At 64.8% G+C, this 83,306-nt stretch carries 80 protein-coding genes, 1 tRNA gene and 1 riboswitch; of the genes, 54 read left to right on the forward strand and 27 right to left on the reverse strand.

Annotated elements, in window-relative coordinates:
* Window positions 1-116 precede the first annotated feature (116 nt).
* Entirely contained in the window at window positions 117-926 is an 810-nt protein-coding gene (locus tag AC1VXC_RS06830; RefSeq protein WP_313171244.1) for a DUF2884 family protein, read from the reverse strand.
* Between the two features lie 269 nt (window positions 927-1,195).
* Window positions 1,196-1,412, forward strand: a riboswitch (cobalamin riboswitch).
* Window positions 1,413-1,682: 270 nt separating this feature from the next.
* On the opposite strand from AC1VXC_RS06830, the gene AC1VXC_RS06835 reads away from it, so the two are divergent.
* Entirely contained in the window at window positions 1,683-3,992 is a 2,310-nt protein-coding gene (locus AC1VXC_RS06835; RefSeq protein ID WP_313493779.1) for a ribonucleoside-diphosphate reductase subunit alpha, read from the forward strand.
* A 72-nt stretch (window positions 3,993-4,064) separates the two neighbouring features.
* On the opposite strand, the gene AC1VXC_RS06840 is transcribed toward AC1VXC_RS06835, so the two are convergent.
* The gene (locus tag AC1VXC_RS06840; protein ID WP_312367672.1) at window positions 4,065-4,421 is read right to left on the reverse strand and encodes a four helix bundle protein; all 357 of its coding nucleotides are present in this window, start codon (window positions 4,419-4,421) and stop codon (window positions 4,065-4,067) included.
* Between the two features lie 154 nt (window positions 4,422-4,575).
* On the opposite strand from AC1VXC_RS06840, the gene AC1VXC_RS06845 reads away from it, so the two are divergent.
* The 4 genes from AC1VXC_RS06845 (at window position 4,576) to AC1VXC_RS06860 (ending at window position 8,464) form a co-directional block, all read left to right on the forward strand.
* Window positions 4,576-5,574, forward strand: coding sequence for a ribonucleotide-diphosphate reductase subunit beta (locus AC1VXC_RS06845; RefSeq protein WP_481538180.1), 999 nt, complete (start codon window positions 4,576-4,578; stop codon window positions 5,572-5,574).
* A 429-nt stretch (window positions 5,575-6,003) separates the two neighbouring features.
* Window positions 6,004-6,408, forward strand: a complete 405-nt coding sequence (locus AC1VXC_RS06850) for an acyl-CoA thioesterase (RefSeq protein WP_312367676.1) — start codon at window positions 6,004-6,006, stop codon at window positions 6,406-6,408.
* An 11-nt stretch (window positions 6,409-6,419) separates the two neighbouring features.
* Window positions 6,420-7,280: an NAD-dependent protein deacetylase gene (locus AC1VXC_RS06855; RefSeq protein WP_481538179.1), complete on the forward strand. Its 861-nt coding sequence runs from the start codon at window positions 6,420-6,422 to the stop codon at window positions 7,278-7,280.
* 74 nt (window positions 7,281-7,354) lie between these two features.
* Complete coding sequence (locus AC1VXC_RS06860) at window positions 7,355-8,464, forward strand: NADH:flavin oxidoreductase/NADH oxidase (protein ID WP_313493693.1); 1,110 nt, start codon at window positions 7,355-7,357, stop codon at window positions 8,462-8,464.
* Window positions 8,465-8,501: 37 nt separating this feature from the next.
* On the opposite strand, the gene AC1VXC_RS06865 is transcribed toward AC1VXC_RS06860, so the two are convergent.
* The gene (locus AC1VXC_RS06865) at window positions 8,502-9,440 is read right to left on the reverse strand and encodes a LysR family transcriptional regulator (RefSeq protein ID WP_481538178.1); all 939 of its coding nucleotides are present in this window, start codon (window positions 9,438-9,440) and stop codon (window positions 8,502-8,504) included.
* A 139-nt stretch (window positions 9,441-9,579) separates the two neighbouring features.
* On the opposite strand from AC1VXC_RS06865, the gene AC1VXC_RS06870 reads away from it, so the two are divergent.
* Together AC1VXC_RS06870 and purU are read left to right on the forward strand one after the other, a co-directional pair.
* A complete protein-coding gene (locus AC1VXC_RS06870; RefSeq protein ID WP_313171239.1) occupies window positions 9,580-9,843 on the forward strand; it encodes a DUF2798 domain-containing protein in 264 nt (87 codons plus the stop codon).
* Between the two features lie 98 nt (window positions 9,844-9,941).
* On the forward strand, window positions 9,942-10,793 hold the full coding sequence (purU, locus tag AC1VXC_RS06875) for a formyltetrahydrofolate deformylase (RefSeq protein WP_481538177.1): 852 nt from the start codon (window positions 9,942-9,944) through the stop codon (window positions 10,791-10,793).
* 13 nt (window positions 10,794-10,806) lie between these two features.
* Here the strand turns inward: purU and pncA are convergent, their stop codons facing one another.
* Together pncA and AC1VXC_RS06885 are read right to left on the reverse strand one after the other, a co-directional pair.
* A complete protein-coding gene (gene pncA / locus AC1VXC_RS06880; RefSeq protein ID WP_481527373.1) occupies window positions 10,807-11,427 on the reverse strand; it encodes a bifunctional nicotinamidase/pyrazinamidase in 621 nt (206 codons plus the stop codon).
* A gap of 334 nt (window positions 11,428-11,761) precedes the next feature.
* Entirely contained in the window at window positions 11,762-12,094 is a 333-nt protein-coding gene (locus tag AC1VXC_RS06885) for an SMR family transporter (RefSeq protein ID WP_313171234.1), read from the reverse strand.
* 156 nt (window positions 12,095-12,250) lie between these two features.
* Here AC1VXC_RS06885 and AC1VXC_RS06890 point away from each other — a divergent pair, with 156 nt between their 5' ends.
* From AC1VXC_RS06890 to AC1VXC_RS06905, 4 genes are read left to right on the forward strand one after another with little or no spacing between them, the layout of a single operon-like run.
* The gene (locus AC1VXC_RS06890) at window positions 12,251-13,684 is read left to right on the forward strand and encodes a tetratricopeptide repeat protein (RefSeq protein ID WP_313493698.1); all 1,434 of its coding nucleotides are present in this window, start codon (window positions 12,251-12,253) and stop codon (window positions 13,682-13,684) included.
* An 11-nt stretch (window positions 13,685-13,695) separates the two neighbouring features.
* Window positions 13,696-15,531, forward strand: coding sequence for a FecR family protein (locus tag AC1VXC_RS06895; protein WP_482995022.1), 1,836 nt, complete (start codon window positions 13,696-13,698; stop codon window positions 15,529-15,531).
* On the forward strand, window positions 15,528-17,753 hold the full coding sequence (locus AC1VXC_RS06900) for a CHASE2 domain-containing protein (protein WP_481538174.1): 2,226 nt from the start codon (window positions 15,528-15,530) through the stop codon (window positions 17,751-17,753). The genes AC1VXC_RS06895 and AC1VXC_RS06900 overlap by 4 nt, the downstream gene beginning before the upstream one ends.
* Window positions 17,754-17,790: 37 nt before the next feature.
* Window positions 17,791-18,138: a DUF3307 domain-containing protein gene (locus AC1VXC_RS06905; protein WP_313493702.1), complete on the forward strand. Its 348-nt coding sequence runs from the start codon at window positions 17,791-17,793 to the stop codon at window positions 18,136-18,138.
* Between the two features lie 19 nt (window positions 18,139-18,157).
* Here AC1VXC_RS06905 and AC1VXC_RS06910 read toward each other — a convergent pair whose 3' ends face one another.
* Window positions 18,158-19,984 (reverse strand): cyclic nucleotide-binding and patatin-like phospholipase domain-containing protein, encoded by a 1,827-nt coding sequence (locus AC1VXC_RS06910; RefSeq protein WP_481538173.1) that lies wholly within the window; start codon window positions 19,982-19,984, stop codon window positions 18,158-18,160.
* Window positions 19,985-20,320: 336 nt separating this feature from the next.
* Between AC1VXC_RS06910 and dusA the strand changes: the two genes are divergently transcribed.
* The 4 genes from dusA (at window position 20,321) to AC1VXC_RS06930 (ending at window position 24,131) form a co-directional block, all read left to right on the forward strand.
* Window positions 20,321-21,334, forward strand: a complete 1,014-nt coding sequence (gene dusA / locus AC1VXC_RS06915) for a tRNA dihydrouridine(20/20a) synthase DusA (RefSeq protein ID WP_481538172.1) — start codon at window positions 20,321-20,323, stop codon at window positions 21,332-21,334.
* Window positions 21,335-21,533: 199 nt separating this feature from the next.
* Window positions 21,534-21,923 carry a PepSY domain-containing protein gene (locus AC1VXC_RS06920; RefSeq protein ID WP_313171218.1) on the forward strand — a complete coding sequence of 130 codons (390 nt, stop codon included), beginning with the start codon at window positions 21,534-21,536 and terminating at the stop codon, window positions 21,921-21,923.
* 73 nt (window positions 21,924-21,996) lie between these two features.
* Window positions 21,997-22,680 (forward strand): response regulator transcription factor, encoded by a 684-nt coding sequence (locus tag AC1VXC_RS06925; protein ID WP_057627010.1) that lies wholly within the window; start codon window positions 21,997-21,999, stop codon window positions 22,678-22,680.
* Window positions 22,681-22,703: 23 nt separating this feature from the next.
* Window positions 22,704-24,131: an ATP-binding protein gene (locus AC1VXC_RS06930; RefSeq protein ID WP_481538171.1), complete on the forward strand. Its 1,428-nt coding sequence runs from the start codon at window positions 22,704-22,706 to the stop codon at window positions 24,129-24,131.
* Window positions 24,132-24,337: 206 nt separating this feature from the next.
* Here the strand turns inward: AC1VXC_RS06930 and AC1VXC_RS06935 are convergent, their stop codons facing one another.
* Together AC1VXC_RS06935 and AC1VXC_RS06940 are read right to left on the reverse strand one after the other, a co-directional pair.
* Window positions 24,338-25,126, reverse strand: coding sequence for a M90 family metallopeptidase (locus tag AC1VXC_RS06935; RefSeq protein ID WP_481538182.1), 789 nt, complete (start codon window positions 25,124-25,126; stop codon window positions 24,338-24,340).
* Window positions 25,093-25,383, reverse strand: a complete 291-nt coding sequence (locus tag AC1VXC_RS06940) for a hypothetical protein (RefSeq protein WP_481527431.1) — start codon at window positions 25,381-25,383, stop codon at window positions 25,093-25,095. The genes AC1VXC_RS06935 and AC1VXC_RS06940 overlap by 34 nt, the downstream gene beginning before the upstream one ends.
* 125 nt (window positions 25,384-25,508) lie before the next feature.
* On the opposite strand from AC1VXC_RS06940, the gene birA reads away from it, so the two are divergent.
* The 4 genes from birA to AC1VXC_RS06960 all read left to right on the forward strand — a co-directional run bounded on the left by birA (window position 25,509) and on the right by AC1VXC_RS06960 (window position 28,214).
* The gene (birA, locus tag AC1VXC_RS06945) at window positions 25,509-26,474 is read left to right on the forward strand and encodes a bifunctional biotin--[acetyl-CoA-carboxylase] ligase/biotin operon repressor BirA (protein ID WP_481538170.1); all 966 of its coding nucleotides are present in this window, start codon (window positions 25,509-25,511) and stop codon (window positions 26,472-26,474) included.
* Window positions 26,471-27,208: a type III pantothenate kinase gene (locus tag AC1VXC_RS06950; protein ID WP_481538169.1), complete on the forward strand. Its 738-nt coding sequence runs from the start codon at window positions 26,471-26,473 to the stop codon at window positions 27,206-27,208. The genes birA and AC1VXC_RS06950 overlap by 4 nt, the downstream gene beginning before the upstream one ends.
* 9 nt (window positions 27,209-27,217) lie before the next feature.
* Window positions 27,218-28,033: an SPOR domain-containing protein gene (locus AC1VXC_RS06955; protein WP_481538168.1), complete on the forward strand. Its 816-nt coding sequence runs from the start codon at window positions 27,218-27,220 to the stop codon at window positions 28,031-28,033.
* Between the two features lie 105 nt (window positions 28,034-28,138).
* Window positions 28,139-28,214 (forward strand) — tRNA-Thr (locus AC1VXC_RS06960).
* Window positions 28,215-28,356: 142 nt separating this feature from the next.
* Here AC1VXC_RS06960 and AC1VXC_RS06965 read toward each other — a convergent pair.
* A complete protein-coding gene (locus AC1VXC_RS06965) occupies window positions 28,357-28,938 on the reverse strand; it encodes an N-acetyltransferase family protein (RefSeq protein ID WP_481538167.1) in 582 nt (193 codons plus the stop codon).
* A 99-nt stretch (window positions 28,939-29,037) separates the two neighbouring features.
* Between AC1VXC_RS06965 and AC1VXC_RS06970 the strand changes: the two genes are divergently transcribed.
* Window positions 29,038-29,508: a hypothetical protein gene (locus AC1VXC_RS06970; RefSeq protein ID WP_313494075.1), complete on the forward strand. Its 471-nt coding sequence runs from the start codon at window positions 29,038-29,040 to the stop codon at window positions 29,506-29,508.
* Window positions 29,509-29,612: 104 nt separating this feature from the next.
* Here the strand turns inward: AC1VXC_RS06970 and AC1VXC_RS06975 are convergent, their stop codons facing one another.
* From AC1VXC_RS06975 to AC1VXC_RS07015, 9 genes are all read right to left on the reverse strand, one after another.
* Window positions 29,613-30,122 carry a lipocalin family protein gene (locus tag AC1VXC_RS06975; RefSeq protein WP_481538181.1) on the reverse strand — a complete coding sequence of 170 codons (510 nt, stop codon included), beginning with the start codon at window positions 30,120-30,122 and terminating at the stop codon, window positions 29,613-29,615.
* Window positions 30,123-30,160: 38 nt separating this feature from the next.
* Window positions 30,161-31,237, reverse strand: a complete 1,077-nt coding sequence (locus tag AC1VXC_RS06980) for an SAM-dependent methyltransferase (protein WP_313171200.1) — start codon at window positions 31,235-31,237, stop codon at window positions 30,161-30,163.
* Window positions 31,234-32,019 carry a DUF1295 domain-containing protein gene (locus AC1VXC_RS06985; protein ID WP_313171198.1) on the reverse strand — a complete coding sequence of 262 codons (786 nt, stop codon included), beginning with the start codon at window positions 32,017-32,019 and terminating at the stop codon, window positions 31,234-31,236. Before AC1VXC_RS06985 ends, AC1VXC_RS06980 begins: the two co-directional genes overlap by 4 nt.
* The gene (locus AC1VXC_RS06990; RefSeq protein ID WP_313171196.1) at window positions 32,016-32,564 is read right to left on the reverse strand and encodes a DUF2878 domain-containing protein; all 549 of its coding nucleotides are present in this window, start codon (window positions 32,562-32,564) and stop codon (window positions 32,016-32,018) included. The genes AC1VXC_RS06985 and AC1VXC_RS06990 overlap by 4 nt, the downstream gene beginning before the upstream one ends.
* 1 nt (window position 32,565) lies before the next feature.
* Entirely contained in the window at window positions 32,566-33,825 is a 1,260-nt protein-coding gene (locus AC1VXC_RS06995) for a class I SAM-dependent methyltransferase (RefSeq protein WP_313171194.1), read from the reverse strand.
* A complete protein-coding gene (locus AC1VXC_RS07000) occupies window positions 33,822-34,589 on the reverse strand; it encodes a DUF1365 domain-containing protein (protein ID WP_313171192.1) in 768 nt (255 codons plus the stop codon). The genes AC1VXC_RS06995 and AC1VXC_RS07000 overlap by 4 nt, the downstream gene beginning before the upstream one ends.
* A complete protein-coding gene (locus AC1VXC_RS07005) occupies window positions 34,586-35,863 on the reverse strand; it encodes an NAD(P)/FAD-dependent oxidoreductase (protein WP_481538166.1) in 1,278 nt (425 codons plus the stop codon). The genes AC1VXC_RS07000 and AC1VXC_RS07005 overlap by 4 nt, the downstream gene beginning before the upstream one ends.
* Window position 35,864: 1 nt before the next feature.
* On the reverse strand, window positions 35,865-36,821 hold the full coding sequence (locus AC1VXC_RS07010; protein WP_481538165.1) for an acyl-CoA desaturase: 957 nt from the start codon (window positions 36,819-36,821) through the stop codon (window positions 35,865-35,867).
* 83 nt (window positions 36,822-36,904) lie between these two features.
* On the reverse strand, window positions 36,905-37,672 hold the full coding sequence (locus tag AC1VXC_RS07015; RefSeq protein WP_481538164.1) for a hypothetical protein: 768 nt from the start codon (window positions 37,670-37,672) through the stop codon (window positions 36,905-36,907).
* A gap of 132 nt (window positions 37,673-37,804) precedes the next feature.
* On the opposite strand from AC1VXC_RS07015, the gene AC1VXC_RS07020 reads away from it, so the two are divergent.
* The 3 genes from AC1VXC_RS07020 to AC1VXC_RS07030 are packed head-to-tail and all read left to right on the forward strand — an operon-like array spanning window position 37,805 to window position 39,803.
* On the forward strand, window positions 37,805-38,428 hold the full coding sequence (locus tag AC1VXC_RS07020) for a sigma-70 family RNA polymerase sigma factor (protein WP_313171185.1): 624 nt from the start codon (window positions 37,805-37,807) through the stop codon (window positions 38,426-38,428).
* On the forward strand, window positions 38,425-39,099 hold the full coding sequence (locus AC1VXC_RS07025; RefSeq protein ID WP_481538163.1) for a ChrR family anti-sigma-E factor: 675 nt from the start codon (window positions 38,425-38,427) through the stop codon (window positions 39,097-39,099). The genes AC1VXC_RS07020 and AC1VXC_RS07025 overlap by 4 nt, the downstream gene beginning before the upstream one ends.
* Window positions 39,100-39,116: 17 nt before the next feature.
* Entirely contained in the window at window positions 39,117-39,803 is a 687-nt protein-coding gene (locus AC1VXC_RS07030) for a Rossmann-fold NAD(P)-binding domain-containing protein (RefSeq protein WP_313171181.1), read from the forward strand.
* 41 nt (window positions 39,804-39,844) lie between these two features.
* On the opposite strand, the gene AC1VXC_RS07035 is transcribed toward AC1VXC_RS07030, so the two are convergent.
* Entirely contained in the window at window positions 39,845-40,330 is a 486-nt protein-coding gene (locus AC1VXC_RS07035) for a TspO/MBR family protein (protein ID WP_481538162.1), read from the reverse strand.
* 63 nt (window positions 40,331-40,393) lie between these two features.
* On the opposite strand from AC1VXC_RS07035, the gene AC1VXC_RS07040 reads away from it, so the two are divergent.
* On the forward strand, window positions 40,394-40,774 hold the full coding sequence (locus AC1VXC_RS07040) for a hypothetical protein (protein WP_313494068.1): 381 nt from the start codon (window positions 40,394-40,396) through the stop codon (window positions 40,772-40,774).
* A gap of 308 nt (window positions 40,775-41,082) precedes the next feature.
* Here AC1VXC_RS07040 and AC1VXC_RS07045 read toward each other — a convergent pair whose 3' ends face one another.
* Window positions 41,083-42,102: a response regulator gene (locus AC1VXC_RS07045; protein ID WP_313171175.1), complete on the reverse strand. Its 1,020-nt coding sequence runs from the start codon at window positions 42,100-42,102 to the stop codon at window positions 41,083-41,085.
* A gap of 5 nt (window positions 42,103-42,107) precedes the next feature.
* Window positions 42,108-46,604 (reverse strand): PAS domain S-box protein, encoded by a 4,497-nt coding sequence (locus AC1VXC_RS07050; RefSeq protein WP_481538161.1) that lies wholly within the window; start codon window positions 46,602-46,604, stop codon window positions 42,108-42,110.
* Between the two features lie 615 nt (window positions 46,605-47,219).
* Between AC1VXC_RS07050 and AC1VXC_RS07055 the strand changes: the two genes are divergently transcribed.
* Window positions 47,220-48,494 (forward strand): glutamate carboxypeptidase, encoded by a 1,275-nt coding sequence (locus AC1VXC_RS07055; RefSeq protein WP_481538160.1) that lies wholly within the window; start codon window positions 47,220-47,222, stop codon window positions 48,492-48,494.
* Between the two features lie 278 nt (window positions 48,495-48,772).
* Here AC1VXC_RS07055 and AC1VXC_RS07060 read toward each other — a convergent pair whose 3' ends face one another.
* Both AC1VXC_RS07060 and AC1VXC_RS07065 read right to left on the reverse strand, forming a co-directional pair.
* Window positions 48,773-49,204, reverse strand: a complete 432-nt coding sequence (locus AC1VXC_RS07060) for a CBS domain-containing protein (protein ID WP_313171168.1) — start codon at window positions 49,202-49,204, stop codon at window positions 48,773-48,775.
* Window positions 49,205-49,646: 442 nt separating this feature from the next.
* Window positions 49,647-50,492, reverse strand: a complete 846-nt coding sequence (locus AC1VXC_RS07065) for a universal stress protein (protein WP_313171167.1) — start codon at window positions 50,490-50,492, stop codon at window positions 49,647-49,649.
* Window positions 50,493-50,641: 149 nt separating this feature from the next.
* Between AC1VXC_RS07065 and AC1VXC_RS07070 the strand changes: the two genes are divergently transcribed.
* Window positions 50,642-51,262 (forward strand): TetR/AcrR family transcriptional regulator, encoded by a 621-nt coding sequence (locus AC1VXC_RS07070; RefSeq protein WP_313171165.1) that lies wholly within the window; start codon window positions 50,642-50,644, stop codon window positions 51,260-51,262.
* A 63-nt stretch (window positions 51,263-51,325) separates the two neighbouring features.
* Here the strand turns inward: AC1VXC_RS07070 and AC1VXC_RS07075 are convergent, their stop codons facing one another.
* A complete protein-coding gene (locus AC1VXC_RS07075) occupies window positions 51,326-52,765 on the reverse strand; it encodes an aldehyde dehydrogenase family protein (RefSeq protein ID WP_481538159.1) in 1,440 nt (479 codons plus the stop codon).
* 578 nt (window positions 52,766-53,343) lie between these two features.
* On the opposite strand from AC1VXC_RS07075, the gene AC1VXC_RS07080 reads away from it, so the two are divergent.
* Window positions 53,344-53,670: a hypothetical protein gene (locus AC1VXC_RS07080; RefSeq protein WP_313171161.1), complete on the forward strand. Its 327-nt coding sequence runs from the start codon at window positions 53,344-53,346 to the stop codon at window positions 53,668-53,670.
* On the opposite strand, the gene AC1VXC_RS07085 is transcribed toward AC1VXC_RS07080, so the two are convergent.
* A complete protein-coding gene (locus tag AC1VXC_RS07085; RefSeq protein WP_313171356.1) occupies window positions 53,667-54,071 on the reverse strand; it encodes a ribonucleotide reductase subunit alpha in 405 nt (134 codons plus the stop codon). The genes AC1VXC_RS07080 and AC1VXC_RS07085 overlap by 4 nt on opposite strands.
* Window positions 54,072-54,266: 195 nt before the next feature.
* On the opposite strand from AC1VXC_RS07085, the gene moaA reads away from it, so the two are divergent.
* From moaA to AC1VXC_RS07180, 19 genes are all read left to right on the forward strand, one after another.
* On the forward strand, window positions 54,267-55,247 hold the full coding sequence (gene moaA, locus AC1VXC_RS07090; RefSeq protein WP_313494064.1) for a GTP 3',8-cyclase MoaA: 981 nt from the start codon (window positions 54,267-54,269) through the stop codon (window positions 55,245-55,247).
* 8 nt (window positions 55,248-55,255) lie between these two features.
* Entirely contained in the window at window positions 55,256-56,254 is a 999-nt protein-coding gene (gene moaCB / locus AC1VXC_RS07095; protein ID WP_313494062.1) for a bifunctional molybdenum cofactor biosynthesis protein MoaC/MoaB, read from the forward strand.
* Window positions 56,251-57,513 (forward strand): molybdopterin molybdotransferase MoeA, encoded by a 1,263-nt coding sequence (locus AC1VXC_RS07100; RefSeq protein ID WP_481538158.1) that lies wholly within the window; start codon window positions 56,251-56,253, stop codon window positions 57,511-57,513. Before moaCB ends, AC1VXC_RS07100 begins: the two co-directional genes overlap by 4 nt.
* Window positions 57,510-57,770, forward strand: a complete 261-nt coding sequence (locus AC1VXC_RS07105; protein ID WP_481538157.1) for a MoaD/ThiS family protein — start codon at window positions 57,510-57,512, stop codon at window positions 57,768-57,770. The genes AC1VXC_RS07100 and AC1VXC_RS07105 overlap by 4 nt, the downstream gene beginning before the upstream one ends.
* A 1-nt stretch (window position 57,771) precedes the next feature.
* Window positions 57,772-58,272, forward strand: a complete 501-nt coding sequence (locus tag AC1VXC_RS07110; protein ID WP_313494060.1) for a molybdenum cofactor biosynthesis protein MoaE — start codon at window positions 57,772-57,774, stop codon at window positions 58,270-58,272.
* Window positions 58,244-58,816: a molybdenum cofactor guanylyltransferase gene (mobA, locus tag AC1VXC_RS07115; protein WP_313171150.1), complete on the forward strand. Its 573-nt coding sequence runs from the start codon at window positions 58,244-58,246 to the stop codon at window positions 58,814-58,816. Before AC1VXC_RS07110 ends, mobA begins: the two co-directional genes overlap by 29 nt.
* Entirely contained in the window at window positions 58,813-59,184 is a 372-nt protein-coding gene (locus tag AC1VXC_RS07120; protein ID WP_313171148.1) for a hypothetical protein, read from the forward strand. Before mobA ends, AC1VXC_RS07120 begins: the two co-directional genes overlap by 4 nt.
* Window positions 59,185-59,332: 148 nt before the next feature.
* On the forward strand, window positions 59,333-60,751 hold the full coding sequence (locus tag AC1VXC_RS07125; protein WP_481538156.1) for a NarK family nitrate/nitrite MFS transporter: 1,419 nt from the start codon (window positions 59,333-59,335) through the stop codon (window positions 60,749-60,751).
* Window positions 60,752-60,820: 69 nt separating this feature from the next.
* Window positions 60,821-64,576: a nitrate reductase subunit alpha gene (locus AC1VXC_RS07130; RefSeq protein WP_481538155.1), complete on the forward strand. Its 3,756-nt coding sequence runs from the start codon at window positions 60,821-60,823 to the stop codon at window positions 64,574-64,576.
* Window positions 64,576-66,120 carry a nitrate reductase subunit beta gene (narH, locus tag AC1VXC_RS07135; protein WP_253133744.1) on the forward strand — a complete coding sequence of 515 codons (1,545 nt, stop codon included), beginning with the start codon at window positions 64,576-64,578 and terminating at the stop codon, window positions 66,118-66,120. The genes AC1VXC_RS07130 and narH overlap by 1 nt, the downstream gene beginning before the upstream one ends.
* A complete protein-coding gene (gene narJ / locus AC1VXC_RS07140; RefSeq protein WP_099475674.1) occupies window positions 66,117-66,797 on the forward strand; it encodes a nitrate reductase molybdenum cofactor assembly chaperone in 681 nt (226 codons plus the stop codon). Before narH ends, narJ begins: the two co-directional genes overlap by 4 nt.
* Window positions 66,794-67,498, forward strand: coding sequence for a respiratory nitrate reductase subunit gamma (gene narI / locus AC1VXC_RS07145; RefSeq protein ID WP_004146540.1), 705 nt, complete (start codon window positions 66,794-66,796; stop codon window positions 67,496-67,498). The genes narJ and narI overlap by 4 nt, the downstream gene beginning before the upstream one ends.
* A 3-nt stretch (window positions 67,499-67,501) precedes the next feature.
* The gene (locus AC1VXC_RS07150; protein WP_313171140.1) at window positions 67,502-68,392 is read left to right on the forward strand and encodes a peptidylprolyl isomerase; all 891 of its coding nucleotides are present in this window, start codon (window positions 67,502-67,504) and stop codon (window positions 68,390-68,392) included.
* 22 nt (window positions 68,393-68,414) lie between these two features.
* Window positions 68,415-69,746, forward strand: coding sequence for an MFS transporter (locus AC1VXC_RS07155; RefSeq protein WP_313171138.1), 1,332 nt, complete (start codon window positions 68,415-68,417; stop codon window positions 69,744-69,746).
* A gap of 44 nt (window positions 69,747-69,790) precedes the next feature.
* Window positions 69,791-71,002 (forward strand): coproporphyrinogen III oxidase, encoded by a 1,212-nt coding sequence (locus AC1VXC_RS07160; RefSeq protein WP_481538154.1) that lies wholly within the window; start codon window positions 69,791-69,793, stop codon window positions 71,000-71,002.
* Between the two features lie 7 nt (window positions 71,003-71,009).
* Complete coding sequence (locus AC1VXC_RS07165) at window positions 71,010-71,786, forward strand: helix-turn-helix domain-containing protein (protein WP_197606663.1); 777 nt, start codon at window positions 71,010-71,012, stop codon at window positions 71,784-71,786.
* A 21-nt stretch (window positions 71,787-71,807) separates the two neighbouring features.
* A complete protein-coding gene (gene modA / locus AC1VXC_RS07170; protein ID WP_197606660.1) occupies window positions 71,808-72,548 on the forward strand; it encodes a molybdate ABC transporter substrate-binding protein in 741 nt (246 codons plus the stop codon).
* A 2-nt stretch (window positions 72,549-72,550) separates the two neighbouring features.
* Window positions 72,551-73,234 carry a molybdate ABC transporter permease subunit gene (modB, locus tag AC1VXC_RS07175; protein WP_312915057.1) on the forward strand — a complete coding sequence of 228 codons (684 nt, stop codon included), beginning with the start codon at window positions 72,551-72,553 and terminating at the stop codon, window positions 73,232-73,234.
* A complete protein-coding gene (locus AC1VXC_RS07180; RefSeq protein ID WP_481538153.1) occupies window positions 73,224-73,889 on the forward strand; it encodes a sulfate/molybdate ABC transporter ATP-binding protein in 666 nt (221 codons plus the stop codon). The genes modB and AC1VXC_RS07180 overlap by 11 nt, the downstream gene beginning before the upstream one ends.
* Window positions 73,890-73,932: 43 nt before the next feature.
* On the opposite strand, the gene AC1VXC_RS07185 is transcribed toward AC1VXC_RS07180, so the two are convergent.
* On the reverse strand, window positions 73,933-75,141 hold the full coding sequence (locus tag AC1VXC_RS07185; protein WP_481538152.1) for an NnrS family protein: 1,209 nt from the start codon (window positions 75,139-75,141) through the stop codon (window positions 73,933-73,935).
* A 389-nt stretch (window positions 75,142-75,530) separates the two neighbouring features.
* On the opposite strand from AC1VXC_RS07185, the gene AC1VXC_RS07190 reads away from it, so the two are divergent.
* The 5 genes from AC1VXC_RS07190 (at window position 75,531) to AC1VXC_RS07210 (ending at window position 79,179) form a co-directional block, all read left to right on the forward strand.
* Entirely contained in the window at window positions 75,531-77,174 is a 1,644-nt protein-coding gene (locus tag AC1VXC_RS07190; RefSeq protein WP_481538151.1) for a mechanosensitive ion channel family protein, read from the forward strand.
* Between the two features lie 182 nt (window positions 77,175-77,356).
* Complete coding sequence (rocF, locus tag AC1VXC_RS07195) at window positions 77,357-78,277, forward strand: arginase (RefSeq protein ID WP_313171129.1); 921 nt, start codon at window positions 77,357-77,359, stop codon at window positions 78,275-78,277.
* Window positions 78,278-78,436: 159 nt separating this feature from the next.
* Window positions 78,437-78,574, forward strand: coding sequence for an entericidin A/B family lipoprotein (locus tag AC1VXC_RS07200; protein WP_481528874.1), 138 nt, complete (start codon window positions 78,437-78,439; stop codon window positions 78,572-78,574).
* Window positions 78,575-78,628: 54 nt separating this feature from the next.
* The gene (locus tag AC1VXC_RS07205; protein ID WP_303748520.1) at window positions 78,629-78,766 is read left to right on the forward strand and encodes an entericidin A/B family lipoprotein; all 138 of its coding nucleotides are present in this window, start codon (window positions 78,629-78,631) and stop codon (window positions 78,764-78,766) included.
* A 191-nt stretch (window positions 78,767-78,957) separates the two neighbouring features.
* Complete coding sequence (locus tag AC1VXC_RS07210) at window positions 78,958-79,179, forward strand: CsbD family protein (RefSeq protein WP_313171124.1); 222 nt, start codon at window positions 78,958-78,960, stop codon at window positions 79,177-79,179.
* 199 nt (window positions 79,180-79,378) lie between these two features.
* Here AC1VXC_RS07210 and AC1VXC_RS07215 read toward each other — a convergent pair whose 3' ends face one another.
* On the reverse strand, window positions 79,379-80,206 hold the full coding sequence (locus AC1VXC_RS07215; protein WP_313171122.1) for a hypothetical protein: 828 nt from the start codon (window positions 80,204-80,206) through the stop codon (window positions 79,379-79,381).
* A 121-nt stretch (window positions 80,207-80,327) separates the two neighbouring features.
* Between AC1VXC_RS07215 and AC1VXC_RS07220 the strand changes: the two genes are divergently transcribed.
* The 3 genes from AC1VXC_RS07220 (at window position 80,328) to AC1VXC_RS07230 (ending at window position 82,966) form a co-directional block, all read left to right on the forward strand.
* The gene (locus AC1VXC_RS07220) at window positions 80,328-81,629 is read left to right on the forward strand and encodes a tryptophan--tRNA ligase (RefSeq protein WP_313171120.1); all 1,302 of its coding nucleotides are present in this window, start codon (window positions 80,328-80,330) and stop codon (window positions 81,627-81,629) included.
* A gap of 22 nt (window positions 81,630-81,651) precedes the next feature.
* Window positions 81,652-81,945, forward strand: a complete 294-nt coding sequence (locus AC1VXC_RS07225; protein WP_313171118.1) for a hypothetical protein — start codon at window positions 81,652-81,654, stop codon at window positions 81,943-81,945.
* Window positions 81,946-82,030: 85 nt separating this feature from the next.
* Entirely contained in the window at window positions 82,031-82,966 is a 936-nt protein-coding gene (locus AC1VXC_RS07230; protein ID WP_313171116.1) for an MBL fold metallo-hydrolase, read from the forward strand.
* The last annotated feature ends 340 nt before the right edge of the window (window positions 82,967-83,306 follow it).

Below are 83,306 nucleotides of genomic sequence, written 5' to 3' on the forward strand. Positions count from 1 at the left end.
CGTCTTGCTCCCCGCCTGTGTGTGGGGTCTGCTTGGCGGCGCCCCGTGTTGGGCCGCTGTGGGGGGGGGGGCGCCCGGCCCGCCCTGCCGCGCCCCCCCACTACAGGAGGTGGGCTTTACCGCGCGGGTAACGGAATGCTGTCGTCCTGGCGGTCTTCGCGCACCGCCATCGTCGCGTCATCGCCGCTCACGCGCATCATCTGCAGTGGCTGGCCATCGAGGCGGAACTCCAGTGCAGACTGCAGCCTATCCAGCGCCTGTACCTGCGTGCACAGCGAGCGCACGTGCTGCTCCAGGGCGGCAGCGCGCCCTTCCAGACGCTGCTCCAGTTCGGCGTCGAGTTTGTCTGCGCGCGCATCCAGCTTGTCCCCGCCACCGGTGAATACCGCCCACAGCATGCTGCGGGCGATGGAGCTGCTCAGGCTCTCGGCGGCATCCTGCACCCGTGCTTCGAAACCTTCATTGAACAGGTCCTGGTCCCAGCGGCCGCGGCCGATGGTCTGTTCGACAAAGCGCTCGGCCTCCTTGCGCAACTTGCGCACTTTGCGGGAGTTGGCGTTACCGGTGAGGCCTTCGTAAACCGAGTCCAGCGTATCGAAGCTGATGCCAACGGACTCGGTGGCGATGCCGGTCACCGCCGGCATCAGCCGACGCACGCCATCCTCCAGTGCGCGCAGACGTTGTGCATCGGCGGGCGATACCGTCTGCATGCGGTTGTCGATGCTCAGCTGGCCGTCGTGGAAGACGATCTCGCGCATGGGCAGCGTATTGCGGCGCAGCCAGATGCCGCCGCCGTCGACCAGCACGTTGTAGTCGGTGGATACGCCGCATTGATCGGCGGACAGCTCAGGCGCCTTGACCGTGCCGGCCTGGGCCGCCAGCGGCAGCAGCAGGGTAAGCGAGACCGCGATGGAAGACAGGCGCATGGCATGGATCCCTTGCCGTGAACATGGACGCAGCTTGGCGGCTCCTGTCGCAGCTGGCGCAGGCCGGAAGTCACGTCCGGAATTTCATCAGAAATTTACGCTATCAACTCAGGCGGTTTCCCTACAAAAAAACTCTGTAAAAGGCTTGACTGCGCACTCCGTTCGAGCGGGCTGCAGTGTCCGGCCCGGGCGCCGGACAGTCCAGGCCTTGTGCCGCAAGGCTTGGCAAAGAAATACTAGATTTGGTGTTGACCCTGTCATACACCCCCACTATCTTGTGCCCCGTCGGTTCTGGCGGAATTTTCCGTCGGATTAATAGGGAAGCCGGTGATGCCTTCAAGGCTAGTCCGGCACTGCCCCGCAGCGGTAATTGGGAACGACCCCGCCAACAGCACTGAGGCACAGGCCTTGGGAAGCGGCGGAGTAGGAGAAGGCCCCCGCCTTCCTGCCCATGAGTCCGAAGACCTGCCGACAGCCACGCGATGCACACCGCGTGGTGCCGGCTGCGGTGTCTTCGAGGGGAAGACGGCTGGTGACGTGGTGCCGTACTGCTGCCGACCCTGGGTCGCGGGCAGTCGCGGCTGCTGCGACGCCGTCCTTCCATGCTCGCTGCTCCGTACCGGCTCTGCTTCCTGCGCGGGCAGGAGCTGCGTGCATAACGTTTGCAAGGACACCATCGTCGTGACTGCCACTCATACTGACGTCGCTCCGGCTGAAGCCGGTTTTGAACTGACCCCGCCGCCGACCGCCACCGCCATGAGCGTGACCAAGCGCAATGGCAGCACCGAGCCGGTAGACCTCAACAAGATTGTCCGTGCCATCCAGCGTTGCTGCGAAGGCCTGCACGCGGTGGACCCGATGCGGGTGGCCACGCGCACCATCTCCGGCCTGTACAACGGCGCCAGCACCCAGGAACTGGACGAGCTGTCGATCCGTACCGCCGCCCTGCTGATCGGCGAAGAGCCCGAGTACGGCCGCCTGGCCGCGCGCCTGCTGGCCAACTTCATCGCCAAGGAAGTCTCCGGGCAGGAAATCCATGCGTTCTCGCAGTCGGTGGGCCGTGGCCACGAAGTGGGCCTGATCAACGACCGCCTGCTGAACTTCGTGCAGGTCAATGCACGCAAGCTCAACGATGCGATCGACCCGGGCTACGACCTGAACTTCGATTACTTCGGCCTGCGCACCATGTATGACCGCTACCTGCTGCGGCATCCGCATACGCGCAAGGTCATCGAGACCCCGCAGCAGTTCTTCCTGCGCATCGCCAGCGCGCTGAGCGAGGACGTGCCCGAGGCACTGGCGCTGTACCAGCGCCTGGGCAGCCTGGACTACCTGCCGTCCAGCCCGACCCTGTTCAATGCCGGCACCAGCCACGAGCAGCTGTCCTCGTGCTTCCTGCTGGATTCGCCGCAGGACTCGCTGGAATCCATCTACGACCGCTATGCCGACATCGCCCAGCTGTCCAAGTTCAGCGGCGGCATCGGCGTCAGCTATACCCGCGTGCGTTCGCGTGGCTCGCTGATCAAGTCCACCAACGGCCACTCCAACGGCATCGTGCCGTGGCTGAAGACGCTGGATTCGTCGGTGGCAGCGGTCAACCAGGGCGGCAAGCGCAAGGGCGCGGCCTGCGTCTACCTGGAAACCTGGCACGCCGACATCGAGGACTTCCTCGAGCTGCGCGACAACGCCGGTGACGATTCGCGCCGTACCCACAACCTCAACCTGGCCAACTGGGTGCCGGACCTGTTCATGCAGCGCGTGGAGGCCGACCAGGAATGGTCGCTGTTCGACCCGCGCGTGGTGCCCGAGCTCACCGACCTGTACGGCCCGGCCTTCGAGCAGGCCTATGTACAGGCTGAAATGCAGGGCAAGGCCCGCAAGAGCGTATCCGCCCGCAAGCTGTACTCGCGGATGATGCGCACCCTGGCCGAGACCGGCAATGGATGGATGACGTTCAAGGACAAGTGCAACCTGGCCAGCAACCAGACCCTGCGCGCCGGCAACGTGATCCACCTGTCCAACCTGTGCACCGAGATCCTGGAGATCACCTCCAACGACGAGACCGCGGTCTGCAACCTGGGTTCGATCAACCTGGGCAACCACATCGACGAACACGGCGACTTCGATTTCGAGAAGCTGGCCGAGACCGTGCGCCTGGCCGTGCGCCAGCTCGACCGTGTGATCGACCTGAACTTCTACCCGATTGAAACCGCCCGCCGCGGCAACCTGCGCTGGCGCCCGGTTGGCCTGGGCTGCATGGGCCTGCAGGACGTGTTCTTCCGCAAGCGCCTGGCGTTTGATTCGGAACCGGCCCGCGCGCTGTCGGCCAAGATCGCCGAGACCATCTACTTCCACGCCCTGGAAGTGTCCTGCGAGCTGGCCCAGGAACGTGGCAAACACCCCTCGTTCAACGATACCCGCGCCGCCCACGGCGAGCTGCAGTTCGACGCCTGGAATGTGGTGCCGGAAGACACCGCGCGCTGGGACGCCCTGCGTGAGCGCATCAAGCAGCACGGCCTGCGCAACTCGTTGATCATCGCCATCGCCCCGACTGCCACCATCGCCTCGATTGCCGGCTGCTACGAATGCGTGGAGCCGCAGGTGTCCAACCTGTTCAAGCGCGAGACGCTGTCCGGCGACTTCCTGCAGATCAACCGCCACCTGGTGGCCGAACTGAAGCAGCTGGGCCTGTGGACGGCGGAAATGCGCGATGCGATCAAGCTCGCTGACGGTTCCATCCAGAACCTGCCGCAGATCCCGGAAACCCTGCGGCATATCTACCGCACCGCCTGGGAACTGCCGATGCGCTCGCTGATCGACATGGCCGCCGACCGCGGTGCCTACATCGACCAGTCGGCCTCGCTCAACCTGTTCATGGAAAGCCCGAACATCGGTGCGATGTCGTCCATGTACATGTACGCATGGAAGAAGGGCATCAAGACCACCTACTACCTGCGTTCGCGTCCGGCCACCAAGATCGCCAAGACCACGGTCAGCAGCTACACCCCGGTCGAAGCCGTGGCCTGCTCGCTGGAAAACCCGGAAGCCTGCGAGGCCTGCCAGTAAAGCGGGAGTGAGTTAAGAGGCGCGAGGAGTGAGAGGGAACAAAGCAAGCGCTGCATTCTCTCGTTATTTTCCTCACTTCTCGCTCCTTCTCCTCCTCCGCAGGGTGGTCAGCATGCGGCTGGCTTCGTTGATCAGGCTACGGGGTACCGCAGTCTGGTCAACTGGAAACCAGTCGAGCTGTTCACATAAGGTCAAAAGAGTTTCGAGTTCAGCCAATGATCCGTGTGCGATGGCAAGGAAGTGTGCTTTCTCTGCGCTCGATTCACGGGTCCAACCTTCGGCGATATTGGCCGGTACCGAGGTGGCGGCCCGGGTGAGCTGGCTACGCATGCCGTAGACCTCCTCGCGCGGCAGCAGTGGTGCCAGCCGGTATATCGCCAACGTCAGATGCATCGTTTTTTGCCAGATGATGGTTTGCCGGTAATGCATTTCCCCTCCAGAAGATGAGTGTCTACTCAATTTCTCCTCTGGACAAAGAAAGCCAATAAGGAAAATCCAAATGTCTTCGTCAGCCGATATCGATCAGGCCGCTACTCTCACTTCTCACTCCTCTTCACTCACTCCTGTGCAAGGGCGGCGCCCGATGCTCCTGGACCCTGGTTTCGAGCTGACCCTGCGTCCGATGCGTTACCCGGACTTCTACGAGATGTACCGCAACGCGATCAAGAACACCTGGACGGTGGAAGAGATCAATTTCCAGATCGACATCACCGACCTGCACCAGAAGATGTCGCCGGCCGACCAGCACCTGATCCACCGCCTGGTCGCGTTCTTCGCCACCGGCGACTCGATCGTGTCGAACAACCTGGTGCTGAACCTGTACCAGCATCTCAACGCGCCGGAAGCACGCATGTACCTGTCGCGCCAGCTGTACGAAGAAGCGCTGCACGTGCAGTTCTACCTGACCCTGCTGGACAACTACCTGCCGGATCCGGAAGAACGCTTCAAGGCGTTTGCCGCGGTGGAGAACATCGACTCGATCAAGAAGAAGGCCGATTTCTGCTTCAAGTGGATCGACTCGCTGCAGGAAACCAAGCGCCTGGAAACCCGCGAGGACCGCCGCCAGTTCCTGCTCAACCAGATCTGCTTCGCCGCCTGCATCGAGGGCCTGTTCTTCTTTGCTGCGTTTGCCTATGTGTATTACTTCCGTTCGCGCGGCCTGCTGCCGGGCCTGGCCTCTGGCACCAACTGGGTGTTCCGCGACGAGAGTTGCCACATGGAGTTCGCCTTCGAATGCGTACGCAAGATCCGCGCCGAAGAACCCGACCTGTTCGACGCGAAGATGGAGCAGGAGGTCTACCAGATGCTGGAAGAGGCCATCGACTGCGAAGTGCAGTTTGCCGAGGACGTGCTGTCCGGTGGCGTGGCTGGCATTTCCACCCGCGACATGCGCCAGTACCTGCAGCATTGCGCCGACAACCACTTCCTGAAACTGGGCATGCCCAAGAAGTACAACGTGCGCAACCCGCTGCCGTTCATGGAATTGCAGGACGTGCAGGAACTGACCAACTTCTTCGAGCGCCGCGCCTCTGCCTACCAGGTCGGCGTGCAGGGTGAAGTGGCGTTCGACATGGCGTTCTGAGCGACGCTCTCCCGTGCGCGAAGCGCGCTTGGCTCCCTCCCTTTCACCGCAGGTGAAGGGAGCGCGCTTGTCTCCCTCCCTTGCGCGGAGCGCAGGGGAGGGTTGGGGAGGGGTGCTTTGGGCTCTACACGTAGCGCTCGATTGCCGTTTTTTGGCGGAAGCCACCTTCAACAGCAAAGGCACCCCTCCCCAGCCCTCCCCTCGGCTGCGCCGAAGGGAGGGGGCAGAGCGAAGTGCTGCGGCGTTACTGGTCTCCCTCTCTTTCACCGAAGGTGAAGGGGAGGGTTTGGGAGGGATGCGTTGCAGGCTTCTGAGGCTTTATCGGCTTCGCGGCTCACGCCGCTCCTACAAAAGCTATCTGCAGCTGCGTACACAAGCTGCACAGCTTTGCGGGCGTATCATCTGCGCCAACTTACAGGTGACACCCCCATGACCCCCATTCCCGAAACGAACCCGCCGGTCGAAGTCCGCATGGCGGAAATCGTCTTCCCCAACCACACCAACCATATGGGCACGCTGTTCGGCGGCCAGGCGCTGGCGTGGATGGACAAGGCAGCATTTCTCGCTGCGGCCCGTTATTCCCGTTGCACCGTGGTCACCGCACGCTCGGACCAGGTCGATTTCAAGCTGCCGATCCGCATCGGGCAGATGGTGGAAACCATCGGCCGGGTGGTCAAGGTTGGCCGCAGTTCGATGCATGTGGAAGTCGAACTGATCGCCGAAGACCTGCACAACGGCGAACGTGCGCTCTGCACCAAAGGTACCTTCGTGATGATCGCGCTGGATGGCGAAGGTCATCCGACCACCGTGCCGGCGCTGCCGACGCAGGCCTGAGCTGCGCGGTGATGACCACTTCATCGGTACCGACCGGGCGTCTGTCGCCGGCAGTGATCACCGAATTGCCGGAATTCATCGCCGGCCATCGGCGCCTGTTCGTGGTAACGGGTGCCGGTTGCAGCACCGACTCCGGCATTCCCGACTATCGCGATCGCGATGGCCAATGGAAGCGCACGCCGCCGGTGACCTACCAGGCCTTCATGGGCGAGGAAGCAACACGCAAGCGTTATTGGGCACGCAGCCTGCTGGGCTGGCCGCGCTTCGGCCAGGCCTTGCCCAATGGCACGCACCGTGCGCTGGCGGCGTTGGAAGCCGATGGTCGCATCGAGCTGCTGCTGACCCAGAACGTGGATTGCCTGCACCAGGCGGCGGGCAGCCAGACGGTGATCGATCTGCACGGCCGACTGGACCAGGTACGTTGCATGGGCTGTGAAGCACGCAGCTCGCGTGAGCTGCTGCAACAGCGACTGCTGGATGCCAACCCGGGCTGGGACACCTTGGAGGCCGGCATCGCGCCCGATGGTGATGCCGATCTGGAAGCCGATTTCTCCGCCTTCAGCGTGCCGGCCTGTGATGCATGTGGTGGCGTGCTTAAACCGGACGTGGTGTTCTTCGGCGAGAACGTGCCGCGCGAGCGTGTTGCCGCCGTGCATGAACATCTGCAGCGTTCCGATGCGGTGCTGGTGCTGGGCTCGTCGCTGATGGTGTATTCGGGTTTCCGCTTCGTCGATGCCGCCGCCAAGGCGGGCCTGCCGGTGGCCGCTGTCAATCTGGGCCGTACCCACGCCGATCACCTGCTGTCGTTGAAGGTGGAAATGCCCTGCGCCCAGGCACTTGCCTTCCTGTTGGACGGCACCAAGACGCAGTGATCCATCACGCCGGTTGAATCAACGGCCGGCGCGGCGTGCAATGGGCGCCCCCACCGTTGATGGACGTTCCCCACGTGAGCCAGCTTTTCTCACCGTTGTCGCTAGGCCCGCTTTCCCTTTCCAACCGCATCGTCATCGCGCCGATGTGTCAGTACTCGGCCGAAAACGGGCAGGCCACCGATTGGCACACGATCCATCTGGGCCAGCTGGCGCAGTCCGGCGCCGGCCTGTTGATCATCGAAGCGACCGCGGTCGAGCCGCGTGCGCGCATCAGCTGGGCTGATCTTGGCCTATGGGACGACGCTACCGAGGCGGCGCTGGGCAAGGTGCTGGCATCGACGCGACGCTGGTCGACCATGCCGATCGGCGTGCAGCTGGCCCATGCCGGGCGCAAGGCGTCCACTGCGCGCCCGTGGGACGGTGGTGGCGCGATCGCCCCGGGTCAGGAACACGGCTGGCAGGTGCTGGCGCCGTCGGCGTTGCCGTTCAAAGCAGGAGACCCGATCCCGGAAGCGTTGGATGATGCCGGCATCGAAGCCGTGGTCGAAGACTTTGTCGCTGCCGCCAGGCGCGCGGTGCGGCTGGGTCTGGAGCTGATCGAGCTGCACGCCGCGCATGGCTACCTGCTGCATCAGTTCCTGTCGCCGCTGAGCAACCAGCGCGATGATGCCTACGGCGGCTCGCTGGAAAACCGCATGCGCCTGTTGCTGCGGGTATTCGATGCGGTGCGTGCGGTGGTGCCGAGCAGCGTTGCACTGGGCGTGCGCATCTCTGCTACCGATTGGGTAGAAGGCGGCTGGGATGTCGCCCAGAGCATCGTGCTGGCCAAGGCGCTGGAGGCACGCGGCAACGACTTCCTGCATGTGTCCAGCGGCGGGCTGGATCCGCGCCAGCAGATTCCGGTCGAGCCCGGCTACCAGGTGCCGCAGGCGGCGGCGATCAAGGCCGAAATCGGCACGCCGGTGATCGCGGTGGGCCTGATCACAGAGCCGACGCATGCCGAGGAAATCCTCGTCGATGGCAAGGCCGACGCAATCGGCATCGCCCGCGGCATTCTCTACGACCCGCGCTGGCCGTGGCATGCCGCGGCAGCGCTGGGCGCGCAGGTGACGGTGTCGCCGCAATACATGCGCTGCGAACCCCATGAAGCGCGCGGTCTGTTCAAGCTCGACCAACGAGGCTGACGTCCGGCGAAGGCGCCAGCGGTGCGGCCGCTGGCGCTCAGGCGTGGTCGATGTCGATGCGCCAGGCAGGCGGCAGGGCATCGAGGATGTGCTGCAGCAGCGAGCGCACTTTCGGGGTCAGGTCGCGGCGGTCGCTGACGCACAGGAACAGGCGCATCGGCTCCGGTGAGGCCTGCGCATCGCTGCTGGCCTCATCCTGGAACAGGGCCTGCAGCTCACCGCGTGCCAGATACGGGGCGGCGACGAAGCTCGCCAGCCGGGTGATGCCGCCGCCGCGTGCGGCCATCGCCGCCAGGGCATCGATATCGTCGCTGACCAGCGCTGGTTGTACCTCAGCATCAAAGCGCAGGCCGTCGCGGACGAAACCCCAGCGCAGGTAGCGTCCATCCAGCGGATAGCGGAACAGCAGGCAGCGGTGCTCGTGCAGCTCATCGGGTGTACGCGGTGTGCCGGCGCTGGCCAGATAGGCCGGTGCGGCACAGAACACGAATGGCACCTGCGCGATGGGCCGTGCCACCAGGCCTTCCTCCAGCTGCGGCTCGATGCGGATGCTGACATCCACGTCTTCATGGGCGTGGTCGACGCTGCGGTCGGCCAGCAGCAGCTCCATTTCCAGTCGCGGATAACGTTGCTGCAGGGCCGGCAGCAATGGTGCAAGCACATGCCGGCCGAACGCGGCACTGCTGGCGATGCGCAGCCGACCGGCCGGCATCGCATCGGGGTCGGTCACCGCTGCCTGGGCGCGCTGCAGGTCGCGCTCGATATGCCGCACCTGCGCCAGATACAGCGCGCCACGTTCGGTCAGCGCCAATTGGCGGGTAGTGCGGTTGAACAGGCGCACGCCCAGATAGGCTTCCAGGCGGGCGATGTTCTGGCCCACCGCTGCCGCACTGATGCCCAGGGTACGCGCGGCAGCGGCCAGGCTGCCGGCGTCGGCGGTGCGGATGAAGCTGCGGATGGCGTGGAGGATGTTCATGCCGCTCGGCATTTTCCGGGAGGATTGCAAAGTAAATCTTTATAAAGCGCCAAGCCGACGCGATCTAGCCGTCCCTCGGCTTGCCGACTATCGTGCCCGGCCCGCAGCGCCTGATTGCTGCATGCATGGATCCCGCTGGATGCCAGACCCCCGTTCCGTCGCCGTTGCCCGCTGGAAGTTGCATGCGCGCACCACGCCTGTTGTTTTCGCGTTCTTCATGGCCTCGATCATGGCCATGCTGATGTGCCTGGTGATCACGGCCGCCAATGCCGGCATCGATGGCCAGTTCCCGGCGCGGGTGCTGTCGGCTTACTGCCTGGCGATGCCAACCGCATTCTGCTGCGTGCTAATGGTGCGGCCGGTGGTGATGCGACTGGTGGCGCTGACGGTACATCCGCACTGAGCAGGCCGACGGGCAAACCGTGTCAGCTGCAACTGTCTTTGCCGGGGATCGACTGGAACGGTTACTTTCCACGACCCCACCGATAAATGTTGTTGGCCATGCGTCCCGATTTCATCCTCACTCTTTCCTGCCCGGACCGCACCGGCATTGTCTATCGCGTGTCCGGCCTGCTGTTCGAGGCGGGCTGCAACATCCTCGATGCCCAGCAGTTTGGTGATGATGAAAGCGGCCGCTTCTTCCTGCGCGTGCATTTCGACATGGGCAATGCGGGCGATGAACCGGTGGTGCGCGCCAGGCTGCAGGCCCTGGGCGAAGAGTTCGCGATGCAGTGGGAGCTGCACGACGCGCGCCGCCGTGCGCGCCTGCTGGTGCTGGTCAGCAAGCAGGGCCATTGCCTCAATGACCTGCTGTTCCGCACCCATAGCCGCCAGCTGAAGGTGGATATCACTGCGGTGGCATCCAACCACAACGACTTCGCCGGGCTGGCCGGTTCCTACGATGTGCCGTTCCATCACCTGCCGGTGGATGCCGATAACCGCGAGCAGCAGGAACAGCAGATCATCGACCTGGTCGAGCGCGAGCGCATCGATCTGGTGGTGCTGGCGCGTTACATGCAGATCCTGTCACCGCGCCTGTGCCAGGCGCTGTCCGGACGGGCGATCAATATCCATCACAGCTTCCTGCCCAGCTTCAAGGGCGCGCAGCCCTACCATCAGGCGCATGCGCGCGGGGTCAAGATCATCGGTGCCACCGCGCACTACGTGACCTCGGACCTGGACGAAGGTCCGATCATCGAGCAGGACGTGGCGCGGGTGGATCACGCGATGACGCCGCGTGATCTGGTGCAGTTGGGTAGCGATACCGAATCGCAGGTGCTTGCGCGTGCGGTGCGCCGGCATGTCGAGCATCGCATCCTGCTCAACGGGCACCGCACGGTGGTGTTCCGCTGAATCCGGCCCGGGTTCAGCCGATCTCGATACCTGCTTCCATCAACGCAATACGCGTGGCCTCGTCGCTGGCGGCGGCCACCGGCCGGGTCAGCTCCCACAGGAAGCGCACCCGGAAGCCGCTGATGGCCGCGTCCTGCGCGCTCCACAGCACGCAGTAGTCACGTGCCAGGCCACAGACGTGGACCTCGCGGATGCCGCGTTCATGCAGCCAGCCGGCCAGTCCGGTGGGGGCACGGGTGGCTTGCGGGCCGATGTTCTCGCGGAACGCGCTATAGGAGTCCACGAGCCGTTGTGTGCCTTTGCGCAGTATCAGGTCGGCGTGCTTCCAGTCCACCCGTGCATCCAGACTTGCTCCCTCCGTGCCCTGGACGCAGTGGTCTGGCCATAGGGTTTGTGGTTGGCCGTGCAGTTCGATGGCGTCGAATGGTTTACGCCCGTGGTGCTGGCTGGCGAACGAGGCGTGATCGGCCGGGTGCCAATCCTGGGTGGCAACCACGGTGTGGTAGTGGCGTGCTGACAACAGCGCAGCGATGCCGGGCACGATAGTGTCGCCATGCGGGCAGGGCAGGGCACCGCCGGGCATGAAATCCGGTTGCAGATCGATTACCAGCAGCGCAACGTCGGTTCCGTACATCGACAACTTCCTCACGCGGGGAAGCACAGTTTAAGCCAGCGGCGATGGAAGCAAGGTAGTGCCGAGCCATGCCCGGCAGGGGCGTGGCGAGCAATCTTGTGGGAGCGGCGTCAGCCGCGAAGCAAGCAAAGCCAAAGCACCCCTCCCCTTTGCGACGCAAAAGGGTGGGAGCAACGGCGGTAGTGCCGAGCCATGCTCGGCAGAGGCGTTACCAACAATCTCGTAGGAGCGGCGTAAGCCGCGAAGCAAGCAAAGCCAAAGCACCCCTCCCCGGCCCTCCCCATTGCTACGCAAAAGGGAGGGGGCAACGGCGGACCACGCTCGGCTCTATCGCTCAATGTGCCGTTGAACGTGAGAACAGGTTGATCACCAGCACCCCGGCGCAGATCAGGCCAATGCCGACGATGGCGGCCGCATCAAGCTTCTGCTTGAACACGAACAGCCCGATCAACGAGATCAACACGATGCCGACGCCGGACCAGATCGCGTACGCGATGCCGGTGGGGATGGTCTTCATCACCAATGCCAACAGCCAGAAGCACACGCTGTAACCGAGCAGCGCACCCACGGTGGGCCATAGCCGGCTCATGCCATCGGAGGCCTTGAGCAGCGAGGTGGCGAGCACCTCCAGGGCGATGGCGCAGGCCAACAGGGCGTAAGCGTTCATTGAGCGGACTCGACGGGTGGGGCGTTGATTCTAGCCGGGGCGGTCTTACGCCAAGGTCGCGACCGCGCGGTGTTCTTACGGTGCCTCTATACACTCCGCGCACATTGCGCCTGGGCTATCGAGCCGGTAGCCGGAACCGCGATGCAGGAGGCCATTGTGGAATCACGGAGCATGGGGGGGCAGTACCGTCGCCCGGAGGGACATGTGCTGGACGCGCGGCGGGGACGCGCGCGCCTTGCCGTCCTGGCGGCGGTACTGTGCTTTTTGCCTGGCGGCACGGCGCTGGCGCAGCACCATTTCTACAACGTACCGGCGGCAGTGCCGGTCAGCGAGGTCGCGCAGCTGGAAACGGAGCGGCGGCAACTGTTCCAGAAGATCCTCGACGATCCGGCGGACCTGGATGCCGGTTTCGCCTATGCGGTGGCATCCACCCGCCTCGGTGATTACGAGGCGGCGATCGCCACTTACGAGCGGATGCTGATCGTGCGGCCGGCGACGCCGCGGCTGCAACTGGAGCTTGCGGCGCTGTATTTCCGCCTGGGTGCCTATCCGCGCGCGCGGCAGCTGTTCGACCGGGTGCTGGCATTGCCGGAGACACCGGATCCAGTACGTCGGCGCATCGCGGGCTATATGGCCGTGATTGAAGGTGAGCGCAAACAGCGCGGCGGCTTCAGCGGCATGCTCAGCATCGGCGCACGCGCGGAAAGCAACGCCAACGGTGCGCCGGACCGTGACAGCATCAGCTTGAATGGCCGTGATTTCGAGTTGGCTCCCGATTCGCGCGCAGCCAGTGACAGCAGTCTGCAACTGGGCGCTTTGCTGCGCTATCGGCAGCCGCTGTCCAAACAGGGCGATGTGTTGGATGTGTCGCTGGCCGCAGCCTCCAGTCGCTATCGCGATCTGGGGGAACTGGGCAGCGACGGGCTGGAGCTGCGCCTGGGGCCGGACATTTCACTCAACCGCTGGGGGTGGCGTGACGCCCGTATCGCGGTTGCCGGACTGCTGGGGCAGACCTGGCTGGATGGCACGCGCTACATGCATTCGGGAGGATTGGCGGTCGCCTTCCGCAAGCCGATAGGCCGTGAATCATTGCTGGCGGCGAATGTCGACTGGCGCGATGAGCGCTATACCCCGGCCGCGGACATGGCCAGTGCCAAGGCCTATTCGGGTGACCGCTACCGTGCCAGCGTCAGCTACAGCCGTCAGCTTGCCGATGACTGGCAGTTGCTGCTGAATCCTGGCGTCGAGCGGCGCAAGGCGCAGGTCGCGTTCAACAGTTATTGGGAACCGCGCTTCAACGTCGGCGTGAACTATCGCTACCCCGCCTTGCTCGGCAAACGCAGCCAACCGTGGATGCTGGCGGTGACTGCACAGGCAGCGCGGCGGCGCAATGATGTGCCGATGACGGTGGTCAGCCGCGATACGCGCCAACGCGGCAACGAATTGGTGCTGCAGGCGGTGCAGACCATCCCGCTGCGCAGCGGCACGGATCTGCAGCTGTATGCCGGCTACCGGCGGCTGCATTCCAACTATGCACTGCGCGAGTACAACAACCGGTTTGCCGGCTTTTCAGTGATCCAGGCGTTCTGAGGATTCCAGCGATGCGTATCCATCTACCGGTAGCGGTAATTGCGGGCCTGTTGCTTGCGGTGGCGCCGGCCTCGGCCGAGAAAGTGGGCACTGCGGCGGCGGTCGCGCCGGATGCCCAGAGTTACTTCGGTTCGACGGCACCGCGGGTGGTGCGACTGGGCGACAACGTGTTGCGCAACCAGCGCTTCCAGACCGACGCCAAGGGCGTGGTGCAGGTGCTGCTGGTGGACGGTTCCAGTTTCACCATCGGCCCGCGTTCGTCGTTGGTGATCGATCAATTCGTCTACAACCCCGAGCGGGGAACGGCGCAGCTGGCTGGCAGCATGTCGCGCGGGGTTATGCGTTTCATTGGCGGTGCGGCGTCCAAGAGCGCGGATGGAGTGAAGATCAAGACGCCGGTCGGCGTGGCCGGCATCCGTGGCGGCATTCTGGGTTTGTGCGTGGATGATGCGGCGGCCGGTTGTGCAGGCAGTGCCATCGGGCAGTTCGAGTTTGGCGATGAGGCACGCTTCGAACCGGCGCAGGGACCGGCGGTGGTGCTGCACCAACCGGGTACGGGCTTCAGTTCCAACGGCGATGGTGCCTTGATCAACAATGGCGGCGGTGCGCCGGTTGATCCGGCGGCGGCGCTGCCAGCGGCGCAGGGTGAGGACCAGAATGTCGGTGGGCTGGAGGCACAGCCAAACGCGCGTGCCGGGTTCAGCGGCGCTCCGATGGGGCCGGCGCTGGGTGTGCCCGGTGTTGTGCCGGGGCAGGGGCCTTCGGCATTGCTGCCTGCTGCGCAGGGCGACAGCCCCGGGCAATCGCAGCTCGAGACAGAGCTTGAGAGCCGCGCCACACCGCCGGATCCGGTGACGCCGGTCGACCCTGTAGGTCCGGTAGACCCGGTAGAACCAGTAGAACCAGTAGAACCAGTAGAACCAGTAGAACCGGTAGAACCGGTAGAACCGGTAGAACCGGTAGAACCAGTAGAACCAGTAGAACCAGTAGAACCAGTAGAACCGGTAGAACCGGTAGAACCGGTAGAACCAGTAGAACCGGACTTGCCCAAGACGCTGAACGGCATCATGCAAGGCTTCGCCTCTGCCTATGCCGGCAACACGGCAGTGTCCACAAGCACCGCGAGCTTCCAGTTCGATGCTGCCGCCGGTACCTTCACCGCCAGCATTGCGCCGGAGTCCTGGAACGGTGCCTCCCTGTCAGGTGCGGGTGACTATCTGCATGACCGCAGCTATGAGTTCGAAAGCAACCAAGGCAGCCTGCGCGTGGACGGAAGCCCGGACCTGCTCTGCAGCTGCGATTACCTGAGCTGGGGACATTGGGAGGCGATCAATGTACCGGGAACCCAGCCGGGCATGCCGGGCGAGGATGTGCCGCCGAACGTCGCACAGAACGGTTACTGGATCATCGGCAAGCTGACCCCGCTGGCCGAGCTGCCGACCAACATCGTTGCCTCCTATTCGGGCATGGTGATCGGTGCGGCTTATCGTGATGACCAGGTCGTCGACGGTTTGACCGGGGATTTCACCGCGACAGTGAACTTTGCCGCCGGCACCGGCAGCTTGAACATCGCCAATTTCGATGGGCACAGTTTCGGCAGCAGCTTTGACCTGGGTTCGGCCGCTTCCGGCATGCCGGACAACGCGATCTCGGGAACCATCGAGTCCACCATGGCCGCGCCTTATTTCGGCCGCTACACCGCTGGCTTCGCCTCGGACGGCACGGACAACACCGCGGCGATGCTGGGCACCTTCGATGTGCGTGAGGAAGGCGGAACGAACTGGTCGGCCACCGGCATCTTCGCTGGCAAGAAAACCAGTGAGACGCCTGCTTCCGGCGCCCCGTGAGCGCGCTGTCGTCGAGCCGTCGCAAGGCAACGCCAGCGCGACCGCGCCGCGCCAGGCTGCTGCTCGGTGGGGTGGCGGTGTTGTTGCTGGCATTGCTGATCGACACCGCGTTCCGCGATGGTCTGTCGCGGCAGGCTGATCTGCTGTTCGACAGTTTCCAGCGCGCCGCCCCGCGTGCGGCCACGCCTGATCCGGGCGTGCTGGTGGTGGACATCGATGAGGCATCGCTGGCGCGGGTTGGGCAATGGCCGTGGCCGCGCGATCAGATGGGACAGCTGGTCGATACCGTCGGCAGTCTTGGTGCGGCGGTCATTGCCTTCGACATGGTGTTCACCGAACCGGACCGTACTTCGCTGGGAACACAGCTGCAGCGCCTGCAGGCGCAGGGCATCGGCGTCCAGGTGCCGGATGGCGCGCCGTTGGACAATGATCGCGTGTTCGCCGAGGCCATCGAGCGCAACCCGGTGGTGATGGGGGTTGCGCTGTCGAGCGAAACCGGGCGCGCATTGTCGCCGCCGCTGGCCGGGCTGTCGTTCGCCGGCAGCGACCCGCGCCGCTATCTGCCCGCTTTCGAAGGCGGGTTGTCCAATCTGCCGGCGTTGAGCGCGGCGGCCACCGGCATCGGCAGCTTTTCGTTTCCGCCGGCACACGACAACATCATCCGTGCGATGCCGTTGCTGGCGTCCGCCAATGGTCAGCTCTATCCCGGTCTGGGCGTGGAAGCCCTGCGCGTCGCGCAGGGCGCAACCGGCCTGGTGCTGCGCTCCAGTGATGCCAGCGGTGAAAGCGCCGCTGGCCCGCTTGCGCTGACTGCAGTGAAGGTCGGCATGCTGGAGTTGCCAGCCGCCGCCGATGGCCGCTTTCGCGTCCATTATTCGGGCATGCCGCATATGACGGTGATTCCGGCATGGCAGCTGTTGCAGGGTGATGCGGCGGCATGGTCGGACAAGGTGGAGGGCCGTGTTGTGCTGGTCGGCACCTCGGCCATCGGCCTGCGCGACATCGTTGCCACGCCGCTGGCGGCGGCCGAACCCGGCGTCAATGTGCATGCCGAGCTGATCGACCAGGCCTTGAATCAACAATCCCTGCAGCGCCCGGATTGGGCGCGCGGCGCGGAAGTGCTGGTTGCCATCGTCAGCAGTGTGCTGTTGTTGCTGGTGCTGGCGGGTGCACGGCCGCTGCTTTCTTCGCTGGTCTTTCTGCTGTTGCTGGCCGGTGTGCTCGGCATGGCGTGGTGGGCGTATACCCGGCACGCCTGGTTGCTGGATCCGGTGCCGGCACTGCTATGCCTGCTGGCGGTGTTTGTCAGCATGCTGCCGGCATTGCTGTTTGCCGGTAACCGAGAGAAGCGTTTCGTGCGTTCGGCATTTGCGCGCTACCTGTCACCTGCGCTGGTCGAGCGACTGTCGCACGATGCGCAGGCCCTGCAGCTTGGTGGCCAGACGCGGCGGATCACCGTGCTTTTCTCTGATATCCGCGGATTCACCTCGTTGTCGGAGAATCTCAGCCCGGATGCATTGACCGCGTTGCTCAATGACTTCCTGACGCCGATGACCGATGTGTTGCTGGCGCATGAAGCGACCATCGACAAGTACATCGGCGACGCGATCATGGCGTTCTGGAATGCACCGGTCGACATCGCCGCGCATCCACGCAAGGCCTGCCTGGCGGCGCTGGGCATGGTGGCTGCGGTGGAGGCGCTCAATCGCGAACGCGGCAGCGCATTGCGCATCGGTGTGGGTTTGAACCTGGGCGATGCCTGCGTCGGCAACCTGGGTTCGCAGCAGCGGTTCTCCTATTCGGCCATTGGTGACACCGTCAACCTCGCCTCGCGCGTGGAAGGGCTGACCAAGTACTACGGCGTCACCGTGATGGTGACCGATGCGGTGCGCGTCGAGGCTGCCGATCTGGCCTATCTGGAAGTGGATCGGGTGCGGGTGGTGGGACGCACTGAACCGGTGCAGCTGTTTGCCTTGCTTGGCGATGCGCAGTTTGCGCAGCAGGCGGATTTCCAGGCGCTGGCACAGGCCCACGCACAGGTTCTTGGTCTGTATCGCTGCGGGGATTTCGGTGCTGCGCTGCGTGCGCTCGGCGCACTGCAGGCGCAGTACGAACTGCAGCTGCTTACGCAGTTGCACATGCTTTATCTGCAGCGACTTGAGCAGTTGATCAAACATCCGCCGACGCAATGGGATGGCATCTTCACGGCGACCTCCAAGTAGTGCCAGACTCAACCCCTGACCTGAACCCAATCGGCACATGTCCCTGATTCCGTCGTTGACCACGTTTGTGTTGTTGATCGTCGGCCATGCATTGGCGGATTACCCGTTGCAGGGCGAGTTTCTGTCCAGGGCCAAGAACCGCTTCGCGCCGCTGGCCGGGGTGCCGTGGTACCAGGCATTGGGCGCGCATGCGGTGATCCACGGTGGGGTAGTGGGCTGGGTCACCGGCAGCATGTTGCTGGGCCTGTTCGAGGCGCTGGCACATGCTTTGATCGATGACCTCAAGTGCGGCCATCGCATCAGCTACAACGTCGACCAGCTGCTGCACATCGTCTGCAAATTTGTGTGGGTGGCCTTGCTGCTGGTGTTCGGCCCCTTGCCCTGATCGCGTGCCTTGCGCGGCATCAATCCTCGAAGCCGGGCATCACTTCGCCGCGGCGCCAGGCGTTGATGCCGTCCAGGCCGCCGGCCTTGTCGAGGAAACGCAGCGTGTATTCATAACCGGCCTGTTCCTGCGCACGGCCCAGCTTGAAGGCGAGCAGGCCCATGCCCGGGACGGTGGGTGGTTTCAGCAGCAGGTCGCTGCCAAGACCGGTGCCGCGCAGCATGCGCCCGGAGGTGATCTGCATCGAACGCGCCGCCACCTCACCAATACGCGGGAAGTCATCGCCCCTGCGTCGCCCGCGCAGCAGCTGCCAGGCCAGTGACAGGCGCGATGGTACGTTGCCGTAGGCACTCCGCACCCGCCACTCGTTGCCCGGCGACAGCATCGACACGATGTTGGGCCCGCTCTTGATGGCGCGCATCACCGAGATCGGCACGTTGTTCATCACCCCGCCATCGACCAGCACCTGTCCTTGTTCGTTGATCCACGGCGGCAGCGCCACCGGGATGGCGGTGGAAATGCGCAGTGCCTGCCAGGTCAGGCCGTGGCGCACCACTTCCAACTCGTTGGTGGACAGGTTGGCCCCCACCGCGAAGTAGTTCAGCGGCAGGTCTTCCAGGCGTGCATCGCCGAGCTGTGCCTGCATGCAGGCATCCAGGTGGCGGTGGTCGAGCAGGCTGTACCAGGGCAGGGTGAAGCGCCCCAGCGCCTTGTTGCGCAGGAAGAACTGCTCGTAGTCCTGCATCATCGCCGCGGCGTCCTGGCCGGCGGCGTAAGCGTGGCCGACCACCGAGCCAATCGAAGTGCCGCCGATGATGTCCAGTTCGATGCCGGCCTCGGACAGCGCCCGCAAGGTGCCGATATGGCCGGCACCCAATGCACCGCCGCCGCCCAGTACCGCACCCAGCCCGCGTCCGGTCAGCAGCCGCGCCACCCGTGCGTAGTCGCGTGGTTGCTGCAATGCCAGATGATGGTGCAAGTGCAGTGGCCGATCCTGCAGCCAATGACGGGTGTGGCGGATGGCATCGCCGGCCTGTTCGCGCCATAGCAGCAGGCCGACCTGGCGCGGCCGGAACAGGGGCAGGGCATAGGCTTCCAGCGCACTCAGCGGTACCGGGCCGGCCTCCGCCAGGTCCTGGCGGCCGCATAGCAGCAACTGGTCACAGTGGCGCAGCGCGGCGCGGTCCCAGACGTCATTGCCATCGCCGGCGACCAGCACCAGTTTGTTGCCGGCGTGTTCCTGCAGGCCCAGCCACTGCGAGAGCTGCTGCTCGTTGTCGGCGACGACGTCGGCGGGCAGGTCGCGTGCACGCAGGGCGCTGGCGGCGGTGCCACTGGCCTGCAAGGCCTGCAGCAGTTGTTCGACCAGCTGCGCCGGGATGGGGGCGCTGCCGGCCGGGCACAGTCCGATGGCATCGGCGATGCGGGGGGCCATCGCCGCCGCCGCCGAGGTGGTGGCGGCCAGGCGTCGGCCAAGGATGCGCAGGATCGACTGGGTGAAATCCGGCTGCGCCGCCGATACATGCTCAAAGCTGTCGCGGCTGAGCTCCAATACCTCCGAGTCGCGGCTGGCGACCACATCGGCGGTACGCGGCAGGCCACCAAAGAAGGCGATCTCGCCGACCGGTTCACCCGCACCGATCTCGGCCACCAGGTGACGGCCACCGAGCAGAACCTCAAAGCGCCCGCGCAGCACGTAGTAGACATGATTGGCGGCCTCGCCCTGGCGCACCAGGTGCTCGCCCTTGCGCAGCTGCAGTCGCCGCATCCGGGCAAGCAGGCTGTCGCGTTGGGCGTCGGAAAGCCCGGCCAGCAGGTCGGAACGGGGAGCGGTGGCAGTATCCAAGGGACGGCTCGTGCTGTGATCGGTGACGTTTACCCGCCTGTTATCGCCGCAGACCGTAAGAGTGCGCTGAACCGCTGGGCCATATCCCCTGCAAATGGTGCAGCCGCGCCCCCTGCGGCGGCCCATGGGCGGGGTAAGAGCGCTGGACGACCGGCTGTCAGGCTGCGGCCCTGGCATCCTGCATGAGCTGGCGTGTGGAGGGTCCCCTTGGCTTTCGCCGGCTGGCTGCAGCGATCGTGGACCGGCGGGGTTCAGCCCGGTCGTTTACTCTTTGCAGCCCGAGTTCCCCGCTGGCGCCCGTTGAGGCCGCACAGCCACCTGACTTTCGATCCGATCATGTCCCAGCTTTCCGCCTCGCCTGCCACCCGCTACGCCGACTCCCTGCGCCTGTCCGTTGCCCCGATGATGGACTGGACGGACCGGCATTGCCGGGTGTTCCACCGGCTGTTGGCGCCGGGCGCGCGGCTGTATACCGAGATGGTGCATGCCAATGCGGTGATCCATGGCGACCGCGAGCGGCTTATCGGCTTCAACCCGGTCGAGCAGCCACTGGCCCTGCAGTTGGGTGGCAGTGATCCGGATGCGCTGGCGCAGGCCGCGCGGATCGCCGCTGACTGGGGCTATGACGAGGTCAACCTCAATTGTGGCTGCCCGTCTGACCGGGTCCAGGCCGGGCGCTTCGGTGCCTGCCTGATGCGTGAACCTGAATTGGTTGCTGAATGCGTCGCGGCGATGGTGGCGGCGGTGGATATCCCGATCACGGTCAAATGCCGCCTGGGTGTGGACGAGGACAAGGACTACGACGTGTTTGCCGGTTTTGTGGATCGGCAGGTCCAGGCCGGCGCCGCGATGGTGGTGGTGCATGCCCGCAATGCCTGGCTCAAGGGCTTGTCGCCCAAGGAAAACCGCGAGATCCCGCCGCTCCGCTATGAATGGGCCTACCAGCTCAAGCGTGAGCGTCCGACGCTGCCGTTGGTGATCAACGGTGGCATCGCCACGGTCGAGGCCGCACAGCAGCACATGCAGCACATGGACGGGGTGATGCTCGGCCGCGCGGCCTATCACGACCCCTACGTGCTGCATGCCCTGGACTGCGCGCAGACCGGGCAGCCGCTGCGCGGCCGCGAGGAACTGCTGGTTGCGCTGCGGCCCTATGTCGAGGCACAGCTGGCTGCCGGCCTGGCCTTGAAGCACATCACCCGCCACGTGCTCGGCCTGTTCCATGGCCAGCCGGGTGGACGCGGTTTCCGCCAGGTGCTCAGCGAGGGCGCGCACCGGCCGGGTGCCGATTGGGCACTGGTCGAGCAGGCATTGGAGGTCACCCGCCAGCAGGCCGCACGGGTTGCCTGAGCGGTCGATGGAGGCGGCGCCGCAGGACATGTTCGGTCAGCTTGCTGAACGAGTAGGCAGGGCGAGGGGACGGGTTCAGATCGGATTCACCCCTAAAAATCAAGAATTTGGCTCGATTTCGTAAGGCCTCGGGGAAATTTTCAGGGGTCGTGGTTTACGAATTTTGAACGTTGCCTCGCCGTCCGCTAGGATCTGTCCCATGCATTCGCTTTCCCGTCGTCGTCTGCTGGTCGCCCTGATTGCCACGTTGGTCGTGGCCGGTCCGGGCGTGGTCGTGGCGTCGGCGCAGCAGCCGCAACAATCGCGGGGCGAGCACGCCCGTGGCATGGACGGCGGTGAGCGCGTTGCGCGCGCGGGCCGTCAGGGCGGTGCAGACCGCTCGCTGTCCGATGCCGTGCGGCGCGTGCAACGCGAGACCGGTGGGCGCATTCTTGGCGCCGAGCGCGTGCCGTATGACGGCCGCGACATCAATCGTGTCAAATACATGGATGACCGTGGGCGCGTACGCTACATGGACGACCCTTCGCCTTCACGAGACCACCCGCGCGACCAGCGGGCGGAGCTGCCACCACGCGGCGATAACTCCTGAACAGCGATAGTGGTTGTGGGTTTTGAATACACACGCTGGCCGCTTGGCCGGCCCAAAGTACTAGGGAGAGTTCATGCGTATCCTTCTGGTTGAAGACGAAGCCCCGCTGCGGGAAACCCTTGCGGCCCGCCTCAAGCGCGAAGGTTTTGCCGTGGATGCCGCTCAGGATGGCGAGGAAGGCCTGTATATGGGCCGCGAAGTGCCGTTCGACGTGGGCATCATCGATCTGGGCCTGCCCAAGATGTCGGGCATGGAGCTGATCCGCGCGCTGCGTGACGAGGGCAAGAAATTCCCGGTGCTGATCCTGACCGCACGTTCCAGCTGGCAGGACAAGGTCGAGGGCCTGAAGCAGGGTGCCGATGACTACCTGGTCAAGCCGTTCCATGTGGAAGAGCTGCTGGCCCGCGTCAACGCGCTGCTGCGCCGCGCCGCTGGCTGGTCCAAGCCGACCCTGGAATGTGGCCCGGTGGCGCTGGATCTGGCAGCCCAGACGGTGAGCGTGGCCGGCAGCAATGTCGACCTGACCAGCTACGAGTACAAGGTGCTGGAATACCTGATGATGCATGCCGGTGAGCTGGTCTCCAAGGCCGACCTGACCGAGCACATCTACCAGCAGGATTTCGACCGCGACTCGAACGTGCTGGAAGTGTTCATCGGCCGCCTGCGCAAGAAGCTGGACCCGGACGGCGAGCTCAAGCCGATCGAAACCGTGCGTGGTCGCGGCTACCGCTTCGCGATTCCGCGCAACGAGGGCTGAGCCCCGCCAAGGGGTAGAGCGTGATGACGGGCCGTCAGTGGCTATTGAAGCGTTGGCGGCCCCGCTCCCTGCAGGCCCGCCAGCTGTTGGCGGCGTCGGTAGGCTTGGTGGCCTTCCTGGCCCTGGCCGGTTACGCGCTGGATGCGGCCTTTGGCCAGACCGCGCGTGACAACCTCAGCGAGCGCCTGAAGAACTACGCCACCGCCTATGCCGGTGGCATCGATTTCACCCGTGATGGCTCGCTGTACATCCGCGAACAGCCACCGGATCCCCGTTTTGATGTGCCCGGCAGCGGCCTGTACCTGCAGGTGGTGATGCCCGGCCATGTCGCCAACTCGATGTCGGCCGAAGGCCCGATGCTGCCGGACGTGAGCGAGCGCACGCTCAAGCCGCGTGAGGAAGTGTTCGAAGGCCCCTTGCCCATCACCCAGATCGACGGCGCGCCCGGCGAGGTCTATCGCTACGGCATGGGCCTGGTATGGGGCGGCGATGGCGCGCCCGAATCCGAGTTTCCGTACACCATCTATGTGCTTGAGGATTCGCGCGCGCTGGGCATGCAGCTGCGCAGTTTCCGTGCGGCGGTGTGGTTCTGGCTGGGCGTTACCGGCCTGATCCTGTTGTTGCTGCAGACCCTGGTGCTGCAGTGGAGCCTGCGTCCGCTCAAGCGCGTGATCAACGAACTGACCCGCGTGCAGCGCGGCGAACGCGAACGCATGAGCGAATTGCATCCGCGCGAGCTGGAGCCGCTGACCGAAAGCATCAACGCCTTCATCGAGAGCGAGCGCGAGAACCTGGAGCGCCAGCGCAATACCCTGGCCGATCTGGCGCACAGCCTGAAGACACCGCTGGCGGTGCTGCGCAACGAGTTGGAAAGCGGTACCAGCAATGAGAGCGAGCTGCGCGAGGAAGTGGGCGTACAGTTGCAGCGCATGAACAACCTGGTGTCCTACCAGCTGGCACGCGCAGCATCGTCCGGGCACAAGCTGTTCTCCGCGCCGGTGCCGATCGAAACCACCGCCGAGGAAATCGTGCGCGGGCTGGAGAAGGTCTACGCCGCCAAGGGCGTGTTCTGCGAGTTCGAGGTGGCGCCGGGGGTGAACTTCTACGGCGAGCCGGGCGACCTGCAGGAACTGCTGGGCAACCTGTTGGAGAACGCCTTCAAGTGGGCCAACCGACGCGTGCTGCTGACCGCCAAGCCGATCACCGCTGGCAATGGCAAGCGCGCAGGCCTGGCGTTGGCAGTGGACGATGATGGCCCGGGCATTGCCGAGGACAATATCGCCAAGGTGCTGCAGCGTGGCGTGCGCGGCGATGAGCGCGTGCAGGGCCACGGCATTGGTCTGTCGATCGTGCAGGACCTGATCAAGGCCTATCGCGGTGAACTGCAGGTCAAGCGTTCGGAAGAGCTGGGCGGCGCCCGTTTTGAAGTGACCTTGCCGCCGGGTATCTAGTTCCGGAACAGACCTGGGAATTGCCGGCCGCGTGCGTGTTCTTGGTGCTTCTTGCGCTTGAGCTGAAACCAAAGTCAAAAACCGACCCCTCCCCAACCCTCCCCTTGGCTGCGCCAAAGGGAGGGGGCGAAGCCTGCTCCCTCCCTTGCGCACGCAGTGCGTAGGGGAGGGCCGGGGAGGGGTTCGCTTTTGATCCTGCTCTCGCTCTACCGCAGCGCAGCCTCAACCGGCCCATAAAACCGCCGCAGATGCGCGGCCACCGCCGGCATTGTCTCCGCCAGCAGGTCCGGCGCAGAGAAGTGGTACTCGCTGACTACCGCAAAAAACTCCTCTGGCGCTTCCGCCGCATAGGGGTCAATCACGGTTTCGACCTCCGCATCCACCTGCGCGCAGAACGCGTCATAGGCCTGCTGGAAATCCCGCGCCCATTGCCGCTGCCATTCGCGCGGCAGTGGCGGTGTGCCATCGATGGCGCCATCCAGCGCATCGATCTTGTGCGCCATCTCATGCACGGCCACGCAGAAGCCGGCCTGCGGATCGGCGATGTCAGCCTGCACATCGGCCCACGACAGGATCAGTGGGCCGCTGCCCCAGGCCTCGCCGATCAGCTCGTCGTCCCACTCGTGCAATACCCCGGCCGCATCGGTATGGGTCTGGCGCACGCGGAATGCATCCGGGTAGACCACCAGTTCCGACCAGCCATGCAGGCCTTCGCGACCGAACTCGATCAGCGGCAGGCAGCACAGCGCTGCCAGCAGCATGCGCTGGCCGGCATCCAGCTCCAGCCCGGCAACCGGGGTGATGGTCTTGCGCTGCAGGAACAGCTCCACCAGCGCCCGCAGCTTGCGCTCGCGCTCGGCGGACAACGTGGACAACCACAGGCAGTGCCGGCAGGTCTGCTGCCAGAGTGCGTCATCAAGTGGAGGCGGCGTGCGCTGCCACCAGCGCAGCAACGACTGGATCAGCGGAACATCCCGGGCAACAAGCGGTGCCAGCGCGGTGCGCGCAGGCGCGGCAGCAGATCCTCATCGCTTCCACCACCGGCAGCAGCACGCGGGGTAGCGGTCTTGGCCGGGGCCGGGGTGGCCGGCGGGGCGTTGGCGATGCCAACCGCGGCGGCCGGGGCCGCCACCCGCTCCACTTCGGCCGGCGCGTAGCTGCACGCACTTTGGCCAGCGCCGCCGAGCGCGTCCGAAGCCTGCGCTGCAACCGGCGCCAGCAGCAGGATCAGGCAATGAGCGAGGTGGCGCATCGTCAACATCCAAGGGCGGGCGAATTTCCGATTCTAGCCTGCTTTTTCTCCGGAATTGGGAGCCGACGCTGGGCGCTCCCCGGGCCTTGCCGCATAATTTCCCGGTCTGTTGTGAGGAAGCTGCTGTGGATGACCGCCAATTGCTGGCCAAGCTGGGTGCCGGGGCGTTGTCCGGCGATGCGCTGGCGCGTGAGCTGGGATTGACCCGGGCGGCCGTCTGGAAGCGTATTCAAGGGCTGCGCGCTGCTGGCGTGGTGATCGAAGGGCGCGCTGGCGACGGCTATCGGCTGGCCCAGCCGCTGGAATTGCTGGACCCGCAACAGATCCGCACAGCCCTGCCGGCGGCGGTACTGCCGCTGCTGTCCGGGTTGGAAACAGCGTGGACTTTGAGCTCGACCAACACCGAATTGCTGCAGCGCAGCGCGCCTGAGCGCGGAACCGCGGTGCTGCTGGCCGAACGCCAGACCGGAGGCCGCGGCCGTCGCGGCCGCCATTGGGCCTCGCCGCTGGCCGCACACATCTATCTTTCACTGTCGCGCGGCTTCGGCGGCGGCCTGTCGCGGATGGGCGGGCTGAGCCTGGCGGTCGGCGTGGCGGTGGTGGAGGCGCTGCATGCGCTGGGTTTCAAGCATGCCGGGTTGAAATGGCCCAATGACGTGGTCGTGGACGGCCATAAGCTCGGTGGCCTGCTGGTCGAAGGCGGTGGCGAATTCGCCGGGCCGGCGCGGGCGGTGATCGGACTGGGTTTGAACGTACGCATGCCGCAGGCCAGCGCTGCCGACATCAGCCAGCCCTGGACCGATCTGGATACGCTGGCTGGTGCCCAGGTATCGCGCAACACCGTGGCGGCGGCCTTGCTGGCTTCGCTGCTGCCGGCACTGGAACAGTTCGAGCAGCATGGCCTGGCGCCGTTCCTGCCACGCTACGCGACCATGGATGTACTGCAGGGCCGCGCGGTGCGGGTGGAGGAGGCCGGTGTACTGCACGATGGCGTGGCCTGTGGGCTGGCCGAGGACGGCGCATTGCAGGTGGAGATTGATGGGCGGGAAACCTGTTTCCATGCCGGCGAAGTCAGCGTGAGGGCGGCATGAGCGATTGGTTGTTTGACCTGGGTAATTCGCGTTTCAAATTCGCACCGTTGCACGGTACTCGCGCCGGTAGCGTGCAGGCCTGGGCGCATGGCGCCGAGGCGATGACTGCCAGCGCGTTGGAAGCCCTGCCGCAAGGCGATACCGCCTGGGTAGCCAGCGTTGCTTCGGCGACCTTGACCGAAGAAGTCATGCAGATGCTGCAGGCCCGCTTCGCCAAGGTGCAGGTGGCCAGGACCCTGCCGCAATGTGCGGGCGTGACCGTGGCCTATGCACGCCCCGAGAAATTCGGCGTGGACCGTTTCCTGGGATTGTTGGCGGTCGCACCGGCACAGCAATCGGTGCTGGTGGTCGGTGTCGGCACCGCCCTGACCATCGATCTGATCGACGCGGATGGCCTGCACCGTGGTGGCCGCATTGGTGCGTCGCCAACGGTGATGCGTGAAGCCCTGCACGCGCGCGCCATGCAACTGCCCGCCACGGGCGGTGACTACGCCGAGTTCGCCAACGACACCGCCGATGCGCTTGCCTCCGGCTGCGATGGCGCCGCCGTGGCACTGGTCGAGCGCAGCCTGCGCCAGGCGCAGCTACTGCTGGGCAGTGCGCCGGTATTGGTGGTGCATGGTGGCGGCGCGTTGCCGTTGCTGCCCTTGCTGCCCGACGCCGACTACCGACCCGCATTGGTGCTGGATGGCCTTGCACGCTGGGCTGTTCACCACGGCGCGTGTGACCGGTAGGATCACCGCATGCTGACCCGTCTCCTTATCGTCCTGCTGGCCATCCTCAACGTAGGTGTCGCCCTGTGGTGGCTGGCGCCGCGCGCTGAGCCCGTCGCTGTCGTAGCGCCCACCGAGCCCGGCGTCGCCAGCCTGGAAGTGCTTCCTTCGCCGGCGCCAGGCAAGGTCGGTCCAGCAGCCCCGGTCGCTGCTGGAACCGAGGTTTCCGCGTCTGCAGCGCTGATCGCGACGCCTGCGCCGGCTGCAGCTGCGGAAGCCAAGCCGGCCGCACAGCCGCCAGCAGCCACTGCAGCGGTCGAAGCCAAGCCCGAGCCGGCCAAGCCCGCCGAGAACAAGCCCGCCGAAATCAGGCCGCCAGCCGTCGTGCAATGCGCCAGCCTGGGTCCCTACGCCACGCAGGCGCAGGCGCAGGCGGCGATGAGCGCGCTGGGCGCTGATGCCGCACGCCCGCGCCTGCGCGAAGTGCCCGGCAAGGCAGCCAGCAGCTACCGGGTGCTGATCGCCCCGGCGGCCTCGCGCGAGGAGGCCCAGGCCACGGCCAAGCGCATCGTCGAGGCGGGTTTCAGCGACTACTTCATCGTCTCCCAGGGCGAGGAAGCCAATGCCGTTGCCTTGGGCCAGTACCGCAACCGCGAAGGCGCCGAACGCCGCCTGGCCAGCCTGACCGCCGCCGGCTTCCCGGCCAAACTGGCCGCCAGTGGCACCGAAATCGCCCCCAGCTGGTGGGTGGACACTGCTACCGCCGGTGCCGCCACCCCGGCCAGCCTGAAGCAGCGTGCCGCTGCGGCCCAACAACAGTCGTTGGATTGCGCGCGTCTGCGGTAGAATGGCGCGCCCCGCCACGGCGGGGATCGGGAAGCACCGGTCTCGGCTGGGCTTTCCCCAGGTTGCAGCGCTACCATCGCGCAACCGCAGCACGTAACACGCCTTGCCGCTTTAGCTCAGTTGGTAGAGCAACTGTCTTGTAAACAGTAGGTCATCCGTTCGATTCGGATAAGCGGCACCATCGCCTGATCCCATGGCGTCCAGGCACGTCCGGAATTCATGAAAAAGCCCGCAGAGATGCGGGCTTTTGTGCGTACGGGCCCAGGCATTTCGTCAGCGCCGTTCAGCGCCGAACTGCGGATTTGCAGCGCAGGCGTCCCTGACTACCTCCTGTGCTTTTCAAACCGGACATCACCTTCCGGCAAGTCCGCTACGTGCTGCCAGCCCAGGGCTCTATAGAAACCGCTGGCGCGACTGGCTTCAGCTGTTTCCAGCCAGATCGTCTGGTGGTGCTGGAACAGGAACTCCTCCGCCTTGTTCATCAGGCTACGGCCCAGGCCCAGCCCCTCGAACTCCGGCAGGACGAAGGCGGCAAACACGCAAGCGTCTACGACATCCGCCATCGAGAAGCCAACCGGTACGCCATCTACCTCGGCGACCCAGGCGCATGGAGCCTCCAGAATCGCCTGTTGAATCGCCTGATGGGTAATTCCCACCTCGGCAAGTTGGTCAAGCGACAGATGATTCTTTTGAACGCTGGTACGGATGTGGAAAATGGCGTCGATGTCGGCCGGGGTGGCCAGCCTTATTGCTCTTCCCTTCACGAACTGCTCCTTCAACTTCGGCGGACATGATGCAACGCTTCTTGCATGCCCGGCCAATGATCCGTGTCCCAACCTCCAACGCAGGAACTGATCGATCCAGCGCACGCCGAATTGTGGCTGGTCGGCAGGCGGTCGCGTCATACCTTTGCCTGGCTTGGGGCGGCACGTGGCAAACTTGGCACTGGTGGTCAAGAGCGCACTTGTTGCGCGCCTGCCTCGGGAGGAGTGGCGTTGAGAGACTTGTCCGTCGAGGAACAGATAGCCAGGTTTCGGCGTGGACTGGCGAATGGAATCATTGCTCGTTTCCACTATTGGTTGTTGGCCATCGCCGTGCTGTGTGCGATTGCCGCGCTGCTGCTCTGGCATCCACTGCCACTGCTGTTCACAGTCTTCTTCTGCGTCGTCGCGCTGTCTGATCGCGGCGCGGGTCGTAACATTGCCGCCGCGGTCACTGCCTACGATATGGGCACGCCGACGCCCTGCGAGGTGGTCATTGAGCTGCGGGAATGGAGCGACGTGGTGACCTGCCACGCCAAGATCATGCAGGGCGAAGCGGTTGCCTGGATCTTTAAGTTCGTTCCGCAGGGCTGGCGTCCGCTTGCAGGCCGATATGCCGGTAGGGTTTGGAGCAAGGACAGCAGTGGTGCGCCGCTGCTCGCGACCATTGACGGCGGTGTGCTTATCCCGCGACGCGATCCCGTACGTCCTTGAGTGCTCTCCAACTCACGAGATGACGGCGACGTATTGGAATGTATCCGTCGTCAGCAGGAGATGATTGCTACCAGCCCATCTGCTTCGATGCTTGTCCTTGTGCCTCAACGCGCTGACTGCGGTACCCGCCGCAACTTGCTTACGTCATAACCCATTGCCTTGATGCGCTCCACCGCGCGTTGATAGTCCGCTTCCGAAACCTGCGGGGTGCGCGCCATGTACCAGACGTAGTCGCGCTTGCTGCGGGCGACGATGGTCTGGCTGTAACCTTCGTCCACCCAGGCGATGATGTATTCGGCCTGGATCGGCCAGATGAACTGCATGCCCCAGACTGCGCCATTGCCTTCGGCTTCGACCTTGCCGATGGGGTGCATTGATTTCAGCGGCGCCTGGAAGCTGCCCTTGCGGTAGGTGAAGGTGGTCTGGATACGTCCGTCGGGCCGCGGTGCATAGCTTTCCACCGCATCGAAGGCTTCGCGTTCCGGTCGCGACGGAATATGCGCGATCACATACCAGTCGCCCATGAAGCGCGGAACATCCACCGATGCCGGGCGCGGGATCGGGCGCGTATCCAGATTGCTGCAGCCAGCGCCGAACAAGGCGATGGACAGCATCGACAGCAGTGGCAAGGTTCGCATGCGCGCGTCCTTTTTCAGCGGGGACGGAACAGGTAGTGCGCCACCAGCCATTGCTGGCCGTCGTCGTAACCGAACAGCTCCGCGCAGGCCATCCAGAACATGCGCCAGCGCTGCCACCAGATACGTGCCGCGGCATCACTGCCGTAGGTCTGCACCAGCAGCGGCATGAGCTGTTCGCGGGCGGCATCCTGGCGCTGCAGCCAATGGTTGGCGGTGCGTTGATAGTGGCGGCCATCCAGCAGCCAGCGCTGCAGCAGCTGCATGTCACCCTGGAAATGCAGCAGGGTATCGGCAGCCGGCATCAACCCGCCGGTGAAGAAATGACGCCCCATCCAGTTGTCCTCGCCCATCGTGTCGAACGGATACATATGCGTGCGATGGGCAAAGATATGCACGAACAAGGCGCCGTCCGGCTTCAGCCAGCGCGAGATGCGGCCAAGCAGGCGTTCGTAGTTGCGGATGTGCTCGAACATCTCCACCGATACACAGCGGTCGAACGTGGCGGCAGGCAGCTGCAGTTGGTTGACGTCGATGGTCAGCACCTCGACGTTGTCCAGGCCGCGTGCCTTGCACTGGGCGAGGATGTGCTTGCGCTGGCTGTGTGAGTTGGAGACTGCAGTGATGCGCGCGCCAGGATAGCGCTCGGCCATCCACAAGGTCAGTGAGCCCCAGCCGCAGCCCAGCTCAAGGATGTGCTGGCCATTGGCGAGCCCGGCGCGTTGCCCGTACAGCTCCAGCATGGCGTCCTCGGCCTGATCCAGGGTCTCGGTGCCGGTGTGGTAGTAGCAGCTGCTGTACTTCAAGCGGTGGCCAAGGCAGGCCTGGAAGAACGCCGCAGGTACTTCGTAGTGCTGGCGGTTGGCAGCATCCACATGCAGGGCGAGCGGACTGCTGGACAACTCGGCGATGCGCCGGCTGAACCGCTCCGATTGCGCTTGCAGGCCTTCCTCCGATTCCTCCTCCAGGCGCTGTGCGCACAGGCGGCGGATGCCCCAGCGCAGTGCGGCATCCGGCAGCCAACCGCGCTCGGCCCAGCCGGTCAGGCCGGGCTCGGCATGGATGGCGGAATCCAGTTGCGTGGCTGCATTCATGGCGATTGCTCCTTGGCGGTGCGAGGAAACCAGGGGAAGAACATCGGGGTACTGCGTTGGTAAGCGCGGTAGTCTTCACCGCGGCTGCGTAGCGCCTGCTTCTCGGTGAAGGGCACGCCGCTCAGGTAGCGCAGGAACAGGTACATCAGTACCGGGCCGGTCCATGCCAGCCACCAGAGTGGTGAGCCAACGGCCAGCAGCACGTAGGTGAACCAATGCAGCCATTCGAAGAAATAGTTCGGATGCCGGGAGTAGCGCCAAAGCCCCTGCCGACAGGTGCGGCCTTTGTTGGCTGGCACAGCACGGAAGCGCGCAAGCTGGCGGTCGGCAATAGACTCGCCGAGCACGCTCAGCAGCCAAACCAAACCTGCTGCTATCACCCAGATGTAGCCATCGGTGTGCGGATTGCCGGCCACCGCGACGAACGGCAGCGCGAACAGAACTATCAGCAATGCCTGGGCAATGAAGAAGCCGAAGATCTTGCCCTGATGGCTGTGCCAATGTTCGCGCAGATACGTGTAGCGACCATCTTCGGACTCGTGTCGCACGCGCTGCCATAGATGCAGGGCAAGCCGGCTTCCCCACAATCCGCCGAGCACGGCCAAGCTGATGCGCGGCAATGCTGCGCCGTCGCCCAACCACGCGAGCAGCAGCGCAGCGGCAGCCAGGCCCTTGGCCCAGAGCACATCGACGATGCCGATATTGCGATGGCGGCGCTGCCAAGCCCAGCCCCAAAGCATGATCGCCACGGCGTACAACAGCACCCAGCCCAGATTGTTCATGTGCAAGCACCTGTTGGTTGCCCTTGTGTTGAACTGCGGTTCCACCTGCGCGCATTCGTGACCAGCAGCGTCAGCGCCACGCTCCAGCCGATGCCAAGCAGCAGCAAACCATGCCAGGCGGGCGCGGCAAAATGCACGGCGTCAAAGCCGCGTGCAGCGGATAGATAGGCCAGCGGCGCCAACAGCAGGCCGAACGTTGCTGGCAGCGCCCAGTGCCGTTGCAGGAAGGCCATCGAGCAGGTCAGTGTCATCGCGAACGCGGCCCATAGCGCCATGATCCATGGCGGTGGTGCCCAGCCGAACGGCGCAGCGGCGTAGCCGACACGACCGCTTGCTGCCGCAAGCCCATCGACCAGCCAGGCGCACACCAGTGCGAGCAGCAGCAGGCGAAATTCGGTCCGCGGCTGCGCGGCGTTGTAAAGCTGGCTGACGATGTAGAGGGCGGAGGCCAGCAGCGCCGGCCATTGCCAACCCCGTCCGGCACCGGCCACGGCGCACAGCCAGACCAGTTGGTTGCCGAGCAGGTTGAGCAGGGTCCGACGCATGTCAGCTGATCAGCCCGGCGTTGGCGGCGGGTTGATGGCCGGGCCGCGCCAGCAACAGGTGGGAGACGCCGATCGAACGTTCCAGAAAGCCGCCCTCGCAGTAGGCGAGATAGAACTCCCACAGCCGGCAGAAGCGCGCGTCGAAGCCTTGTGCGTGCACCGCAGGCAGCTGCGCCATGAAGCGCTGGCGCCAGGCGCGCAGGGTCAAGGCATAGGAGTAGCCGAAGTCGTGCTGGGCCACCAGCTGCAGGTCGCTGGCGCGGGTCTTCGCCGCCAGGATCGCCGCAATCGAGGGGATGAAACTGCCGGGGAACACGAAGCGCTTGATGTAGTCCACGCTACGCCGGGCCTGTTCGTAGCGATGGTCTTCGATGGTGATCGCCTGCAGCAGCGCGACGCCATCGGGCCTGAGCAAGCGCTGCAGCGTGGCCATGTAGGTGTCCAGGTACTCGGCGCCAATGGCCTCGATCATCTCGATCGAGACCAGCTTGTCGAACTGGCCCTCAAGATCACGGTAATCCTGCATCAGCAGGGTGACCCGGTGCTGCAGCCCCGCCTCGTGCACGCGTTGCACGGCCAGTGCGTGCTGTTCGGCCGAGATCGTGGTGGTCGTGACATGGCAGCCGTAGTGCCGTGCGGCGTGCAGGGCGAAACCACCCCAGCCGGTACCGATTTCGATCACGCGGTCGCCGGCTTGCAACTGCAACTGCTGGCAGATGCGATCGAGCTTGCGCTGCGAGGCCTGCTCCAGCGAGGTGCTCTCGTCGGCGAACAATGCCGACGAATACATCAGGTCTGGCGACAGGAACAACGCGAAGAAATCGTTGCCAAGGTCATAGTGCGCGGCGATGTTGCGGCGGCTGCCTTCGCGGCTGTTGCGCCGCAGCCGGTTCCAGCCACGCAGCAGCCAGCCACCAATACGCGCGGGGCCGCGTTCCATGCCGTCCAGCAGGTCGCGGTTGCGCACCAGGATGCGCACCAGCGTGACCAGGTCATCGCAACGCCAGTCGCCGTTGATATAGCTCTCGCCAGCGCCGACGCTGCCTTGTGCGGCAACCTTGCGATAGAACGCGGGATCATCAATGGTCACCGTGGCCTGCAGCTGGGCGGAAGCATCGCCGAGCACTACCTCGCCGAGCACGTCGCGCACACGCAGGCAACCCTCACGCAGTGGTGCGAGCTCGGCCAGCAGCCGGCGTCGCAGCAGTGCATCCAGCGCACCGGGCCGGGGCAGGGCCACCGAGGAAGTCATCTGGTTCATCGCGTTTTCTCGGCGAGGGAAGGATGGTCATGGACCGGATTGCGCTTGAGCCACAGCCGCAATGCCTGCCAGTGGATGGCGGCGACCACCTGCAGCGTCATCAGCGGGTAGCAGGCCAGCACCCGCGCCAAACCGGCGCCATTGAGCGGGTGGCGCTGCATGGACTGGGTGGCGTCGAACTGGCGCAGGCCTTCGCGCCATACCTGCATATGCACCTGCAGGTCGTCGCCGGGCGCGGTGAGGCGCCAGTCGTAGCGGCAATCCATCGCCATGAACGGCGAAACATGGAAGCACTTGTCGAACTGCCAGCGCAGTGCCCGGCCGTTGCTGAGCGCGGTTGCCGCAGGCAGTACATAGGCGTGGCGTTCTTTCCATGGCGTGTTGGTGATGTCCGCCACGATGCAGTCCAGGCTGACGCCATCGGCCCGGTAGCAGTAGTAGAAGCTGACCGGATTGAACACGTGGCCGGCAACGCGCAGATGGGTAAGCAGGCGCACCGGTCCGGCCGGCCGGTGGCCAAGCACGGTTGCAGCGTGGTCTCTCACCGCATCTGCCAGTGGCCGCGCCGGATCGCCGAAATAGTCGCTGCGGCGGAATTCGGCCAGGTTGCGACGGTTCACTGACCACAGCCAGCGCCCGGCAAATACCTGCTCCAGTTCGTCCAGGTCCAGCAGCAGCTGGGCGATGGGATAGCGGAACGCATGTGGATGCGGCAGATGGCGGCGATGCAGCACATGGCCGAGGTAGATCGCACTGTTGGTCATGCGGCTGCCTCCGGCTGCGGCAGCCAGAAGGCGTTTGGCCTGCGCGCGGTCAATGCATCCACCACGCGGCGGGCACTGCGTATGCCATCTTCGTGGAAGCCCCAGCCCCAGTACGCGCCGGCGAACCAGGTGTGGCGTTGGCCCTGGATATCGGCCCAGCGCTGTTGTGCCGCCACCGCGGCGTGGTCGTGCACCGGGTGCGCGTAGCGCATGCGGCGCAGCACCTTGGCCGGATCGATCCGTGCGCTGTCGTTGAGCGTCACCACCAGCGGCGTATCGCCTGGAAGTCCCTGCAGCAGGTTCATGCAGTAGCTGACCGTGCAGGGTGCGTCGGTTGCGTCCGGTACGTGCGCATTCCAGGCCGCCCACGCCTTGCGCCTGCGTGGCAGCAGGGAGGCATCGGTATGCAGCACCACGTCGTTGTGCTGGTAGTTGATGGCGCCCAGTATCTGCTGCTCGAGCGTGTCCGCGTCATCGAGCAGGCGCAAGGCCTGGTCGCTGTGGCAGGCCATGATCACTTCATCGAAGCCTTCAACGCCTGCGGCGCTGTGGACCCACGCCCCGTCCGCTTCGCGCTCAACCTTCCAGACCGCGCATTCAAGCCGTTCGCGCACCTGCCAGCGTGCCCGCAGGGCGTCGATGTAGCGTGCCGAGCCGCCTTTCACCACGCGCCATTGCGGGCGTCCGCTGATCTGCAGCATCTGGTGGTTGGCCATGAACTGGACCAGGTAGCGTGCCGGGAAATCGCACACGGTGGCGGTCGGCGAGGACCATAGGGCCGATGCCATCGGCAGCAGGTGTTCCTCGACGAAGGCCTCGCCGTAGCGCTGGCTGCGCAGGTACTCGCCCAGCGTGGGGCCGGCGTCGCCATCCAGCAGGACGGGTGCATCACGATAGAAGCGGCGCAGGTCGCGCAGCATGCCCCAGAAGCGTGGCGACAGCAGGTTGCGACGCTGGCAGAACAGGCCGTCGAGCGAGGTCGCGTTGTACTCCACGCCGCTGCGCTCGCTGTGCATGGAAAAGCTCATCGTGGTCGGCTGCGATTCCACCCCAAGCTCATCGAACAGCGCGCTCAGCAGCGGGTAGTGCTGCGGGTTGAAGACGATGAAGCCGGTATCCACGGCCATCGGTATCCCGTCCACCTGCAGTGCATGGGTATGGGTGTGGCCGCCGAGGTAGTCATTGGCCTCGAACAAGGTGACTTCATGCGCGCCATCCAGCCACCAGGCGCTGGCCAGCCCGGCAATTCCCGAACCAATGACGGCGATACGCATGTCAGCTCCTCGCCTTGGCCAGCACCCAGGCCGGGATTGGCTTGAGCTCCTTGACCAGGCCCAGCATCGCCATCAACCGCAGGCCATACCAGGTCAGGTCGATCTCCCACCAGCGGAATCCCTGGCGCACCGTGCCGGGGAAGAAATGGTGGTTGTTGTGCCAGCCCTCACCGAAGGTGAGCAGCGCCAGCCAGAAATTGTTGCGGCTGTCGTCGCGGGTGTCGAAGCGACGGCGACCGAAGCGGTGGGCCAGTGAATTGATGGTGACGGTGGCGTGGAACAACATCACTGTGGAAATGAAGAATCCCCAGACCAGCAATTGCATGCCGGAGGTCTGCAGGCCCGGTGCCCAGCGTTCAAGCGCCGCGCCCAGTGCATAAAGGGAAGCGGCGAGCAGCAGCGGTACCACGGTGTCGAAGCGGTCCAGCCAGCGCAGTTCCGGGAAGCGGGCCAGATCCGGCACGCGCTGCAGGTCGGTGGCGAAGGCGTCACGGGTCAGGAACCAGCCAACATGGCTGCGCCAGAAGCCTTTCTGCTGCGGAGAATGTGGGTCCAGCGGCTGGTCGGCGTGCCGGTGGTGGTGCCGGTGATGCGCCGCCCACCACAGCGGCCCGCGCTGCACGCTGGAGGCGCCGACAAGGGCGAACAGAAACTGCACCGCGCGCGATGTCTGGAAGGTGCGGTGGGAAAAGTAGCGGTGATAGAACGCGGTGATCGCGAACATCCGCACCGCATACAAGGCCAGCGCGACAGCAACTGCCGTCCACGACGACCCGGTCCAGATCACCCCCAGGCAGCCGATGTGCAGCAGCGCGAAGGGCAGGGCGCGCATCCAATCGATGCGATCGCCCGCCTGCGTCTCGCCAACGACGTCAGCGCTACCGGCGGTGTCGAACCAGCGCTGGATCGTACGCAGCAGGGCCACGCGTCGGCGGGGCAGGGGCGCAGCGGGTGCCATGGCGCGTATCTCGAGAGGTTTCCTGCCCTTCTCTACGGCGCGCGGCGCTGATTGGATGCAGCGTAATGAAGATTCCATTCGAATCAGCCCCGCATGGCGGCACAGCGCGGCACCAGTGCCTGCTGCAGCTCGGCCTGCCATTGCGCAAGTGGACGTTCCACTGCCTTCTGCGCAAAGCGCACGGTCACCACCGGGTAGTCGCCGCGGGCATCGCGCAGGTTGCTGGTACCGTGGAACTCCAGCAGGCGCCGATCGGCATCGGCATAGACCAGCGCCAGACGCGGCGCGACCACCCCGTACCAGGCATCCAGCTGCACCTGGATGGCCTGGGCATCCAGCCCCTGCCAGCGGACTGCGCCGACACGCTGCACCTGTACCGGGTAGTAGCGCTGGCGACTGGGGACGAGGAATTGCAGGCTGAGCCGCTCGCCCTGCATCAATTGCTGCCAGTGCGCACGCACGGCGGCGTCGAACCCGGCGTCGATCACCGCATCGGGCGGAAGCGGAAGCCGCTGCGCCCGCGTTTTCGCCGCCGCGTCCTCCTTCCAGTTCAGTTGTACGACGCCTCCCGTCGCAGCAACGCTGGCGGCCTGGCCACTACGGCGATCCTCCCAGCGATAGCTGGGTGCCTGGGCGGAACCGTTGACCTGCATGTGCTTGCGCGCGAAGGGCTGGCCGTCGGGGCACAGGTAGTGCACCCAGCGCTCGGCTGCGTCGCCGGCGCCGCGTTGCCAATGTACCTCGCGGTAGGCCACGGCCCCGTCGCGGGTCGTGGCAACGCCTTCACCGCGCAGCAACGGCGCTGCCGACGCCATGCAGGGCAGGAACAACAACAGGCAGGCCATGCGCATGGGGGCATCCCGGAATGAGCTCTCCCTGCCTACGAGCGAGGCCAGCCGCTGGATGCAGGCACGGCGGTGCATCCAAACGCCGCCACCGCGCGTAGGAAGGACAACACATTCACTGCAGCCCTGCCCACGCAGATGTACCCTGATCCCCGCAACCTCCCTTCCCCCTTAGACACCGCCCGGATCGTGTCCAGTTCACAGCAGCTGAGCAAAGAGCCAATGAACTGGGCCGGTGACATGGACGGTGTGGCGCGGCTGCGCGATCGCGACTGCTTCATGCGCATCTACGACCACTTCATGCCGCGCCTGTGCGTATACCTGCGTGGCCTGGGTGCTCCGGAGGCGGTGGCCGAGGAACTGGCGCAGGAGTGCCTGCTGCGCTTGTGGCTGCGGGCCGCGGAATTCGATCCGGCACAGGGCGCGCTGAGTACCTGGCTGTACCGCATCGCGCGCAACCTGCATATCGATCGTGTCCGCCACGAGCGCAGCTGGACGCTGGTGCAGGCGGCGGTGGAGAACGCGGCCGCGGCCGATGTGCTTGATCGCAGCAGTGCCGAGCAGTTCGCCGATCATGCGAGATTGCGCCAGCGCATCAACGAGTTGTCGGCGGTGCAGGCGCGGCTGGTGCGGATGTCCTACTTCGAAGCAAAGAGCCACGGCGAGATCGCGCAGACGTTGGGAATGCCATTGGGTACGGTCAAATCACATCTGCGGCGGGCCTTCCTGTTGCTGCAGTCCAAGGTCGGGGGTGCGTCATGAATCCGCACCACCACCTGCAGGAGTCCACCTTGATGAGTTACGCCGCCGGCGCGCTGCAGGCACCGTTGAGCATTGTTGCCGGTACCCACCTTGAGCAGTGCCCGCACTGCCGCCAGCGTCTGCGTGATGCCGAAGCGCTTGGCTCGGCGTTGCTCGAACAGACCCAGCCCGTGCTCGACGATACACGGCGCGACACACTGCGCGCCGCCATGCTGGCGCAGCTGATGGATGTGGACCCGCCCGCGATGCCGCCACTGGAGCGGCAGTCACCGCCGGAGCGACCGCAGGCCGACCCGGAGTATCTACCGGCATCGCTGCATCCGTATTTCGGCGACTCGCTGGCGAGCCTGCGCTGGCGCTGGATGGCGCCGGGCGTGCATTGCATCCGTGCACGGCAGATGCCGTCGCTGATCATGTTGAAGATCGCGCCGGGCAAATGCCTGCCCATGCACAGCCATGGCCGCAGTGAACTCACCCAGGTCCTGCGTGGTTCGTACAACGACGCGCTGGGGCTGTTTGCTCCCGGCGATGTGGCGGACCTGGATGCCGAGGTGGAACACCAGCCGGTGACCGCGCCCGGTGTGCCGTGCATCTGTGTTTCGGCACTGGATGCACCGCTGGTATTCAGTGGCTGGTTGGCACGCAAGGTGCAGCGCTTCGTCAAACTCTAGTTCGCATGGAGAGGGCAATGGTGAACGATGGCGGGCGGCTGAAGATCGTGTTGACCGGAGCCAGTGGGCTGGTTGGTCAAGGCGTCGCGTTGGCCTGCGCTGGCTCCGTGCATGTAAGACGCACGGTCGCGCTGGTGCGACACGCCGGCGGCCTGGTCACGGCAACCGAGGAGTTGGTGCTGGATGACTTCCTCCAGGCCCATCGTCGCCAGGCCGACCTGGTGGGCTTCGATGCCTGCTTCTATTGCGCCGGCGCCCCGCCCTTGGGCACAGCGGAAGACGCTTACCGGCGGGTCACGCTGGACACCACACTGGCAGTTGCGCAGACCTGGTTTGCAGCCAATCCACAGGGAATGTTCCTGTATGTGTCGGGTGCGCACGCCAATCCTGAAAGCCACCTCATGCCATTGCGCATCAAGGGCGAAACGGAGCGGGCACTGGCCCGGCTGCCGGGACGTACGGTGATGCTGCGGCCAGGCGGGGTGCGACCGGTTGCCGGCACCGGCAGCCGGCATGCGCTGCTGAAGCCGCTGTATGTGGTTGGCGGGCCAATGATGCAGCTGACAGCGGCTGTCCTGCCGTCGATGTTCACCAGCAACCTGGTTCTGGGCCGCGCGATGATCGCGTTGGCAGGCATGCCTGATCCACCTGCCGTTGTGGAATGTAGGCAGATCAATCAGCTTGGGAATGCCGACGCGGGGTAAGCCGGCTGCCGCGGTACCGCGGCAGCAAGGGTTTGGGCTGCCTACAGCAGCCCGGGATTTGCCTGCCAGACCGCGTAGTTGAGCACGCTGGCAAAGCCCACCCAGGCAAGATAGGGCAGCAACATGCAGGCCGCGACCTTGTGGATACGCCAGAACGCAACCAGCGTGGCGACGATCAACACCAGGAGCAACAGGATATCGGCGAAGGCCAAACCGCCCTGTTTCCAGGCGAAGAACAGCCAGCTCCACAAGGTGTTGAGGCCCAACTGCAGCAGGTAAAGGGTCAACGCAGAGGCAGCTGCACGCCAGCCGCGCTCTCGCCAGACAAGGAATGCCGCCAGCGCCATCAGCGCATACAAGGCGGTCCACACCGGTCCGAACAGGCTCGCCGGTGGCGCCCATGTGGGTAGTACAAGGTCGGCGTAGAAACTGGAGGCGGAGATGGAGGCCCGCGCACCAAGCGCTGCGGCGAGAAAGGTGACCAGGAACCAGCCAGAGAAGCCGAGGAGCTGTCTACGTATCTGCATGGCGCTTGCTGGTCCTTTTCGGCTTGGTCATGTGTCGCTTATACGCGGTGCTGCAGGGTTTGGATGCAGCGCCGGCAGCCAATGGTACTGATTGGTGTCTGGTTCAACCCGACAGGCCGATGCGCCTGCCTTGCATCCGACCTGAACCTGGGAGGCGGTGAGCAGGCGTCACCGCAGGCCAGTGGAATGGGCGCTGATGCGCTCCAAGTCGTCGACCGACATTCATGCATCCGCGATCCAGCTGCCGTCCCTCTGTTCAGCACCGAACTCGGCGTCACTGGTATTGGCAAGATCGCCAGCGATACGGCTCGCAATCGCCGCCAGCAGATCGTTGGCGGTGAGCAGATACTGTTTGCTGCCGTATTGGTTGAACCCCACCGCCAATGGAATCGGGTGCTGGTGGATCCGCTCCAGCGCACGCAGCGTCGTCGCAGCTTCGGGTAGTGGCAGCGAATCGGGCGGATAGTCCGCTCATGCGCGGGTTAAGCATTGAAGGGGCGAAAAGTGTCTGGGATAGCGTCGGCGGCTCAGCAGGCGCGCTACCTACCGCCAACGCCCAGAAGGAGCCATTCGACCAGAGGGAATGAATGGGTGTTCTGTTTGGTAATTGAACCCCGGACAGTCAAGGCAAATGCTTGTGCGGCTAGAGGGAGCAGATAAGCACACCGCTGCTGCTTCTGGACATCCCCCTATCTGTCCCGGTGGCATTGTCACTCCGGCGGGTCGGCGTGCGGCCCGCGCACCGCCTCAGCTCAATGTGCTGGCGGGTCAGTAGCCGCGGCCGGTCCGGCTTCCTGCTGATCCCAGTAACGCTTTACTTCCAGGATGCCCGGCAAGCAGTTTCCGAAGGCATCCACCATCTGCGGATCGAAGTGGCTGCCGCGGCCTTCCCTTATCTTTTCGACGACGGCATCCACCGGCCACGGCTCCTTGTAGGGACGCCGGCTTGCCAGGGCATCGAACACATCAGCGATCGCCACGATGCGCGCCGATTCCGGGATGCGGCTGCCAGCCAGACGGTGTGGATAGCCTGTTCCATCCCAGCGTTCGTGATGACTGAGGGCGATCTCGGCTGCCAGTTCGAACAAGGGTGCCTTGCTGCGGCTGAGAATCTCGAAGCCGATCAGCGTGTGACGCTGCATGATCTCCCACTCGCCTGCGTCCAGCTTGCCCGGCTTCTTGAGGATGGCGTCGGGAATCCCGATCTTGCCGGTGTCATGCATCGGCGCGGCCTGCTCCAGCAGTTTCGCCCTGGGGAGCTCCCAGCCCACTGCTTCGGCCAGAACGCGGGCATAGGCGGCCATGCGCCAGATATGCGCGCCGGTATCCGAATCGTTGTAATGCCCCGCGACGCTGAGCATCTGGATGGCATCCTGGTAGCTGCTGTTCAACGCAGAGGCGCGAACAAGCGACAGATGCGTGTTCACCCGCGCGCGCAGGATGAAGGGCGAAACGGGTTTGGTGATGTAGTCCACCCCGCCACAGGCGAAGCCGGCACGTTCGTCCACTTCCCGGTTCAGCGCGGTGACAAAGATGACCGGAATGTGCTCGGTGGCAGCATTGGCCTTGAGCGCGGCCGCCACCTGGTAACCATCCATGCCAGGCATCTCCACATCCAGCAGAACCAGGCTTGGCGTGTGTTTTGCGGCGACGCGCAGCGCCTGTTCGCCGTCGCGTGCGAAGGCCAGCGTGTAGTCGTTTCCAAGAATCTGGCGAAGAAGCGCCAAGTTGTTGGGCTCGTCGTCCACGCAGAGGATCGGGCCGCTGGGCATGTCCGTCAATCCTGGGTTGATGATTGGACAGGGGGGGAATGGGTGTTGAGGCTCTCCAACAAGGCGCGGGCCTCATGTTCGGCCGTGCGGTAATCAAACTCCTCGATACACAGCACGATGCGGCGCCGGACATCGTCAGGTAGCCCGGCCGGCAGGCGGTGGAGGGCATGCTCAATTGCCTCCGGGCTGGCGCTGTCCAAGGCGGCGAGCAATTCTTCAAGCGCATTGATCGGATCGGCATATGGAGGGGCAGTGGCAGGGCGCTGATCGCCTTCATCGGCCTGCGAGTAGTGATGCAGGCTTGCCAATGTTCCCTCAAGCACGGATGCCATTCGCCGGAGCGCGTCGGCCGCGTCCAATTCCAGTGCCAGGCATTCCTCGACGTCGGCGCAGGCGGCAACCAGGCGCGACAACGCAAGCGATGCAGCTGCACCGCGCATGCGGTGCAGGTCGGCGCGTGCCTGTGGTGTGTCATGCCGGGCCAGGCTGGCTTGGACTCCCTCCACCGCACGTTCGTAGCGCCTCGCGAACAGCGCGAGGTTCCGCTTGTAAGGGCCGTCCTCCCGCCAGTAGGCCAGCCCTTTGTCGACGTCGAGCAGCGGCATGCTGCTCAACTCAAGCGCTGATGTAGCCGCATGCTCTGGATGTGTTTGCAGCAGATCCGGTTGTGACGGGCGTGGTTCCGACGCAGCACGCGTGCACCGGAGGATGGCCGCAACCAGGTCGGGCACTTCGAATGGCTTTGCGACGAAGGCATTCATGCCCGCCGTCAACGCCGCATCCTGCTGCGTTCTGAACGCCCCTGCGGTAAGTGCGATGACTGGCAATGCCCGGAGCTCGGGTGATGCGCGGATATGGCGGGTAGCTTCGTAGCCGTCCATCACCGGCATCTGCACATCCATCAACACGGCATCGCAACGATCGGGTTTGTCGCGCAGCAGGTCCAGGGCTGCGCGACCGTCGCAGGCCTGCTCCACGACGGCGCCTTCGTCTTCCAGGATGCGTTGTGCAACCTCCCGGTTGATCTCGCTATCGTCGACCACGAGGAGACGACAGCCCTCCAGTCGGCGGCTCGAGGGCACGGCGCTGCTTCGCGTGCGCAACGCAGGATTTCGCAGGGCCAGCGTTTCGTTGATGGCGTTGTAGAGCACGGATGCGGTGACCGGCTTGGTCAGCACGGCATCAACCGCGGCCCGGTTGGCCTCGTCGTCAACCAGCTTCCGCTCGAAAGCCGTGACCATGATGATGATGGGTTGCTGTGCGGTCTGTACCCGGCGGCGGATGTCCGCGGCGGCGGCAAGCCCGTCCATTCCCAGCATCTGCCAATCCATCAGGACGACATCACAATGCCTGGCGGTGGACGTGGTGACACGCTCGACGGCCTGCAGGCCGGATTCGACTTCCTCGGTTGTCCAGCCGAAGCCGCGGATGAGTGTATTCAGGTGTTCGCGCGCCAGATCATGGTCATCCGCGACCAGTACATGCCACGGGCCCTGTATGGGCAGCTTTTCGCCAGGCGCGCTGGCCAGCGGAAAGTCGAGGGTGAAGAAGAACGTGCTGCCTTGGCCAGGGCTGCTCTCTACCTCCAGCGTGCCTCCCATCAATGCCACCAGCTTCCGGCAGATGCTCAAGCCCAGGCCGGTGCCGCCGAAACGTCGTGTGGTCGATGAGTCGACCTGCGAGAACGGGGAGAAGACCATGGATTGCTTCTCCTGCGGGATACCCATGCCGGTATCGAAGACGGAGAAGCGCAGGCGGATCTTGCGCTCATCCGCGCAGGGCTGGCGAGCGACGTGCAACCCTACCTCACCGCGCTCGATGAATTTGATGGCATTGCTGACCAGGTTCACCAGTACCTGGCCCAGGCGCAGGGCATCGCCGCGCAGGTAGCGCGCACCTTCCGGTGTCGGCGAAACCAGCATTTCCACCGCACGCGTATCCACTGCCGAGGCCATGAGGGTGGCGACGTTGTCGAGCACCTCGGCCAGATCAAAGGGAGCGTGCTCCACTTCGATCCGCCCGGCCTCTATCTTCGAGAAATCCAGCACATCGTTGATGATGCTCAGCAACGACCGTGCCGCCACATTGATCTTGCGGGTCATGTCCTGCGCGGAAGCAGGCAGGTCAGCGCGGTCCAACAGGTAGAGCATGCCCAGGATGGCGTTCATGGGCGTGCGGATTTCATGGCTCATGTTTGCCAGGAAGTCGCTCTTGGAGCGATTGGCCTGTTCGGCGGCGGTGATGGCATGGTGCAGTGCCGAATCACGCTGCTTCTGCTCGGTGAGGTCCGAGGCCATTACCAGGTAGCCGGATGCCTCTCCCTGGTCGTCCTGCAGGGTGCTTACATTCAGCGCGACGGGAAGGCGCTCTCCGTCGGCGCATACATACGTCCATTCGGCGATGTCGCTGCCCTTGCAGGTAGTGAGGGCGGCAATCTGCGCAAAGGATGCACCGACGTTGTTGTGGTGCTGCGTCGACAACGCGGACGCGCGCGAGCGCAGCTCTTCTCCGTCGTGCAGTCGATCGGCATTGGTATCGCTGGCGGTGATCTCATTGGCGTCATAGCCCAGCATGCGCTCCGCCGCGGGATTGAAAAGCGTGATCCGGCCCCGCAGGTCGGTGACGATGATGGCGTAGCCGGCATGTTGCAGGATGGCGCCCAGGCGGGAGGAATAGGTGCGTATCTGCGCGGTCCGATCCAGTACCTGCTGCTCGAGGGTGGCATTGAGGCGCATGATGCCTTCCTCATGCCGTTTGCGTTCGGTGATGTCGATGATGAAGGCGAGCGCGAAACGTCCTTCCGCGGTGTTTATCGGGTTCAGGCCTATTTCCACCGGTACGCGCGCACCATCGCGCCGCAGCCCGTAGAGATCGCGGCCGGCGCCCATCGGGCGCGCCTGGGGCTGTTGGAAGTAGCGTTCGATGTAGCCGGCGTGGTGGCCACGCGTCTCCAATGGCAGGAGGCGATCCATGGTCTTGCCCAGCAGTTCTTCCCGCGGGTAGCCGAAGAGTTCCTCGGCCTTCGCATTGGCCAGTTGGATGCTGCCGGCTTCATTGACCATCAGGATCGCACTGGGCGAAGCCTCCACCACGCGCCTGAACTGCTCCTCGGCACGCAGATGGTGGGAGATGTCATGCAGGAAAAATGATGCGCCCTGCATATGACCGGCGGGGTCGCGGATCACCGAGAGGCTGGCGAGCACATCGACCAGTCCGTGATCCTTGCGGCGCAGCTGGTGCGGTTCGCCGATGATGTCGGTGGACAGATCATCGAAAGCGGGGGTGCCGGCCTCGTCAACGAGCATGCTGTCGATGCGGCGGCCGAGCGCTTCGCTCGCTGCGTAACCGAGGGTTTTCTCCGCAGCCGCATTCCACAAGGTGATACGGCCAACAGGGTTGCAGGCGATGATGGTCTCGCTTGAGCCTGACACCAGTGCCAGCAGCTGTGCGTGATCCAGGAACGCCGCACGCCGTCGCACGCGTGCGGTAGTCACCAGATACCAGACCGCGACGCTCAGCAAGCCCAGCCCGGCGACCACCAGCGAGACCAGCCACGGCGTAGGCAACCCCAGACCTGGGACGAAGGTCGGGCGCGCCTTGAGTTGCACGCGCCAGTTGCGGCCATAGATGCTCATGTGGCGTTCCGACTGCGGCGCGGCGGGATCCAGGGAGTCGAAATCGGGGCTGGTGTAGAAGGGGCCACTGCTGGCGTCTTCGCCTACATCGGTGAGTGCAATCGCGTAGGGACGTTCCTCATGCTCCAGCCGATCAAGCACGGCATCGATCGTCAGCGGCGCGACCACCCAACCACGCGTTTCCATCCATCGTTCTTCAGCGGTGGGCGGAGGTGTGTGGGAGGCGTAGATTGGCAGCAGCAGCAAGAAGCCGTGCCGCTTCAGGCCAGCTTCCTGCACCAAGGTAATGGGTGGTGTGAACGAGGCCTGGCCACTGCGCGCGGCGTATTCCGCCGCCGCACGCCGCACCGGTTCGGAAGCAATGTCCAGTCCGAGGGCGGCCTCGTTGTTGGTCATCGGCTCCATGTAGCGAATGACGAAGCGCTCGCCATCGTTGGGCGCCAGCGTATGCACCTGGAAATCCGGCATGCCGTCGCTGCGCGCGGCCTCGATGAATTCGTCGTGGTCCTCCGCGGCGACGCGCTGGATGTATCCGTAGCCGCGAATGCCCGGGAACTCACGTGCATAGTCACGCGATGCGCTATAGGCGCGGAAACGGTCGCGGTCCAGCTGTGGGCCGGCGGCAATGATCGCTCCCCTGGCGCCACGCAGCCCTTGGTCGAACATCGTCAGCTGTGTCTGCAGCGTAGTGGTAGCTGCATTGGCAACCTGGTCGAAGCGGATGCGCTGGTGTTGTTGGTTGTCGCGATGCTGCGTGATGCCAACAAGTACGGCCAGTGCAATGCCCAACAGGCCCAGGCCGAACGCAAGCCACCGGCGGTCCAGCGATCGCCGGGTGGAAGCTTCGTAGGCATCTCCCTCTTCCATGTACTCCCCCACATGTCTCCAAGACAGTGGCCCTTCTGACGCCAAGGGCACGGCAAGCACGCTGCGCGCACTCTATGACAGTCCGCAACCGGCCTCAAGAGACGCGGTCGGGAACCTCCAAGGCCGCGGCCGATGCGATGCGAGGGTCTTCCAGCGACGGGAAGCCGGCTGACGGCGGGCGGGGCCGTCGGCCATGGCTGGCCGGCCGCGGGAGGAAGGCCGATCGGTTCGGCCGGACGTGTTTCGGGTGAAGGGTGTCGAGGACGGATCAGGAGCCCGGTGCAGGCATTCCATGGTGGGCTCTTACGTTCCGTGGGCAGCGAGACCAAGCCTGTCCAGGTCGGGTCTGGATGCAGACCCGCAGCCTTCATCGTGCAAACGGCAAGCTCCGGGCCGGAACCTTGCTGACTTGCGCGAAGCTGAGCCGTCCTGGGCGCTGGCACTTTGTGGCGGCGTGCGCTGGCAATGCGGATCAGGGCGGCGTTGGGGCGCGATTGCCCGGGAGCCGCGACCGGCCGGGACGCTGTCCGAGCACCAGCCTGCAAGTGCGCAGTGGGGTGAACCGCCGATTGCGGCGGTTATCATCGCGTCGAATCGTTGCCACAGGAGTGATGCATGAGCGTTCTACGTACGGCGATTTTCAGCGGCATGTTGCTGGCAGGTGTCATGGGGCCGCAGGCACAGGTGCAAGCGGCGCAGCTCGATGCACAGCTGCGGTCCGCGGCCATGGCGCAACAACCGGCGGTGATCGAGACACTGCGCGATCTGGTGACGGTGGAATCGGGTTCGACCGACCACGAGGGCGTTGGCAAGCTGATGGCCTATCTGGACAAGCGGCTGAGCGCGCTGGATGCGAAGGTGGAGCGGGTTGCGTCGGCTGCCGGGGGACCGGATCTGGTCCGCGGTACCTTCAGCGGCAACGGCAAGCTGAAGGTCATGCTGATCGCGCATGCCGATACGGTCTATGACCGCGGCATCCTGGAAAAGGAGCCCTTCCAGCAGAAGGGCAATCTGCTGTACGGGCCAGGTATTGCCGACGACAAGGGCGGGATCGCGGTCATCCTGCACTCACTGGCCCTGCTCAAGGCGCGCGGCTGGAATGATTACGCGACGGTCACGGTGTTGTTCAATCCAGACGAAGAGATCGGCTCGCCGGGCTCAGGCGAAACCATTGCCAAGCTGGCCGACGAACATGACGTGGTGTTGTCCTTCGAGCCATCGCCGGCCAAGGCGGTGATCGAGAGCGAAGGCGTGCTGCTCAGTGCCGCCGGCACTTCGCAGGTGCGGATGACGGTGCAGGGTCTGTCCGCACACGCGGGCGCGGCTCCGGAGCAGGGCCGCAACGCACTCGTCGAGTTGGCCCATCAGATCATCCAGACCAAGGACGTGGCCACCGGGGTGCCGGGTGCGCAGCTCAACTGGACCACGGCCAATGCCGGCACGGCGCGGAACCAGATTCCGGAACGCGCCGAAGTGGGGGGTGATGCACGTGTCACGCAGGCCGACAGCAATGCCAATCTGCTGGCGGCACTGCAGGCCAAGGTCAAGGAAAGCCACGCGGTGCCGGATACCACCACCACGGTGACGCTGGAGCCCCTGCGGCCGATCTACGTGGCGGGTGAACGTGGTCGTGAGTTGGCGGACCTGGCACAGGAGATCTATGCCGAACTCGACGGCCGCACGTTGCTGATGCATCCCACCACCAACGGCGGCACCGATGCCGGTTTCGCAGGGCGGTCGGGCCATGCCGCGGTATTGGAAGGCCTGGGCCTGGCAGGCTGGGGTTACCACGCACGCAATGAGTACATCGAGATTGATTCCATCCCGCCACGCCTGTACCTGGCGTCGCGGATGCTCATCGAGTTGGCCAAGCGCGCGCAGCGTCGATAACCGCGGCCCCCCCCTGATTGGGGGCATGTGTGTTGCCTCGCCGGCAACGGTCGACAGCGCTGGAGAACAGCGGTTCTCTCCAGCGCGTGGCCGTTGCAGATGGCGACGCAGGATCGCGTTGAATGCGGGTTTGAACCGCGATACCGCAAGCAGTTCGCGCTGCGTCGCGAAGGTGGCGGTGCAATCGCTGGCATGCCGCTGCTGTCGATCCGGCCGAAGTGAAGGGTGGAGCCTGCGCGTCTCAGCCACGCGGGCCCAGGTTTGAGCGTATGCGCGGTTCAGTGCGCGGCAGTGTAGATGTCCTGCAGCACGGCCTTCTCAAGTTCGAGTTCACTGAGCAGGTTCTTGACGATATCGCCCAGGCTGAGGATGCCGATCAGTCTTGAATCTTCGGTCACCATCAGGTGACGGTGGCGCGAGTACGTCATCAAGGCCATCGCCTGCTTGAGGCTGGCCTCGGGGGCGATGCCTTCCAGGCCCGTCGACGGCAGGCTGGAAATGACCCGGCGTCCCGCCTGGGGGCCATCGTCGGCCACGCTGCGTACGATGTCCTTTTCGGAAATGATGCTTACCGGTACGTCGTCCTTCATCACTACGAGTGCGGCGATCCTGTGCGCGCTCATCTTGTGCGCGGCGGCACCGATGGTGTCTTCCGCATCGATGGTGACAACGGTTTGCTTCTTGGACTGCAGGAGTTCGCGGACGTTCATTGATGTTTCCTGTTGCAGGTTACTCAAACGGAATGGTTCGCCTGGCTGACCGGGAGACGGCAGCCCTGCCGCGATGATCTCGGCACTTTGATTCTAGGAGTCGGGAGCTTGGTTGCTACCTGCGTGGATGAGATGGATCGTCATGCATGCAACGCTGATCTGCAGCATCTCAGTTGCGCCAAAACCGGCGCTGAACACGGCCGTCCTCAGGCAGGTAGCGGACGCTTGCGGTAAAGAAAAGCCGGGAGGCGGGGCTCTACCGCCTCCCGGCGCGGATGTCATCGCGACATTCGCGCAGTCCGTGGACTGCAGCACTCCTCGGCCGGGGGAGAGACCGGGAGGCATCCCTGCTGAAGGAGAGTCAGCAGGAGATTCGGTGGCTGGCATACAGACTTGCATGCATGTGGCAGACGCTACTTGGTGTGGGGAAGCAAACGTGGGGCTATTGGGAGACGAACAACGGTACGGGCACCTCGCTCAACAGGGTTCGGGTCACGCCGCCAAACAGCACCTCGCTCAACTTGGGCCGGCTATAGGCGCCGAGCACCACCATGTCGCAGTGCGCCGCCTTTGCCTGTGCGACGATCACATCCGCCACCGGCGTGCCCGATGAGGAAAGCCGTTGCAGGTTGACCTTGACCTGGTGGCGGGCGAGATACGCGGCCATGTCCGCGCCGGGTTCGTCGCCGTGCAGGTCGGCCTTGCGTTCCGGGTCGATGATCAACAGGGTGACTTCGGCCGCATTGACCAGCATCGGCATGGCATCGGCGATGGCGCGGCGTGACTGCCTGCTGCCATTCCATGCGACCAGCAGGTTCTTGCCAATGGGTTTGTCACCCCAGTCGCGCGGCACGATCAGGATCGGGATGCCGGATTGCTGCAGTATCTGTGGAGCGGACCAGGTCAGCGGCGAGGCCGGGATGTTCGGATGGCTCACGACCAGCAGGTCGCAGTACAGGGCATGCAGCGAAGACTCGCTGCTGGATTCGGCGTGTGAGATCACCCGTAGTTCGCCACTGACAGCATGGCGCCCCAGCGTGTCGTTCAAGCGCTGCCCCAGCTGCAACGCCCGCGCGGCCATCACCGACTGGTGGCGGACGATCACCTCATGCAATGCCTCGCCCTTGGCAAAGCCTGCCTGCAGGGAGGCTGGCTGCTGGGCCAGGGCGGTAATGCCGATCAGATGTGCGGCATGGCCGCCGGCCAGCCGCGCTGCCGTGTCCAGGATCTGTTGCCCGGCTTCGCTGGCGTCGAACAGTACCGCGATGTCTTTCAGCAAGGTGGTCATGGACAGGCTCCGTTGTGCTTGCCTCGACGGCCGGCGCGGGTCCGGATGCCGAACTGAATTAGAATGATTGTTCTAACTAGAATGATCGTACTACACAACCTGGCTGCGGTCATGCGCAAATCTGGTCACGTCCTCCCAAGGTGCACTTCATGAATGCGAGCAGCAGCGCTGCGTCAGGTCAGGAAAAAGGCGAGGCGCGCCGCCAGCAGGTGCTGGATGCCGCCAGTGCCTGCTTCCGTCGCAATGGTTTCCACGGCACCAGCATCGCCAAGATCTCGAAAGCGGCCGGGATGAGCCCGGGGCACATCTACCACTACTTCGAGAACAAGGAAGCCATCGTCGAGGCCATTGCCAAGCGCGAGGAGCAGAACATCTCCGAGCTTGCGCGCAAGCTCCAGGAAGACGAGAGCGGCGGCAGCCTGGCAACCCGGGTAACGCGGCAGGTCGCCGATTCGGTCGATCGCTGCCTGGACCCCGCCTATCTGGAACTGCAACTGGAGTTGGCCGCCGAAGCCGCACGCAACCCGGCCATCCAGCGCATCCTGCGACAGTCCGACAAGGTGGTGACCGGCGAGTTCATGGCGCTGTCCAACCGGGTCGGGTTGCCGGCGGGCATGCATGCGGCCGAGGTCGAGCTGCGGATGAACATGATTTCGGCCATCTTCAACGGTGTGATGGTGCGCAGTGCGGTGGGGGCCGAGATCGATCGCAAGCAGGTGAGCCGGCTGGTCGAGAAGCTGGTGCGCTGTCTTCTGGATGATGCGGATTGAGTCACCCGCACTGCGCGGTTGAGTGCGCCAGCGGACATTGGCGGTTGGCAAACGTGGCGTGCCTCAGAACCCAGCAGACCTTCTGAATCCGGCGATGGCTGCGGCAATGCTGCGGTCCACCCCGGCCAACGCGGCGGGGCCGAGCATCGCGCCACTGACGAAGCCGTCGGCGACACCTTGTTCGCCGGCGCCGTTGGCGACCGCGCGGTAATGGGTGAAGGTGTCGAAGCCAGCGCGGCCGTGGTAGGCCCCCGAGCCGGAGTTGCCTATGCCACCGAACGGCACTCCAGGCAGCAGGCCATGGAGGAAGCCATCGTTGCGGCTTACCCCGCCGCTGGTCGTATGGTCCAGGAAGTGGCGGAAATCGACGCCGTCGCCGCCAAACCAATAGGCGGCGAGGGGGGCGGGATGACGTGCGATGTAATCGATGGCCTGCTGCACATCGAGATAACGCTTCACTACCAGTACCGGGCCGAATATTTCATGGTGGTTGACCTCGGCGGCCTCGGGCACGTCGACCAACAGGGTAGGCGCGATCCGGCGTGAAGCAGGGTCGGGCAGATAACGAAGCTGGGTGTCTGCCAGAGGCTCCAGTTTCTGTGCCCCCAGCGCGACGGCGTTGTCGATCAGGGCCAGTACGCGTGCATAGTTGCGCGCATCGACGCTGGGCACGATCGCCGGGTTGTGCAGGTAGTCACCTGCAATACTGCGGATCCTGGCCTTGAGGTGGCCAACGAATTCCTCGAACTTCTCATCGGGGATGAATACATAGTCGGGGCAGAGGCAGACCTGGCCTCCATTCAGCAGGCGGCTCGAGACGATACGGGTCGCCGCCAGCAGCAGGTCGGCGTCACGCGCCACCACGACGGGGTTCTTGCCGCCCAGCTCCAGCGTCACCGGCACCAGGTTCTTTGCCGCCGCCTGTGACACCAAGGCGCCTACCTGCGGGGAACCGGTAAAGAACAGGTGATCCAGGCGCAGCGCGGAGAACTGCCGCGCGGTGTCGATATCGCCATTGAAGACCGCTACTTCACTCTCGTCCAAGCGCGCGCAGATTATTTCGCGCAGCAGGGCACCGGTACGCGGGTGTTGCTCGGGGAAATTCAACATCACCCGATTACCTGCAGCCAACGCCGCCATGGCGGGCTGAAGGGTCAAGGCCAAGGGGAAGTTCCATGCACCCATGACTCCGACAACACCCTTTGGCTTGGCCTGCACAAAGCCCCCGGGTACTTCGCGCGGGGCCATCCATTGCGCAAGCTCGTGCAATGACTGTTCGATGTCCTGTACCCAGCTGAGTCCTTCGAAAGCCTTGGAAACCACCGCCGCGCGCCAGCCATAGTCCGCGCAAAGGGCGTCGCTGAGGGCATCTATGTTCTCCAGCAGCGCCAGCGCCAGCCGGCTGGTACGCGCGCTGCGTTCCTGCAGGCTGGGATCGCCCTGCAGGAGAAAGCTTTCCCGTTGCAGGGCCAATACCCGTTCCAGCTCGTGCTGGTCATACATGGGTTCATCTCCATCATTAGTTGGTGCGGAAGCTCGTCTTTCGCGGCTGCACGCGCAGGCCGGCGGCCTTCCGCGCCTGCTATTGCCAGGGCGGGCGGCGCACCTGCCGGGCGGCGAGTGTCTGTGCATCCTTGCGTGCAACCTGCACAGCGGGACACACGGCTGTCCTGTGTCGGCGCTTTCATTCCTGCGCTGCCTGCGCTTGGCTGCAGCGGTCTGCGGCCAGGACCCCCGTCGGTGCTTATGGGTAGCGAGGGTAAGGCGAACCAGCCCGCGCGATCTGTCGCGACTGTTCGGACTAGATGGCGTAGATGGGGCGCTGATGCGGGGCTATCGCGACGTCGCGACAGATGCAGCGCTGGCCTGGGCAGCCGGCGTAGCCGGCATCCGTGTGCCGGGTACCTGGAAAGGTAGGTCGGCTGTCGGAGCGCAGCGGAGCGGACGTCGGCGGCGCCGACATCGCCTTGGAGAGGCACCGGACAGCGCGCTTGCCAGCTGTGGAACGTCAGCGGATTTGACCCGCCCGCTCCACAGGCGCAAGCTCGGGTACAGTGCTGCGCAACTCAGGAGTCCCGATCATGACTGCTGTAGGTTCGATGACTGCCCCGGGCGACAAGCTGCCGCCCTCACGTCTGTGGCGGGTGTTCTGGCTGCAGGGGGTGATTCCCAGCAACCTGTTATGGGGCGCTGCGCTGTGGGCGCTGGCGCAGGGCAGGACGCCCCTGCTGCTTGGTCTGTTCGCGGTGCTGCTGCTCTATACCGGTTGGATCATCCCGACGGTATGGCGGGCGGCCCCCAGTGCACGCAATCCCAATTACGGCATGGCCGCGCGCGGCCTGACTGTGGCCTGGGGCCTGAATACCGTATTGGTGGTGTTCTTCCTTCTTCTGCAGTTGGCCACCTAGTAGAACTGCACGGGGGCGCCGTCGCGGTCGAATGCGGCGAAGCGGCTGATCTGGCCGTCGTTGATGGCGTTGACCATCAGCCGCAGCGGCTGCGCGGCTTCATCGCTGGAAGGAGCAACGCCGGCACGCCCGTCCAGCGAAGCAACGAACACCAGGTCCCAGGCCAGGCCGGTGTTGGCAGACTCCGCGGCAAGTGCGGCAAACGAGGCGACTTCCTGCGGGGCCTTGTCCACGCACAGCACCGGGCTCAGGGTGCCGCCTTCGCCGCTGTTGTGGCGGGCATGCTGATCGGCGGTGGGGGATTCGGGCAGTTCGGCTTTGACGAATACGAACAACAGGCGTTGTGGCTCGGTCTGCTCAAGCGCGGCACGCAACAGGTCGTCGAAATCACTCAGCATCATGGTGGTGTTCACAAGGAGGAAGCCGTTGAGAGCTCATGCTGCCACAGCTGCCGAAGGTCTGGCGGGAGTCCGGATTGATTTAAGTCATACCATCGTCGCAATAGCCCACGTACGCTGACAGCCATTCAATACAGGCGAGGGCATCCCGGCATGCCGGGCGAGCGTGGAAACGTGGAGTCAGGAGGTGAAACAGCCATGAGCCAACTCACCGACGGCTTCGGTCGCAGCTTTCCCTATCTGCGCCTGTCGCTGACCGAAGCCTGCAACTTCCGTTGCAGCTATTGCCTGCCCGACGGTTACCAGGCCGATGGCCGGCCGCAGTTCCTGGCGGTGGATGAGATCGAGCGGCTGGTGCGTGCGTTTGCCGCGTTGGGCATGCACAAGATCCGCCTGACCGGCGGCGAGCCAAGCCTGCGCAAGGACCTGACCCAGATCATCGCCACGGTTGCGAAGGTGCCGGGCATCCGCAAGGTTGCCATCACCACCAATGGCTGCCTGCTGCCGCGGCACCTGCCCGGCTGGCATCGCGCCGGCCTGACCGCGCTGAACGTGAGCATGGACAGCCTGCAGCGTGAACGCTTCCACGCCATCACTGGCCACGACCGCCTGCCTGAAATCATGGAGGGCATCGCCCTGGCGCAGGAACTGGGCCTGCAGTCGATCAAGCTCAACGCAGTGCTGCTGCGCGGGCTGAACGATGACGAGCTGCCGGCATGGATGGAATTCCTGCGCGACCGGCCGATCAGCGTGCGCTTCATCGAGTTGATGCGCACCGGTGACAACCGCGAGTATTTCGAGCGCCATCATCTGCGCGCCGACGTGGTCATCGAGCAACTGTTGATGGCCGGTTGGAGTGAGCGCAAACGCGGTGCCGATGCCGGCCCGGCGCGCGAGTTCACCCACCCTGACTATCGCGGCAGCATCGGCATCATCGCGCCGTATTCAAAGGATTTCTGCAAAGGCTGCAACCGCCTGCGGGTCACCGCGCGTGGTGATCTGCGGCTGTGCCTGTTCGGAGACTTCGGCGTGGCGCTGCGCCCGCTGTTGCAGTCCGACGACGACCAGGACGCGCTGCTGGCGCGCATCACCACCCAGCTTGGGCTCAAGGCAGCCGGGCATGGACTGCATTTCGGCCAGACCGGGCTTACCCCGCACCTGGCCTCGATTGGAGGATGAAACACGCAATGAGTGGGCAGATTAGTGCGGCATTCCACATGGCCGATGTACGCGACAAACGCATCACCCGTCGCCGCGCGGTGGCGGTAGGTGAGCTGATTGCAGGGCCTGTTGCCTACCCGTTGATCGTCGAGCGTCGCCTGCCCAAGGGCGATGCGCTGGTGATGGCCGAGATCGCCGGCCTGCAGGGCGCCAAGATGGCCTCGGCATTGATGCCGATGTGCCATCCGCTGCCGTTGGAGCTGGTGCGGGTGTACTGCGCGCCGGTGCCAGAACGCCAGGCGATCCGGGTCTGGTGCGAGTGTGCCAGCGAAGCGCGCACCGGCGTGGAAATGGAAGCGCTGGCCGGCGTCAACGCGGCGCTGCTGACCTTGTATGACCTGAGCAAGCCGGTCGAGCCTGCGCTGGAGATCAGTGGGATCCGCCTGTTGTTCAAGGAAGGCGGCAAGAGCGGCGTGTGGACACACCCGCAGGGCATGGATGCCGGCGAGCTCGAACGTTTCCGGCCACGCCCGCCCAAGACTCTGGGGGCCGCGCGCTGTGCGGTGATCACCCTCAGCGACCGCGCAAGCCGTGGCGATTACGTCGACGAATCCGGGCCGGTATTGGTCCAGGGTTTGCAGGCGCTGGGCGGTGACGTGGTCAGCAATGAAGTATTGGCGGACGGCATCGAACCGCTGGTCGCGCGTCTGCGCGCGCTGGCTGCCGATGGTGTGCGTCTTTGCCTGTGCACTGGCGGTACCGGCCTGGGCCCGCGTGATCTGACGCCCGAGGCCTTGCAGGCTTTGGGCGGGCGCCCGGTGCCCGGACTGGCACAGATGCTGCGCGGACTCAGTGCCCAGCACACGCCGATGGCCTGGCTGAGCCGCGCCGAAGTCGTGCAACTGGACGATCTGCTGGTCATCGCCCTGCCGGGCAGTCCGCGTGCCGCCGCACAGTGCATGAACATCCTCACCCCCGTGCTCGGCCATGCCTTGGCGATGATGGATGGGGGCTCGCACGCATGATCAGTTATGCGCAGGCGCTGCAGCAGTTGCTGGCAGCCGCACCGGCAGCGCGTAGTGAACAGGTCGCGATCGTTGCTGCCGCCGACCGGATACTGGCTGCACCGGTAAACAGCGCGCAGGACCTGCCGCCGTTCGACAACGCCGCGATGGATGGCTTCGCGCTGTGCGCGAACGGGCAACCGGTGGTGGCGGGCAGTGTGCTGCAGGTGCAGGGTTGGCAGGCCGCAGGCGATACCGCCGCTGCAGACGGCGATTCCGCGCAGGCCTGGGAGATCATGACCGGCGCGCGCATGCCGTCGGGCCTGGACAGCGTGGTTCCGGTTGAACAGGTGGAAGTGTTGGAGGCCGTTGAAGGTCGTCCCACCCGGGTGCGTCTGCAGGCAACAGTGAAGCCCGGGCAGCACGTGCGACTGCGTGGCCAGGATGTGGAACAGGGTGAAACCGTGCTGGCTGCGGGAGCGCTGCTGCACGTCAATGCGATGACCTTGCTGCATGCACTCGGCGTTGCCAGCGTGCAGGTGCAGCAGCAACCGCAGGTTGCGGTGATCAGCACCGGCAAGGAACTGATCAGCGATGCGACCGCGGAACTGCAATCCGGGCAGATCCGCGACAGCAATCGCCCGTTCCTGGTCAGCCGCCTGCGTGCTGCAGGTGCTGATGTGGTCTGGAATGGCGTGGTCAGCGATGACGTGGCAGCCTTTGACGCCGCGCTGGACGCGGCCTTGGCCGCCGGTGCGCGGGTGGTGCTGAGCACCGGCGCGGTATCGCAGGGTCGCTACGATTTCATTCCCGATGCGCTGCGCGCGCGTGGCGCCGAGATCATCTTCCACAAAGTCGCCATTCGCCCGGGCAAGCCGCTGCTGTTCGCGCGGCTGGCCGATGGCACGCTGTATTTTGGCCTGCCGGGCAACCCGATCTCCGCTGCGGTAGGCCTGCGCTTCTTCGTCGAGCCGGTGCTGCGAAAGATGCTTGGTCTCGCAGAAGAGAAGGTATTGCAGTTGCCGCTGCAGGCCGACGTGCGCAAGCCACCGGGCCTGCGTTTCCATGCGCGCGCACGCGTGCAGGCCGATGCCAGCGGGCAGTTGCGAGTGAGTGTGCTGGCCGGGCAGGAGTCATTCCGCCTCAAGACCATGCTGCGCGCCAATGCGTGGGTGGTGCTGGAAGGCGAGGGTGATCTGGCCACGGCTGGCAGTCTGGTACGCGTACAGGGCTGGGGCCACCGCGAGCCGGTGCAGCTCAGCCCGCAGGAGATGTCATGAAAGAGATGGTAGTGCAGCTGTTTGGCGCATTTTCGGAGCTGGACCCGCAGCGCGAAATCCGCGTGCCGGTCGAAGGCGGGCAGGTCATCGACCTGCGCAGGGCGCTGCGCGCGCTGCTGCAGCAGCGCTACCCGCAGTTCCGTGCCGGCCTGGTCGATTACTCGGCATTTGCCGATGAACAACGCGTTCTGCGCGACAACGATGTGCTGCCCGGCGACGGCCGCGTTGCCATCCTGCCGCCAGTGAGTGGAGGCTGAAATGAGCTTCGAGAGTGTATGGAAAGTGGTGGACCGTGCCGATGCGGCGATTGATCCGGCCGAAGGCATCGCCGCTGTGTCCGATCCGGGCTTCGGGGGCATCGATGTCTTCATCGGCAAGGTGCGCGATCTGAACCAGGGCCGGCCAGTGCTGGGCATCACCTATGACCTGTTCGAACCGCTGGTGTTGAACGAGTTCCAGCGACAGATCGCCGAGATCACTGCCGATTTCGGCCCGCGCATAAAACTCTATGTGGCCCATGCCAAGGGCCGGCTGGCAGTCGGCGATGTCGCCGTGGTCGTCGCCGCCGGCAGCCCGCACCGTGACGAAGCGTTCCGCGCCTGCCGGCAGTTGATCGAAGGGGTGAAGCACCGTTCGCCGATCTGGAAGCAGGAGCATTACCAGGACGGCGACAGTGAATGGAGCGAAGGCTGCAGCCTGTGCCAGCCCGATACCGAGCACGCGCATATCGATGGGCATGTCCACGACCACTCGCATTGAACCAGCGCCGGTCGCCGGCATCGTGCTGGCCGGCGGGCTTTCCAGTCGCATGGGCCAGGACAAGGCGCTGCTGCGGTGGCGTGGACGGACCTTGCTTGAACACAGTTGTGCGCTGCTCAGTGCGCTTGGTGCCCAGCCCGTGAAGGTGAGTGGTGACTATCCGGGCTTCGATTCGGTCCCCGATGCGGTGCCGCGCTGCGGCCCGCTGGGCGGCCTCTACAGCGTAGTGGAGACGCTGGCCGACGGACCGGCATGGGTAGTGCCGGTGGATATGCCCTTGCTGGATGTGTCACTGCTGCGACAGCTGTGTGATGGAACAGCGCCTTGTGTGACGTATTCAGGCGAACCGGTGCCAATGTACTTGAACATCGACGGCGCTTGCCGCAGTCTGCTGTTTGAAATGGTCACGGGTACAGACGGGCCACGCTCGCTACGCATGTTCCAACGCCGTCTCGGCGGCCTGGAGCTGCCGCTGCCAGCCGGTGCCGGTGCCCGCCTTGTGAATTGCAATACCCCCCGCCAATGGGAGGAAGTTGCGTCATGAAAGTCCAGATCCAGTCGCAGTCGCTACGGCTGCGCATTGATGAAAGCGAGCTGGCACGCCTGCTCGCTGGCGAGGTACTGGAGAACCAGACCTGGCTGGGCACGCCCGGAGCCGTGTCGCAGCGCCTGCAGCTGCACGACACGGCGGAGGCGCTGCTGGATGGTGATGCAACCACGTTGGTGATCAAGCTGCCGCGCGAAGACGTGCTGGCGCTGCAGGCACGTTTGCCTTGCCGTGACGGCCTGAGCTTCGCGCTGCCGACGCAGGCACTGCCGCTGCAGCTTCAGTTCGATGTGGATGTACGTGACAGCGTGCGTCAACGTGGCGTTCAACGTCGTAATCACGCCGACGCCGTAAGCATCGGTTGATATTTGTCAGGTAGGTGGCACGAGAGCGCCATTGGATTGATCAAGATCAAGACTGCCCCAGGGGGCGCCGGGCTTAATGACGCCGTGGCGACTGGGCAAGCAACCGCACAGCAAGCCAGCGCCGTATAAAACAGCCTTGGAGCGATGCATGAGTGCCAGTCGCGATGTCGTAAAGCAGAGCAGTGCCGGTCCCGGTCGCGTCATCAGCGATTGGAAGCCCGAGGATCCCGATTATTGGGAACGCACCGGCAAGAAGGTCGCCACCCGCAACCTGGTGATATCGATTCCGGCGCTGTTGCTGGCGTTCTCGGTGTGGGTACTGTTCTCGGCGGTCACCATCAGCCTGCCCAAGATCGGTTTCGCCTTCACCACTGACCAGCTGTTCTGGCTGGTGGCCCTGCCCAGTCTGTCCGGCGCCACGCTGCGCATTTTCTACTCCTTCGTCATCCCGATCTTCGGCGGTCGCCGCTGGACCGCGTTGTCGACCGCATCACTGCTGCTGCCGACCTTGTGGCTGGGCTTCGCGGTGCAGAACCCGGCCACGCCGTACTGGGTATTCGTGTTGATCGCCATCCTGTGTGGTTTCGGCGGCGCGAATTTTTCGTCGTCGATGTCCAACATCTCCTTCTTCTATCCCAAGCAGCGCCAGGGCATGGCGCTGGGTTTGAATGCAGGCCTGGGCAATGTCGGCGTATCGGTCTCGCAGGCAGTGGTACCGCTGGTGATCAGCGTTGGTGTGTTTGGTGCGATGGGCGGTGCCCCTCAGGCAGTAGTCGACGGCGGAGCGCCTTTGTTCGTGCAGAACGCCGGCTTCATCTGGGTGCCGTTCATCGCCTTCTTCGCGCTGGCCGCCTGGTTCGGCATGAATGATCTGACCAGTGCGCGCTCGTCGTTCTCCGAGCAGGCGGTGATCTTCCGCCGCAAGCACAACTGGCTGATGTGCTGGTTGTACATCGGCACCTTCGGTTCCTATATCGGCTTTTCTGCTGGTTTCCCGATGCTGGTCAAGAGCCAGTTCCCGGATGTGAATCCACTGGCCTATGCCTTCATCGGCCCGCTGCTGGGTGCGCTGATGCGCTCGGTCGGCGGCAGCATGGCTGACCGCTGGGGCGGCGCACGCCTGACCTTCTGGGTGTTCGCGCTGATGATCGCGGCGGTGTTCGGCGTGCTGCACTTCCTGCCCAGCAATGGCCAGGGCGGCAACTTCTACGGTTTCCTGCTCTCGTTCATGGCCTTGTTCGTGCTCAGCGGCATCGGCAACGGCACCACCTTCCGGATGATTCCGGTGATCTTCCGCACGCTGCACGAGCGCCTGTCGGCCAATGAAGGCGCCGAAGGCAAGAAGGCCGCCGCGCACCAGGCCAGCATCGAGTCGGCCGCGGTCGTCGGCTTCTCAGGTGCCATCGGTGCCTACGGCGGCTTCTTCATCCCCAAGAGTTATGGCTCTTCCATCACCTTGACTGGCAGCCCGGACATGGCGCTGTACGGCTTCATTGCGTTCTACATCACCTGCCTGGCGGTTACCTGGTGGTGGTACTACCGGCGCGGGGCTGAAACCCCCTGCTGAGAAAGCAATGCACCGCAGCCAGATGCAACACACAGCCACGATGCAGCAGTTTGCGAACGGAGATTCACCATGAGCTATTTCCTTGATCGCTTGCAGTTCTTCAAGCGGGATCCACAACCCTTCGCCGACGGCCATGGGTTCAGCAAGAGCGAAGGACGGGACTGGGAAAACAGTTATCGCGCCCGCTGGCAGTACGACAAGATCGTACGTTCCACCCACGGCGTGAACTGCACGGGCTCCTGCAGCTGGAAGATCTACGTCAAGAACGGCCTGGTCACCTGGGAAACCCAGCAGACCGACTACCCGCGCACCCGCCCGGACCTGCCCAATCACGAACCGCGTGGCTGCCCGCGTGGTGCCAGCTACTCCTGGTACCTGTACAGCGCCAACCGGCTGAAGTACCCGCTGATCCGTGGCACGCTGCTGCGCATGTGGCGGCAGGCCCGCAAGACCCTGTCACCGGTCGAGGCCTGGGCCAGCATCGTGCAGGACCCGGCCAAGTCGCGTGAGTACAAGCGTCGCCGCGGCATGGGCGGCTTCGTGCGGCTGAACTGGGACGAGGCCAACGAGATCATCGCCGCCTCCAACCTCTACACCACCAAGGAATACGGCCCGGATCGCATTGTCGGCTTCTCGCCGATCCCGGCGATGTCGATGGTGTCCTATGCGGCGGGTGCGCGCTATCTGTCGCTGCTCGGTGGTGCCTGTCTTTCCTTCTACGACTGGTATTGCGATCTGCCGCCGGCCTCGCCGCAGGTGTGGGGCGAGCAGACCGACGTGCCGGAATCGGCCGACTGGTACAACAGCCGCTACATCATCGCCTGGGGCTCGAACGTGCCGCAGACGCGTACGCCGGATGCGCACTTCTTCACCGAGGCGCGCTACAACGGCACCAAGACGGTGGCGATCTGCCCCGACTACTCGGAGCTGGCCAAGCTCACCGACCATTGGCTGCATCCCAAGCAGGGCACCGACGCGGCGCTGGCGTTCGCCTTCGGCCACGTGATCCTGCGCGAGTTCCACGTCGACACGCCTTCGCAGTACTTCCAGGACTACTGCCGCCAGTACTCGGACATGCCGATGCTGGTGCGCATCGAGCGCCGCGCCGATGGCCGGCTGGTGCCGGGTCACTTCCTGCGCGCCAGTGAGCTGGGCGGGCTGGGCGAGAGCAACAATCCGGAATGGAAGACGCTGGCGTTCGACGAGAACAGCGGTGATATCACTGTGCCGAACGGCTCGGTCGGCTTCCGTTGGGGCGAGAAGGGAAAGTGGAACATCGAGGAAAAGGCCAGCGATGGCCATGACACGCGTCTGCGCCTGAGCCTGGCCGATATCCACGACGGCATCGAGGCGGTGAGCTTCCCGTACTTCGGCGGCATCGAGAGCGATGGCTGGACCGCCGCACCGGCCGAGGACGTACTGGAGCGCAACATCCCGCTGCGCCGCCTGCAGTTGGCCGATGGCGGCGAAGCATTGGTCGCCACGGTCTATGACCTGCTGCTGGCGCAGTACGGCGTTGATCGCGGCTTCGGTGGCGGCAATGTCGCCAAGAGCTTCGATGACAACGTGCCGGGTACGCCGGCCTGGCAGGAACGCATCACCGGCGTGTCACGCGCCGAGGTGATCGAGATTGCCCGTGAGTTCGCCCGCACCGCCGACAAGACCCATGGGCGCAGCATGATCATCGTCGGCGCCGGCATGAACCACTGGTTCCACAACGACATGAACTACCGCGGCCTGATCAACATGCTGGTCATGTGTGGCTGCGTGGGCCAGACCGGTGGTGGTTGGGCGCACTACGTGGGCCAGGAAAAGCTGCGTCCGCAGACCGGTTGGCAGCCGCTGGCCTTCGGCCTGGACTGGAGCCGCCCGCCGCGGCAGATGAACGGCACCTCGTTCTTCTACTTCAATACCGGGCAGTGGCGTTACGAGAAGCTGCAGGTGGACGAACTGCTGTCGCCGCTGGCCGATGCCTCCAAGTACAGCGGCAGCCTGGCCGACCTCAACCTGCGCGCAGTGCGCATGGGCTGGCTGCCGAGTGCGCCGCAGCTGGACCGTAATCCGCTGCAGCTGGTGCGCGAGGCCGAACAGGCCGGCATCGCACCGGCCGACTACGCGCTGTCCAAGTTCAAGGACGGTTCGCTGGACTTCGCCTTCGCCGATCCGGATGCCGCGCAGAACCACCCACGCATGATGTTCATCTGGCGCTCCAACCTGCTCGGTTCCTCCGGCAAGGGCCACGAGTACATGCTGCGGCATCTGCTTGGCACGCGTCACGGCCTGCAGGGCAAGGACCTGGGCGAGATGGGGGCGCTCAAGCCCGAGGACGTGAAGTGGCGTGACGAAGCGCCGGAAGGCAAGCTCGACCTGCTGGTGACGCTGGACTTCCGCATGTGCACCACCGCGCTGTACTCGGACATCGTGCTGCCGACCGCCACCTGGTACGAGAAGGACGACCTCAACACCTCGGACATGCATCCCTTCATCCACCCGCTGTCCAAGGCGGTGGACCCGGCCTGGGAATCGCGCAGCGACTGGGAAATCTTCAAGGGCGTCGCGCGTACGCTCAGCGACATGGCGCCGGGCGTGCTCGGTGTCGAGAAGGATCTGGTGCTGGTGCCGACCCTGCACGACACGCCCAATGAACTGGGCATGCCGTTCGGCGTCGCCGACTGGAAGAAGGGCCAGTGCGAGGCCATTCCCGGCAAGACCATGCCGAGCATGGCGGTAGTCGAGCGTGACTACCCCAACCTCTATCGCAAGTTCACCTCGCTGGGCCCGCTGCTGGACAAGCTCGGCAATGGTGGCAAGGGCATGAGCTGGGATACCAGGCACGAGGTGGAATTCCTCGGCAAGCTCAACCACACCGTGCTGGACGAAGGCATCAGCCAGGGCCGGCCGGCGATCGATACCGCCATCGATGCCTGCGAAGTGATCCTGCACCTGGCACCGGAAACCAATGGCCATGTCGCGGTCAAGGCCTGGGAATCGCTGGGCACCTTCACCGGCCGCGAGCACACCCATCTGGCGGTGGGCAAGGAACACGAGGCGATCCGCTTCCGTGACATCCAGGCGCAGCCGCGCAAGATCATTTCCTCGCCGATCTGGTCCGGGCTGGAAGACGACAACGTCAGCTACAACGCCGGCTACACCAATGTGCACGAACTGATTCCATGGCGCACGGTGACCGGCCGCCAGCAGTTCTACCAGGACCACGAGTGGATGATCGACTTCGGTGAGGCCTTCATGAGCTACCGGCCGCCGGTCAATACGCGCACGGTGGAGCCGCTGCTCAACAAGCGCCAGAACGGCAACAAGGAGATCGTGCTGAACTGGATCACCCCGCACCAGAAGTGGGGCATCCACAGCACCTACAGCGACAACCTGATCATGCAGACGCTGTCGCGTGGCGGCCCCATCGTCTGGTTGAGCGAGGACGACGCACGCAACGCCGGCATCGAGGACAACGACTGGATCGAGCTGTTCAACGTCAACGGTGCGATTGCTGCACGTGCGGTGGTCAGCCAGCGGGTGATGCCGGGCATGGCGATGATGTACCACGCCCAGGAACGCATCATCAACGTGCCGGGTTCGGAGATCTCCGGCACCCGTGGCGGCATCCACAACTCGGTGACCCGCATCGTGCTCAAGCCCACCCACATGATCGGCGGCTACGCGCAGCTGGCCTGGGGCTTCAACTACTACGGTACCTGCGGTACCAACCGCGATGAGTTCGTGATCGTGCGCAAGATGGACAAGATCGATTGGCTGGATGGTGAGGACGCGAATTCGAGTGCAACCGGCGCCGCACGGGAGGTGGTGTGATGAAAGTACGTGCCCAGATTGCGATGGTCTTGAACCTGGACAAGTGCATCGGCTGCCACACCTGCTCGATCACCTGCAAGAACGTGTGGACCTCGCGCGAAGGCGTGGAGTACGCCTGGTTCAACAACGTCGAGACCAAGCCCGGCATCGGTTATCCCAAGGAATGGGAAAATCAGGAAAAGTGGAACGGCGGTTGGGTGCGCAACGGCAGCGGCAAGCTGGTGCCGCGCGCCGGTGGCCGCTGGCGCATGCTGGCCAAGATCTTCTCCAACCCCGACCTGCCGCAGATCGACGACTACTACGAGCCGTTCGACTTCGATTACCAGCACCTGCACGACGCGCCCGAGCTGAAGCATCAGCCGACCGCACGGCCGCGCTCGCTGCTGACCGGCCAGCGCATGGAGAAGATCGAGTGGGGCCCGAACTGGGAGGAAATCCTTGGTTCGGAGTTCTCCAAGCGTTCGCGTGACTACAACTTCGACAAGGTGCAGAAGGAGATCTACGGCGCCTTCGAAAAGACCTTCATGATGTATCTGCCACGCCTGTGCGAGCACTGCCTCAACCCGGCCTGCGTCTCGGCGTGCCCGTCCGGCGCGATCTACAAGCGCGAGGAAGACGGCATCGTGCTGATCGACCAGGACAAGTGCCGCGGTTGGCGCATGTGTGTGTCGGCCTGCCCGTACAAGAAGATCTATTACAACTGGAAGAGCGGCAAGTCCGAGAAGTGCATCTTCTGCTACCCGCGCATCGAGATGGGCGAGCCCACCGTGTGCTCGGAAACCTGCGTGGGCCGCATCCGCTACCTGGGGGTGATGCTGTACGACGCGGATCGTATCGCCGAGGCCGCATCGGTAGCAGCGGAGAAGGACCTGTACCAGTCGCACCTGGACATCTTCCTGGACCCGTTCGACCCGGCGGTGATCGCCGCTGCGCGTGCCGAAGGCATACCCGACAGCTGGCTGGAATCGGCCAAGCAGTCGCCGGTCTACAAGCTGGCCATCGACTGGAAGCTGGCGCTGCCGCTGCACCCGGAATACCGCACCTTGCCGATGGTCTGGTACGTGCCGCCGTTGTCGCCGATCCAGTCGGCGGCCGAGCGTGGCCATGTCGGCATGAGCGGCGAGCTGCCGGATATCGCTTCGTTGCGCATCCCGGTGCGTTACCTCGCCAACCTGCTGACCGCCGGTGACGAAGCGCCGGTGATCCGTGCCCTGGAGCGGCTGATGGCGATGCGCGCCTGGCGCCGCGCCAAGAACGTGGATGGCGTGGAAGACATGCGCGTGCTCGAACAGGTGGGGCTGACCCCGGCGCAGGTGGAAGAGATGTACCGCTACCTGGCCATCGCCAACTACGAGGACCGTTTCGTCATTCCGAGCGCCCATCGTGAGTACGCCAACGACGCCTTCGGCGAACGTGGCGGCTGCGGTTTCACCTTCGGCAATGGCTGCAACGGCGACAGCCCGGCTGACCTGTTCACCCAGCGCAAGAGCACCACCTTCGCGGTACATCCCAACCGCCAGCACCGGCATGAGGTGGTGAAATGAGTGTGCTCAAGCTGATTGGTGTATTGCTGGACTATCCGCGTGACGAGCTCTGGCAGCATGGCGAGGAGCTGCTCGAGGCCTGCGACGATCCGGCACTGTCGCCGGCCCGTCGCAGGCAGTTGCAGGCCTTCGTCCGTGACCTGCTCGCCACCGACCCGCTGGACGCGCAGGACCGCTGGCTGGCCACGTTCGACCGTGGCCGCTCGATGAGCCTGCTGGTGTTCGAACACATCCATGGCGAGTCGCGTGATCGCGGCCAGGCCATGGTTGACCTGATCGATGCCTATCGCAAGAACGGATTCGAGCTGGATGCGCGCGAACTGCCGGACTATCTGCCGCTACTGCTGGAATACCTTGCGCACCGGCCGCAGGCCGAAGCCAAGGACTGGTTGCACCACATCGGCCACATCGCCGGCATGCTCGCCGCACGCGCGGCCGAGCGGCAGCTGCCGCATGCGGTGCTGCTGGAGATCCTGGTCGAGGCGGGCGAGGGCAAGGTCAACCTGGCCGTGCTGCGCCAGCGGGCCAGCGAAGAAGTGCGCGACGACACCGTCGAAGCCATGGACCGCCTGTGGGAAGAGGAAGCGGTGCGCTTTGGCGCCGATGCACCTTCGCAGGATTGTGATCCACCCCATCGTTCACCGGCACGCGCGCAGCCGCGGGAGATCCAGCCATGAATTACCTCAATCAGTTCGCCTTCCAGTTCTATCCCTACATCGCGGTGGCGGTGCTGTTGATCGGCAGCTGGGCGCGCTATGACAAGGCCATGTACAGCTGGCGTACCGGCTCCACCCAGTTGCTGTCCGACCGCGGCATGCGCTTCGGCAGCAACTGCTTCCACATCGGGATCATCGCCATCCTCGGCGGCCACTTCGTCGGCCTGCTGACCCCGCACGCGCTGTACGAGCCCTTCATCACATCTTCGCAGAAGCAGTTGCTGGCGATGGTGGTGGGTGGCTTCTTCGGCGCGCTGTGCTTCGTCGGCATCACCATCCTGCTGGTGCGCCGGCTGACCAATGCGCGGGTGCGCGCAATCGGCAGCTTCGGTGACACGCTGGTGCTGGTGCTGCTGTTCGCCCAGCTCTGTCTTGGCCTGTACAGCATCAAGGTCTCCGCCGGCCATCTCGATGGCGGGGTGATGGTGATGCTGGCCGAGTGGGCACAGCACATCGTCACCTTCCGTGCCGGCGCGGCCGATTATGTCGAAGGCGTGCATTGGGTTTACAAGGCGCACATCTTCCTCGGCCTGACGCTGGTGTTGATCGCCCCGTTCACCCGCCTGGTGCATGTGTGGAGTGTGCCGATCAGCTACCTGTGGCGCCCGTATCAGGTGGTGCGTCGTCGCCAGGCCACGCTGCGCTACGGTCCGCGGGAGTAAGCCATGGGCAGCCTGCCACGCATTCTCCCCATCACCGTCATCGACTCGCAGACACCGGTGCCGGCCGAGGCCGGCCACCATCACGACGCCGATGACGGCCCGCGCAGCCTTGGCCAACCGGCACCGTGCAGCCTGTACGTGCAGGACACACCGATCAGCGAGGCCGATATCGCCCGCGAGATGCAATACCACCGGGCGATGCGCCCGGAGCAGTCGCGTGCCGATGCGGCGCGTGCGCTGGTGGTACGCGAGCTGCTGCGGCTGGAAGCCGAGCGGCTTGGCCTGGCCGATGCCCCCGGCGTTGGCCAGGAGACCAGCGAGGAAGCACGCATCCAATTGCTGATCGAACAGACGCTGGAAGACCGGGTGCCCAGCGAGGATGACTGCCAGCGTTACTTTGCGCAGAATCCCGAGCGCTTCCGCTCACCGGACCGCATCCGTGTACGCCACATCCTGCTGGCGGCGCCGGCTGACGATATCGCCGGCCGGCTGAAGGCACGCACCCAGGCCGAGAAGCTGATCGGCGAACTGCTGGAGCAGCCACACCTGTTCGCCGATCTGGCCGCGCGCCACTCGCAATGCCCGTCCAGCAGCGAAGGCGGCGAGCTGGGTTGGCTGCAACGCGGCCAGACCACGCCCGAGTTTGACCGCCAGGTATTCCGCCTGCGGCAGGGCCTGGCAGGTTTCCCGGTGGAATCGCGCTGGGGCTACCACGTGGTCAGCATCGATGCGTTGGAAGCCGGTACGGCGCTCAGTTTCGAGCAGGTGCAGCCGCAGATCAGCGACTACCTGGAGCTACAGGTGCGCCAGCGCGACGTGCAGCAGTTCCTGCTGGAACTGCGCGAGCGCTACCCGGTGCGTGGGCTGGAAGACATCGAAGCACAGGCTGAGTAAGACGTAATCCCCAGGAGCGGCAATGAGCCAGAATTTGCAGAACATCAGCAGCGGCGAACAACAACGTGCGCTGTGGCTGAGTACCTTCGCCTTCACCGTGTGTTTCGCGGTGTGGATGATCTTCGCCATCATCGGCATCCAGATCAGCGAGCAGCTGGGCTTGAACGACACCCAGTTTGGTCTGCTGATCGCCACCCCGGTACTGACCGGCTCGGTGATCCGCGTCTTCCTCGGCATCTGGTCCGACCAGTTCGGCGGGCGCAAGGTGATGACCCTGGTGATGCTGTGCGGCGCGGTGGCGACCTGGCTGCTGACCTATGCGCAGACCTACCCGCAGTTCCTGCTGGCGGCCTTGTTCGTCGGCATCGCCGGTGGCAACTTCTCGGTCGGCGTCACCTATGTGTCCAAGTGGTTCCCGGCCGAGAAGCAGGGCACCGCGCTGGGCATCTTCGGTGCCGGCAATATCGGCTCGGCGGTAACCAAGCTGCTGGCACCGCTGGTGATGGTGGCCTCGGGCTGGATGATGGTGGCCAAGCTGTGGGCGGTCGGGTTGGCCGTCACCGCCATCATCTTCTATCTGTTCAGCAAGGAAGATCCCTCGCTGGAGGACCGTCGCCGCAGCGGCGTCAAGCCGATGTCCTTCGCCGAGCAGATGGCACCACTGAAGAACCTGCAGGTATGGCGCTTCTCGCTGTACTACTTCTTCGTGTTCGGCGGCTTCGTCGCGCTGGCGTTGTGGCTGCCGCATTATCTGGTCGGCGCCTACGGCATGGACGTCGGCACGGCTGGCGTGCTGGCCGCCTGTTACTCGATACCGGCCAGCCTGTTCCGGGTGGTGGGCGGCTGGCTGTCCGACCGCATCGGTGCGCGGCGGGTGATGTACTGGACGCTGGGGGTGTCGTCGATCTGTACCTTCATCCTGGCCTATCCGGATACGCGTTATATCGTGCAGGGCATACACGGCGAGATCAGCTTCCACCTGGCGATCAGCGTGACCCTGTTCACCGTGCTGGTATTCGTGCTCGGCTTCTTCATGTCGCTGGGCAAGGCCGCGGTCTACAAGCACATCCCGGTCTACTACCCCCAGCACGTGGGTTCGGTGGGCGGCGTGGTCGGCATGATCGGGGGGCTCGGTGGTTTCATCCTGCCCATCGTGTTTGGCGCCCTGAATGATGCGCTCGGCATCTGGAGCAGCTGCTTCATGCTGCTGTTCGTGCTGGTCAGCATTTCCTTGACCTGGATGCATTTCGCCATCCGCCGGATGGAGCGTCGCAACTTCCCGCAGCTCGATCGCGAGACCGACCTGCCCGAAGCCATCGATGCCGCCGCAGCGGAGAAACAGCGGCGGGCTTGATCCAGATCAGTGAAACCCGGCGGTCGCTGCGCGAGGATGCTTGCATGTCAGTAGAGACCGCCGGGATGGATGACGCCACATTGCATGTTGCATTGCTGCAGCAACCCGCGCACGTATTGTTCCCGGCGCCGGCGGAGCTGAGCCCGGGCTTTGCCGAGGCGGGTTGGCGTGCGGCCATGCAGGCCAGCAACGAGCATCTGATTCCACGTGCGTTGACCCTGGGTTTCTGCGCACCCCCACATGAGCTGGAACGCGCAGAGAACGTGCTGGATGCCTTGTTGGTATGCCTGCGCCTGCATGCCAACATGCTGGCCAGTGACCGTGAAGTGGCGGCCATGGTGTTGCAGCCGGGTATTGTCGAGCACCTGCCACCCGCCCTGCTGGGCCGCCTGTTGGACGCGGTGCCGGAGCAGCTGTGCACCATCGCCCGACCGCAGGTCGAGGTGCGGCTGGATGCGGCCAGCGATGTCGCACCGGCTGCATTGCGAGAGGTCGGCTGTACCCGGATGACGGTGATCGACCATGCCGGCATCGATGGCCCGGCGATGCTGGCGCAAGCCCAGCAGGCCGCGTTCACCGCGTGTTACTACCAGCTGCGCGTGCCCTGCTACGCCGATGTGTCGTTCCTGCAGCGGCTGCAGCGTGTGCTGGAACTGGCGCCCGAACGCATCATCCTGCCATCGCCTGCCTTGCTGCCCGAATACCCGTTGCCGGCGGACTGGCTGCAGGCGTGGCGGCTGCTGCGGGCGGCCGGCTATCTACCGTTGGGCGGCGACCACTACCAGCGGCCGGACCTGCCCATGCCGCTGCGCAACGGTGACGGCCAGCGCCATTGCGACCTGCTCGGGGTACCGCGGCGCGAGCGCCATGACCTGCTCGGCATCGGTGTGGGCGCCTGCAGCCAGATCGGCGATGTCATCTGCCGCATCGAGCCGGAGCCTAGCCATTGGCGCGCCTGCCTGGTGGTTGGCCAGCCTGGCATATCCTCCGGACTTATTCTTTCCGAGCATGAACGTATGACCGATGAGGTGGTGCAGAGCCTGGCCTGCGATCACGCGCTGGACATGCGCGCCTTCGAATGGCGCAACGCGCAGCCATTCGACGCCTGTTTCGAGCACGCATGGGCGCGTGTCGGCATGTTCATCGACCGCGGCTGGGTGCGCCGTGACGGCGATATGCTGCTGATCCAGAACGAAGGTGAGCTGCTGTGGCGTATGATCGCAGCGTGCTTCCGCCCCTTGGCCGCTGTTGCTTGAAAACGGAATGACGTCACCTACACCCCCACCGCGCGGCCCCCTGGGCACCGCGACGCCGAATCCAGCCGCTGCCGGCGACGGTGACGCGCTGCATTTCTGCACGACCTGTGCGTTCTCCGATGCCTGCAGCTCGCAGGGCTATGACAAGACCGCACTGAACGAGCTGCACGTGATGGTCGACCACGTCGGGCCGTACCACGCCGGTGACTACATCTTCCGCGCGGGCGAACCCTTCGATGCAATCGCTGCGGTGCGTGCGGGCATGGTCAAGACCTTTGTCGACGACAGCCTGGGCAATGAACAGGTGCTGGGTTTCTCGCTGCCGGGCGAAGTGATCGGTCTGAATGCCATCCACGGTTCGCGCTATCCCTGCAATGCGGTGGCGCTGGATACCGTGCATCTGTGCCGCATCTCGTTTCCGCGCATCAGCATGTTGGCCAGTCGCATGCCCGGCTTGCAGGCCAAGCTGTTCAGCCTGCTCAGCGCCGAGATCGGCAAGGCCGCCTTGCTGGCGGCTAACTACCGCACCGAGGAGCGCATGGCCGCATTCCTGCTGGATATCTCCAACCGCTACGCGCGGCGTGGCTTCTCGGCTCACCGCTTCAACCTGACCATGACCCGCACCGAGATCGCCAACTACCTGCGCATGGCCCCGGAAACCGCCAGCCGGGTGCTGCGGCGCTTGAGCGACGAAGAAGTCATCGCGGTGAAGCAGCGCGAGATCATCCTGCTGCAACCGGAGCGCCTGGCGCTGATGGCGGCCACCGATGACGCAAGCGAGTGACGCCCAACCGAGGATGCATGCATGAACAAGCTGTGGGCGTTGTTGTTGCTGGCCGCCACACTGCCGGCAGGCGCGGCTGACCTGACGGTCTCGGCGGCTTCCAGCCTGACCGAGAGTTTCCGCGAGATATCCAGCGCGTACGAGAAGGCCAATCCGGGCACGAAGGTCGACCTGAATTTTGCCGCCTCTGGCACCTTGCTGCAGCAGATCGCACGCGGCGCGCCGGTCGATGTGCTGGCCTCGGCCGACCAGGCCACGATGGCGCAGGCCAACACCGAAGGCCTGATTGATCCAACGACCGAGCACGTGTTCGCGCAGAACAGCCTGTGGGTGGTAGTGCCGCCGCAGGCCAGCAACAAGCCGACCACGTTGGCGGCACTGGCGAGGGCCGATGTGAAGCGCGTTGCCATCGGCAACCCCGACAGCGTGCCGGTCGGCCGCTACGCACGCGGCGCGCTGCAGCAGGCCGGTGTGTGGCCGGCAGTGCAGGCCAAGATGATCAGCACCCAGAACGTGCGTCAGTCACTGGACTATGTGGCGCGTGGTGAAGTGGATGCCGGCTTCGTCTACGCCACCGACGCGCAGGCGATGAGCGAGCGCGTGCAGCGCGCCTTCCAGGTGCCGGTTGCAGGCGGCATCAGCTATCCGCTGGCAATGGTGAAGACCAGCCGCAACGCCGCCGAAGCCAAGCGCTTCATCGCCTTCGTGCGCTCGGCGCAGGGCCAGGCCATCCTGCACAGGCACGGCTTCGGCAGCCCTTGATGGTGGATCTGGACTGGAGCGCGCTGTGGTTGTCGCTGAAGGTGGCCGGCTGGGCGACCGCGATCAACCTCGTGCTCGGTGTTGGATTTGGTGCCTTGTTGGCGCGGCGGCGCTTTCCCGGCCGTGAGTTGCTGGACACGGTATTCACCCTGCCGATGGTGTTGCCGCCGACGGTGCTGGGCTATTACCTGCTGGTGCTGATCGGTAGCAAGGGCCCGCTTGGTGCATGGCTGGAAAACAGCTTCGGCATCAATTTGGTGTTTACCTGGCAGGCGGCGGTGATTGCTGCCGCAGTCGCGTCGTTTCCGTTGGTGTTCAAGCCGGCGCGTGCGGCCTTCGAGGATGTGGATGGGCAGCTGGAGCAGGCCGCGCGTACCTTGGGCGTGTCCGAGCTGGCGCTGTTCTTCCGGGTGACCTTGCCGCTGGCATGGCGCGGCATTCTTGCCGGCCTGCTGCTGGCGTTCGCCCGTGCGATGGGTGAGTTCGGCGCCACCATCATGGTCGCCGGCAGCATTCCCGGCCGCACCCAGACCTTGTCCATCGCCATCTACGAGGCGGTGCAGGCCGGCAATGACGGTCGCGCCAACGCCTTGGTGCTGCTGTCCTCGCTGGTCTGCATCAGCGTGCTGCTGCTTGCCGCGCGATTGGTCGGGCGGCGGCAGGAAGGGGCGCGCAATGTGGCTTGAGCTCGATGTTCAGCGCCAACTGAGTGCGGCTGGACAGCAGTTCCAGCTGCAGGCGGCCTTGCGTTGCACACAGCCCAACGTTGTGTTGTTCGGCCCGTCTGGTGCGGGCAAAAGCTTGACCTTGAAGGCAGTGGCCGGATTGCTGCGGCCGGACGCCGGCGTGATCCGCATGCACGGGCAAGCGCTGTTCGATGCGGCTGCCGGCATCAATCTGTCACCACAACGGCGCCGCATCGGCTATGTGTTCCAGGACTACGCCTTGTTCCCGCACCTGACGGTGCGGCAGAACGTGGGTTTCGGCCTGCAGCAGGGTTTGTTGAATCCGTCGCGCGTCCGCCGCGTCGATGCGGTGGAGCAATGGTTGCAGGCGTTCCGCATCGATCACCTCGGTGACCTGCTGCCGTCGCAGATCTCCGGCGGCCAACGTCAGCGCACCGCCTTGGCACGGGCGCTGGTGACCAAGCCGCAGGCGCTGCTGCTGGATGAGCCGTTCGCCGCACTCGACCACGCCCTGCGTGCGCATCTGCGCCAGGAACTCGAAACGGTGCTGGACCAGACCGGCATCCCGCTGCTGCTGATCAGCCATGATCCGGAGGACGTGGACATGTTCGGCCAGCAGGTGGTGCACCTGGCCGACGGCCGCGTGCAGGTCTGAGCGCGGTGCCGCGCGATCTGTGCGGCTTGTTGGATGCAGTTGCTTAGTCCGCTTTGCCATCCGCACGCGGGCGCCAGTAGATCCATCCCAACCGCAGCAACCACGGCGCAAGCGCCAGCAGCCAGCCTGCGGCGGCGACGGCATGCCAATGCCAGGGATCATCCAGTAGCGCCGCCAGGATGCGCAGCACTGCAACCAGTTGCAGGCCGAGCAGGGCGACCCATGCGACCACCGGCATCACCAGTGCACGCCCGGAATGGCCTTGGGTAACGCGGGTGACCATCGCCACCAGCAGGCTGCCGAACAAGCCAATCGCCAAGGCGTGCAGCGGTGCGCGTTCCAGCCAGCCGGTATGGCCGGCAAGCGCGGCTATGTCCTGCAGCAGATACAGCAGCATCGCCAGTGGCCACCATGCCAGCCCGTAGAACAACACGCTAAGCAGGGCCGGCTTGGGGCCGCGTGGCCACCAGCGCCATAGCGAGTACAGCGACAACAGCAGCAAGCCGGCATCGGCAAGCAGCATGACCTGTGGCTGCTGCAGGTGTTCCCCGAGCAGATGCAGCAGGCACAGTCCCCACAGGATCGCCAACCATTGTGGTGGCCGCCATGCCTGGTAGCCCGGCACCACGTTGCCGGCGAAGAACGGAAACATGCGGTGGGCGACGCTTGCGTAGATCGGCAGCAACAGCCCGAAGGTGCCAAGCGACACGCTCAGTGCCTGCCAGCGGATATCAGCGCCTGTGGCAGCGGCGGCGAAACCGAGCAGGCCGATCCAGCCCATCAGCAAGCCGGACCAGCATGACCACGCATGCCAGGTGCGGCCTTTCTCCTGCAACAGCAGGCGGCCGAGTACGACCAGCCCGAATGCCCATCCCAGCGCCGCCAGCAACAGGGCCAACCACATCCCGGGTTGCCAACCGCTGCTGGCGGTCAGCAGCGCGATCTGCGCGCCGAACAGTCCGCTACCAACGCCTGCGTATTGCCACCGCGGCAGTGCAGGCAATCCCATCCAGCGCGGGAACACGGTCAACAGGAAGCCGAAGATGAAACTGGGCAGCACCAGGTACTGCATCCACAGCCCATGCAGCCAGGCAGGCGGCACGGCGGGTACGGGCAGGGGGCTGCCCAGCTGCAAGCCGGCCAGCCAGAGCGCCCACCAAGCCATCGCCAGGCCGAGATTGCAGACACCAATGAAGAACAGCAGCCGGTGTGGCGCATTGAACAGCTGCACGCGGGTCCTGGAAGTGTCCACGCAGCGAGTATCCGCCCATCCGTCGCCGCCGGTACTGACCAATATCAAGGCCAGCAACATCAGCAGAAAGCCGCGGCAAGCATCGCCAGATCAATGGCTGGCCGTAGCCCGGGTAAGCGCAGCGCACCCGGGGCGGTTGGCGCGGATAAGGATGCCCGGACCGCTCTTCCCGGGTGCGCCGCGCTTACCCGGGCTACGTTGCTGCGGGCGAGTGTGGTGCACCCTGGACGATAGTGGCTAGATCGTGATGGCAGGCAATCCGCCTGCCGCGGTGCGATGATGTAGCACGGGCGTAGCTGGCGTACCCTGCGGCCTGTGGGGGCTGATTGGCAGCGGGTCGACGCAACACGCCAGCGGCAAGTCATCTCTTCTTGCGGGGAAGCAGAAAGATGTTCCGGAGCAGCCTCGAAACAGCACTACTGGCACGCGGGTTCACCTTGATGGCATGGCTGCTGCTTGTGCTGTGTTCCTCGCTGCTGCTTGCACCTGCGCCGCTGCTGGCTGCAACCGAAGAAGGCACCGCCCAGGCGCAGGCCCCGGCGACGGTGCGCTATTACAACCGCGACATCCTGACTTTCCGCAGTGCCTTCATGGGTCGCTCGCCCCTGCAACGTGCGCAGGTTGCCGAATTCAACATCAAACGCATCGTCGAGGAGCCGGGTACGCCCAGCGTCACCTTCAACGACACCGCTGCCGGTGCGATCCTGCTGCTCGGCGGGGAAGTCGTCACCCTTATCACGCCTGCCGATGTGGATACCGCGCAAGGCCAGAGTCTGGCCCAGGTACGCGAGGAGGTGCGCAGCCGGCTGGGCGAGGCGGTCGCCGCCGCCGAGCGCGAGCGTGCGCCGGGACGGGTGCTTCGCGGTGTGCTGCACAGCCTTGTCGCCACGGCACTGGCCGCCGCACTGGCCTGGGTGATGGCCTGGCTGGCACGTCAGCTGCGGGCGGCGATGCTGGCCTGGGTGGGTAAAAAGGCCGGGACGCTGCGTAGCGTGCCGGTACGGCAGATGCTGCATGGGGCCAATGCGCTGGCCGACTGGTTGTCGCGCGCGTTGCTGCTGGTGGCGCTGCTGGTGCTGGCCGAGGAATGGCTGCGCTATGTATTCCATCAGTTCGACTACACCCAGCCGTGGGCAACGACGATGACGTTATGGCTCGCTGCCCAGGCCAAAGCCTGGTTGTGGGCGGGTGTGGCGGCGATCCCGGGGCTGGTGACGGCGCTGATCATTTTCCTGCTGGCACGCTTGGCCAGCCAGATCATCGGCATCCTGTTCCGCGGCGTGCAGCATGGGCGTTTCCAGTTGTTCGGCATCGACCGCCAACTGGCCGAACCCAGCCGCAAGCTGATCGTCGCGGGCATCTGGCTGTTTGCGCTGGTGATGGCCTATCCCTATCTGCCCGGCTCGGGCAGTGATGCGTTCAAGGGCCTGACGGTGCTGCTCGGCGTGATGATTTCGCTGGGCGGATCGAGCATCGTCGGCCAGGCAGCGGCGGGCTTCACCCTGCTGTATTCAAGGACGATGTCGGTCGGCGACCTGGTCAAGGTGGCGGATGTGGAAGGGCAGGTGATACAGATCGGTTTGTTCACCACCCGCATCCGCACCCTTACCGGGGTGGAGGTCAGCCTGCCCAACATGCATGTGCTCAGCGGCAAGCTGCTGAACTATTCGCGCGACCCGCAGGCGGCCGGCATGTGGCTGGAAACCGGCGTGACCATCGGCTATGACACGCCGTGGCGGCAGGTGCATCGGCTGCTGCTGGACGCGGCTGGCAGGACCGGGCATGTGCAGCACGCACCGCCTGCCTACGTGTTGCAGACCGCGCTCAACGACTTCTACGTAGCCTATGTGCTGCGCGTACACATCGTTGAACTGCCGCTGCGCGCGGACATACTCAGCGCGCTGCACGCCAACATCCAGGATGCCTTCAATGCGGCCGGGGTACAGATCATGTCGCCCAACTACATCGCCGACCCCGAGCTGCCCAAGATCGTGACGCCGGACAATTGGGATCCCAAGCCGCCGGTGTCGTGAGCTGCGTGCGGGAACGGTAGGCACTGAACGCGGGCGTGTGCACGGCTGCAATGTCGCCCAGCTACGCTGGCCCTGATCCGCGGGGAAGGGCCGGAACGCAGGCAGCACAAGGGTTTGCCGCGCTGCCGCAAGGTCTTTCAGGTGCCGCTCGCTAAACTGCTTTCATTTGCAACGGAGGTGGTATGGCTGGTTTTCGTCCGGTGTCGCTGATTGGCGTGCCTACCGATGTGGGCGCGGGTGCGCGCGGTGCGCGTCTTGGGCCGGAGGCGCTGCGCATTGCCGGCCTGCCCGAGGCCCTGGCCGAACGCGGCGTGGAGGTGCGTGATGTCGGCAACCTGGATGGCCCGCGCAATCCGTGGACCGGTCCGGTGCAAGGTTATCGCCATCTGGACGAGGTGGTGGCCTGGAACCACGCCTTGATGGAAGCGACCTATGCCGAACTGCAGGATGGCCGCCTGCCGATCATGCTCGGTGGCGACCACTGCCTGGGGGTGGGCTCGATCACCGCGGTCGCGCGCTGGTGCCGTGAGCAGGGCAAGCAGCTGCGCGTGCTGTGGCTGGACGCCCATTCGGACTTCAACACTTCCGATGTCACCCCGTCCGGCAACATCCATGGCATGCCGGTGGCCTGCCTGTGTGGCCTGGGCCCGGAAGGGCTGACCCATCTCGGTGGCAGCGCCCCGGCGATCGCGCCGTGGCAGGTGCACCAGATCGGCATCCGCTCGGTCGATCCGGAAGAAAAGCGCCTGATCAAGCAGCACCGGGTGGATGTCTACGACATGCGCCATATCGACGAAGCCGGCATGAAGCGTACGGTGGAAGCGGCGCTGCATGGCATCGACGCCAATACCCACCTGCACGTCAGTTTCGACGTGGATTTCCTCGATCCCAGTATCGCGCCGGGCGTGGGCACCACGGTGCCGGGCGGGGTCAATTACCGCGAGGCGCAGCTGGTGATGGAGATGATTGCCGATACCGGCTTGATGGGCTCGCTGGACATCGTCGAACTGAACCCGCTGCTGGATCACCAGAACCGCACCGCCGAGCTGGCCGTGGACCTGGTGGAGAGCCTGTTCGGCAAATCCACCCTGATGCGGGATTAACAATCGGGCGACATCACTGAACGTGTTCTGCGCGGCTTCACGCGGAGCACACGGCCCAGCCGCCAGATTCGTCTTCACACACGAAGTGCCTGCCGCCGGTTACCGGCCACGGCATCGGCCTTGAAAGGGAGGAGGAGACGAATGACGAAGCGACTGTTGATGTTGGCCCTGGTGGGCGCGTTCTCGGTTGGCATGCTCAGCGGCTGCAATACCGTGGCGGGCGCTGGCAAGGACATGCAGAAGGCCGGTGAGAAGGTCGAAGACAAGGCGCAGGATTGCAAAGACGGCAAGTGCTGATGAACACGCGGTCCGCTGTGGACCGCACCGATGGAACCACCACAGGAGAAACACATGAAGCGTTTGGTTGCCCTGATGATGTTGTCGCTGTTCTCGGTCGCAGTGCTGGCTGGTTGCAATACCGTTGCCGGCGCAGGCAAGGACGTGCAGAAGGCCGGTGAAAAGGTCGAGGATGCTGCCAAGGGTCATTGATCCGGCAGGGTCCTGCAGATGAATGAAGGAGGCCGGCAATGCCGGCCTTTTTCATGCTCGTAATCCGTTAGCTGAAGCGACGTTCACCAAGGTCAGCAACGCACAACGAAACTTGGACCTGACGCCAACGGGGGGTCGACGAAAGTGGTCCCACGCGAATCAACCGCGTATCCCCCGAAAGGAGCAGCGTAATGAATAAAGACATCATTTCCGGCAAGTGGACCCAGCTCAAGGGCAAGGTGCAGGCCAAGTGGGGCGACATCACCGACGACGACATGAAGGTGGCCGAAGGCAACGCCGAATACCTCGCAGGTCGCCTGCAGGAACGCTACGGCTGGGCCAAGGACCGCGCCGAAACCGAAGTGCGCGACTTCCAGAAGGCGCTGCACAAGGAATACCCGGATTACCACTGATGTGGGGTGATTGAGAGAAGCTACTTGCCTCAACAAGAAACCGATGCCTCTGGCATCGGTTTCTTTTTTTGCCTTTGTGGGAGCGGCGTAAGCCGCGAAGCAAGGGCATCATCAGATGACATGGTTGTTGAGAGCTTGAGCAGCGTCAGCTTCGCGGCTTACGCCGCTCCCACAAATCAATGGCTGTCTGGTTTCTCGCTCAGCGGCCACGCGCCGGCGGATCCGGCACGAAACCACTGGGGAACGCCTGTGGCGAGTTGTCCACGTGACGATAACCGCGCGGCAGGATGCCCATCGCCACCAGCCGCTGCCGCGAGTCATAACGCACCTCGCTGACCTGTATCGGATTGCGGCTGGCACGCTCGAAGCTGGTCAATGACGAACTTGACCACTCACGCTCACCGTGGCCGGTACCCAGGCGCTGCCGCGATTCGCTCTTGGCCATCGCGCTGGGCGCAGCGGCTTCGGCGGCGCGCCCGCTGGCATTGGCACTTGCCTCGGCGCGGTCCTCGTACTGCGGCATCGGTCGCGGCATGGGCCTTGGCGCTGGCAGTGGGCGCACGTCATACACCGGCCGGCGCGCCTCGTTGAACACGGCGATGCCGATCACCCCGACATTGGCCGGGCGGCCGGTGCGGCTGGCATAGCTGTCGCTGGAGGCGGTGAACACGAACTGCGCGACCTCGGCATTGGACTTGCGCCAGCCGGTGATCTCGCTGCTCTGCCAGGGCTCCAGCACATAGCCGGACTGGCTGGGTGAGGCGGTCTGGCCGGTGATGGCATTCACCCCATCCACCGACAGCACCACCAGCACGCGCTCGCCGCTGCGGTTCTGCATGCGCACGCTGTAGCGGTGACCCGGGCTGCCGGCCACCCATTGCTGGCCGCGGTGCGGGTACAGGTCCAGCTCCCGTCCGTCGTCACGGTCGATCACCGACAGCAGCACCGGGCCATCATCTGCTGGCCGTACCGGGCTGAACCCGCATAGCGCGACAACCGACAACACACTGGCTAGAAAACGGTACATGGCAGGCTCCTTGGCGGGGTACATGACCTCAAACGGCCGGGTGCGGGCAATGGGGTTGAGGGCGGGGACAGGCTGGGGCGGTTACACTGGCCCGGTTCATCCGCTCGTCAGCTTGGTTTACATGACTACCCGCGTCCTCACCGGCATCACCCCCTCCGGCACTCCCCATCTCGGCAACTACGTCGGCGCGATCCGCCCGGCCATTGCCGCCAGCCAGGCCTCGGATATCGAGAGCTTCTTCTTCCTGGCCGACCTGCACAGCCTGATCAAGGCGCAGGAGCCCGAGCGCACCCAGCGTTCGACCCTGGAGATCGCGGCCAGCTGGCTGGCCTGCGGCCTGGACCCGGACAAGGTATGGTTCTACCGCCAGAGCGACATCCCGGAAACCACCGAGTTGATGTGGTTCCTCACCGTGGTCGCCAGCAAGGGCATCCTCAACCGCGCCCATGCTTACAAGGCGGCGGTGGACAAGAACCGCGAGGAGCAGCTGGACGACGACGCAGGCGTCAGCGCCGGCCTGTTCATGTACCCGGTGCTGATGGCCGCCGACATCCTGATCTTCAACGCCAACAAGGTGCCGGTGGGTCGTGACCAGATCCAGCACATCGAGATGGCGCGCGATTTCGCCCAGCGCTTCAACCACGTCTACGGCAAGGAATACTTTGCCCTGCCGGAAGTGATCATCGACGAACAGGTGGCCACCCTGGCCGGCCTGGACGGCCGCAAGATGAGCAAGAGCTACAGCAACACCATCCCGCTGTTCGTGCCGCGCGAGGAGCTGAAGAAGCTGGTGTTCTCCATCCTCACCGACTCGCGCCTGCCGGGCGAGCCCAAGGACACCGAGGGCTCGGCGCTGTTCCAGATGTACCAGGCCTTCGCCAGCCCGGAGCAGACCGCAGCCTTTGCCAAGGCCTTTGCCGACGGCATCAGCTGGGGCGACGCCAAGCAGCAGCTGTTCGAGCGCATCGACGCCGAGCTGTCGCCGCTGCGCGAGCGCTACAACGCCTTGATGGCCGAGCCCGAGAAGATCGAAGCCATCCTGCGCAAGCGTGGCCAGCAGCTGCGCGAGCAGTTCGCCATCCCGCTGCTGAAGGAGCTGCGCCACGCCGTCGGCCTGCGTGACCTGTCCGCCGCCGGTGACAAGCCCAAGGCGGCGGCCGCTGCCAAGGCGGCGTTGCCGCTGTTCAAGCAGTACCGTGAGAAGGACGGCCGCTTCTATTTCAAGCTGCTTGATGGCGAAGGCACGCTGCTGATCCAGAGCGAGGGCTTTGACTCGCCGCGCGATGCCGGCCAGTTGATCGCCGTGCTCAAGCAGGCCGAGCAGGGCGATGCGCTGCAGAGCGAGTTGTTCAAGGTCGAAGTGGAAGTGGAGCCGGTGCTGGCGGCGTTGCGCGAACTGCGCGAGGCTGCAGCGAAGGAGTAAACACCTGCGGAGGAGCACGTCGATGGCCTGGTTGTCGTTGTTGTTGTTTCTCCCCTGGTTCTGCGTGATGGGGGCGCTGTACTGGTGGTTCCCGCGCCAGCCGCGCACACGCACACGCACCTTGTTTGATGCAGCGATGCTGGTGCTGGCCCTGGTGGCCAGCATCGGCTTCATGCTGTGGGGTTACCACGTGGGCGCCACCGAGGTGGCCGAAGGCCTGTGGAAGCAGATCCTGGCCGTGCTGTATGCCTACGGCGGCTTTCTGGCGGTAATGGTGCTGGCATTGTTGCTGCGTCCGCGCGTACTGCAGCGCTGAGCTGACGCGGCTGCGACAAAAGTCCGGGTTGAGTGACGCAGCAGCGACTGGCAGGATCGAAGCCAGTTTCTGCCGGAGTTGCCGCATGTCCCTTGCCCATGGCATCCACACCATCGATACCGCGTTCCAGCGCGATCACTTCGATGCGGCGTACCTGATCGTGCAGGATGGACGCGGCGCGTTTGTCGATTGCGGCACCACACATTCGCTGCCGAATCTGCTGGCCTGCGTTGCCCAGGCGGGGCTGACGCCTGCGGATATCGACTGGCTGATCGTCACCCATGTGCATCTGGATCATGCCGGCGGTGCCGGTGCGCTGATGCAGCAGCTGCCCAATGCGCGCTTGGTCGTGCACCCGCGTGGCGCCCAGCACATGATCGACCCCACCCGGCTGATCGCCGGTGCAACGGCGGTGTATGGCGAAGCCGAGATGGCGCGCAGCTACGGCCAGATCGTGCCGGTACCGGCCGAGCGCGTGGTGGTTGCCGAGGACGGGCATCGGGTTTTGTTGGCGGGTCGCGAGCTGGTCTGCGTGGATACGCCGGGACATGCACGGCATCACTTCTGCGTGTGGGATGCGGCCAGTCGCAGCTGGTTCACCGGCGACACCTTTGGCCTGTCGTATCGCGAGCTGGACCACGCTGGTGGTGCTTTCATCATTCCCACCTCCTCACCGGTGCAGTTCGAGCCGGAGGCGATGCATGCCTCGATCCTGCGCTTGATGCAGGAGTCACCGGAGGGGATGTACCTGACCCATTACGGCCGGGTCGAAGGCACGGCGCGGTTGGCGCAGGAACTGCACGCGCAGATCGACGCAATGGTGGCGATCGCACAGCGCTGCAACGGCGAACCGGAACGGCATCGGCTGTTGGTGGATGCGCTGGGCGCGCTGTATGTAGCGCGCTTGAGATTGCAGGGCAGTCCGCTGGACGCATCTGAAGTGCTGCGGGTACTGGCAATGGATATCGAACTCAACGCGCAGGGTCTGGCCTGTTGGCTGGATCGCGAAAAACGCCGGTAGTGCCGAGCCATGCTCGGCAGAGGCTTTCCCGACAATGCCGAAGATCAATGCAGGAGCGGCGTCAGCCGCGAAGCCACGACCAGAGCAGAGGCGGTGAAGCCAACCCCTCCCCAACCCTCCCCTTCGCGGTGCGAAAGGGAGGGGGTGTAGTGCCGAGCCATGCTCGGCAGGGGCTTGCCCGACAATGCCGCAGATCAATGCAGGAGCGGCGTCAGCTGCGAAGCCACGACCAGAGCAGAGGCGGTGAAGCTCACCCCTCCCCAGCCCTCCCCTTCGCGGTGCGAAAGGGAGGGGGTGTAGTGCCGAGCCATGCTCGGCAGGGGCATTCCCGGTAAAACCC

This window comes from Stenotrophomonas sp. STEN033 (genome assembly GCF_056856655.1).

What these genes read in the sequence shown, in the direction of transcription:
- AC1VXC_RS07100 (WP_481538158.1), top strand. Translation starts at nt 56,251, where the DNA reads ATGATCAGTTATGCGCAGGCGCTGCAGCAGTTGCTGGCAGCCGCACCG.
- AC1VXC_RS06920 (WP_313171218.1), top strand. Translation starts at nt 21,534, where the DNA reads ATGCATTCGCTTTCCCGTCGTCGTCTGCTGGTCGCCCTGATTGCCACG.
- AC1VXC_RS06965 (WP_481538167.1), bottom strand. Translation starts at nt 28,938, where the DNA reads ATGACGCGACCGCCTGCCGACCAGCCACAATTCGGCGTGCGCTGGATC.
- pncA (WP_481527373.1), bottom strand. Translation starts at nt 11,427, where the DNA reads ATGTACGGAACCGACGTTGCGCTGCTGGTAATCGATCTGCAACCGGAT.
- moaCB (WP_313494062.1), top strand. Translation starts at nt 55,256, where the DNA reads ATGAGTGGGCAGATTAGTGCGGCATTCCACATGGCCGATGTACGCGAC.
- dusA (WP_481538172.1), top strand. Translation starts at nt 20,321, where the DNA reads ATGTCCCAGCTTTCCGCCTCGCCTGCCACCCGCTACGCCGACTCCCTG.
- AC1VXC_RS07045 (WP_313171175.1), bottom strand. Translation starts at nt 42,102, where the DNA reads ATGCCCAGCGGCCCGATCCTCTGCGTGGACGACGAGCCCAACAACTTG.
- AC1VXC_RS07205 (WP_303748520.1), top strand. Translation starts at nt 78,629, where the DNA reads ATGAAGCGTTTGGTTGCCCTGATGATGTTGTCGCTGTTCTCGGTCGCA.
- AC1VXC_RS07070 (WP_313171165.1), top strand. Translation starts at nt 50,642, where the DNA reads ATGAATGCGAGCAGCAGCGCTGCGTCAGGTCAGGAAAAAGGCGAGGCG.
- AC1VXC_RS07105 (WP_481538157.1), top strand. Translation starts at nt 57,510, where the DNA reads ATGAAAGAGATGGTAGTGCAGCTGTTTGGCGCATTTTCGGAGCTGGAC.
- AC1VXC_RS06955 (WP_481538168.1), top strand. Translation starts at nt 27,218, where the DNA reads ATGCTGACCCGTCTCCTTATCGTCCTGCTGGCCATCCTCAACGTAGGT.
- AC1VXC_RS06830 (WP_313171244.1), bottom strand. Translation starts at nt 926, where the DNA reads ATGCGCCTGTCTTCCATCGCGGTCTCGCTTACCCTGCTGCTGCCGCTG.
- AC1VXC_RS06895 (WP_482995022.1), top strand. Translation starts at nt 13,696, where the DNA reads ATGCGTATCCATCTACCGGTAGCGGTAATTGCGGGCCTGTTGCTTGCG.
- AC1VXC_RS06950 (WP_481538169.1), top strand. Translation starts at nt 26,471, where the DNA reads ATGAGCGATTGGTTGTTTGACCTGGGTAATTCGCGTTTCAAATTCGCA.
- AC1VXC_RS07015 (WP_481538164.1), bottom strand. Translation starts at nt 37,672, where the DNA reads ATGCGCATGGCCTGCCTGTTGTTGTTCCTGCCCTGCATGGCGTCGGCA.
- AC1VXC_RS07225 (WP_313171118.1), top strand. Translation starts at nt 81,652, where the DNA reads ATGGCCTGGTTGTCGTTGTTGTTGTTTCTCCCCTGGTTCTGCGTGATG.
- AC1VXC_RS06980 (WP_313171200.1), bottom strand. Translation starts at nt 31,237, where the DNA reads ATGAATGCAGCCACGCAACTGGATTCCGCCATCCATGCCGAGCCCGGC.
- AC1VXC_RS06865 (WP_481538178.1), bottom strand. Translation starts at nt 9,440, where the DNA reads ATGAACATCCTCCACGCCATCCGCAGCTTCATCCGCACCGCCGACGCC.
- AC1VXC_RS07050 (WP_481538161.1), bottom strand. Translation starts at nt 46,604, where the DNA reads ATGGAAGAGGGAGATGCCTACGAAGCTTCCACCCGGCGATCGCTGGAC.
- AC1VXC_RS07020 (WP_313171185.1), top strand. Translation starts at nt 37,805, where the DNA reads ATGTACCCTGATCCCCGCAACCTCCCTTCCCCCTTAGACACCGCCCGG.
- AC1VXC_RS07150 (WP_313171140.1), top strand. Translation starts at nt 67,502, where the DNA reads ATGGGCAGCCTGCCACGCATTCTCCCCATCACCGTCATCGACTCGCAG.
- narH (WP_253133744.1), top strand. Translation starts at nt 64,576, where the DNA reads ATGAAAGTACGTGCCCAGATTGCGATGGTCTTGAACCTGGACAAGTGC.
- AC1VXC_RS06885 (WP_313171234.1), bottom strand. Translation starts at nt 12,094, where the DNA reads ATGAACGCTTACGCCCTGTTGGCCTGCGCCATCGCCCTGGAGGTGCTC.
- AC1VXC_RS07040 (WP_313494068.1), top strand. Translation starts at nt 40,394, where the DNA reads ATGCAGCGCCGGCAGCCAATGGTACTGATTGGTGTCTGGTTCAACCCG.
- AC1VXC_RS07155 (WP_313171138.1), top strand. Translation starts at nt 68,415, where the DNA reads ATGAGCCAGAATTTGCAGAACATCAGCAGCGGCGAACAACAACGTGCG.
- AC1VXC_RS07065 (WP_313171167.1), bottom strand. Translation starts at nt 50,492, where the DNA reads ATGACCACCTTGCTGAAAGACATCGCGGTACTGTTCGACGCCAGCGAA.
- AC1VXC_RS06925 (WP_057627010.1), top strand. Translation starts at nt 21,997, where the DNA reads ATGCGTATCCTTCTGGTTGAAGACGAAGCCCCGCTGCGGGAAACCCTT.
- AC1VXC_RS07230 (WP_313171116.1), top strand. Translation starts at nt 82,031, where the DNA reads ATGTCCCTTGCCCATGGCATCCACACCATCGATACCGCGTTCCAGCGC.
- AC1VXC_RS06930 (WP_481538171.1), top strand. Translation starts at nt 22,704, where the DNA reads ATGACGGGCCGTCAGTGGCTATTGAAGCGTTGGCGGCCCCGCTCCCTG.
- AC1VXC_RS07200 (WP_481528874.1), top strand. Translation starts at nt 78,437, where the DNA reads ATGTTGGCCCTGGTGGGCGCGTTCTCGGTTGGCATGCTCAGCGGCTGC.
- AC1VXC_RS07120 (WP_313171148.1), top strand. Translation starts at nt 58,813, where the DNA reads ATGAAAGTCCAGATCCAGTCGCAGTCGCTACGGCTGCGCATTGATGAA.
- rocF (WP_313171129.1), top strand. Translation starts at nt 77,357, where the DNA reads ATGGCTGGTTTTCGTCCGGTGTCGCTGATTGGCGTGCCTACCGATGTG.
- AC1VXC_RS06850 (WP_312367676.1), top strand. Translation starts at nt 6,004, where the DNA reads ATGACCCCCATTCCCGAAACGAACCCGCCGGTCGAAGTCCGCATGGCG.
- AC1VXC_RS07030 (WP_313171181.1), top strand. Translation starts at nt 39,117, where the DNA reads ATGGTGAACGATGGCGGGCGGCTGAAGATCGTGTTGACCGGAGCCAGT.
- AC1VXC_RS06835 (WP_313493779.1), top strand. Translation starts at nt 1,683, where the DNA reads ATGAGCGTGACCAAGCGCAATGGCAGCACCGAGCCGGTAGACCTCAAC.
- AC1VXC_RS07000 (WP_313171192.1), bottom strand. Translation starts at nt 34,589, where the DNA reads ATGACCAACAGTGCGATCTACCTCGGCCATGTGCTGCATCGCCGCCAT.
- purU (WP_481538177.1), top strand. Translation starts at nt 9,942, where the DNA reads ATGCGTCCCGATTTCATCCTCACTCTTTCCTGCCCGGACCGCACCGGC.
- AC1VXC_RS06940 (WP_481527431.1), bottom strand. Translation starts at nt 25,383, where the DNA reads ATGCGCCACCTCGCTCATTGCCTGATCCTGCTGCTGGCGCCGGTTGCA.
- AC1VXC_RS07035 (WP_481538162.1), bottom strand. Translation starts at nt 40,330, where the DNA reads ATGCAGATACGTAGACAGCTCCTCGGCTTCTCTGGCTGGTTCCTGGTC.
- AC1VXC_RS07025 (WP_481538163.1), top strand. Translation starts at nt 38,425, where the DNA reads ATGAATCCGCACCACCACCTGCAGGAGTCCACCTTGATGAGTTACGCC.
- AC1VXC_RS07190 (WP_481538151.1), top strand. Translation starts at nt 75,531, where the DNA reads ATGTTCCGGAGCAGCCTCGAAACAGCACTACTGGCACGCGGGTTCACC.
- AC1VXC_RS06975 (WP_481538181.1), bottom strand. Translation starts at nt 30,122, where the DNA reads ATGCTGTCCATCGCCTTGTTCGGCGCTGGCTGCAGCAATCTGGATACG.
- AC1VXC_RS06840 (WP_312367672.1), bottom strand. Translation starts at nt 4,421, where the DNA reads ATGCATTACCGGCAAACCATCATCTGGCAAAAAACGATGCATCTGACG.
- AC1VXC_RS07210 (WP_313171124.1), top strand. Translation starts at nt 78,958, where the DNA reads ATGAATAAAGACATCATTTCCGGCAAGTGGACCCAGCTCAAGGGCAAG.
- mobA (WP_313171150.1), top strand. Translation starts at nt 58,244, where the DNA reads ATGGGCATGTCCACGACCACTCGCATTGAACCAGCGCCGGTCGCCGGC.
- AC1VXC_RS07110 (WP_313494060.1), top strand. Translation starts at nt 57,772, where the DNA reads ATGAGCTTCGAGAGTGTATGGAAAGTGGTGGACCGTGCCGATGCGGCG.
- AC1VXC_RS07220 (WP_313171120.1), top strand. Translation starts at nt 80,328, where the DNA reads ATGACTACCCGCGTCCTCACCGGCATCACCCCCTCCGGCACTCCCCAT.
- AC1VXC_RS07010 (WP_481538165.1), bottom strand. Translation starts at nt 36,821, where the DNA reads ATGGCACCCGCTGCGCCCCTGCCCCGCCGACGCGTGGCCCTGCTGCGT.
- narJ (WP_099475674.1), top strand. Translation starts at nt 66,117, where the DNA reads ATGAGTGTGCTCAAGCTGATTGGTGTATTGCTGGACTATCCGCGTGAC.
- AC1VXC_RS07075 (WP_481538159.1), bottom strand. Translation starts at nt 52,765, where the DNA reads ATGTATGACCAGCACGAGCTGGAACGGGTATTGGCCCTGCAACGGGAA.
- AC1VXC_RS07085 (WP_313171356.1), bottom strand. Translation starts at nt 54,071, where the DNA reads ATGATGCTGAGTGATTTCGACGACCTGTTGCGTGCCGCGCTTGAGCAG.
- AC1VXC_RS07160 (WP_481538154.1), top strand. Translation starts at nt 69,791, where the DNA reads ATGTCAGTAGAGACCGCCGGGATGGATGACGCCACATTGCATGTTGCA.
- AC1VXC_RS06845 (WP_481538180.1), top strand. Translation starts at nt 4,576, where the DNA reads ATGCTCCTGGACCCTGGTTTCGAGCTGACCCTGCGTCCGATGCGTTAC.
- AC1VXC_RS07080 (WP_313171161.1), top strand. Translation starts at nt 53,344, where the DNA reads ATGACTGCTGTAGGTTCGATGACTGCCCCGGGCGACAAGCTGCCGCCC.
- AC1VXC_RS06870 (WP_313171239.1), top strand. Translation starts at nt 9,580, where the DNA reads ATGCCAGACCCCCGTTCCGTCGCCGTTGCCCGCTGGAAGTTGCATGCG.
- AC1VXC_RS07125 (WP_481538156.1), top strand. Translation starts at nt 59,333, where the DNA reads ATGAGTGCCAGTCGCGATGTCGTAAAGCAGAGCAGTGCCGGTCCCGGT.
- AC1VXC_RS07165 (WP_197606663.1), top strand. Translation starts at nt 71,010, where the DNA reads ATGACGTCACCTACACCCCCACCGCGCGGCCCCCTGGGCACCGCGACG.
- AC1VXC_RS06985 (WP_313171198.1), bottom strand. Translation starts at nt 32,019, where the DNA reads ATGAACAATCTGGGCTGGGTGCTGTTGTACGCCGTGGCGATCATGCTT.
- AC1VXC_RS06995 (WP_313171194.1), bottom strand. Translation starts at nt 33,825, where the DNA reads ATGAACCAGATGACTTCCTCGGTGGCCCTGCCCCGGCCCGGTGCGCTG.
- AC1VXC_RS07055 (WP_481538160.1), top strand. Translation starts at nt 47,220, where the DNA reads ATGAGCGTTCTACGTACGGCGATTTTCAGCGGCATGTTGCTGGCAGGT.
- AC1VXC_RS06990 (WP_313171196.1), bottom strand. Translation starts at nt 32,564, where the DNA reads ATGCGTCGGACCCTGCTCAACCTGCTCGGCAACCAACTGGTCTGGCTG.
- moaA (WP_313494064.1), top strand. Translation starts at nt 54,267, where the DNA reads ATGAGCCAACTCACCGACGGCTTCGGTCGCAGCTTTCCCTATCTGCGC.
- AC1VXC_RS06905 (WP_313493702.1), top strand. Translation starts at nt 17,791, where the DNA reads ATGTCCCTGATTCCGTCGTTGACCACGTTTGTGTTGTTGATCGTCGGC.
- AC1VXC_RS07005 (WP_481538166.1), bottom strand. Translation starts at nt 35,863, where the DNA reads ATGCGTATCGCCGTCATTGGTTCGGGAATTGCCGGGCTGGCCAGCGCC.
- narI (WP_004146540.1), top strand. Translation starts at nt 66,794, where the DNA reads ATGAATTACCTCAATCAGTTCGCCTTCCAGTTCTATCCCTACATCGCG.
- AC1VXC_RS06855 (WP_481538179.1), top strand. Translation starts at nt 6,420, where the DNA reads ATGACCACTTCATCGGTACCGACCGGGCGTCTGTCGCCGGCAGTGATC.
- modA (WP_197606660.1), top strand. Translation starts at nt 71,808, where the DNA reads ATGAACAAGCTGTGGGCGTTGTTGTTGCTGGCCGCCACACTGCCGGCA.
- AC1VXC_RS07180 (WP_481538153.1), top strand. Translation starts at nt 73,224, where the DNA reads ATGTGGCTTGAGCTCGATGTTCAGCGCCAACTGAGTGCGGCTGGACAG.
- AC1VXC_RS07060 (WP_313171168.1), bottom strand. Translation starts at nt 49,204, where the DNA reads ATGAACGTCCGCGAACTCCTGCAGTCCAAGAAGCAAACCGTTGTCACC.
- AC1VXC_RS07130 (WP_481538155.1), top strand. Translation starts at nt 60,821, where the DNA reads ATGAGCTATTTCCTTGATCGCTTGCAGTTCTTCAAGCGGGATCCACAA.
- AC1VXC_RS07215 (WP_313171122.1), bottom strand. Translation starts at nt 80,206, where the DNA reads ATGTACCGTTTTCTAGCCAGTGTGTTGTCGGTTGTCGCGCTATGCGGG.